This is a genomic window from Bradyrhizobium huanghuaihaiense (genome assembly GCF_007830635.1).
GTDB lineage: Bacteria > Pseudomonadota > Alphaproteobacteria > Rhizobiales > Xanthobacteraceae > Bradyrhizobium > Bradyrhizobium huanghuaihaiense.
In genome coordinates this window covers 383,473-494,787 of the sequence record NZ_VLLA01000001.1, presented here as the reverse complement: position 1 = coordinate 494,787, position 111,315 = coordinate 383,473, and the positions used below count along the sequence as shown (strand labels likewise).

108 protein-coding genes, 2 tRNA genes and 2 pseudogenes (1 of these 112 only partly in view) are annotated in these 111,315 nt (G+C 64.9%); 54 read left to right on the top strand and 58 right to left on the bottom strand.

The window, feature by feature from the left end; translation table 11 throughout:
* Positions 1–47: 47 nt before the first annotated feature.
* The 7 genes from hisB (at position 48) to coaA (ending at position 4,780) form a co-directional block, all read left to right on the top strand.
* Positions 48–641 carry an imidazoleglycerol-phosphate dehydratase HisB gene (hisB, locus tag IQ16_RS02295; protein WP_018646044.1) on the top strand — a complete coding sequence of 198 codons (594 nt, stop codon included), beginning with the start codon at positions 48–50 and terminating at the stop codon, positions 639–641.
* Between the two features lie 67 nt (positions 642–708).
* On the top strand, positions 709–1,239 hold the full coding sequence (locus IQ16_RS02290; RefSeq protein ID WP_018646045.1) for a DUF2628 domain-containing protein: 531 nt from the start codon (positions 709–711) through the stop codon (positions 1,237–1,239).
* Positions 1,236–1,886 (top strand): imidazole glycerol phosphate synthase subunit HisH, encoded by a 651-nt coding sequence (gene hisH, locus IQ16_RS02285; RefSeq protein WP_018646046.1) that lies wholly within the window; start codon positions 1,236–1,238, stop codon positions 1,884–1,886. Before IQ16_RS02290 ends, hisH begins: the two co-directional genes overlap by 4 nt.
* A complete protein-coding gene (gene hisA, locus IQ16_RS02280; protein WP_026312465.1) occupies positions 1,883–2,620 on the top strand; it encodes a 1-(5-phosphoribosyl)-5-[(5-phosphoribosylamino)methylideneamino]imidazole-4-carboxamide isomerase in 738 nt (245 codons plus the stop codon). The genes hisH and hisA overlap by 4 nt, the downstream gene beginning before the upstream one ends.
* A 3-nt stretch (positions 2,621–2,623) precedes the next feature.
* Positions 2,624–3,397 (top strand): imidazole glycerol phosphate synthase subunit HisF, encoded by a 774-nt coding sequence (gene hisF, locus IQ16_RS02275; RefSeq protein WP_018646048.1) that lies wholly within the window; start codon positions 2,624–2,626, stop codon positions 3,395–3,397.
* 78 nt (positions 3,398–3,475) lie between these two features.
* Positions 3,476–3,802, top strand: coding sequence for a phosphoribosyl-ATP diphosphatase (locus IQ16_RS02270; protein ID WP_018646049.1), 327 nt, complete (start codon positions 3,476–3,478; stop codon positions 3,800–3,802).
* Positions 3,803–3,823: 21 nt separating this feature from the next.
* Entirely contained in the window at positions 3,824–4,780 is a 957-nt protein-coding gene (gene coaA, locus IQ16_RS02265; protein WP_018646050.1) for a type I pantothenate kinase, read from the top strand.
* A 139-nt stretch (positions 4,781–4,919) separates the two neighbouring features.
* Here the strand turns inward: coaA and IQ16_RS02260 are convergent, their stop codons facing one another.
* From IQ16_RS02260 to IQ16_RS02230, 5 genes and pseudogenes are all read right to left on the bottom strand, one after another.
* Positions 4,920–7,145 (bottom strand): ATP-binding protein, encoded by a 2,226-nt coding sequence (locus tag IQ16_RS02260; protein ID WP_026312466.1) that lies wholly within the window; start codon positions 7,143–7,145, stop codon positions 4,920–4,922.
* A gap of 121 nt (positions 7,146–7,266) precedes the next feature.
* A complete protein-coding gene (locus IQ16_RS02255; protein WP_018646052.1) occupies positions 7,267–7,734 on the bottom strand; it encodes a hypothetical protein in 468 nt (155 codons plus the stop codon).
* Between the two features lie 112 nt (positions 7,735–7,846).
* Positions 7,847–8,749: pseudogene (locus IQ16_RS02250) on the bottom strand (YifB family Mg chelatase-like AAA ATPase); the annotation flags it as partial.
* Between the two features lie 571 nt (positions 8,750–9,320).
* Positions 9,321–11,870 (bottom strand): Ulp1 family isopeptidase, encoded by a 2,550-nt coding sequence (locus tag IQ16_RS46425; protein WP_156902877.1) that lies wholly within the window; start codon positions 11,868–11,870, stop codon positions 9,321–9,323.
* Positions 11,871–12,250: 380 nt separating this feature from the next.
* Positions 12,251–13,591: an IS1380 family transposase gene (locus IQ16_RS02230; protein ID WP_145831169.1), complete on the bottom strand. Its 1,341-nt coding sequence runs from the start codon at positions 13,589–13,591 to the stop codon at positions 12,251–12,253.
* Between the two features lie 492 nt (positions 13,592–14,083).
* Between IQ16_RS02230 and IQ16_RS02225 the strand changes: the two genes are divergently transcribed.
* Complete coding sequence (locus IQ16_RS02225) at positions 14,084–15,877, top strand: AIPR family protein (RefSeq protein WP_018644988.1); 1,794 nt, start codon at positions 14,084–14,086, stop codon at positions 15,875–15,877.
* 526 nt (positions 15,878–16,403) lie between these two features.
* On the opposite strand, the gene IQ16_RS02220 is transcribed toward IQ16_RS02225, so the two are convergent.
* From IQ16_RS02220 to IQ16_RS02205, 5 genes and pseudogenes are all read right to left on the bottom strand, one after another.
* The gene (locus IQ16_RS02220) at positions 16,404–17,300 is read right to left on the bottom strand and encodes a ParB/RepB/Spo0J family partition protein (RefSeq protein WP_018644989.1); all 897 of its coding nucleotides are present in this window, start codon (positions 17,298–17,300) and stop codon (positions 16,404–16,406) included.
* A 5-nt stretch (positions 17,301–17,305) separates the two neighbouring features.
* The gene (locus IQ16_RS02215) at positions 17,306–18,295 is read right to left on the bottom strand and encodes a recombinase family protein (RefSeq protein ID WP_283812159.1); all 990 of its coding nucleotides are present in this window, start codon (positions 18,293–18,295) and stop codon (positions 17,306–17,308) included.
* A 17-nt stretch (positions 18,296–18,312) separates the two neighbouring features.
* Positions 18,313–18,822, bottom strand: coding sequence for a recombinase family protein (locus tag IQ16_RS02210; RefSeq protein WP_145831167.1), 510 nt, complete (start codon positions 18,820–18,822; stop codon positions 18,313–18,315).
* A gap of 9 nt (positions 18,823–18,831) precedes the next feature.
* Positions 18,832–19,005: a hypothetical protein gene (locus IQ16_RS44995; protein WP_018644991.1), complete on the bottom strand. Its 174-nt coding sequence runs from the start codon at positions 19,003–19,005 to the stop codon at positions 18,832–18,834.
* 45 nt (positions 19,006–19,050) lie between these two features.
* Positions 19,051–19,695: pseudogene (locus tag IQ16_RS02205) on the bottom strand (magnesium chelatase domain-containing protein); the annotation flags it as partial.
* A gap of 227 nt (positions 19,696–19,922) precedes the next feature.
* Between IQ16_RS02205 and IQ16_RS02200 the strand changes: the two are divergent.
* Entirely contained in the window at positions 19,923–20,168 is a 246-nt protein-coding gene (locus IQ16_RS02200; RefSeq protein ID WP_018644993.1) for a PilZ domain-containing protein, read from the top strand.
* 79 nt (positions 20,169–20,247) lie between these two features.
* On the top strand, positions 20,248–21,024 hold the full coding sequence (locus IQ16_RS02195; RefSeq protein ID WP_018644994.1) for a tetratricopeptide repeat protein: 777 nt from the start codon (positions 20,248–20,250) through the stop codon (positions 21,022–21,024).
* 30 nt (positions 21,025–21,054) lie between these two features.
* Here IQ16_RS02195 and IQ16_RS02190 read toward each other — a convergent pair whose 3' ends face one another.
* From IQ16_RS02190 to IQ16_RS02165, 6 genes are all read right to left on the bottom strand, one after another.
* A complete protein-coding gene (locus IQ16_RS02190) occupies positions 21,055–22,347 on the bottom strand; it encodes a CpaE/TadZ family protein (RefSeq protein WP_018644995.1) in 1,293 nt (430 codons plus the stop codon).
* Positions 22,344–23,078: a CpaD family pilus assembly protein gene (locus IQ16_RS02185; RefSeq protein WP_018644996.1), complete on the bottom strand. Its 735-nt coding sequence runs from the start codon at positions 23,076–23,078 to the stop codon at positions 22,344–22,346. The genes IQ16_RS02190 and IQ16_RS02185 overlap by 4 nt, the downstream gene beginning before the upstream one ends.
* Before the next feature lie 40 nt (positions 23,079–23,118).
* Positions 23,119–24,639, bottom strand: a complete 1,521-nt coding sequence (locus tag IQ16_RS02180; protein WP_018644997.1) for a type II and III secretion system protein family protein — start codon at positions 24,637–24,639, stop codon at positions 23,119–23,121.
* A gap of 10 nt (positions 24,640–24,649) precedes the next feature.
* Positions 24,650–25,462 (bottom strand): Flp pilus assembly protein CpaB, encoded by an 813-nt coding sequence (gene cpaB / locus IQ16_RS02175; protein ID WP_018644998.1) that lies wholly within the window; start codon positions 25,460–25,462, stop codon positions 24,650–24,652.
* A gap of 476 nt (positions 25,463–25,938) precedes the next feature.
* Entirely contained in the window at positions 25,939–26,301 is a 363-nt protein-coding gene (locus IQ16_RS02170) for a BA14K family protein (RefSeq protein WP_018644999.1), read from the bottom strand.
* Between the two features lie 42 nt (positions 26,302–26,343).
* Positions 26,344–26,754, bottom strand: coding sequence for a hypothetical protein (locus IQ16_RS02165; RefSeq protein WP_244635502.1), 411 nt, complete (start codon positions 26,752–26,754; stop codon positions 26,344–26,346).
* 249 nt (positions 26,755–27,003) lie between these two features.
* Here IQ16_RS02165 and IQ16_RS02160 point away from each other — a divergent pair, with 249 nt between their 5' ends.
* Positions 27,004–28,002 (top strand): AraC family transcriptional regulator, encoded by a 999-nt coding sequence (locus IQ16_RS02160; protein ID WP_244635501.1) that lies wholly within the window; start codon positions 27,004–27,006, stop codon positions 28,000–28,002.
* Between the two features lie 106 nt (positions 28,003–28,108).
* On the opposite strand, the gene gshB is transcribed toward IQ16_RS02160, so the two are convergent.
* The 3 genes from gshB to rsmI are packed head-to-tail and all read right to left on the bottom strand — an operon-like array spanning position 28,109 to position 30,402.
* On the bottom strand, positions 28,109–29,053 hold the full coding sequence (gene gshB / locus IQ16_RS02155; RefSeq protein WP_018645002.1) for a glutathione synthase: 945 nt from the start codon (positions 29,051–29,053) through the stop codon (positions 28,109–28,111).
* Between the two features lie 10 nt (positions 29,054–29,063).
* Entirely contained in the window at positions 29,064–29,465 is a 402-nt protein-coding gene (locus tag IQ16_RS02150; protein WP_018645003.1) for a YraN family protein, read from the bottom strand.
* Positions 29,452–30,402, bottom strand: a complete 951-nt coding sequence (gene rsmI, locus IQ16_RS02145) for a 16S rRNA (cytidine(1402)-2'-O)-methyltransferase (protein WP_018645004.1) — start codon at positions 30,400–30,402, stop codon at positions 29,452–29,454. The genes IQ16_RS02150 and rsmI overlap by 14 nt, the downstream gene beginning before the upstream one ends.
* A 339-nt stretch (positions 30,403–30,741) precedes the next feature.
* Between rsmI and IQ16_RS02140 the strand changes: the two genes are divergently transcribed.
* Positions 30,742–31,977, top strand: a complete 1,236-nt coding sequence (locus tag IQ16_RS02140) for a penicillin-binding protein activator (protein WP_026312303.1) — start codon at positions 30,742–30,744, stop codon at positions 31,975–31,977.
* 102 nt (positions 31,978–32,079) lie between these two features.
* On the opposite strand, the gene hemW is transcribed toward IQ16_RS02140, so the two are convergent.
* The 3 genes from hemW to rph are packed head-to-tail and all read right to left on the bottom strand — an operon-like array spanning position 32,080 to position 34,581.
* Complete coding sequence (gene hemW / locus IQ16_RS02135) at positions 32,080–33,234, bottom strand: radical SAM family heme chaperone HemW (protein ID WP_018645006.1); 1,155 nt, start codon at positions 33,232–33,234, stop codon at positions 32,080–32,082.
* Positions 33,221–33,856, bottom strand: coding sequence for an RdgB/HAM1 family non-canonical purine NTP pyrophosphatase (gene rdgB, locus IQ16_RS02130; protein ID WP_018645007.1), 636 nt, complete (start codon positions 33,854–33,856; stop codon positions 33,221–33,223). The genes hemW and rdgB overlap by 14 nt, the downstream gene beginning before the upstream one ends.
* A gap of 11 nt (positions 33,857–33,867) precedes the next feature.
* The gene (gene rph, locus IQ16_RS02125; RefSeq protein ID WP_018645008.1) at positions 33,868–34,581 is read right to left on the bottom strand and encodes a ribonuclease PH; all 714 of its coding nucleotides are present in this window, start codon (positions 34,579–34,581) and stop codon (positions 33,868–33,870) included.
* 181 nt (positions 34,582–34,762) lie between these two features.
* On the opposite strand from rph, the gene hrcA reads away from it, so the two are divergent.
* Both hrcA and grpE read left to right on the top strand, forming a co-directional pair.
* Positions 34,763–35,851: a heat-inducible transcriptional repressor HrcA gene (gene hrcA / locus IQ16_RS02120; protein WP_018645009.1), complete on the top strand. Its 1,089-nt coding sequence runs from the start codon at positions 34,763–34,765 to the stop codon at positions 35,849–35,851.
* Between the two features lie 96 nt (positions 35,852–35,947).
* Positions 35,948–36,565 (top strand): nucleotide exchange factor GrpE, encoded by a 618-nt coding sequence (grpE, locus tag IQ16_RS02115; RefSeq protein WP_018645010.1) that lies wholly within the window; start codon positions 35,948–35,950, stop codon positions 36,563–36,565.
* Positions 36,566–36,623: 58 nt separating this feature from the next.
* On the opposite strand, the gene pncA is transcribed toward grpE, so the two are convergent.
* Positions 36,624–37,346 (bottom strand): bifunctional nicotinamidase/pyrazinamidase, encoded by a 723-nt coding sequence (gene pncA / locus IQ16_RS02110; RefSeq protein ID WP_018645011.1) that lies wholly within the window; start codon positions 37,344–37,346, stop codon positions 36,624–36,626.
* Between the two features lie 290 nt (positions 37,347–37,636).
* A complete protein-coding gene (locus IQ16_RS02105) occupies positions 37,637–38,578 on the bottom strand; it encodes a hypothetical protein (RefSeq protein WP_026312304.1) in 942 nt (313 codons plus the stop codon).
* Between the two features lie 393 nt (positions 38,579–38,971).
* Between IQ16_RS02105 and dnaK the strand changes: the two genes are divergently transcribed.
* From dnaK to IQ16_RS02060, 8 genes are all read left to right on the top strand, one after another.
* Positions 38,972–40,873 carry a molecular chaperone DnaK gene (dnaK, locus tag IQ16_RS02100; protein WP_018645013.1) on the top strand — a complete coding sequence of 634 codons (1,902 nt, stop codon included), beginning with the start codon at positions 38,972–38,974 and terminating at the stop codon, positions 40,871–40,873.
* Positions 40,874–41,133: 260 nt separating this feature from the next.
* Complete coding sequence (gene dnaJ / locus IQ16_RS02090; protein WP_018645014.1) at positions 41,134–42,255, top strand: molecular chaperone DnaJ; 1,122 nt, start codon at positions 41,134–41,136, stop codon at positions 42,253–42,255.
* A gap of 87 nt (positions 42,256–42,342) precedes the next feature.
* Positions 42,343–42,942 (top strand): class I SAM-dependent methyltransferase, encoded by a 600-nt coding sequence (locus IQ16_RS02085; protein ID WP_018645015.1) that lies wholly within the window; start codon positions 42,343–42,345, stop codon positions 42,940–42,942.
* 57 nt (positions 42,943–42,999) lie between these two features.
* Positions 43,000–43,578 (top strand): NADPH-dependent FMN reductase, encoded by a 579-nt coding sequence (locus IQ16_RS02080; RefSeq protein WP_020607974.1) that lies wholly within the window; start codon positions 43,000–43,002, stop codon positions 43,576–43,578.
* Between the two features lie 6 nt (positions 43,579–43,584).
* Positions 43,585–44,295 (top strand): orotidine-5'-phosphate decarboxylase, encoded by a 711-nt coding sequence (pyrF, locus tag IQ16_RS02075; RefSeq protein WP_018645017.1) that lies wholly within the window; start codon positions 43,585–43,587, stop codon positions 44,293–44,295.
* Positions 44,296–44,320: 25 nt separating this feature from the next.
* The gene (locus tag IQ16_RS02070; RefSeq protein ID WP_018645018.1) at positions 44,321–44,632 is read left to right on the top strand and encodes a DUF1330 domain-containing protein; all 312 of its coding nucleotides are present in this window, start codon (positions 44,321–44,323) and stop codon (positions 44,630–44,632) included.
* Between the two features lie 264 nt (positions 44,633–44,896).
* The gene (gene dapB, locus IQ16_RS02065) at positions 44,897–45,712 is read left to right on the top strand and encodes a 4-hydroxy-tetrahydrodipicolinate reductase (protein WP_026312305.1); all 816 of its coding nucleotides are present in this window, start codon (positions 44,897–44,899) and stop codon (positions 45,710–45,712) included.
* A gap of 23 nt (positions 45,713–45,735) precedes the next feature.
* Positions 45,736–46,359 carry a 2,3-bisphosphoglycerate-dependent phosphoglycerate mutase gene (locus tag IQ16_RS02060; RefSeq protein ID WP_018645020.1) on the top strand — a complete coding sequence of 208 codons (624 nt, stop codon included), beginning with the start codon at positions 45,736–45,738 and terminating at the stop codon, positions 46,357–46,359.
* 224 nt (positions 46,360–46,583) lie between these two features.
* Here IQ16_RS02060 and IQ16_RS02055 read toward each other — a convergent pair whose 3' ends face one another.
* Both IQ16_RS02055 and IQ16_RS02050 read right to left on the bottom strand, forming a co-directional pair.
* Positions 46,584–47,480, bottom strand: coding sequence for a methylated-DNA--[protein]-cysteine S-methyltransferase (locus IQ16_RS02055; protein WP_018645021.1), 897 nt, complete (start codon positions 47,478–47,480; stop codon positions 46,584–46,586).
* 55 nt (positions 47,481–47,535) lie between these two features.
* Positions 47,536–48,069, bottom strand: coding sequence for a DUF2244 domain-containing protein (locus tag IQ16_RS02050; RefSeq protein WP_018645022.1), 534 nt, complete (start codon positions 48,067–48,069; stop codon positions 47,536–47,538).
* Between the two features lie 22 nt (positions 48,070–48,091).
* Between IQ16_RS02050 and nth the strand changes: the two genes are divergently transcribed.
* On the top strand, positions 48,092–48,844 hold the full coding sequence (gene nth / locus IQ16_RS02045) for an endonuclease III (RefSeq protein ID WP_026312306.1): 753 nt from the start codon (positions 48,092–48,094) through the stop codon (positions 48,842–48,844).
* 22 nt (positions 48,845–48,866) lie between these two features.
* On the opposite strand, the gene IQ16_RS02040 is transcribed toward nth, so the two are convergent.
* The 3 genes from IQ16_RS02040 to IQ16_RS02030 form a co-directional block, all read right to left on the bottom strand.
* Positions 48,867–49,607: a sulfate transporter family protein gene (locus IQ16_RS02040; protein ID WP_018645024.1), complete on the bottom strand. Its 741-nt coding sequence runs from the start codon at positions 49,605–49,607 to the stop codon at positions 48,867–48,869.
* Positions 49,608–49,757: 150 nt separating this feature from the next.
* Complete coding sequence (gene nikR, locus IQ16_RS02035) at positions 49,758–50,204, bottom strand: nickel-responsive transcriptional regulator NikR (protein WP_026312307.1); 447 nt, start codon at positions 50,202–50,204, stop codon at positions 49,758–49,760.
* A gap of 183 nt (positions 50,205–50,387) precedes the next feature.
* On the bottom strand, positions 50,388–52,850 hold the full coding sequence (locus IQ16_RS02030) for a heavy metal translocating P-type ATPase (protein WP_018645026.1): 2,463 nt from the start codon (positions 52,848–52,850) through the stop codon (positions 50,388–50,390).
* Between the two features lie 62 nt (positions 52,851–52,912).
* Between IQ16_RS02030 and IQ16_RS02025 the strand changes: the two genes are divergently transcribed.
* Positions 52,913–53,188 carry a metal-sensitive transcriptional regulator gene (locus IQ16_RS02025; protein WP_018645028.1) on the top strand — a complete coding sequence of 92 codons (276 nt, stop codon included), beginning with the start codon at positions 52,913–52,915 and terminating at the stop codon, positions 53,186–53,188.
* 269 nt (positions 53,189–53,457) lie between these two features.
* Here IQ16_RS02025 and IQ16_RS02015 read toward each other — a convergent pair whose 3' ends face one another.
* A complete protein-coding gene (locus tag IQ16_RS02015) occupies positions 53,458–54,423 on the bottom strand; it encodes a YiiX/YebB-like N1pC/P60 family cysteine hydrolase (protein ID WP_018645029.1) in 966 nt (321 codons plus the stop codon).
* Positions 54,424–54,615: 192 nt separating this feature from the next.
* On the opposite strand from IQ16_RS02015, the gene IQ16_RS02010 reads away from it, so the two are divergent.
* The gene (locus IQ16_RS02010; RefSeq protein WP_018645030.1) at positions 54,616–56,001 is read left to right on the top strand and encodes a flavin monoamine oxidase family protein; all 1,386 of its coding nucleotides are present in this window, start codon (positions 54,616–54,618) and stop codon (positions 55,999–56,001) included.
* A gap of 166 nt (positions 56,002–56,167) precedes the next feature.
* Here the strand turns inward: IQ16_RS02010 and IQ16_RS02005 are convergent, their stop codons facing one another.
* The 4 genes from IQ16_RS02005 to pheS all read right to left on the bottom strand — a co-directional run bounded on the left by IQ16_RS02005 (position 56,168) and on the right by pheS (position 61,143).
* A complete protein-coding gene (locus tag IQ16_RS02005) occupies positions 56,168–56,938 on the bottom strand; it encodes a sulfite exporter TauE/SafE family protein (protein ID WP_018645032.1) in 771 nt (256 codons plus the stop codon).
* Between the two features lie 55 nt (positions 56,939–56,993).
* Positions 56,994–59,402 carry a phenylalanine--tRNA ligase subunit beta gene (pheT, locus tag IQ16_RS02000; RefSeq protein ID WP_018645033.1) on the bottom strand — a complete coding sequence of 803 codons (2,409 nt, stop codon included), beginning with the start codon at positions 59,400–59,402 and terminating at the stop codon, positions 56,994–56,996.
* Positions 59,399–59,845 carry an endonuclease domain-containing protein gene (locus tag IQ16_RS01995; RefSeq protein WP_018645034.1) on the bottom strand — a complete coding sequence of 149 codons (447 nt, stop codon included), beginning with the start codon at positions 59,843–59,845 and terminating at the stop codon, positions 59,399–59,401. Before IQ16_RS01995 ends, pheT begins: the two co-directional genes overlap by 4 nt.
* Before the next feature lie 215 nt (positions 59,846–60,060).
* Entirely contained in the window at positions 60,061–61,143 is a 1,083-nt protein-coding gene (pheS, locus tag IQ16_RS01990; RefSeq protein ID WP_018645035.1) for a phenylalanine--tRNA ligase subunit alpha, read from the bottom strand.
* Positions 61,144–61,294: 151 nt separating this feature from the next.
* Between pheS and IQ16_RS01985 the strand changes: the two genes are divergently transcribed.
* Positions 61,295–61,720 carry a hypothetical protein gene (locus IQ16_RS01985; protein ID WP_018645036.1) on the top strand — a complete coding sequence of 142 codons (426 nt, stop codon included), beginning with the start codon at positions 61,295–61,297 and terminating at the stop codon, positions 61,718–61,720.
* A gap of 8 nt (positions 61,721–61,728) precedes the next feature.
* Here IQ16_RS01985 and rplT read toward each other — a convergent pair whose 3' ends face one another.
* Entirely contained in the window at positions 61,729–62,088 is a 360-nt protein-coding gene (rplT, locus tag IQ16_RS01980) for a 50S ribosomal protein L20 (RefSeq protein WP_008143961.1), read from the bottom strand.
* 80 nt (positions 62,089–62,168) lie between these two features.
* Positions 62,169–62,369, bottom strand: a complete 201-nt coding sequence (gene rpmI, locus IQ16_RS01975) for a 50S ribosomal protein L35 (protein ID WP_008539890.1) — start codon at positions 62,367–62,369, stop codon at positions 62,169–62,171.
* Positions 62,370–62,641: 272 nt separating this feature from the next.
* On the opposite strand from rpmI, the gene IQ16_RS01970 reads away from it, so the two are divergent.
* On the top strand, positions 62,642–63,043 hold the full coding sequence (locus tag IQ16_RS01970) for a hypothetical protein (protein ID WP_145831165.1): 402 nt from the start codon (positions 62,642–62,644) through the stop codon (positions 63,041–63,043).
* Between the two features lie 240 nt (positions 63,044–63,283).
* Here IQ16_RS01970 and infC read toward each other — a convergent pair whose 3' ends face one another.
* Positions 63,284–63,823 carry a translation initiation factor IF-3 gene (gene infC, locus IQ16_RS01960; protein WP_080648110.1) on the bottom strand — a complete coding sequence of 180 codons (540 nt, stop codon included), beginning with the start codon at positions 63,821–63,823 and terminating at the stop codon, positions 63,284–63,286.
* 251 nt (positions 63,824–64,074) lie between these two features.
* Here infC and IQ16_RS01955 point away from each other — a divergent pair, with 251 nt between their 5' ends.
* A complete protein-coding gene (locus IQ16_RS01955) occupies positions 64,075–64,863 on the top strand; it encodes an alpha/beta hydrolase (RefSeq protein ID WP_018645038.1) in 789 nt (262 codons plus the stop codon).
* A gap of 159 nt (positions 64,864–65,022) precedes the next feature.
* Positions 65,023–65,490: a nuclear transport factor 2 family protein gene (locus IQ16_RS01950; protein WP_026312309.1), complete on the top strand. Its 468-nt coding sequence runs from the start codon at positions 65,023–65,025 to the stop codon at positions 65,488–65,490.
* A 116-nt stretch (positions 65,491–65,606) separates the two neighbouring features.
* Here IQ16_RS01950 and IQ16_RS01945 read toward each other — a convergent pair whose 3' ends face one another.
* From IQ16_RS01945 to IQ16_RS01935, 3 genes are all read right to left on the bottom strand, one after another.
* The gene (locus IQ16_RS01945; protein WP_018645040.1) at positions 65,607–66,404 is read right to left on the bottom strand and encodes an acyl-CoA thioesterase domain-containing protein; all 798 of its coding nucleotides are present in this window, start codon (positions 66,402–66,404) and stop codon (positions 65,607–65,609) included.
* 203 nt (positions 66,405–66,607) lie between these two features.
* Complete coding sequence (queG, locus tag IQ16_RS01940) at positions 66,608–67,783, bottom strand: tRNA epoxyqueuosine(34) reductase QueG (protein ID WP_018645041.1); 1,176 nt, start codon at positions 67,781–67,783, stop codon at positions 66,608–66,610.
* A complete protein-coding gene (locus IQ16_RS01935) occupies positions 67,732–68,424 on the bottom strand; it encodes a glutathione S-transferase family protein (RefSeq protein ID WP_018645042.1) in 693 nt (230 codons plus the stop codon). The genes queG and IQ16_RS01935 overlap by 52 nt, the downstream gene beginning before the upstream one ends.
* 169 nt (positions 68,425–68,593) lie before the next feature.
* On the opposite strand from IQ16_RS01935, the gene IQ16_RS01930 reads away from it, so the two are divergent.
* From IQ16_RS01930 to IQ16_RS01920, 3 genes are all read left to right on the top strand, one after another.
* On the top strand, positions 68,594–69,400 hold the full coding sequence (locus IQ16_RS01930; protein WP_018645043.1) for an undecaprenyl-diphosphate phosphatase: 807 nt from the start codon (positions 68,594–68,596) through the stop codon (positions 69,398–69,400).
* Positions 69,401–69,632: 232 nt separating this feature from the next.
* Positions 69,633–70,964 carry an FAD-binding oxidoreductase gene (locus tag IQ16_RS01925; RefSeq protein ID WP_018645044.1) on the top strand — a complete coding sequence of 444 codons (1,332 nt, stop codon included), beginning with the start codon at positions 69,633–69,635 and terminating at the stop codon, positions 70,962–70,964.
* Between the two features lie 3 nt (positions 70,965–70,967).
* Positions 70,968–71,708, top strand: a complete 741-nt coding sequence (locus tag IQ16_RS01920; RefSeq protein WP_018645045.1) for an SDR family oxidoreductase — start codon at positions 70,968–70,970, stop codon at positions 71,706–71,708.
* A 153-nt stretch (positions 71,709–71,861) separates the two neighbouring features.
* Here IQ16_RS01920 and IQ16_RS01915 read toward each other — a convergent pair whose 3' ends face one another.
* The gene (locus IQ16_RS01915; RefSeq protein ID WP_018645046.1) at positions 71,862–72,827 is read right to left on the bottom strand and encodes a complex I NDUFA9 subunit family protein; all 966 of its coding nucleotides are present in this window, start codon (positions 72,825–72,827) and stop codon (positions 71,862–71,864) included.
* Between the two features lie 152 nt (positions 72,828–72,979).
* On the opposite strand from IQ16_RS01915, the gene IQ16_RS01910 reads away from it, so the two are divergent.
* A tRNA-Leu gene (locus tag IQ16_RS01910) sits at positions 72,980–73,066 on the top strand.
* A gap of 55 nt (positions 73,067–73,121) precedes the next feature.
* Here IQ16_RS01910 and IQ16_RS01905 read toward each other — a convergent pair.
* Together IQ16_RS01905 and IQ16_RS01900 are read right to left on the bottom strand one after the other, a co-directional pair.
* A complete protein-coding gene (locus tag IQ16_RS01905; RefSeq protein WP_026312310.1) occupies positions 73,122–74,051 on the bottom strand; it encodes an alpha/beta hydrolase in 930 nt (309 codons plus the stop codon).
* A 30-nt stretch (positions 74,052–74,081) separates the two neighbouring features.
* The gene (locus IQ16_RS01900) at positions 74,082–75,353 is read right to left on the bottom strand and encodes an MFS transporter (RefSeq protein WP_018645048.1); all 1,272 of its coding nucleotides are present in this window, start codon (positions 75,351–75,353) and stop codon (positions 74,082–74,084) included.
* A gap of 402 nt (positions 75,354–75,755) precedes the next feature.
* On the opposite strand from IQ16_RS01900, the gene IQ16_RS01895 reads away from it, so the two are divergent.
* From IQ16_RS01895 to IQ16_RS01855, 9 genes are all read left to right on the top strand, one after another.
* Positions 75,756–77,078, top strand: coding sequence for a UbiA family prenyltransferase (locus IQ16_RS01895; RefSeq protein ID WP_018645049.1), 1,323 nt, complete (start codon positions 75,756–75,758; stop codon positions 77,076–77,078).
* Between the two features lie 101 nt (positions 77,079–77,179).
* Positions 77,180–77,794: a ribonuclease D gene (locus IQ16_RS01890; RefSeq protein ID WP_018645050.1), complete on the top strand. Its 615-nt coding sequence runs from the start codon at positions 77,180–77,182 to the stop codon at positions 77,792–77,794.
* A gap of 250 nt (positions 77,795–78,044) precedes the next feature.
* A complete protein-coding gene (gene lptC, locus IQ16_RS01885; protein WP_018645051.1) occupies positions 78,045–78,767 on the top strand; it encodes an LPS export ABC transporter periplasmic protein LptC in 723 nt (240 codons plus the stop codon).
* A gap of 5 nt (positions 78,768–78,772) precedes the next feature.
* Complete coding sequence (locus IQ16_RS01880; protein ID WP_018645052.1) at positions 78,773–79,522, top strand: LptA/OstA family protein; 750 nt, start codon at positions 78,773–78,775, stop codon at positions 79,520–79,522.
* 212 nt (positions 79,523–79,734) lie between these two features.
* The gene (lptB, locus tag IQ16_RS01875) at positions 79,735–80,769 is read left to right on the top strand and encodes an LPS export ABC transporter ATP-binding protein (RefSeq protein ID WP_018645053.1); all 1,035 of its coding nucleotides are present in this window, start codon (positions 79,735–79,737) and stop codon (positions 80,767–80,769) included.
* A gap of 91 nt (positions 80,770–80,860) precedes the next feature.
* Complete coding sequence (gene rpoN / locus IQ16_RS01870; protein WP_145831164.1) at positions 80,861–82,480, top strand: RNA polymerase factor sigma-54; 1,620 nt, start codon at positions 80,861–80,863, stop codon at positions 82,478–82,480.
* Positions 82,481–82,649: 169 nt separating this feature from the next.
* On the top strand, positions 82,650–83,261 hold the full coding sequence (gene hpf / locus IQ16_RS01865) for a ribosome hibernation-promoting factor, HPF/YfiA family (RefSeq protein ID WP_018645055.1): 612 nt from the start codon (positions 82,650–82,652) through the stop codon (positions 83,259–83,261).
* 222 nt (positions 83,262–83,483) lie between these two features.
* Entirely contained in the window at positions 83,484–83,945 is a 462-nt protein-coding gene (ptsN, locus tag IQ16_RS01860) for a PTS IIA-like nitrogen regulatory protein PtsN (protein WP_008141251.1), read from the top strand.
* A 121-nt stretch (positions 83,946–84,066) separates the two neighbouring features.
* Complete coding sequence (locus IQ16_RS01855) at positions 84,067–85,179, top strand: tetratricopeptide repeat protein (protein ID WP_018645056.1); 1,113 nt, start codon at positions 84,067–84,069, stop codon at positions 85,177–85,179.
* A 168-nt stretch (positions 85,180–85,347) separates the two neighbouring features.
* On the opposite strand, the gene IQ16_RS01850 is transcribed toward IQ16_RS01855, so the two are convergent.
* Entirely contained in the window at positions 85,348–85,953 is a 606-nt protein-coding gene (locus IQ16_RS01850) for a TetR/AcrR family transcriptional regulator (RefSeq protein WP_244635499.1), read from the bottom strand.
* Positions 85,954–86,270: 317 nt separating this feature from the next.
* Between IQ16_RS01850 and IQ16_RS01845 the strand changes: the two genes are divergently transcribed.
* Genes IQ16_RS01845 through IQ16_RS01835 form a run of 3 tightly spaced genes read left to right on the top strand, consistent with a single transcriptional unit; the run spans position 86,271 to position 89,834 of the window.
* A complete protein-coding gene (locus tag IQ16_RS01845) occupies positions 86,271–87,074 on the top strand; it encodes an SDR family NAD(P)-dependent oxidoreductase (RefSeq protein WP_020607977.1) in 804 nt (267 codons plus the stop codon).
* Between the two features lie 34 nt (positions 87,075–87,108).
* A complete protein-coding gene (locus IQ16_RS01840) occupies positions 87,109–88,239 on the top strand; it encodes a DUF5938 domain-containing protein (RefSeq protein WP_018645059.1) in 1,131 nt (376 codons plus the stop codon).
* 56 nt (positions 88,240–88,295) lie between these two features.
* Positions 88,296–89,834: an acyl-CoA synthetase gene (locus tag IQ16_RS01835; RefSeq protein WP_018645060.1), complete on the top strand. Its 1,539-nt coding sequence runs from the start codon at positions 88,296–88,298 to the stop codon at positions 89,832–89,834.
* On the opposite strand, the gene IQ16_RS01830 is transcribed toward IQ16_RS01835, so the two are convergent.
* The 11 genes from IQ16_RS01830 to IQ16_RS01780 all read right to left on the bottom strand — a co-directional run bounded on the left by IQ16_RS01830 (position 89,823) and on the right by IQ16_RS01780 (position 101,776).
* Positions 89,823–90,755: an FAD binding domain-containing protein gene (locus tag IQ16_RS01830; protein ID WP_018645061.1), complete on the bottom strand. Its 933-nt coding sequence runs from the start codon at positions 90,753–90,755 to the stop codon at positions 89,823–89,825. The two genes, IQ16_RS01835 and IQ16_RS01830, sit on opposite strands and share 12 nt — an antisense overlap.
* Positions 90,752–93,439, bottom strand: coding sequence for a molybdopterin-dependent oxidoreductase (locus tag IQ16_RS01825; protein WP_018645062.1), 2,688 nt, complete (start codon positions 93,437–93,439; stop codon positions 90,752–90,754). Before IQ16_RS01825 ends, IQ16_RS01830 begins: the two co-directional genes overlap by 4 nt.
* Positions 93,436–94,077, bottom strand: coding sequence for a TetR/AcrR family transcriptional regulator (locus IQ16_RS01820; RefSeq protein WP_018645063.1), 642 nt, complete (start codon positions 94,075–94,077; stop codon positions 93,436–93,438). Before IQ16_RS01820 ends, IQ16_RS01825 begins: the two co-directional genes overlap by 4 nt.
* A 222-nt stretch (positions 94,078–94,299) precedes the next feature.
* Positions 94,300–94,572: a BQ00720 family protein gene (locus IQ16_RS01815; protein ID WP_018645064.1), complete on the bottom strand. Its 273-nt coding sequence runs from the start codon at positions 94,570–94,572 to the stop codon at positions 94,300–94,302.
* 50 nt (positions 94,573–94,622) lie between these two features.
* Positions 94,623–95,048 carry an Hsp20 family protein gene (locus IQ16_RS01810; protein WP_018645065.1) on the bottom strand — a complete coding sequence of 142 codons (426 nt, stop codon included), beginning with the start codon at positions 95,046–95,048 and terminating at the stop codon, positions 94,623–94,625.
* Positions 95,049–95,346: 298 nt separating this feature from the next.
* Positions 95,347–96,432 (bottom strand): sn-glycerol-3-phosphate import ATP-binding protein UgpC, encoded by a 1,086-nt coding sequence (locus IQ16_RS01805; protein ID WP_018645066.1) that lies wholly within the window; start codon positions 96,430–96,432, stop codon positions 95,347–95,349.
* A gap of 13 nt (positions 96,433–96,445) precedes the next feature.
* Positions 96,446–97,294: a sn-glycerol-3-phosphate ABC transporter permease UgpE gene (gene ugpE / locus IQ16_RS01800; RefSeq protein ID WP_018645067.1), complete on the bottom strand. Its 849-nt coding sequence runs from the start codon at positions 97,292–97,294 to the stop codon at positions 96,446–96,448.
* Positions 97,294–98,175 (bottom strand): sn-glycerol-3-phosphate ABC transporter permease UgpA, encoded by an 882-nt coding sequence (gene ugpA, locus IQ16_RS01795; RefSeq protein WP_018645068.1) that lies wholly within the window; start codon positions 98,173–98,175, stop codon positions 97,294–97,296. Before ugpA ends, ugpE begins: the two co-directional genes overlap by 1 nt.
* Positions 98,176–98,223: 48 nt before the next feature.
* The gene (ugpB, locus tag IQ16_RS01790; RefSeq protein ID WP_018645069.1) at positions 98,224–99,540 is read right to left on the bottom strand and encodes a sn-glycerol-3-phosphate ABC transporter substrate-binding protein UgpB; all 1,317 of its coding nucleotides are present in this window, start codon (positions 99,538–99,540) and stop codon (positions 98,224–98,226) included.
* 426 nt (positions 99,541–99,966) lie between these two features.
* On the bottom strand, positions 99,967–101,169 hold the full coding sequence (locus IQ16_RS01785; RefSeq protein WP_018645070.1) for a CaiB/BaiF CoA transferase family protein: 1,203 nt from the start codon (positions 101,167–101,169) through the stop codon (positions 99,967–99,969).
* 181 nt (positions 101,170–101,350) lie between these two features.
* Complete coding sequence (locus IQ16_RS01780; protein ID WP_018645071.1) at positions 101,351–101,776, bottom strand: organic hydroperoxide resistance protein; 426 nt, start codon at positions 101,774–101,776, stop codon at positions 101,351–101,353.
* A 155-nt stretch (positions 101,777–101,931) separates the two neighbouring features.
* On the opposite strand from IQ16_RS01780, the gene IQ16_RS01775 reads away from it, so the two are divergent.
* Positions 101,932–102,390 carry a MarR family winged helix-turn-helix transcriptional regulator gene (locus IQ16_RS01775; protein WP_026312312.1) on the top strand — a complete coding sequence of 153 codons (459 nt, stop codon included), beginning with the start codon at positions 101,932–101,934 and terminating at the stop codon, positions 102,388–102,390.
* A 17-nt stretch (positions 102,391–102,407) separates the two neighbouring features.
* On the opposite strand, the gene IQ16_RS44990 is transcribed toward IQ16_RS01775, so the two are convergent.
* The 3 genes from IQ16_RS44990 to IQ16_RS01760 form a co-directional block, all read right to left on the bottom strand.
* Positions 102,408–102,644: a GIY-YIG nuclease family protein gene (locus IQ16_RS44990; protein ID WP_018645072.1), complete on the bottom strand. Its 237-nt coding sequence runs from the start codon at positions 102,642–102,644 to the stop codon at positions 102,408–102,410.
* A 176-nt stretch (positions 102,645–102,820) separates the two neighbouring features.
* Positions 102,821–102,896 (bottom strand) — tRNA-Ala (locus IQ16_RS01765).
* 96 nt (positions 102,897–102,992) lie between these two features.
* Positions 102,993–103,400 (bottom strand): TIGR02300 family protein, encoded by a 408-nt coding sequence (locus IQ16_RS01760; RefSeq protein WP_018645073.1) that lies wholly within the window; start codon positions 103,398–103,400, stop codon positions 102,993–102,995.
* A 110-nt stretch (positions 103,401–103,510) separates the two neighbouring features.
* Here IQ16_RS01760 and aroA point away from each other — a divergent pair, with 110 nt between their 5' ends.
* From aroA to trpB, 8 genes are all read left to right on the top strand, one after another.
* A complete protein-coding gene (aroA, locus tag IQ16_RS01755; protein WP_018645074.1) occupies positions 103,511–104,908 on the top strand; it encodes a 3-phosphoshikimate 1-carboxyvinyltransferase in 1,398 nt (465 codons plus the stop codon).
* Complete coding sequence (gene cmk, locus IQ16_RS01750) at positions 104,905–105,543, top strand: (d)CMP kinase (RefSeq protein ID WP_018645075.1); 639 nt, start codon at positions 104,905–104,907, stop codon at positions 105,541–105,543. The genes aroA and cmk overlap by 4 nt, the downstream gene beginning before the upstream one ends.
* Before the next feature lie 267 nt (positions 105,544–105,810).
* Complete coding sequence (gene rpsA / locus IQ16_RS01745) at positions 105,811–107,517, top strand: 30S ribosomal protein S1 (protein ID WP_026312314.1); 1,707 nt, start codon at positions 105,811–105,813, stop codon at positions 107,515–107,517.
* A gap of 347 nt (positions 107,518–107,864) precedes the next feature.
* Positions 107,865–108,845 carry a signal peptide peptidase SppA gene (gene sppA / locus IQ16_RS01740; protein ID WP_018644152.1) on the top strand — a complete coding sequence of 327 codons (981 nt, stop codon included), beginning with the start codon at positions 107,865–107,867 and terminating at the stop codon, positions 108,843–108,845.
* Between the two features lie 171 nt (positions 108,846–109,016).
* Positions 109,017–109,322 carry an integration host factor subunit beta gene (locus IQ16_RS01735; protein ID WP_008539997.1) on the top strand — a complete coding sequence of 102 codons (306 nt, stop codon included), beginning with the start codon at positions 109,017–109,019 and terminating at the stop codon, positions 109,320–109,322.
* Positions 109,323–109,393: 71 nt separating this feature from the next.
* Positions 109,394–109,786: a lipopolysaccharide assembly protein LapA domain-containing protein gene (locus IQ16_RS01730; RefSeq protein WP_018644153.1), complete on the top strand. Its 393-nt coding sequence runs from the start codon at positions 109,394–109,396 to the stop codon at positions 109,784–109,786.
* Between the two features lie 65 nt (positions 109,787–109,851).
* On the top strand, positions 109,852–110,523 hold the full coding sequence (locus IQ16_RS01725; RefSeq protein WP_018644154.1) for a phosphoribosylanthranilate isomerase: 672 nt from the start codon (positions 109,852–109,854) through the stop codon (positions 110,521–110,523).
* On the top strand, positions 110,520–111,315 hold the 5' portion of the coding sequence (trpB, locus tag IQ16_RS01720) for a tryptophan synthase subunit beta (protein WP_018644155.1). 419 nt of this gene lie beyond the right edge of the window; only the first 796 of its 1,215 coding nucleotides appear in the window; its start codon is at positions 110,520–110,522; its stop codon lies beyond the right edge, outside the window. Before IQ16_RS01725 ends, trpB begins: the two co-directional genes overlap by 4 nt.

Here is a 111,315-nt window from a genome sequence, read left to right as displayed (position 1 = left end):
TTTTCCGGGAAAGATCATGCTCAAATAGAAGCGAAAGCCAGCTTTCAATGCGCACCGCGACGATCAAGCGCAAGACCAAGGAAACCGACATCGAGGTCTCCGTGAACCTCGATGGCACCGGCGTGGCCAATATCGCGACCGGCATCGGCTTTTTCGACCATATGCTCGATCTCCTCGCCCGCCATTCCCGCATCGACCTCACGGTCAAGGCGGTGGGCGACCTGCACATTGATTATCACCATACCACCGAAGACACCGGCATCGCGCTCGGCCAGGCGGTCAGGCAGGCGCTCGGCAACATGGCGGGCATCACCCGCTATGCCGGCGTGCACATGCCCATGGACGAGACGCTGTCGCGCGTGGTCATCGACATCTCGGGCCGCCCGTTCCTGGTGTTCAAGGCCGACTTCCCCCGCGACAAGATCGGCGAGTTCGATACCGAGCTGGTGCGCGAGTGGTTCCAGGCCTTCGCCATCAACGCCGGCGTGACTCTCCACGTCGAGACCCTATATGGCGATAACAGCCATCATATCGCCGAGTCCTGCTTCAAGGGTCTGGCGCGGGCGCTGCGCACTGCCGTTGCGATCGATCCGAAGGCAGTGGGCGAAATCCCGTCCACCAAGGGTTCGCTCGGCGGCTGACATTTCCGTCTTGGCGGCGAAAGGCCGCCGACGGCATCTACTCAATTCTCGAGAACGGGGCATCGCCATGCCTGCCTACACAGTTCATGCTCCCTTCCCTGGCGGAGCCGACCTGCGCGCGACCGACAAGTTCGTCTTCGTGCGCGACGGCTTCCATTTCTGGGCGATGATCTTCGGCCCGTTCTGGCTGCTGTGGAATCGGCTGTGGCTGGTGCTGATCGGCTGGCTGATCTTCATCGCTGCCTTCCATGCCGGACTCTCCAGCCTGGGTCTCGGCCGCAGCTCGATCTTCCTCGCCGATCTCGTCATCGCGCTGCTGACGGGACTCGAGGCCTCCAGCCTGCGGCGCTGGACGCTGTCGCGCGGCAAGTGGCGGCAGCTCGACATCGTCATCGCCGACGACCATGACACGGCCGAGCGCCGCTTCTTCGAGCGCTGGAGCCAGAAGCAGCACGGCATCGTCAACGATCAATGGGCCGTCGATCGCGGCGGCCCGCCGCCGACCCGGGGCGTGCCGGGCCAGCAATTTTCGAACCCGCCGCCGATTCCGGCCGGCGGCATCATTGGATTGTTTCCAGAACCGGGAGGGTCAAGGTGAGCGTCGCCATCATCGATTACGGTTCCGGGAATCTGCATTCCGCCGCGAAAGCCTTCGAGCGCGCCGCGCGGAGCCTCGAAAATCCGCAAAAGGTTTTCGTTACCAGCGATCCCGATCAGGCCTACGAGGCTGACCGTCTGGTGCTGCCCGGCGTCGGCGCCTTCGCCGACTGCCGGCGCGGTCTTGATGCCGTCAACGGCATGGTCGAGGCGATCACCGAAGCGGTGCGCGTCAAGGCGCGGCCGTTCTTCGGCATCTGCGTCGGCATGCAGTTGATGGCGAGCCGCGGCAAGGAGCACGTCATCACCGAAGGCCTGAACTGGATCGGCGGCGACGTCGAGAAGATCACGCCGCGCGACGAAAGCCTGAAGATCCCGCACATGGGCTGGAATACGCTCGAGGTGCTCAGGGAGCATCCGGTGCTGAACAAGCTGCCGCTCGGCCCCAAGGGCCAGCACGCCTATTTCGTGCACTCCTATCACCTCAACCCCGCCAGCGAGGCGGACGTGCTCGCGCGCGCCGACTACGGTGGACCTGTCACCGCGATCGTCGCGAAGGACACCGCCATCGGCACCCAATTCCACCCCGAGAAGAGTCAGCGTTTCGGCCTGGCCCTGATCTCGAACTTCCTGCGATGGAAACCGTGATTCTCTTTCCTGCGATCGACCTCAAGAACGGCCAATGCGTGCGCCTCGAGCAAGGCGACATGGCGCGCGCGACCGTTTTCAACCTCAATCCCGCGGCCCAGGCGCAGAGCTTTGCCGACCAGGGCTTTGAATATCTCCACGTCGTCGACCTCGACGGCGCCTTTGCCGGCAAGCCGGTGAACGCCGAGGCCGTCGAGGCGATGCTGAAGACGATCAAGATCCCAGTGCAACTCGGCGGCGGCATTCGCGATCTCAAGACCGTCGAAGCCTGGCTCGACAAGGGTATCACCCGCGTCATCATCGGCACCGCCGCGGTGCGCGATCCTGAACTGGTGAAGTCTGCCGCGAAGAAATTCCCCGGCCGCGTTGCCGTCGGCCTCGATGCCCGCGACGGCAAGGTCGCGGTCGAAGGCTGGGCCGAGACCTCGCAAGTCACGGTGCTGGAGATCGCAAAGCGCTTTGAAGATGCCGGCGTCGCCGCCATCATCTTCACCGACATCGCGCGCGACGGCCTGCTCAAGGGCCTGAATCTCGAGGCGACCATCGCGCTCGCCGACGCGATCTCGATCCCTGTGATCGCCTCCGGCGGCCTCGCCTCGATCGAGGACGTCAAGGCGATGCTGACGCCGCGGGCGAAAAAGCTCGCCGGCGCGATCGCCGGCCGCGCGCTGTACGATGGTCGGCTCGATCCCACTGCCGCCCTCACCTTGATCCGCGACGCGCGCAGGAGCTGACACATGTTCAAGGTGCGCGTGATCCCCTGCCTCGACGTCAAGGACGGCCGTGTCGTCAAGGGCGTCAACTTCGTCGATCTGCGCGATGCCGGCGATCCCGTCGAAGCCGCGATCGCCTATGACGCCGCCGGCGCCGACGAGCTGACCTTCCTCGACATCACCGCGACCCATGAGAACCGCGGCATCATGCTGGACGTGGTCCGGCGCACGGCGGAGGCCTGCTTCATGCCCGTGACCGTCGGCGGCGGCGTGCGTGAGGTCAACGACATCAAGACGCTGCTGCGCGCCGGCGCGGACAAGGTCTCGATCAACAGCGCCGCGGTGTCGCGGCGCGAATTCGTCAAGGAAGCTGCCGAAAAATTCGGCGAGCAGTGCGTGGTGGTCGCGATCGACGCCAAGCGGGTCAAGCGCCCGGGCGGCGACCGCTGGGAGATCTTCACTCACGGTGGCCGTAACTCGACCGGCATCGACGCGATCGAATATGCCCAGGAAGTGGTCTCGCTCGGCGCCGGTGAAATCCTGCTCACCTCGATGGACCGTGACGGCACCCGGCAAGGCTTCGACATTCCGCTGACCCGGGCGATCGCCGACAGCGTTCCCGTTCCCGTGATCGCTTCGGGCGGCGTCGGCAATCTCGACCACCTCGTCGACGGTATCCGCGACGGGCACGCCACGGCCGTCCTGGCCGCCTCGATCTTCCACTTCGGGGAATTCACCATCCGCGAAGCCAAGGAGCACATGGCCAGGCGCGGGCTGCCCATGCGCCTCGATGCCTGACGACTCCCGTTCGTAAAAATGCTACATTAGCCTGCGGGGAATGGCCTCCGTGGCTTCATGTGTTTCTGAGTAAGTCCGATGTCGCGTTTCACGATCCACGATCTGGCCGAGACCATCGACGCCCGCGCGGCTTCCGGCGGCGAGGCCTCCTATACCCGCAAGCTGCTGGACAAGGGCGCCGAGCATTGCGCCAAGAAGTTCGGCGAGGAAGCAGTCGAAACCGTAATCGCAGCAGTCGAAAACGATCGCGCGCATCTGATCGCCGAGAGTGCTGATCTGCTCTATCATTTCCTTGTCTTGCTCAAGGCTCGCGGCGTAAAGCTGGAAGAAGTCGAAGCCGCGCTGGACAAGCGGACGAACATGTCAGGGTTGGAAGAGAAGGCGTCGCGCAAGAGCGGCAACTAGCCGAGGTGGAGAGGTCGCTTGATGGATATCCGCGCACCGGAGCAACAGTATAATCCGTACCGCATTTATACGCGCGAGCAGTGGGCGCGCCTGCGCGACGATACGCCGATGACGCTGGAGCCGGGCGAGTTTGACCGGCTGCGTTCGCTGCACGATCGCCTCGACCTGCAGGAGGTCGAGGACATTTATCTGCCGCTGTCGCGCCTGCTCTCGATCTATGTCGATGCGATGCAGCGCCTCTATTATGCCGAGCGCCAGTTCCTCAACATCCGCGACCGCAAGGTGCCCTACATCATCGGCGTTGCCGGCTCGGTCGCGGTCGGAAAGTCCACCACGGCCCGCGTGCTCCAGGCGCTCTTGGCACGCTGGTCGCCGCGGCCGAAGGTCGAGCTGATCACGACCGACGGATTCCTCTATCCGAACGCCGTGCTCGACCGGCAGGGCATCATGCAGAAGAAGGGCTTCCCCGAGAGCTACGATCTGCCGCTGCTGCTGAGCTTCCTCTCCGACATCAAGTCCGGCCGCCGCCATGTCCGCGCGCCGGTCTACTCGCATCTGACCTACGATATCGTCCCGGGCCAGTGGGCCGAGGTCGACCAGCCCGACATCCTGATCGTCGAGGGTGTCAATGTGCTGCAGACCGGCAAGCTGCCGCGCGACGGCAAGGCGGTGCCCGTCGTCTCCGACTTCTTCGACTTCTCGGTCTATATCGACGCCGACGAGGCGGCGCTGCGGCGCTGGTACATCAAGCGCTTCCTGGCGCTGCGCGACACCGCGTTCACCAATCCAAAATCCTACTTCAACCGCTACGCGCTGCTGTCGGACGAGGAAGCCACCGCGACCGCGACCGCGATCTGGGAGCGCACCAACCTCGCCAATCTCGAGGATAACATCCTGCCCACCCGTCCCCGCGCGACGCTGATCCTGAAGAAGGGCCCGGATCACGTGGTGGAGAGCGTGGCGCTGCGAAGGTTGTAGGCCGCGGTGCCGTAGCTGCAGGCTGCGGTGCCGTAGGGTGGGCAAAGGCGCGAAGCGCCGTGCCCACGCTCTGTGCCTGCTGTCGAACGATGCGTGGGCACGCTGCGCTTTGCCCACCCTACGGCAGCGTCGATTGCCGCTACACCGCCAGATGCCGTGACGCGGCCAGCCCTGCCAGCGCCTCGTCGAGCTTGTCCCGATCGAGCGGCTTGATCAGAAACCCGTTCATGCCGGCCTCGAAGCAGGCGTAGCGATCCTCCACCAGCGTGTTGGCCGTCAGCGCCAGGATCGGCGTGTGCCGGCCGCCGGTCGTGGCCTCATGGGCGCGGATCCGCTTGGTCGCCTCGATGCCGTCGAGCTGCGGCATCTGGATGTCCATCAAGACGAGATCGTAGGGCGTGCCGGCCGAGCTAGCGGCCAGCCAGGATTCCAGTGCGGCTTCGCCATGGACCGCGATGACGACGCGGTGGCCGAGCTTTGTCAGCAACGAGCGCATCAACAGCGCGTTGATCTCATTGTCTTCGGCGACGAGGATCGACAGGCCTTTCGCCGGCGCAGCGCGCGTGGAGTCAGCCGGCGGTTCCGGCGCGAGGTCGGGCGAGGGGATCTCCGGCGTCAGCGTGAGGCGTGCGGCGAGCGAGGCGGCGCGCAGCGGCTTCACCAGGAAGCCGGTGAAGGCCGGCGAGAGCTTTTCATGGCGCGAGCTTGACGTCAGCAGCACCAGCCGTTGTGGCGCATGCGCGCGGGCGGCTTCGCCCAACCGGTCGGCGATGCCGGGACCGATCGCGCGATCGACCAGCACCGCGTGCCATGAGCGTTCCGGCAGCAGCGCTTCCGCGACAGCGGCGTCCGTCACCAGGCAGGTCTGAGCGCCCCAGCGCTCCAGGCGCCGCGCGATCAGCGAGGCTTCGATGCCCTCGGCGATCACGAGGATCGACTTGCCTGTGAGGTCAGGGCTCGGGAACGTCGTCTGCCCCGCGCTTCCGTGCGATGGCGCGAGCGGCACTGCGACCTCGAAGGTCGCCCCCTTGCCCGGCTCGCTCGTCAGCGTGATGCGGCCGCCCATGCGCTTGACGATGCGCTCGCTGATGGCGAGGCCAAGCCCGGTGCCGCCATAGGTGCGGGCGACACGCTCGTCGGCCTGCTCGAATTCGCGGAAGATGCGTTGCTGCGCCTCGGGCGCGATGCCGATGCCGGTGTCGCGGACCAGGAAGCTGATCTCGTTCGGCCAGATGCCGGGTTCGACGATCAGCGCGACGCCGCCGTGAGCGGTGAACTTGATGGCGTTGCCGGTGAGGTTGAGCAGCACCTGGCGCAGTCGTGCGGCATCGCCGACGACTTCCAGCGGCAGGCGCTCGTCGACATAGGCGGCAATCTCGAGCTGCTTGGCCTGCGCGCGCGGCGCCAGCAGCTCGGTGATCTCCTCGATCAGGGTCGAGAGCGCGAACGGGCGCTGCTCGAGATCGAGCTTGCCGGCCTCGATCTTGGAATAGTCGAGCAGCTCCTCGATCAGCGCCATCAGCGCTTCGCCCGAAGTCTTCACCGCCCTCGCATAGGTCGCCTGCTCCGGCGTCAGATGGGTGTCGAGCAGGAGGCCGCCCATGCCGATGATGCCGTTCAGGGGGGTGCGGATCTCGTGCGAGGCCATTGCCAGGAAGCGCGACTTGGCGCGGTTGGCGGCATCGGCCTGGTCGCGCGCCTCCGACAGCGCGCGCTCGGTCTCGGTGCGATCCGTGACGTCGCGTCCCACGCTCTGCAGTTCGGCCGCCTGGCCGGCGTCGAGCCGGACGTAACCTTCGCGCCAGGCGATCCAGCGCGCGCCGAGCGGCGTGGTGATCTTCTGGTCGTGGATGCGCGTGCCGTTGCTTTCGCGGGCGCTGTCGCCCTGCTCCAGCACGTCGAAATCGAAGCGCGTGCCGACCAGTGCGCTGCGCGCCTGTCCGGCGAGTGCGCAATAGGCGTCGTTGGCGAAGGTGATGCGGCCCTGATGGTCGCGCAGCACGATCAGATCGCCCTGCTGCTCGAACAGGCTGCGCGCGCGCTCCTCGGCTTCCTTCAGCTCCCAATTGCGGTCGATCAGCGCCTCGTTGTGGACGGCGAGGGTGCGCAGCCGCTTGTTGACGAAGCGCAAGCGCATGCTGAGCGTGGCAAGGCCGAGGCAGGCGAGGGCGAACAGGAAGCTCGCCCCGATCGCAAAGGCGTTGGGATCGTAGCCGGACTTCTCGGCCCGGCTGCCGGCGATGAAGCCATAGGCGCCGCCGAACGTCGCCGAGAAGATCATGAAGGAGCGGATCGCGAAGGCGATACGGGGATGCTGCCGCCTGAAGCGGCGCATGCGCACCTTGATCCGGAACGTCCGACCCATCGCCACCCCGACTCTTGTCCGAAACCCCACCGCCGCTGCATGCGACGATGTCGCGCCGACCTTGCGAACAGCTTGAGGCTTAGGTTCTGCCTCCAAACAAGGTTGACGAGGTGTTAACGCCTCAGAGCGAGGCGGCCTGGAACGGCCGGTGGCCGTTATGGGCGCCGACGATCAGGGCCGCGGCCTCGCGCTGCGAGAACGTCCTGGAGCGCACATAGATGCGGTAATCGGCGGGGCCGTCGGTCGAGAGATAGATGACCGGGCCGCCATCGACCGGCTGCGCCGCGATGGTGACGAGGCGGTTTGCCGGATTGGCCTGGCAGGAGTCCGTCTCGGAACCGAGACCGTCGTCCACCACCGCGAAGTCCGCAGCGTCCGCGTCATCGGTGATCTGGACCCTGACCGTGGCCCGCGCCGGATCGTCGGTGAAGGCGACGTGGACGCCGGCTGTCCAGAACAGGGATGTCAGCTCGACAGAGGTTTCGCCGAGGGCGATGCAGGGATGCGAGACCGATCCGATCTCGCCGCGGGCAAACACCGCAGCCGCCAGCAGGGGAACAACGGAGGCCAGGATCTTGAAACGCAACATGACACTCTACTCGCCAAGCCCTTGGGGAACTGCCCTTTGGAAAACTCGTCGGGCCTTATGGTTTGCAGAGCGTAAAGGAAACTCGTTACCGCGGGGTTGATGCGCAGAATGATCAGGCGAGCTGGCGCACATCCTCCGCGAGTGCGCGGTAGGACAGCGCCTCGGCGAGATGCAACCGGCCGATCCTGTCGGCGTGATCGAGGTCGGCGAGCGTCCGCGCCACCCGCAGCACACGGTGATAGCCCCGCGCCGACAGCCGCATGGTCTCGGCAGCATCGCGCAGCAGCTTGGCGCCTTGCGCATCGGGCTTCGCGATCTCCTCCAGTACGGAGGCGGGCGCTTCGGCGTTGGTGCGGATGTTGGGCAGGCCCGCATCAGTGTAACGCGCGAGCTGGATGTCGCGCGCCGCCGCTACGCGTGCTGCGACCTCGGCCGAACCTTCGGCCGGCGGTGGCAGGATCAGGTCGGCGGCGGTCACGGCCGGCACCTCGATGCGCAGATCGATGCGGTCCATCAGCGGGCCTGAGATGCGGGACTGGTAGTCGGAGGTGCAGCGATCGATGCGGCCGCGCTTGCAGGCGTAGCCGGGCTCGAAGGCGTTGCCGCAGCGGCAGGGATTCATCGCCGCGACCAGCATGAAGCGTGCAGGGTAGGTGACGCGGTGATTGGCGCGGGAGACCGAGACCTCGCCGTTCTCCAGCGGCTGGCGCAGCGAATCCAGCACGCGGGGATCGAACTCCGGCAGCTCGTCGAGGAACAGCACACCCTGATGCGCGAGCGAGATCTCGCCGGGTTTGGCGCGCATGCCGCCGCCGGTGAGCGCGGCCATGCTGGCGGAATGATGCGGCGAGCGGAACGGCCGCCGCGATGTCAGCGCGCCGCCTTCGATCTCGCCGGCGACGGAGGCGATCATCGAGACCTCGAGCAACTCGCTCGGCGACAGCGGTGGCAGGATTGAGGGCAGGCGCGCGGCCAGCATCGACTTGCCGGCGCCGGGCGCGCCGATCATCAGCATGTCGTTTCGTCAATGGGAAAACGGGACTTTCTAGCGGGTCCCCTATCGCGCACTGGGGCCCCTTTTTAGTTGACCCCGGCCCCCCAATTTCGAATGTCCGGCTTAAAGGGCGCAGCCGCCGCCGACGTGTCGCAAGCAGTGTGCTTCCCCTAGCTGTCGCACGTTGTGTCACTGCGGTTATCTTGCGGCTGTCTAAACTTTTCGGGCATTGCGCTTGGTTGCAGTGGAACTAAGGTGCTAGCTAGGACATCCATGATTTGCCGTCTTCCGCGCTGTAGCAGGCAGCACCCTGCAGGTGATCGCAATAATTCGTCACGATTCGCGCTGAACTAACTCCGGCAGAATGGTCTCTCCAGGAACCACCCGCCGGCCCGACGCACAGCACGATTTGCTTTTATAGCCGCTGGCGGCGTTGTGAACCCTCTTCACTGCCTTTTTAACGGCGTCGACCCTTACAGGTCCTCCTGCATTCAGCTGATTTCGTGCGCTTGCTCGCGGCGACAGCGGCCGGTCCTGAAACGCCGCCGAAAACCCTGGAGATCGACACGCCTACCGGACGGGCGCATCGCCATCAACCCCTAAGCCGGTCCCGGAGTTCCTGCCGATTGGCGACGAGGTTGTCGAGGTGCAGCGGCTCGGCTTGTGGCCGCTCTCCTTGCGCCAATCGTCGAACCAGCTCCCGTGTGCCATCCACCACGAACACGCCGCAATCATAGCTGTTCTGCTGCGGGGCCATTCCGGCTCGCTGCAGAGTCAGGCCCAGCCGTTCTGCGAGCCGTTCTGCGGGCTCGTCATTGTGTCCCTCGACGGAATCGTAATGATAGGCGACCGGCACTCCTCGCGTGCAGCGATCTACGAGTAGCAGCGACCAATGGGTGCCGTTAGGATGGGTTGGACTGGCATCGGTCACTGGCAGGAATAGGAAGTCGGCTACATCATTGTCATGATCATAGACGATGCGCTGCAATGCGCTGAGCGCGTCGCGCTCGGCGCCCCAACTCAACCGAAAGGCAATGAGAGGATCGACGAACCGCGTTCGGGCGGCAAGATTCGGATCATTCATTTGCAACTCCTGCGTCAGGAGCTCGTAGTCCCTCTGGATATGCTCGTCGCCCAGCCACTGCATGGGGTCGAGAGCCCGCCCGCTACGGTCGTGGGATGAGGCCGCCGGACCCGACGCCCCGATCTCGGCACCGGAGTGTATGCGCGGGAACGCCGACAGATAGTTCGCGTAATCAGGCAGCTCCTCCGGTGTGGACGGCAAATCAAGGACGTTGTAGACGTCTGACGGTGCCGCTGGCGCAGCTTCATCAGCAACTTGAGGATGATGGATGAGGTGAACGTCGTTGGGTCCTTTCGGTCCCAAAACGGCCGTGTAGCGTTCGCCGCCAATCTCGTAGTTCATGATTGGATGTTCCGCGACAGGCAAGAAGTCCCACTTGCCCAACGTGGACAGCATCATGTCGGGCGCCGGCTGGGTGCGATGAGAAAAATCCTTGGGAACGGCGAACGAAACATCGAATGTATCGCCGACAGCGGGAGACCGCAGGTGAATGAGCCGAACATCATCGGGCCCTCCCGGTCCCAACACGGCCGTATAGCGTTCACCGCGAATGTCGTAGGTCTTTACCCGCTCTGCCACATCCGGAAACTGACCCCAGCGGCCCAACCTGGACCGCATCATACCCGGCGCAGGCTGGGTGCCGTGGGAGAAGTCCTCGGGAGCGGACAAAGACGCATCAAAAGTCTCGCCGAGCGCTGGGAACACCGCCTCAGCCCGGTCGGACGCCGGCGCGGCTTGCTCCATCCTGCGTGAAGGCAGTGCTGGCGAGGCTTGATTCCCCGACGGCGCGCTGGGCTGCGGAGCGTTTTCCGATCGAGGATGGAGCGGGAAGCTCTGCCTGGTCATCCCCGCGGGCACCAACAACGCCGTGTAACGGTCAGTGTTGATCACGAAGCTGGTCGGTCGGTTGTCCCCGCTCGGGAGGACGCTGCTCCTGCTCGGTGCAGCAGGTTGTTCATGCCCGCTCTGCTGCATTGTGGGCTGCCTCTCCAATTCGTGGAGGGAAGCCCGCATCAGCACGCCAGCGTCTGCATTGAGGTCGTTTGGATTGACGAAGACTTGCGGCAGGGCGGAATGATCATCCAGCAATCGGCGAACTTTCGCAGGAGGGGACTCTGGATTAAACGTGAATCCCTCTGGCTCTACGGAGAAGGGCGGCTGAGCGGGGTGGTCGCCTAGCCGTCCCTGAATTTCCCCGCGAAGCTCATGCTCCAGCCGCTCAAGTTCCGATGGATCGGCCGGCGGCTCCTCGGCCTCATCATCGAACAGGCCCCAGACTTCCGCCGGAACCCCGCCTGACCTGGGCGACGGGACACCATCGCCCCCGGCTTCCCGAGGGCCGCCCGGACCTGAAACTTGTTTCGCGTCGAGCTGGTCACCCAACGTCCCCAACGCGGAGATGAGAGTTGCGTGCGTCGGAAGCAACCTACGAGCGAACGCGACTCGCGAATCCTGATCCAGTTCAGATATCGTCTGGCCCTTGCCCTTGAGTTTGTCAGAAAATTGGCGAAGAGCATTCTGATATAAACCAAAGGAACTCTCGTTGAGTCCGCCGGGATTAGTCAGATGCTCTATGAGAAGGGCGTCTTCCGCTGAGGGGGCAGCGCGTCGCGCGCCATAAGCTACATGGCCCGGCTCATAATACGCACGAAGGATGTTCAACCCCGTTACGATAGCATTGTCTGACGGAAAGTAAGCTTTGGCGTGCTCGGCCAGGGATTGGTGATCCCTTAGATCGGTCGATTGGCCACGACCGCGGATGTCGTTTATCAATCGACGGAGTCCTCGAGCATACTGATAGACCGTTGTCGGTTTTCGCGGACCTGCATATTGAGCAATCGCCTTGTCGATAATGTCCCGATCTTCCGTAGAGAGATTGGGATGGTGGCTCCGGCTCGCCCCCCTAGAGACAGGAGCCGGATCAGGCGGGCGCGCCTCGGCCAAGTGCTGCTCAAAGCCCTCTTGCCCGGCCTGGCCGGCGTGCGTCTCTTCCGAGACGTCGTGCTGCACTTGCGACCAAGCTGTTACGTTGGATGGATCAAAGTTCTGCCGGTCCACGCTAGCCTCACGTCCAAGATCACTTGAGCAGACCTATAGTCGCGCGAGCTTTCGAGAAGCTGACGAGGCCGCGTAGAGCCGCGGCAGGATGTTGCTCGGCTTGCCCGGGGTGCGTCTGTATGGCACCTTACGGCTCGGTAGGGCGCGCCCAACATGGCCCCCACCGCAGTCTTGAGGGGCGGCCCTCTAAAAGGGGTGCGCGGGTGCGTCTTAGCCCGTCCTATTCGTGAGAGTGCGGCTTTTGGGCCCGATTGATGCGGCCGCACATCTTGTCTGACGAGGCGCACAGGATTGCCTTCGGCTTTTCGCCGCCTGACGACCGGTACTTTGCAACGCGCTTGAGGGATGGGTTGGGCGAACGGGGGCGGACGCCCCGCCGGTCAAGGACCGAGCGGCAGCAGCGCGCCGGGCAAGCCGCAGATCAGGTCGGCTTCGGGACATGCCGCGGCAAACGCAAGGCGAATGCGGCTCGTGGTCTCGACGACACGGGCGGCGATTTTCAAGAGCCGAAGACGCAGCCTCGCGAACTCGGCAGCGGCCAATTCCCGGGCTTTGGGAATGGCGTCGCGCACGGTCAGCATCAGCCAATAAGCGGCCGTATGGAGCACGAGACGGACCTGGTTGGCGAGCGCCGAACGGCAGCTGGTGCGGTCGGAGGCGAGCTGCGTCTTATGCAGCTTGATCAGATTCTCGGCTTGGCCGCGCGCGCAATACAGGCTGTCGTAGATCCACTCGGCCGAGCCGACATCGAGGCTGGTGACGACGAAACGGATGTCGAGGCCGAGCATCGTCGCCTCAATACGGGCGACGGTGCGCCGTTCGCGATCCCAGGACTTTGCCTTGTGGCGCGTCTCGGTATAGCCACGCAGAACCGGCAGGTTCTCGATGGCGCGTCGGGTGCGGATGTCGTCGGCGACCTCGTCGACGCTGGCGAGCGGCTTGGTACCGGACAGACCGAAGATGTAGTCGATGCCGTTGGTCTCGCACCACGCCATGGCCTCCGGCCGGGCATAGTGCCCGTCGCCACGGAACGTAATTCGCGTGTTGTGCCACCGCGTCCGGATATGCCGTACCAGGCAGCGCAGAAGGGCACGCACCTCGACGCCGCCCGGCGTCTTGCCGGGCCGCAGCACGACCGCCACGGGCCGGCTCTTCTCCGTGTCGTAGACGTGGATCGGCAGGAAGCAGCGTTCGTCATAATGAGCGTTGAACAGCGAGAGCTGCTGATGGCCGTGGACGACATCGCAGGTATCATCGATGTCGAGCGTGACGGATGCCGGCTCGCGCGGGTAGCTATCCATCCATGCGTCGACCAAAATGTAGGTCAGCCGGATCACGTCGCGCAGGCGCGGCGCATTCTCCAGGCGTGACAGCGTCGGTTGGGAACACAAATCCCGGCCCGTGTCCGGTAGGCGACCGCAGGCCAGCTTGAATGCGGGATCGGACCGCAGATGATCGAGGTCGTCGGCGTCCTCGTAGCCGCAGCAGATCGCGAACATGCGCGCGCGGAACATATCGACCAGGCTGTGCACGCCCCGCGTCGGATCGCGCCGATCCGGGAACACCCGGGCCAGATTGTCGGCCAAACCGAGACGCCGCTCGGCCATCGCCAGAAGCATCACGCCCCCGTTCGAGGTTAGGCGCCCACCATCGAAGGCAGCTGTGACTTTCTTGGCGTGAACGGCTGGAAACGAGAAGGGCGGAATCGTATCGTCGGTCATGGCGGGCGTGGCGTTCGCGGTTGGAGGTGATGGGGTTGGCTTCGCAACCGAATCCTACGCCGCATCAGCGCTTTACCCCTCAGGCGCACTCTTACGAATAAGACGGGTTAAGTTGAAGAAAGATTGAGTGACTCCCGATCATTTCTGTGCCGAAACGTGGAGTCGCGGTCGTGCCGCGTCCAAAGAAACCGGCGCGAGCGGCCTATTAGACGCGGTAGGTGATCAGCCTCCGAAACGAGACTATCAAGCATGAAGAGATCGAGCGCGAGGCAGAGGTTTTATTTGTGTTGAATTCTTGCTTCTCGATAGTGGTCTGAAATCGTATCATCGGTCATGGCGGGCGTGGCGTTCGCGGTTGAAGGTGATGGGGTGGCTTCGCAACCGAATCCTACGCCGCATCAGCGCTTTACACCACGCTCGCCAGCCTCTCAGGCGCCCTCTCGCGAATAAGACGGGCTAGCCCCGACTGTAAGCCGTCACTAGAGGAACCCCATGACCGCCGTCAATCCGCTGCTGTCGTTGTTCAAGGAGCAACTTGAGGCCGAGTGCAAGACGCTATCCGATCACCATGGCCTTACAGAGCGAGGCCATTCCCTCCTGTATTGGTATTTCAATCGTCTCCATGATTTCATGGACGCAGACGTCGAGGAAGTGTTCTGCGACGGTGGCGGGGATCTGGGCATCGACGCTCTGTGGATCGACGATGATGAGTTGGTCCACTTCTATCAATTCAAAAACCCGCAGAGCATCGACAAGGGGATCCCGACTGGCGACGTAGATAAGGTCATCTCTGGCTTGGGGTTGATTTTGAACCGAAAGCACGAGGCGGTAGCAAATCCTGATCTCAAGGCCAGACTTGAGGAACTCTATCAGCAGGTCCCAAACGGTTACCGCATTCACTTCGTTAGCAGTGGCGCTGGGCTGGCTCCCGAGGCAAAGCTCAAACTTGACACATTCGTCACGGCGTTAAAGGGCCGTGCCGCCGATAGCTTTATTGAGTGGGATGAACAACCTATCGAAATCCTTCAAGAGCGCTTCTACCAGCACTCCCTTCCGGCTGTTAAGGATCCGCTGCGACTTGACGTTCCTGTAACTCCCTACACCCAACGATCCGGCATTGCGGATTGCTACCTGTTCTCTATTCCTGGAAACACGTTGGCCGAACTGTACGCGCAACACGGAGAGGGATTGCTACAGAGGAATATCCGGGTTGATCAACGCGATACGGCTACCAACAGATCAATCGAGGCTACGTGTACGGGCGATGGTTCTGTTAACTTCCTTCACTTCAATAATGGTGTGACGTTCCTGTGTGAGAAAGCGTTCTATGACGTTTTCCAAAAGACCTTGACCTTGGAGAGGGCTCAGGTCGTAAACGGTGGCCAAACGATCCGTGCGCTGCATCGAGCCCTCGAAAAAAGGAAGCTGAAGTCAGACGTTATCGTTCCAGCGAGAGCAATTACGTCAAGTGGTCACAAGGACTTCGCTAACGATGTCGCAGTCAATCAAAACAACCAAAACCAAGTTGGCACCGGCTTCCTGCGGTCGAACGATCAGCGCGTCGTTCAACTAGATCATGCGCTTGCCTCGCTTGGGTGGTTGCTGGAACGGCGAGAGGGAGAACTGACTAGCTTGACGGACACCGAGCGGGTGGCTCTTGAGCGGCGTATTGGCCATCATCTTGACGGCCGCATCATTCGCCTAAAGGACGGCGCGCAAGCCTACACCGCTACATTTTACGGCCAGCCGGAAATCGCGAAGAAGAACGTGAAGAAGATTTTCCTCTCGGTCGAAGATGGCGGTTACTACGAGCGCATCTTTTCCGGTGACATGACCGCAGAGAAAATCGTGATCGCTCACGACCTGAAGCAAAGGCTTGACGATTTTGTGAAGCGGTTCACCGCAATCAGGCGGAAAGCGCAGGCTTCGACTAACTTGAAGACTGTTTATGAACCCATTCTAGGAGAGCCTCTAGCGCAGAAACACAGCGACGTGATGCACCAAGTGATCCCGCAATGCTCGTTGTTCATCTGCGGCACAATCTACAGGGAACTAGTTGAGATTAGAAAGACGGCTCTAAAGGACATCTCTAAAATCGTGAGCATGGAGGCAGACGAGCTAATTCGCGCGCACTTGCTCCATATCATCGACTTTGCCAAGAACAACAAAGACAAGGCCGATAAGAGCTGGCCCGTGCTGCTAAAGAGCAACGCGTTTTTCAATCACATAACGGCATACGTGGCCGGCGTCGCAAAGGGCCGCGCTGCCGCAGGATCCGCCCATTAATCGCCGCGGTGGATCCCTCTCGTAGTGCAGCGGGTCTCCTATCGCTGAGCCTCGTTCGGCGGGTACCCTTTTTGGCCTCAAGCCCCGGCCGGATTTCAGGGCCGCCTTGACGTGTTCCTTGGCTGGTTGTTTCCGCCGATGCTCTGGTCGATGCGGCTCCTGCCGTTCTGATGGCGGAGAGCCCGCCCCGGATGGATCCTCTTGGCGGTCGGCGGTGCGGGTTTGGTGTCTCGGTGGGTCCTGCGGTCATCCAAGCCCCCAATCCCTGCAGAGCGCTTGAGCGTTCCGGTGGGCTCTCCTGCTGCGTCCTCGGGGTGGGGGGACGCCCCTAGTGCCGCGCCTGCCACCCGCGTTGATACAATATTGTGGCCGATCTGGCCCCAATTTCACGGAACTCCGGGGGGGCCGTCTGGCGCCTCCCCACGTTGTTATAAACTGGCAGCGTATGTCTCCCCTTCCGGGTGCCTCAACTGAGGAGCCCCGTCTCTCAACCTCCCCAAATGGGGGGTGTAGTGTTTGGGGACCTTCAGAAGTCCTCATCGGGCGTTTTGTCGTCCGGGTCGTAGGTCGCTTCGGCCGGCTCCGTCCATTGGGCCATGAGGGCCTGCGGGAGCCCATCGTTCAATTTGGCCAGAGCTATAGCCGTGATGTCCGGGTTCTTGGTCAGGCGTGCTCCCAGTTTCGCACGGGCGATTGCTTCGACCAGTTTCTGAGCTTCAGCCTCGCGCCAATCCTCAAGCTCGGCGTCCTCCGTAATCCCCTGCGCTCGTCCGCGCGCCGTGTTCCAAGACATCTCCAGAACGTCGTCCGCTGGCAGCCCCATCTCCCTCAGCCTCTTCAGCACGGCCCTCATGTTGCTTACGCTGCTCTGGGCAATACCGGCGTCTCTGGCGATGCTGGAGATGCTGTCCCCGTCCTTGTCTTGCCTCACAAGCCTCCACGCGGCTGCGAGCTTGTCCGCCTTTCCCATTGGGATCTTATCCCGAGAATTGCTTCGCAGGGCAAAGCGCTCTGCCTCCTCTAATGTCCCGAGGAACACCTTGGCTGGGACCTGGCGCACACCCGCCGTGTCGTAAGCCGCTAAGCGGTGGTGGCCGTCAATTACGTAGAACCCGGTCCCAACAGCGAACACTGTGATTGGTGGCAGCTTGAACCCATCACGCAGCGCCCTTGCCATGTCGTAGATGACATCATGTCTTGGCACCATGTTGCGCTTGGGTAGCCGCCATTGGAAAGCCTTCTCCGCGACCCTAATGGTGTCGCGCTCCAGCACCGTCCCTGCGCTGGCGTTCGCCGGGAGCACGGGTTGCTCCTCGGTCCTCAGTCGGGCCTCAAGGTCTGCAATGCTCTCGTAGGTGTCTGCGGGTGTCTGGATGTCAGTGCGGGTGAACGTGCGCTTCCGTTGCGTATTCTTCTTGGCCACTCGGCTCAGTCCTCTTCCATCATGTTCTCGATTGAGTTGGCGTCCCAATTGAAGCGGCTCGTCATGAAAAGCGTCTCCTGCGGGGTCTCCGCGTGGTGCCACCAGATGTCCAAGCCCGCTTCCTGCGGTCGCATCACCATCTTGCTTACCGCTCCCCGCAAGGCCTTGTTGGCCTCCTCCGTGTCCATGGGCTCCCTCGTGAGCGCCTTCTCGACGGCGGCCAGTCGCATGTTCACGTTGGTGCTTCTGAGGGCGTCCCTGCGTTCCAACAGTTTCCTCAGCGCCTCCCGGTGCTCATCAAGTTCGCGCTCGGCGTCCCGGAGCCGTTGTGACGCGGCCCTGCTTTTGTCGGTGATGCGCAGCTCTAGCAGCTCGTTTACGTAGCCTTCACCTACATCGACTGTCCCCTTCAACTGCTCGATTTTGGCGTCCATGTCTGCGGTGTTGCTGCCGGTTGGCGCATCATCGAGCGTTCCGAGCAAGCGGAGCCTGAAGGCGCTTACGGCTTCGGCATAGGGGACGCTCTCGTATTTGCATGTCCCTGATTTCCCGTGCGCCGCTGCGCACACGAGATACACCTGCTGCCCTTTGTTGACCCGAGTAACGGTGCCCCCGCAGTGCTGACACTTCATGAGCCCCGCGAAGATTGACCGTGTGGGCTCCTTGGCGTTCTTCCCTCGTGGGGCCGTGGTGCTCAGGCGGGCGTTCACACGCTCGAACAGGTCCCGGTCTACCGCAGCGGGGAAGCGGTGCGCGATAGGCTCTTGCGGTGTCCGTTCCTTGGTGCGCTTGCCATCAATCTTCCGCACCGTGTGCGGCACAAAGACCCCAATGGCGGCCTTGTTGGTCAGGAGCTTGCGGATGTAGGAGCGGTGCCAATACTTGGCCTTCCACTTCCCCGCGCCCCATGTGTCCTCCTTGGTATCGTTGAGGTGCGCAGCGATGCTGTGAGCCCCCGTTCCGTCGTCAGACATCTCGAACATCCACCGCAGCAACTTCGCTCGGTGTTCAATCAGCTCATAGCTTGCTGTCTGGGTGTTCCAGCGGATCCAACGCCCTTGGTGGCGCTCTCTTCGTTGGCGCGGATGAATTTGAGCACCATCATCATGAAGAGGAACGGGTCCTTTTCGAGCGTCTCGGCGCTGTACTCCCGTCCTCCATCGGACAGGTCCACAACGGTGATCCCATGCTCGATGATGTCTTCAATGACCCGCACCGCCCGTCGCGCTGCTTGCCTGCTGATGCGGTCAAGGCTCTCGACCAAGAGCCAAGAGCCGTGCGGTATCGTCCCGTCCTTGACGCGCTCAAGGAACACCCCGAGTTCCCCAGTCTCTCTATTGGCCCCTGTGAAGCCCGAGACGCCCTTATCTTGAAAAGTCAGCTCGTCATCCAAGGTGACCTTGGTTGCAGCGGCCCACGCCCGCGCTGCATCGGTCTGACGCTGGAGCGAATGGCCCTTGGCCTGCTCAGGTGTGCTGAACCGAACGTAGCTGTACGCCCTCGGGAGCCGCTGCGTGTCCATGGGCTTCCCTCAGCGGCTCAGAGCTTCGCGTGTGACCGTGGCGAGTACGGTATCGACGCAACCCCACCGGACGGCTAAGCGGTGCGCCCACGCCTCCACGCGTTCCCCAAGGGCTTGCTTGCGCTCCCCTGGGATCTGTACGGCCCAACTGAACTTGATGGCTGCGGTGGTGATGCGGTTCATGTCTGGTCTTCCCTATAGCGCCCACTTTGGGCATTGGGAAGATCACATGAGCAGATGATGTCCGCCGGCCGCCGCGATCTCCAGCGCACGCTTGGCGCTTTCCTGGCCCTTGATGTCGCGCAGGTCGAGCTTTGAGGTGGCGGCCTCGTGCACCCTCGGCGAGGGCCGCGACAGCACCTGTGTGCCCTTGAAATGGTTGGCGATCTGGATCAGCGATTGTGCGGCGATGATCTGGATATCGGGGCTCGCCCACGCGGCTTCCGAACCGCAGGACGCCGGGCAGATCAGCCCTTCCTCGCGCTGATTGGCACCGATCGCGGCGGGAAGCACGCCGGCCACCGGTGCGATCGAGCCGTCGAGCCCGAGCTCGCCGAGCACGGTAAAACCGGTCAGCGCATCCGGCGGGATCGCGCCGATCGCTGCCATCAGGCCGAGCGCGATCGGCAGGTCGTAATGGCTGCCTTCCTTCGGCAGATCGGCGGGCGCAAGATTGACGATGATCCGCCGCGCCGGCAGCGCCAGGCCTGAGGCGATCAGCGCCGAGCGCACCCGCTCGCGCGCCTCCGACACCGCCTTGTCCGGCAGGCCGACGATGGCAAAGGCCGGCAGGCCCGGCGCGACCTGCACCTGCACGTCGACCGCGCGGGCCTCGATCCCCTCAAAGGCGACGGTAGCAACCCGTTGAACCATGCCCGAACCAGCCTGCCCTCTTGCACAATCAAGGGTAGCAGGAGGCGTGGCGCTTCGCAAGAACAATACGGGAACATTTCCGGGGCCGCGGCAAGCCCTAACCAACCGTAAACGCGATCCCGACACTCCGTTTCGAATGCAAGCTTCTGTTCTCAGCACATTCCAACGAATGTCCGCTACTCCTGGGGGTGCGGGATGGGCCGTGGTCTAACGGGTGAACAGTTCAAATGCTTGCAAATCGCCGGAGAAGCGAACGTCGGGTGTGCAGCCGGCTCGCCAAGATTCATTTTGGGGCGGGCTCGCTGCCCAGGGACTGCACGATCACGGATATCTCGGACGGGGGCGTGAAGGTCGTGGCGGAATTTCTGGAAGTGCCGCCGCAATTCACCATCATCTTTGCACCCGACTATTCCCGCCAATGCCGCCTGCGCTGGCGCATCGGCTGCGAATTCGGTGCCGAATTCGTCGACTGAGCCGCAACGGGGCGCGTCCTTAACGGGACTTTAGCGTTAATCGGTAAGCATCTCTGATCAGTTGCCGAGTGATCAGAGTATGCCCAAGCGTTCGTCCCTCGCCTTCCCCCCGGCGAGATTGCTGCTTCCCGCCGTCATCGCGCTTGCTCTCGGCGGCTGTCAGACGACGAGCCTCGAGGACGTCACCGGCGCGCTCGGCGGCAAGACGGAAACAGCCGGCAAGGCCGACGCCAAGTCGGACATGGACGCGCTGCGCGAGCGCTATCGCGCCAAGCCCAGCGATCCCGCCATTGCGATCGAATACGGCAAGGCGCTGCGTGACAGCGGCCAGCGCGCCCAGGCGGTCGCGGTGCTCGAACAGGCCGTGCTCGCCCATCCCAGCAACAAGGCGCTGCTCGCCGGCTACGGCCGCGCGCTCGCCGACAACGGCAATTTCCAGCAGGCGTTCGACGTCCTGGGCCGCGCGCATTCGCCCGAGGATCCCGATTGGCGGATCCTGTCGGCGCAGGGGGCGGCGCTCGATCAGCTCGGCCGCAACGAGGAAGCGCAGCAATATTACGCGACCGCCTTGAAGATCGTGCCGGACGAGCCGCAGGTTCTGTCCAATCTCGGCCTGTCCTACATGCTCCAGAACAATCTGCCGCGGGCCGAACAGGTGCTCGGCCGCGCCCATCAGCGCAATCAGAACGATGTGCGGATCCGTGCCAATCTCGCGCTCGTGCTCGGATTGCAAGGCCGCGAGGCCGAGGCTGAAATCCTCGTGAAGGCAGATTTGCCGCCGGACCAGGCCGCGGCCAAGGTCACGGCGCTGCGCCAGCTGCTGGCGAAGAAGCAGCAGCAGCGGGCCGAGAAGTAGCCCGCTCGCCGCGTTTTCTGGACGCGAAACCTACGACGCCTTGCGATGCGGGGCGGAGCCGCGACCCGAACGGCCCTTCAGCTTCTTCAAGAGCGGGCCGAGCAGCGAGCGCTTCGGCTTCTTCACCTCGCCGCGCCCGGCGAGGCGGTTGGCCATGGTCTGGAACAGCTCGCTGGTGCGGTGGTTCTTGGAGACCTCCGCGATCATCTGGCCGTTATTGGCCGCGGTCGAGAACAGCTTCGAATCGAACGGGATCACCGCGATCGGCTGGCTCTCCATGGTCTTGGCGAACGCCTTGACCTCGATCTCCGCGCGCTTGTGCATGCCGACCTGGTTGATGCAGTACAGCGGCGGCCGGTCGTTCGGCCGTGCCGCCTTCAGCACGCTCAGCATGTTCTTGGTGTTGCGCAGATTGGCGAGATCGGGCTCGGCCACGATCACGATGTCGTCGGCGTTGACCAGCGCGCGCTTGGTCCAGGCGGACCATTGATGGGGAACGTCGAGCACGATGCAGGGCGTGGTCATGCGCAGCGTGTCGAACACCGCGTCGAACGCTTCAGCGCCGAAATCATAGACGCGGTCGAGGGTGGCGGGCGCAGCGAGCAGGCTGAGGCGATCGGTGCATTTGGCGAGCAGGCGCTCCATCAGCGCGGTGTCGGGGCGGTCCTGCGACAGCACCGCATTGGCGATGCCCTGCGCCGGGTCCTGGTTGTAATCGAGGCCCGCGGTGCCGAAGGCGAGGTCGAGATCGATCACGACGGAATCGAGCGAAAGATCGCGGGCGATGGTCCAGGCCACGTTGTGCGCGACGGTGGACGCGCCGACGCCGCCCTTGGCGCCGACCACCGCGATGACGCGGCCGGTGATGATGGCTTCGGACGCGGAGAACAGGCTGCAGATCGAGCGGACCACGTCGAGCGTCTCGACCGGGCCGACCACGTAGTCGTTGACGCCGCGCCGCACCAGCTCGCGATAGGGCGCGGTATCGCCGGGATTGCCGATCACGACCACGCGGGTGCCGGGATCGCAGACGCCGGCGAGATCGTCGAGACCCTCCAGGATGTCGCGGGTGCCGTCGGATTCGATCACGATGACATTCGGCGTCGGCATCGATTCATAGACTTCGATTGCCGCAGCTAGGCCGCCTTCCCTGGCGGTCAGATGCGCCTTGGCGAGCCGCCGATCCTCGCCCGCGGCGGTCACCGCCTTGAGCGTCTGCTCGGTCTCGCAAAAGGCCTGCACGGAGATGCGAGGAACCGGTGCAATGTGTTCCTCGGGGTGCCGCGGATCGTCCGCTTCTTCTTCGTCGTTGAAGCCTGTCATTTGCCTGTGTCGCTGAGTTTGGCCTTCTCGGCGTCGGGATTGGGAGTGGCGATCGGGGTGCCCTTGCGATAGCGGTCGAAGGCGACGTCACGCCGCGCGGTGTAAACCGGTGTCTCCGAACGCGGCTGCTCGAGGTCGGCGGGATTGTCGATCATCGCCGCGAGGTTGCGCTGGGTGGCGCAGCCCAGATTGAAGTACGGCCGGTTCTCGTTGTAGCCGGGGTCGAGGATGGACGGCCCGACGTCCTCCGGCCACAGCCCGCAAGGGCCGGCGACCGCGGCGATTCTGGAATAGCTGAGGCGGATGGTGGGCAGCAGGCCGGGATCCTCGGGCCGATAGGGATGCTTGACGATGGCGCGCGCCGGCACGCCGCCGGACGCCAGCACCGAACGGATTTCCTGATAGGTCGCCGCCGCGGCGCGCGAATTCGCGGTATCTACAGGCACGTCGACGACGACGGAGCCGGTGCCTTCGCGCACCCAGTTCCGGGCGATGCCCGCGACGTCGGAGTGCTGCGCGTCCGAGAGGCCGCCACGCGCCTTGCCGACGAAGATCACGATCGACTTCTTGCCTTCCTGCACCGCGATCGGGTGGCGCTGGCGATAGTCGGTCGGCACCGTCTGGGTGACGATCTCGCCGGTGGTGTTGCAGGCGCCGAGCATGACGGAGAGCCCCGTCAGCGCCAGCGCGATGCTTAGGCCGCGACGTCGATCCGCTGTCGTCTTCGTCATCGCTTGATCCCCTCTTGTCCCGGTCCCCAAACCGTTCGTTTCAGTCGATGATGAAGCCGAAATCGCCGCGATTGCCGTCGATTGGATCGACGCGCCGCGCGATGCCATAGAGGCGGTTCATGCGGCCGAGCAGCGCCGTCTGCGCGTCCGAGGCCGGCGCGAAGCCGTCGTCGGGCCGCGACAATTCCTTCTGGGCGACCGCGCGCACCACATAGGGCGTCACGATCACCATCAGCTCGGTCTCGTTGTTGACGAAGTCCTGGCTGCGGAACAGCGCGCCGATGATCGGCACCTGGTCGACGCCGGGCAGGCCGTTGATCGCCTGCTTGGTCTGCTGCTGGATCAGGCCGGCCATCGCCATCGAGCCGCCCGAGGGAATTTCCAGCGTGGTCTCGGCGCGGCGGGTCTGGATCGAGGGGATGGTGATCGAGCTGGTCGTGCCCGCGGACACCGCCTGCGTCACGGAGATGGCGTTCTGATTCGACAGCTCCGAGACTTCGGTCATCACGCGCAGGCTGATACGGCCTTCGCTGAGCACGACCGGTGTGAAGTTCAGGGAGATGCCGAACTTCTTGTAGGTGATCTGGGTGGTACAGACGTGGGTGACCGGATCGCAGGAATAGCCCGCAGGGATCGGGAATTCGCCGCCGGCGATGAAAGTGGCGGACTCGCCGGAGATCGCCGTCAGGCTCGGCTCGGCCAGCGTCCGCATCACGCCGGCGCTTTCCATCGCGCGCATCGTGGCGTTGACGGTTGCCACGCCTTTTGCAAGGCCAGTAACACCGAGCCCGTTGCTGCTGACGAGCGGGCCGCCGGAGACCGAGAACGGATTGGAGTTGTTGAAATTCACGACGGCGGTGCCGGCGTTCAGGCTGGCGCTGAGATCGACGCCGAGCTGCTTGACGATGTCGCGGCGCACTTCGCCGACGACGACCTTGAGCATCACCTGGTCGCGGCCGCGCACGACGATGTTGTTGACGACCTTCTCGGAGCCGCCGACGAGCTTGGCGGCGACGTCGCCGGCCTGCTGGGCCTCGACCGGGCTCGACACCGAGCCGGTCAGCATCACGCTGTCGCCGACGCCTTCGATCTGCACGCCCGGCAGCGACTGGCGCAGCGCCGAACGCATGCCGTTGAGGTCGCGTTTCACCGCGATGTCGTAGGCGGCGACCTGCTGGCCGTCGGCGGTGAAGAACACGACGTTGGTCTGGCCGACCTGGCCGCCGATGATGTAGGCGCGCTGGGCCGAGCGGATCACCGCGTTGGCGATCTTGGGATCGGCCACCAGCACGTCCTTGACCTCGCGCGGCAGGTCGATGACGACGGATTTGCCGACGCCAAGCGAGAGAAAACGCGTCTTCGCCGGCGCGATCGAGCCGACCGTCCACACACCGAGATCCGGCACCTGCATCGGTGCCTGGTCGCCGACCGGCGCATCTGCAGCAGCGCTGACCATGTCGGGGGCTGCGAGCAGCCCCAGCATCAGCATCGCCCCCGTCCAGAACGTGCTTGCGCGATTCCCCCGAATGCGCAGGCCCGTCCGATCATCCCCGTAGTTCATGCTATCCCCATCACTTCTGTGACGTCAGTTGCCGCACCTGCACCCCGTAACGGATCACGTTGACCCCGTCGGAACGCTTGGCCGCCTGATCCTCGACCGTGAGTTCGGTTGCGTTGACATCGACGATGCTGCGCAGCGCGAGCTGGAGCGTGCCGCCGTGGCGCGCGGCCGACAGCGTCGCGACCTGATCGGGCTTGAGCTCGAGCGTGACGGTCTTGCCGATCACGGCGGTCTGGCCGTCCTTTTCCTTCGGCGCCTGGTCGATCGCGAGCACGCGGATATTGGACAGGATGACCTCGGACACGATGAGGTCGTTGCCGGCGGTTGCGCCGCTGGGGTCGGGATTCTTCAGGCGGCGTGTCAGGACGACATCGACGCGGTCGTTCGGCAGGATGAAGCCGCCGGCGCCGGTCTCGGCGGAAATCTCGGTGGAGACGGCCCGCATGCCCGAGGGCAGGATCGCCGCCATGAAGCCGGAGCCTTCGGCCCTCACCAGCTTCTGCTCACGGATCGGCTCGCCCTGCATCAACGGGACGCGTGCGATCGCGCCGGCGATCTGCATCTGCGCGTCGGGCCTGGCGTCGCGGCGGATGAAGGCGCTGCTCGCGGTCGCCGCCGGCCAGGACTGCCATTGCAGGTCGTCAGGCTTTACGGCCTGGCCGAGCTGGATGTCGTTCTTCGCAATGAGAACCTCGACCGTCGGCAGCTTCTCGGCGACGGGCGCGACGGGCGCGGGTGCATTCTGATACCCGCTCGCCAGATACGCAGCGACGCCGCCGGCGCCCAGCGCGATGACGAGAACGACAATGCGTGCGGTGTTCATACGCTTTTACTCTTACGCGGGTCACTCGAACCGCACCTGGCGGGTTCCCCTGCGTCGATGAGTAGGGAGTAAAAGTATAAGGGTTGTTGCGAGCCCGAACGCGCCGGCCGGTCACGATGCTGGTTTTCGGCAGATGGTGAACGTGGCGTTATTCAGTCGGCCAGCGGCCCCGTAGATTCACGCATGCCGGATCGCGCGTTTGGATGAGGCGCGGGGCATCATGGTGAACGGGTGGTTAGTGGCGCGTATGTTCGGAGCTGCACGACCATGGTCGTAAGATGGAAACATCACGCCACATCACCGGTGTCGTCCCGGCGAAGGCCGGGACCCATACCGCGAATGTTTCGATTATGGGCGATAGAAGTACCAACGACGAGTCTTCGCCAAACCAAGGCCTGTGGTTATGGGTCCCGGCCTTCGCCGGGACGACGGCGGGGCGCTGCGGCTTCGTAGCCCGGCGCGACGCGCTCCAAGCCTTACTGGCAGGGATACCGCCGGCCGTCCTTTGCCGCGTAGGTGTTCGATGCCGGATCGTAGGAGCGGTAACGCTGGGCGCATGAGGCGGCGTGCTGCTGGGCGGCCGCGGCTTCCTGCTGCGCGGCAGCAGTGGCCGCACCGGCCGCGATAGCACCCCCGATGAGGCCGCCGACCAGTCCGCCGACACCGGCGCCGTTGTCATAGCACGGTCCGTAACGGCACCAGACCTTCTCGGTCAGCGCCGGAACTCCGCCCGTGATTCCCACGACGCTCTGCAACGGAGCGGCCATCGCGGAGGCCGAAAGCATCAGGGTGCCGGTGCCGGTCATCAAGACAACTTTCAAGACGTGATCGATGCGCATTGGGATTTCCTGTTTCATTCGCGAGTTCACGGTTGGACGGATCTACCGGCCGGCCGCATCCACGACGCGGCAGAGATTGTTGCTGATGCCTGGCGCCACCTGGCCCGGCGGCATGATGAACACCGCATCGACGCGGCTGCCTTTGCCCTCCTTGCGAACGACGACGCGCAACGTCTGCGGCCGTCCGGATCCGGTGGTCTCCTGTTGCGTGGTCAGCGTCCCCAGCGCCTTGTCTACGTTCACGTCGACAAAGCCCTCCGCCAGAACGGCGCGGGAGACTTTGTCGAGAGTGGCACTGGGACTGACGGACGGGAAGATCATCCAGACCTTGTGGGTCGTGCCCGTCACCAGCGGAACGCCGCTGCTCTGGTAGTGGTCTGCGCAGCTCTCGGCCCGCGCCGGCATCGACGAAAGGGCCATCAGCGCGAGCGCGCAAATTGTTCTTGTCAGCATGCTTTCATTACCTGTTTGAGGCAGTCGGGGGGATTTAGGCCAACCGCGCCGCAAGTCCATGCACGCCGGCGCATTCGGGATGGAGGCGTTCGGATTCTGGCCTGCCCGTCGCGGCGCGATTGCGCGATCTGGATGTCTGGTGCGGCAATCGGATATCGCGCGCGGGCGCCCGACCTGAATTCACCGAAATTGTGCTAGCGTGGTGATGCATCTACCGCACGAGCGGACGCCCCGAACGATGGATAGCGCATGGCCGAAGATATACTCGCCGCATCTCCCGCACGATCGGGGTCGTCGTTTCAGGCGTTGCTTGAGATGCTCCGCCCTCACGGGATCAACGCGCACTCCGCGCCGAAGCCCGACGGTTCATTCCGCTGGCAGGCGGATGTTGCAGTCGGAGCCGGCATGGACGTCGTGCGGGCGGAGCTGTCCGCAGGTTGGGACTGGCGCTATTCGTACGGCGATTCAGGCGGCGAGCTTGCGATCAGCCTGCTGAACGCCGGCAAGGCCGACATGCTCATTGCGGGAAAGAGCGTCCAGCGAACATCCTCCGAAGTGGCGGTCGTATCGCTTCCGCGATTGCAGGAGCAGAGCGTCGAAGCGGTGGACGGCAGATATTCGAGTGTCACGCTGACGTTGCACACCGATGTGGTGACCAAGGCGCTGTCTGCGACGTTCGGAAACGCGGCACTGGAAGATCTCGATCTGACGCCGAAGCTCGACTTGTCGACCAGCGCGGGGCAAATCCTTTATCAGCTCGTCCGTGCCAGTGCGGCCGGCCTGTATGACGGGATCCTGGCGCGCTCTCCGAAAGCCAGCGCCTTACTCTCGGAAGCGGCGATGCAGCTGATCCTAGAAAATGTTCCTCATCGACTGATCGACCGCTTGAACCGCCAGCCATTGGACGCGCCGCCGCGCCACATCAGGCGCGCTGTCGAATACATGCGGGCCAATCTTCATCTGCCGCTGACGATCGCGGATATTGCCGGCAACGTCGGGATCAGCAGCCGGTTGCTGCAGTCAGGATTTCGCAGGATCCACGGGACGACGCCCGTCGCTTATCTGCGACGCATTCGCCTCGAGGCGATTCACGATGAGCTGTCGCGACCGGAGAATCTGCTTCCGGTCAGCGAGGTCGCATTGAAGTGGGGCTTTACCCACATGGGCCGATTTGCTGCGTCGTACCGCTCGGCGTTCGGGCTGTATCCGTCCGATACAGTCCGTCGCGCCCGCGGATTCTGCGGCTGAACGTGTAGCCCGGATGGAGCGAAGCGCAATCCGGGAACAATCCCACCACGCGCGCAGATCCCGGATTACGCTGCGCTCCATCCGGGCTACGAGAGCGGCGACGAAGCTACTTCTTCCGCTTCTGCTCGATCACGTCCCAGATCTTCGCCGCCACGTCAGGGCCGCCGAGCCGCGCGATGGCGCGGATGCCGGTGGGCGAGGTCACGTTGATCTCGGTGAGGTTGCCGTTGATGACGTCGATGCCGACGAACAGCAGGCCCTTCTCGCGCAGCGCCGGGCCGACGGTGGCGGAGATCTCGCGCTCGCGCGGGGTGAGCTCGGTCTCCTGCGCCGCGCCGCCGCGCACCATGTTGGAGCGGAGATCGTCGGCGGCCGGCACGCGGTTCACCGCGCCGGCGAACTCGCCGTTGACGAGGATGATGCGCTTGTCGCCGTGCTTCACCTCGGGGATGAACTGCTGGATCACCCAGGGTTCCTTGAACGTCACCGAGAACATGTCGAACAGCGAGCCGAAATTCATGTCCTGCGGCATCACGCGGAACACCGCCGCGCCGCCATGGCCGTGCAGCGGCTTCATCACGACGGCGCCGTGCTGGTCGCGGAACGCGTTGATCTCATCGAGATCGCGCGAGATCAGCGTCGGCGGCATCAGCTGCGGAAAATTCATCACGAACAGTTTTTCCGGCGCGTTGCGCACCGAGGCCGGGTCGTTGACCACCAGCGTCTTCGGGTGGATGCGCTCCAGGAAGTGCGTCGAGGTGATGTAGGCGAGGTCGAACGGCGGGTCCTGGCGCAGCAGCACCACGTCGAAACCGTTGAGCGCCTCGCGCTTGGGCTCACCGAGGGTGAAATGATCGCCGGGCTCGTCGCGCACGGTCAGAAGCTGCACCGGCGCGACCAGCTCCTCGCCGACCATCGAGAGCTTGTCGGGCGTGTAGTAGGACAGGCCATGGCCGCGCTTCTGCGCCTCCAGCAGCAGCGCAAAGGTGGAATCGCCCTTGATGTTGATGCGGGCGATGGGGTCCATCTGGACGGCGACGTTCAGTTTCATGGTCTGCCTTTCAGGTCGAGGCGTCGAATGCCGCCAACACATGGCGCGGAAGCGAGCGCGGCGCAATCAGCATGGCGTCGAATCGCAATTCGAATTCGGCATGCTCGGGATGCGCCACGAGCCAGCCTTGGGCGGCGTTGATGATGCGTTGCTGCTGGCGGGGCGTGACGGCGTAGGCGGCGTCATCGAGGCTGGCGCGTGCCTTGACCTCGACGAAGGCGATCAGGTTGCGGCGGCGCGCCACGAGGTCGATCTCGCCATGCGGCGTGCGGTAGCGCTTTGCCAGGATGCGGTAGCCCTTGGCCATGAGATAGGCGGCGGCGCGGCTTTCCGCGGAGATGCCGGTGCGGAACGCGGCGACGCGCTCGGGCGCGGCGACTTTCGGTTCCGCCGGCACTTCAGCCTTCGCCATCGTCGCCCCGCAGATCTTTTGCGAGCTCGAGCGCGCGGGCATAGACCTCGCGGCGCGGCCGGCCCGATAGCGCGACGGCGTGCGCAACGGCATCCTTGACGCTATGCGCGGCGAGCTGCTCGCGCAGGAGATCGTCGAGCGCATCCGATGTCAGCACCTCGGCATCGGGCGCGGGCGGAGCGATCACCAGCACGAATTCGCCGCGCGTCTCCAGGGTCGCAGCGTCGCGCGCCAGCTCGTGCAGCGTCGCGCGCGAAATCTCCTCGTGCAGCTTGGTCAGTTCGCGGCAGATCGCGGCCTCGCGCGCCCCCATGATCTCGGCGAGCTCCGCCAGCGTATCCTGCACGCGGTTGCCGGATTCGAACATCACCAGCGTCGCATCGATGCGGGCGAGCTCGGCAAGGCGGCTGCGCCGCGCGGCGGATTTCGCCGGCAAAAAGCCTTCGAAGAAGAAGCGGTCGGTCGGCAGGGCTGCGACCGACAACGCCGCCAGCACCGAGGACGGGCCGGGCAGCGCATAAACCGCGTGGCCGGCGGCGCAGACCTCGCGCACCAGCTTGAAGCCGGGATCGGAGATCAGCGGCGTGCCGGCATCCGATACCAGCGCCACCGAACCGCCCTGCGCCAGCGCCTCCAGGATCTTCGGGCGCGCGGCTTCGGCGTTGTGCTCGTGATATTGCCTGAGCGTTGCTGCGATGTCGTAGCGCTCGGTCAGGCGGCGCGTGATGCGGGTGTCCTCGCAGGCGATCACGTCGACGCCGGCGAGCGTCTGCAGCGCGCGCAAGGTGATATCGCCGAGATTGCCGATGGGGGTCGCGACCAGGTGGAGGCCCGGCGCCGCTTTCGGGGCCGGGAGCCGATGGGCATCGATGGAGAAGCCGCGTGGGGCGGCGTCTGGGTCTTCAGGCGTATTTATCGGGGCCGGCTTTGCGCGCATAATGAAGTCAACTTAGGCACGATCCCCATGGCTGGGAACTGCTCTTCGAAAAGATCGTGCCGAGGTGAGGGGCGAGGAACGGACGGGAATGTGATCGACCCAAGGTCACGTCGAGGGGGAGTGAGGGCTCCCGTGCCATATTCGCGACGGAAACGCCGCCTTGATGCTACGCGACGAACGGCGAACAGCTGGCCGGGACGGGAAGGTAGCCGCGTTAAGCGGTCATTATCCTTTTGTTTTGGTTAACTATTTGCCGACACTATGCCTGAATCCGCGGCTTGTGTCGCGGCAAAGAATGTTGTGACCGGCTGGCGAGAGCCGGCCGGAAGAGAAGCTGTCATGCTGGGCCCGCGTCATCCAAAATCTCCCGTTCCGGGGCCCCTGTCATCGGGCGCGACCCGGCGGAGCGCGCTCGGCCTGCTGCTCGGCACGCCGCTGCTGTCGGCCTGCGCCGGCGTGCAGCAGAGCCTCAGCCAGTTCTCCAATCCGTTCTCGAGCTCCTCTGCGCCGCCGGCCCAGCCGGCAGGTCCCCCGCAACAGGCGACGACCGCCGGCAGCGGCGGGGTCAAGGTTGCGGTGATCCTGCCGCTCTCGGCCGCGGGCAATGCGGGTCTCGCCGCGCAGTCCATGCGCAATGCCGCCGAGATGGCGCTGGCCGAGTTCCAGAACCCGAACATCCAGCTGCTGATCAAGGACGACAATGGCAGCCCGCAGGGCGCTCAGGCCGGCGCGCAGCAGGCTGTCGAGGAGGGCGCCGAGATCATCCTGGGGCCGCTGTTCGCGCAATCGGTGCCGGCGGTGGCGCAGGTCGCGCGCGCCCGCAACATCCCGGTGATCGCGTTCTCGACCGATTCCAGCATCGCCGGCCGTGGCGTCTATCTGCTCTCGTTCCTGCCGGAGTCCGACGTCAACCGCATCGTCGAATATTCGGCCAGCATCGGGAAGCGCTCCTTTGCCGTGCTGCTGCCCGATAACGCCTATGGCAATGTCGTCGAGGCCGCCGTGAAGGCGGCGGTGCCGCGGCGCGGCGGGCGCATCGTCGCGTTCGAGAAATACGGCGCCGATCGCGCCACCCCGGCCCGGACCGTGGCGCAGCAGCTCGGCAGTGCGGATGCGCTGTTCATTGCCGACGACGGCGATGCGGTGGTGACGGTCGCGGATGCGATGACCGCGGCGGGCGCGAATTTGCGCAACATCCAGCTGCTCGGCACCGGCCTGTGGGACAATCCGCGCGTCTATGCGAGCGCGGCGCTGCAGGGCGGCCTCTATGCCGCGCCCGATCCGGCCGGCTTCCGCGCTTTCGCCGGCCGCTACCGCACGAAGTACGGCGCGGAGCCGATCCGCACCGCGACACTCGCCTATGATGCGGTCGCGCTGGTCGCCGCGCTGGCGCGCACGCAAGGCGGCCAGCGCTTCTCCTTCGATGTGCTCACCAACCCCTCCGGCTTCGCCGGCATCGACGGCCTGTTCCGCTTCCGCGCCGACGGCACCAATGAGCGCGGCCTCGCGGTGATGAAGGTGACGACGGGTGGTGGTGTTGCGGTGGCGGGCTCGCCGAAGAGTTTTGGGGCCTAGTGGTTTCGTAGCCCGGATGGAGCGCAGCGAAATCCGGGGTTCTTTCCGCGCGGCGAGACCGTCCCGGATTACGCTTCGCTCCATCCGGGCTACAAGATCTCGCTACGCCGCCAGATCCGCAACCACCGCATCCAGCACCGGGAAACCGCTGCTCGTCACGCGCAACCGTCCCGTCGTATCGACCGTGATCGCGCCCTCTTCGCGCAACAACGCGATGCGCTTGGGGTCGAGCGGGCGGCCGGAGAGGGCCTTGTAGCGCTCGGGGTCGATGCCTTCGACGAGGCGCAATCCCATCAGCAAAAATTCGTCGGCGCGCTCCTCGCTGTTGAGGAGATCGTCGGTGACGACGCCATGGCCGTTGGTCTCGACCCGCATCAGCCAGGCTTCGGGGCGCTTCTCGGTGGCGGTGGCATGGCGCACGCCGTCGATGTCGAGGCGGCCATGCGCGCCCGGGCCGATGCCGGCATATTCCTCGCCGCGCCAGTAGACCAGATTGTGCCGGCACTCGGCGCCGCGCCGCGCGTGGTTGGAAATCTCGTAGGCGGGTAGCCCGAGCTTGTCGCAGGTTTCCTGCGTGACGTCGTAGAGCGCGCGCGAGACGGCTTCGTCCGGCGTCTTCAATTTGCCGGCCTGGTGCAGGCCGAAGAACGGCGTGCCTTCCTCGATCGTCAATTGATAGAGCGACAGATGTTCGGCCGCTTCACTGATCGCCAGACGCAGCTCGTCGGCCCACATCGCCGGCGTCTGGTCGGGGCGGGCGTAGATCAGGTCGAACGAATAGCGGTCGAACGAGCGGCGCGCGATGGCGACGGCATCGAGCGCCTCGCGCGCGCTGTGCATGCGGCCCAGCGCCTTCAGCGAGGCATCATCAAGCGCCTGCACGCCGAGCGAGACGCGGTTGACACCGGCTGAGCGATAGCCGGCAAAGCGCGTGGCTTCGACACTGGTCGGATTCGCTTCCAGCGTCACTTCGACATCGCCTGCGACGGTCCAGTGCTTGCCGATGGCATCGAGCACCGCGCCGACGGTTGAAGGCTGCATCAGCGACGGCGTGCCGCCGCCGAGGAAGATCGAGGTGACCTCGCGGCCGGGCGCGCGCTCGGCGGTCGTTGCGATCTCGCGCGCGAAGGCGGAGGCAAAGCGCGCCTCGTCGATCGCGGCGTGGCGGACATGGCTGTTGAAGTCGCAATACGGGCACTTCGACAGGCAGAACGGCCAGTGCACATAGACGCCAAAAGCTTCCTTAGCGCGGCTCAAGGCAGATCTCCGCCAGTTTCACGAAGGCGCGGGCGCGATGCGACAGGCCGAGGCCGATCGGCGGCAGGCCGTGCTTCTCGATGCTTTCCATCTCGCCGAAGGTGCGCGCATGACCATCAGGCAGGAACATCGGGTCGTAACCGAAACCGGCGGTGCCGCGCGGCGGCCACACCAGCGTGCCGTCGACGCGCGCCTCGACCTCTTCGAGATGATCGTCGGGCCAGGCCACGCAGAGCGCGGAGACAAAATGCGCGGTGCGCTTGTCAGGGGCGGCAGCGCCCCGTTCCTGCAGCAGCCGCTCGATCTGCGCCATCGCTGCGTTGAAATCCTTGGTCGGACCGGCCCAGCGCGCGCTGTAGATGCCGGGCGCGCCGTCGAGCGCGTCGACGACGATACCGGAATCATCGGCGAAGGCCGGAAGCCTGGTCGCGCGCGCGGCCGCGATCGCCTTGATCGCGGCGTTGCTGCGGAAGTCGTTGCCGGTCTCATCGGGCTCATCCAGGCCGAGCTCACCGGCCGACACCGCCTCGATCCCGTACGGCGCAAGCAGCTCCTTCATCTCGGCGAGCTTGCCGGGATTGTGGGTGGCGATGACGAGCTTTCCGGTGATTCGGCGGTGCATGGGCCTATTGACTACGCGACAGCCAGTTTCTGCAAGTCCACGAGACGCGCGACGCCCTTGCGCGCCAGCGCCATCAGCGCCAGGAACTCTGCTTCCGTGAACGGCTCGCGTTCGGCGGTGCCCTGCACCTCGATGATGCGGCCATCGCCGGTCATGACGAAATTGGCGTCGGTCTGGGCTTCCGAATCCTCGGCATAGTCGAGATCGAGCACCGGCGTGCCATTGTAGATGCCGCAGGAGATCGCGGCGACGTTGTCGCGCATCACGTTGGCCTTGATCATGTTGCGCGCCTTCATCCAGCTGATGCAGTCGGCGAGCGCGACCCAGGCGCCGGTGATCGAGGCCGTGCGGGTGCCGCCGTCGGCCTGGAGCACGTCGCAATCGACCGTGATCTGGCGCTCGCCGAGCGCTTCGAGGTCGACGATGGTGCGAAGCGAGCGGCCGATCAGGCGCTGGATCTCGACCGTGCGGCCGCTCTGCTTGCCGGCGGAGGCCTCGCGGCGGGTGCGTTCGGAGGTCGCGCGCGGCAGCATGCCGTATTCGGCGGTGACCCAGCCGCGGCCCTGGCCCTTCAGCCACGGCGGCAGGCGGTCTTCCAGCGTGGCGGTGACCAGCACATGGGTGTCGCCGAATTTCACCAGGCATGAGCCTTCCGCATATTTGACCACGCCGCGCTCCAGCGTCACGGGGCGCAATTCGTCGGGCGCACGGCGGCTTGGCCGCATGGGAAATCCTCCAAAACTCTCGGAAAAGGGCTGTTCGCGGTGCTTGTAGGGGGGGTGAGGGTATGCGGCAAGGGGGAAGATCGGCGCTTGTTCGCCCCCGGTTTTCCACCCCGCAAACGCCACGCTTGTCAGAACCGTCCCGGATGGACAAATTATGAGCATCTGAGAGGAGTTACCGTCTGTGGCCCAACACGATCCGATCCATCTGATCGCGCCGCGCGCAGGCCTCGCCCAGCTCAACGAGCGTTCCCGCGACATCTTTCGTCAAATTGTCGAAAGCTATCTCGCGACCGGCGAGCCGGTCGGCTCGCGCAACATTTCCCGCCTGATCGCCATGCCGCTGTCGCCGGCCTCGGTCCGCAACGTCATGGCGGACCTGGAACAGCTCGGCCTGATCTATGCCCCGCACACCTCGGCGGGCCGGCTGCCGACGGAACTCGGCCTGCGCTTCTTCGTCGACGCCCTGATGCAGGTCGGCGATCTCACCGAGGCCGAACGGCAGTCGATCCAGAGCCAGCTTGCCACGGTCGGCCAGGCCCAGTCGGTCGAGGCGGCGCTGGACCAGGCGCTGACGCGCCTGTCGGGCCTGACCCGCGCCGCGGCGGTGGTTTTGACGCCGAAATCCAATGCCCGGCTCAAGCACATCGAATTCGTCCGCCTGGAACCGGAAAAAGCGCTGGTGATCCTGGTCGGCGAGGACGGCCAGGTCGAAAACCGCGTGCTGACGCTGCCGCCGGGAGTTCCATCGTCCGCGATCACCGAAGCCGGCAATTTCCTCAATGCCCGGATTCGCGGCCGGACCCTGGCCGAGGCGCGGCTCGAGCTCGAAACCGCGCTCGGACAAGCCCGCGCCGAGCTCGATCAGCTGACACAGAAAGTGATCTCGGCCGGTATCGCCAGCTGGTCGGGCGGCGAGAGCGAGGACCGCCAGCTCATCGTCCGCGGCCACGCCAATCTGCTGGAAGATCTGCACGCGCTGGAGGATCTGGAACGGGTGCGCCTGTTGTTCGACGATCTCGAGACCAAGCGCGGCGTGATCGACCTGCTCGGCCGCGCCGAGACCGCCGAGGGTGTGCGCATCTTCATCGGTTCGGAGAACAAGCTGTTTTCACTGTCGGGCTCCTCCACCATCATCTCGCCGTATCGGGATGCCGCCGGCCACATCGTCGGTGTTTTGGGCGTGATCGGGCCGACGCGGCTGAATTACGCCCGCGTGATCCCGACCGTGGACTATGCCGCCCGCATCGTCAGCCGCCTTCTGGGGGGCTGACCGGCATTTGCGCCGATCACGGGCGCTTGATTTTCGCGCGCTTAGGCACGATATCCGGGCCAACAATCCCTGGAAACGAGTTCGAGATTAGAGCCGATGACCGAGCAAGACCGGCAACCCGAAGACACGACTGCAGCGACCGGCGAGCCCGTGGTGTCAAAACCCTACATCATGCCCGACGATCCCGAGCCCGGCTCGGTCGAAATGTTGCAGAAGGAAGCCGCCGAGGCGCGTGACCGCATGCTGCGGACGCTGGCCGAGATGGAGAATTTGCGCAAGCGCACCACCAAGGAGGTCGCTGACGCCCGCCTCTACGGCATCACCGGTTTTGCCCGCGACGTGCTCGACATCGCCGACAATCTCCAGCGCGCGCTCGATGCCGTTCCGGCCGAGGCCCGTGCCACCGCCGATCCCGGCCTGATCTCGCTGATCGAGGGCGTCGAGCTCACCGAGCGCTCGCTGCTCAATGCGCTGGAAAAGCACGGCGTGAAGAAGCTCGATCCGTTGGGCCAGAAGTTCGACCCGAACTTCCACCAGGCGATGTACGAGGTGCCTGATGCGTCGGTGCCGTCGGGCACCGTGGTGCAGATCATGCAGGCCGGCTACACCATCGGCGACCGCGTGCTGCGTCCGGCCCTCGTCGGCGTCGCCAAGGGCGGCGCGAAGGCCGCGCCTGCGGCGAACAACAACGAGTCGAGCGGCGCGACGAACTAAGTGTTGACGTCATTCCGGGTTCGATGCTGCGCATCGAACCGGAATGACTGATTGGCACCTACGCGCTCACCGCAATATCGCTCGACTGAATCCGCTTCACGCCGGCCTTGGCCATGTCGGCCCAGGCCTTTGCCAGCGAGCCCTGGGTGTCGATGCCGCGGCAGGCGTCTTCCACCACATGGACCTCGAAGCCGGCCTTGCGCGCGTCCAGCGCGGTCCAGGCGACGCAGAAGTCCGTCGCAAGGCCAGCGACGAAGACGCGCTTGATCTTGCGGCCCTTCAGGTAGCCGGCGAGACCCGTCGAGGTCTTGCCGTCGGCTTCGAGGAAGGCCGAGTAGCTGTCGACGTCCTTGTGAAAGCCCTTGCGGATGATGAGCTCGGCGTGCGGGATCGACAGGTCCTTCGACAACGCGGCGCCATCGGTGCCTTGCACGCAATGGTCCGGCCACAGCACCTGCTTGCCGTAAGGAAGATCGATGGTCTCGAAGGGCTTCTTGCCGGAGTGGACTGACGCAAACGAGACGTGGCCGGGCGTGTGCCAGTCCTGCGTCATCACCACGTTCGAAAATGCTTTTGCGATTCTGTTGATGACGGGCACCACCTGCTCGCCTTCCTTCACTGCGAGACTGCCGCCGGGCAGGAAGCAGTTCTGCACGTCGATCACGAGCAGCGCGGACGCATCGTCCGGCTTGATCGATGTCGCTGCAGGCAGCGCGGTTGGCGCGAGGGTTGCCAGCGCCGTCGTTCCAAGCGCCGCGAGGATTTGTCGCCGATCCAGCATCGTTCGTCTCCCTCCAGGATGATCCAACGGGAGGGAAGCCTAGTTCCGTTCGTATACGAACAGAAGCCCGAAAATGCAGCCGGTATTGGTGAGGGGTTGGGCTGCCAGCCCCAACATCACTGTCGTCCCGGACAAGCGCGCCCGCAGGCGCGCGCCGATCCGGGACCCATACCCCCAGGGAGATGTTTGGCGAAGGCTCTTCGTTGGTACTGCGACCGACCACAATCGCGAAATCACGCGGTATGGGTCCCCGCGTTCGCGGGGACGACACTGAGTATGCCGCGTGTCGCCTACCCCTTCGGCTGAATCCCGTCGCGCACGGCGCGGAAGCGGGTGAAGGCGGCTTGCCACTGGTCGCGCGGGGCGCTGGCGATGATGCGCAGCGAGGCGCCGCCGCTGGAGAAGCGGATCCACTGCACCACGGTCACCGGCGTCTTGTCCTTGCCGCTGACGCCGTCGATCCGGGTCTCAAAACCCTGCTGGCCGTTGATGCGGATCGGCTCCGACATGGTGACGCGGGATTCGCGCACGCCGGGGATCTGCAGCGCGGCCTCCTGGGCGAAGCGGGCGCGGTCGTCGGCGGCTTGCGGTGTGGCGCCGATCAGGCCGAGGATCATGAACGGCTTCGACTCATAGCCTGCGCTCTCGTTGCCGTCGGCCAGGATGATGCTCGAGCCCGGCGCCAGCGTGCGGATGTCCTTGAAGTCGGCGAGATCGGTGATCTTGAACGGCATCAGCGCGATCTGCTCTTCGGCCGAGACCTGCTTGCGGGTCGTGGCGCTCGCAAACATCTGCCGCACCGCCTCGTCGGTATAGATCTTGGTCGCATTCTCCGGGATCTGCACCGCGACATAGCCGGAGAAGCCGGCGCCCGGCACGATCATCGAGTAGCGCTTCACCGGGGTCTCGCCGGCCTTGCCGCTCTCGGTGGTGAAATAGGCAAGGCCCGCGGGACTCTCGATCTTGTCCTGCTTGACGCCGCCAGCGCCGGCCGGATTGGAGTTGAAGGCGCTCACGACCTCGCCATAGGCCGCCGGCGGCAGCTCGGTGATCAGCACCTTGACGCTGCCGTCCTCGCTCTCGAAGCCCGGAAAGGTTTTTGCCGTGCTGAGGCCGACCAGCGGCACCATGCCGAGGCGCAGGCCGGGCGGGAAGACGGCGTCGGCAGCCAGGGCCGGAAGCGCGGAGGCGATGAGAAAGGCGAGCGCGGCGAGGGGGCGGATCAGCTTCATGGGCACTCTGATTGGTTCACATTGAGGCCGTTCGATGGTCTTCCACCGGGCCGCATTGTCGCGCGAAGCCGCCTTGCGCGGCTGTCGGCCGGCCCGCCTTTTAGCGGGTTTGGCCCCGCCGTAACAGGGTGTGGCGGGTTGCCGGGCCGGGGCGTGCGGATCGACCGACCTGTTAATATTTCCTCACCCGCAAGGGCGGTTGAGCCCGGATATCAGCTCCTAAAACCCAATGTTTTCACGGCCGAAACGTTGCTTCGGTCCTTGCGGCCCCCTCCCCCCCTCCTATATGAGCCTCAATCATCGCAATATCGCGGATGTTTGATCTTAGGGGGTTTCGGTTCGGGTGCCTTCTGGGCCCAGCCAACCTGCCGCAAAAAGAAGGATATCAGGACCATGGGAAAGGTCATTGGGATCGACCTCGGCACCACGAACTCGTGCGTCGCCGTGATGGATGGCAAAAACGCCAAAGTTATCGAGAATTCCGAAGGCATGCGCACGACGCCTTCGATCGTCGCCGTGACGGACGACGGTGAGCGCCTCGTCGGCCAGCCTGCCAAGCGCCAGGCCGTTACCAATCCCGAGCGTACGTTCTTCGCAGTGAAGCGCCTGATCGGCCGCCGCTACGACGACCCGATGGTCGAGAAGGACAAGAAGCTCGTTCCGTACAAGATCGTGAAGGCTTCCAACGGCGACGCCTGGGTCGAGGCCGACGGCCAGACCTACTCGCCCTCGCAGGTCTCGGCGTTCATCCTGCAGAAGATGAAGGAGACCGCGGAAGCCCATCTCGGCCAGAAGGTCGACCAGGCCGTCATCACCGTTCCCGCCTACTTCAACGACGCCCAGCGCCAGGCGACCAAGGACGCCGGCAAGATCGCGGGCCTTGAAGTGCTGCGCATCATCAACGAGCCGACCGCGGCCGCGCTCGCCTATGGCCTCGACAAGACCAAGGCCGGCACGATCGCCGTGTACGACCTCGGCGGCGGCACCTTCGATATCTCCATTCTCGAAATCGGCGACGGCGTGTTCGAGGTGAAGTCGACCAACGGCGACACCTTCCTCGGCGGTGAAGATTTCGACATGCGCCTGGTCGGCTATCTCGCCGACGAGTTCCAGAAGGAGCAGGGCATCAACCTGCGCAACGACAAGCTCGCGTTGCAGCGCCTGAAGGAAGCCGCTGAAAAGGCCAAGATCGAGCTGTCGTCGACGACGCAGACCGAGATCAACCTGCCCTTCATCACCGCGGACCAGACCGGCCCGAAGCATCTGACGATGAAGCTCACCCGCGCCAAGTTCGAGGCGCTGGTCGACGACCTCATCCAGAAGACCGTCGAGCCCTGCCGCAAGGCGCTGAAGGACGCCGGCGTCACTGCCGGTGAGATCGGCGAAGTGGTGCTGGTCGGCGGCATGTCGCGCATGCCGAAGGTCCAGGAAGTCGTGAAGCAGCTGTTCGGCAAGGAGCCGCACAAGGGCGTCAACCCGGACGAAGTCGTGGCGATCGGTGCCGCGATCCAGGCCGGCGTGCTCCAGGGCGACGTCAAGGACGTGCTGCTGCTCGACGTGACCCCGCTGTCGCTGGGCATCGAGACGCTGGGCGGCGTGTTCACCCGCATCATCGACCGCAACACCACGATCCCGACCAAGAAGAGCCAGGTGTTCTCGACGGCTGAGGACAATCAGAATGCCGTCACCATCCGCGTCTTCCAGGGCGAGCGTGAAATGGCGGCCGACAACAAGATGCTCGGCCAGTTCGACCTGATGGGTATTCCGCCGGCTCCGCGCGGCATGCCGCAGATCGAGGTGACCTTCGACATCGACGCCAACGGCATCGTCAACGTCTCGGCCAAGGACAAGGCGACCGGCAAGGAGCAGCAGATCCGCATCCAGGCCTCGGGCGGCCTGTCGGAAGCCGACATCGAGAAGATGGTCAAGGACGCCGAGGCCAATGCCGAGGCGGACAAGAAGCGCCGCGAGGCCGTCACCGCCAAGAACGAGGCGGATGGTCTGGTGCATTCGACCGAGAAGGCTCTTGCCGAGCACGGTTCGAAGGTCGCCGAGACCGAGCGCCGCGCCATCGAGGATGCCGTCAGCGACCTCAAGGAAGCGCTGAAGGGCGACGATGCCGAGGCGATCAAGGCCAAGACCCAGACGCTGGCCCAGGCTTCGATGAAGCTCGGCGAGGCCATGTACAAGCAGCAGGCCGAGGCCGACGCCAAGAAGGACGCGGCCAAGGACGACGTCGTCGACGCGGAGTTCACCGAAGTCGACGACGACAAGAACAACAAGAAGTCCGCCTGAACCCTGAGAGGGTCATGATGCGGACGGCTTGCACCCCACACGCGCTACCGGCCTCCTCCCTCACGGGGGAGGCCGTCGTGTCGGGACGGATGGGCCAAGACGCTTCTAAAGTCAGCCCCGTTACGATCGATCAATTCCCAGCCGTTATTCTCAACGCCGCCGTGTCGCCCTCTGCCGCAAGGCGGAAGGCTGCCTATATGGTCGCGTGGCGACATCGTTTCGCTCCGACTTGACTCGCGATTGGATAGACCGAGCCCGCCATGTCCACCAAGCGCTGCTATTACGAAACCCTCGAAGTCGAACGCTCCGCTGACGATTCCGTCCTGAAATCGTCCTTCCGCAAGCTGGCGATGAAGTTCCACCCCGACCGCAATCCCGGGGACGACACCAGCGAGGTCAAGTTCAAGGAAATCAACGAGGCCTACGAGGTCCTGAAGGACAAGGACAAGCGCGCGGCCTATGACCGCTTCGGCCATGCGGCCTTCGAGCAGGGCGGCGGCGGCGCCGGTTTCGGCGCAGGCTTCGCCTCCTCCTTCTCCGACATTTTCGAAGATCTGTTCGGCATGGCCGGACAGCGCGGCCGCGGCGGCCGCGAGCGCGGCGCCGATCTGCGCTACAACATGGAGATCACGCTCGAGGAAGCCTTTGGCGGCAAGACCGCGCAGATCGAGATCCCGGTCTCGGTCACCTGCGAGGCCTGCTCGGGCATCGGCGCCAAGGCCGGCACCAAGCCGAAGACCTGCTCGACCTGCGGCGGCGCTGGCCGCGTGCGGCAGTCGCAGGGCTTCTTCACGCTCGAACGCACCTGCCCGGGCTGCCAGGGCCGTGGCCAGATGATCGAGGACGCCTGCCCGTCCTGCTCGGGCCAGGGCCGCGTCACCCGCGAGCGCACGCTCTCGGTCAACATTCCCCAAGGTGTCGAGGATGGCACGAGGATCAGGCTCGCCGGCGAAGGCGAGGCCGGCGTCCGTGGTGGTCCGCCGGGCGACCTCTACATCTTCCTGTCGCTGGCCCAGCACCAGTTCTTCCAGCGCGACGGCGCCGATTTGCATTGCCGGGTGCCGATCTCGATGGTGACGGCCGCGCTTGGCGGTGAATTCGAGGTGCCGACCATCGACAAGGCCAAGGCCAAGGTGAAGGTCCCGGCCGGGACCCAGTCCAACCGTCGATTCCGCATTGCATCAAAAGGCATGCCGGTGCTGCGCTCCCGCCAGACCGGCGACATGTACGTCCAAGTCGTGGTCGAGACCCCGCAGAACCTCACCAAGAAGCAGCAGGAATTGCTGGCCGAGTTCGAAAAGCTCTCCTCCGGTAACACCCAGCCGGAATCCGAGGGTTTCTTCGCCAAGGTCAAGGACTTCTTCGGTAATCGGGCGGGCTGACTCGGCTTGACCGTATCGCCTGCGGCCTATACCTGTTTATGACCATTTTCTGACACGCCGCGTCCCGCGGTCCCGTCCGGTCCTGACATGCCATTGCCATCGTCCGCGCGTGCGTTGAAGAAGCCTCGTCTCGACGACGAGGTGCGCTTTCTGAGATCGTGGATCGAAAAGCCCCTCCACATGGGCGCGGTGATGCCGTCGGGCAAGCTCTTGGCCCGGACCATGGCCCATTACGTCGACGTCGATTCCGACGCACCGGTGGTCGAGCTCGGGCCCGGCACCGGCGCCATCACCTCGGCGCTGATCGAGCGTGGTGTCGACCAGAAGCGTCTCGTCCTCGTCGAATACAATCCCGGCTTCTGCGCGCTGCTGCGCGACCGTTACCCGCAAGCCAAGGTCGTACAGGGCGATGCCTACCGCCTCCGCGACACGCTCTGGAACGTGCTCGGCGCGCCCGCCGGTGCGGTTGTCTCGGGCCTCCCGCTGGTCACGAAACCGATGCTGACGCGGCTGCGGCTCATTCGCGATGCCTTCACGGCGCTGGCGCCCGGCGCGCCCTTCGTCCAGTTCACCTATGCGGTCGTGCCGCCGATCCCGAAATCGCTGCCCGGCGTGTCCACAGAGGCCTCGGAACGGATCTGGATGAACCTTCCGCCGGCCCGCGTCTGGGTGTATCGCAAGGACTAATTCCGCCGGCGTTGCTCTTTGCGCGGCGGGCTCGTTTCGCCGAACGCATGGAAGCGGATGTCCGCACCTAAAATCCTGGTCATTCCCGGCTCGCTGCGCACCGGCTCGCACAATGCGAAGCTGGCGGCGGTCATAGCCTATGAGTTCGCCCGGGCCGGCGTCGACGTCACCCGCATCTCGCTCGCCGATTTTCCGCTGCCGATCTATGACGGCGATCTCCAGGCCAAGTCCGGCGTGCCCAAGAACGCGATCAATCTGAAGCGCATGATCGGCGCGCATCACGGCGTGCTGATCGTCTCGCCCGAATACAATGCCTCGGTGCCGCCGCTGCTCAAGAACGCGATCGACTGGGTCAGCCGCGTCCACGATCTGCACGAGGCGCGCGGGGCGGTGTTCCGCGATCGCACCTTTGCACTCGCCGGCGCTTCGCAGAGCCGGTTAGGTGCCGCCCGCGCGCTGCAGGCATTGCGGCTGATCCTGACCTCCTGCCACGCCAATGTGATTGCCAGCCAGCTCGCGCTCGCCTTTGCCGACCAGGCCTATGACGATATGGACCGGCTGAAGAACGAGGGCGATATCGCCGCGTTGAAGGAGCTGGTCGCGCAGTTGATCGACGTTTCCCAACGCATGATGTGAGGTGACATGACGCCCGCCGAAATCGCCCCGAAAGACCGCCTGATCGTTGCGCTCGATCTGCCGAGCGTTGATGCCGCGGAGGCGATGATCGCGAAGCTCGGCGACAGCGTCTCGTTCTACAAGATCGGCTACCAGCTCGCCTATGCCGGCGGCCTGCCGCTGATCGGCAAGCTCGCCGACAAGGGCAAGAAGGTTTTTGCCGATCTCAAGATGCACGACATCGGCAACACGGTGACGCGCGGTGTGGAGAGCGTGGCCAGGCTGGGCGCGACCTTCGTCACCGTGCACGCCTATCCGCAGACCATGAAGGGCGCCGTCGAAGGCCGCGGCAGCGCCAGCCTGAAGATTCTCGCCGTCACGGTGCTGACCTCCTACAACGACGATGATCTGCACGCCGCCGGTTATCGGCTCAGCGTCTCCGAGCTGGTCGAGGCGCGTGCGCAGCAGGCGCAGGTGCTCGGCGTCGATGGCCTCGTGTCCTCGCCCGAAGAAGTCGGAGCCCTGCGAAAAATCGTCGGCCATCAGATGAGCCTCGTCACCCCCGGCATCCGCCCGGCGGGCGCGGCCAGCGGCGACCAGAAGCGCATCATGACGCCGGGCCGCGCGATCACCGCGGGCGCCGATTATCTCGTCGTCGGGCGACCGGTGGTGGAAGCTGCCGACCCCAAATCTGTCGCAGACGCCATCCACGCCGAGATCGCGCAGGCGCTCGGCTAACCACCGACACCAAGGGAGAAGAAGAATGGCAAAAGGCTACTGGATCGGACGCGTCGATGTGAGCAATGACGAGGGCTACAAGCCTTACGCCGTCGCCAATCTCGCGATCTTCAAGAAGCACGGCGGCCATTATGTCGTCCGTGGCGGCCGCTTCACCTCCGTCGAAGGCCAGAGTCGGACCCGCAACGTGGTGATCGAATTCCCGAACTACGAGGCTGCAATCGCCTGCTACAACTCGCCGGAATACCAGGCCAACATCAAGGTACGCGCGCCGCACTCGATCGCCGACCTCATCATCATCGAGGGCTATGACGGCCCGCAGCCGTCGGAGTCGTAGATTTCGATTGAGGCGCTCTCTTGCCCTCCCCTGGAGGGGGAGGGTCGGCACGTAATCGAGCGAAGCGAGATTGCGTGACGGGGTGGGGTGATCTCTCCACTCGGGCACTGTTCGTCGCGGAGGGACCGTCACCCCACCCCGCTCGCGCTGCGCGCGATCGACCCTCCCCCTCCAGGGGAGGGTGGGAGCATGCCGCGTGTTCGTGGGCCTCGGTTGCCGGAACTGCATCCCCCCGCTACAACGGCCTCCGAAAGGGATTACACCATGTCCGACATGCGCTTGATTGTTGCAGGAGCCGGCGGCCGGATGGGCCGCGCGCTGGTGCGGGCGATTGCCGAGAGCAAAGGCGCGGTGCTGGCGGGCGCGTTGGAGGCGCCGGGCTCCGATCTGCTCGGCAAGGATGCCGGCGTGCTCGCTGGCCTGCCGGCCAATGGCATCAAGCTTTCCGCCGATCTCTGGGCGATGTCGAAGGACGCCGACGGCATCCTCGATTTCACCGTGCCGGCCGCGACCATCGCCAATGTCGCGATCGCCGCCGAGCGCGGCCTCGTCCATGTCATCGGCACGACCGGGCTGTCCGGTTCCGACAATGCGGTGATCAAGAGCGTCACCAACCGCGCGGTCGTGGTGCAGTCGGGCAATATGAGCCTGGGCGTCAATCTGCTCGCCGCCGTGGTCAAGCGTGTCGCCAAGGCGCTCGACCAGAGCTTCGACATCGAGATCGTCGAGACCCATCACCGGATGAAGGTCGATGCGCCCTCGGGCACGGCGCTGATGCTGGGGCAGGCGGCGGCCAACGGCCGCGGCGTCACCCTCGATGAACATTCCGAGCGCGGCCGTGACGGCATCACCGGCGCGCGCCGGCCGGGCAATATCGGTTTCGCCTCCTTGCGCGGCGGCACCGTCGCCGGCGACCACAGTGTGACCTTCCTTGGGCCGTTCGAGCGTCTGACGCTGTCGCACCAGGCCGAGGACCGCATGCTGTTCGCGCACGGCGCGCTCAAGGCGGCGCTGTGGGCGCATGGCAAGGCGCCGGGGCACTACTCCATGGCCGACGTGCTCGGCCTCGCCGATTTCTGATCGAACCCAACGGAAAGCAGTCAATGAGCGAACGTCTCCTCGTGCTCGTGCGCCACGGCCAGAGCGAATGGAATCTGAAGAACCTGTTCACGGGCTGGAAGGACCCCGACCTCACCGAGCTCGGCGTGAAGGAAGCCAAGGAAGCCGGCCGCAAGTTGAAGGCGCAGGGCCTCGTGTTCGACGTCGCCTTCACTTCGGTGCTGACGCGCGCGCAGCACACGCTCGACCTCATCCTCGGCGAGCTCGGCCAGGAGGGCCTGCCGACCTCGAAGGACCTCGCGCTGAACGAGCGCGACTATGGCGATCTCTCCGGCCTCAACAAGGACGATGCGCGCAAGAAGTGGGGTGAGGAGCAGGTGCATGTCTGGCGCCGCTCCTACGACGTGCCGCCGCCCGGCGGCGAAAGCCTGAAGGACACGCTCGCGCGCGCATTGCCGTACTACGTGCAAGAGATCCTGCCCGGGGTGCTCAATGGCAAGCGCACGTTGGTCGCCGCTCACGGCAACTCGCTGCGCGCGCTGATCATGGTGCTGGAGAAGCTGTCGCCGGAAGGCATTTTGAAGCGCGAACTCGCCACCGGCGTGCCGATCATCTACCGGCTGAATGCGGATTCGACGGTGGCGTCGAAGCTGGATCTGGCGGGCTAAACGTCGCGGCAGACGCGCTCTCGTAGGGTGGGCAAAGCGAAGCGTGCCCACGCTCCGTCAGCGATTGAGAGAGATGGTGGGCACGGCGCTATGCGCCTTTGCCCACCCTACGATAGCTGGTCGGTTGATAGACGCCGTCATTCCGGGGCGCCCGGAGGGCGAACCCGGAATCTCGAGGTTCCGGGTTCGATGCTCCGCATCGCCCCGGAACGACATTGAATAAATCACTGCACCCCGACCCGCCCGGCTTCCCAGCCCAGCATCGCCTGCTTGCGGGTGATGCCCCAGTGATAGCCGGTGAGCGTGCCGCTCTTGCCGAGTGCGCGGTGGCAGGGCACGACGAACGAGACCGGGTTCTTGCCGACGGCCGCGCCGACGGCGCGCGAGGCCTTCGGGCTGTCGATGTTGCAGGCGATGTCGGAATAGGACACCGCGCGGCCCATCGGAATCTTCAGCAGCGTCTCCCACACCCGCACCTCGAAATCGGTGCCGATCAGGACCACGCGCAGCGGCTGGTCGGGCCGCCAGAGTTTCGGGTCGAAGATGCGCGCGGCGAGCGGCGCGGTGCCTTCGTGATCTTCGACATAGGTCGCCTTCGGCCAGCGCCGCGTCATGTCGGCGAGCGCGATCTTCTCTTCGCCATGATCGGCGAAGGCGAGGCCCGAGAGGCCGCGGTCGGTCGCGATCACGATGGCGGTGCCGAACGGCGAGGGGTGGAAGCCGTAGCGCAGGGTGAGTCCCGCGCCGCCGTTCTTCCATTCGCCCGGCGACATCGCTTCATGGGTGACGAAGAGATCGTGCAGCCGGCCCGGCCCTGACAGGCCGGAGTCGAGCGCGGCGTCGAGAATGCTGGCGGAATCCCGCAGCAGTCCCTTGGCATGGTCGAGTGTGAGCGCCTGCATGAAAGCCTTCGGCGTGATCGAGGCCCAGCGGCGGAACAGATGGTGCAGCTCGTCGGGCGTGACGCCGGCCGCATCCGCCATCGCCTCGATGGTCGGCTGCGCGCGCCAGTTCTCCGAGATGAACGCGATCGCCCGGCGCACGGAATCGTAATCCCGCAGCGCGGCGTTCTGGGGGCCCGGCTTGGCCAGGCGCTGGTCATGGATTGCGAGTGTCATCATAACCGTAAATGTAGGAAAGGGGCGGCTCTGAAACCACCCGATTTCCGACGCGGGATCAGCTGACCGGATTGTAGGTCGGCCCACGCTTGGCGGCGTTCAGTGCCTCAACCAAGCCTTTGTAAAAGCTTGCCTTTTCCTCAGGTCCCAGGAACCTCGCGAGCTGGATCTGGTGGCCGCGCGAGATCAGGTAGAGATGCTCGATGCCGAAATCCTCGTCGACTTCCATGTCGAGGCGGACCCAGAGCGGATTGAAGGTCCATTCGGCGACCTGACCGCGATGGCTGATGCGCCGCACCCGCAGCTCGGAGGTCGTGACGGTGATCTCCTCGCGCGCCCGCCCTGTGCCGAAATTGACCCTGAAGGCCCACCAGACCACGAGCACGTCGAGACCAAAGAAGCCGAGCACGGGCCAGGCGCCCTTCAACAGGAAGGCGAGGCCGGTGGCAAAGCTGACGACGCTCAGGAACAGCATCACGGCGAGGAAGCCGGTGCGGTTCAGCGAGCGGTGCGGCGTCAGCAGCGCGGAGAAGATCTGCACCTCGTGCTGATCTTCAAAGGCCTTGCGCTCAATTTCGTTGCCTGTGCTCATCGTCCCTCAGTATATCCCGATCATGGCGAAAATCACCCGCAAGCCGGTCCCGCGCAAAGCCGCCGTGCCGAAGAAAAAGGCAAAGGCGGCGGTCGCGAAACCGAAGGCTCCCGCCAAGAAATCGCTCAAGGCCATGAAACCTTGGACGCCGGCGGAGATCCGCGAGGTGTTCAGCCGCTTCCGCAAGGCCAATCCGGAGCCGAAGGGCGAGCTCGAGCACGTCAACCCGTTCACGCTGCTGGTCGCGGTGGTGCTGTCGGCGCAGGCGACCGATGCCGGCGTCAACAAGGCGACGCGCGCGTTGTTCGAGGTCGCCGATACACCGCAGAAGATGCTCGACCTCGGCGAGGAGCGCTTGCGCGATTACATCAAGACCATCGGCCTCTATCGCACCAAGGCCAAGAACGTCATCGCGCTCTCGGCAAAAGTGCTCAGCGATTTCGGCGGCGAGGTGCCGCGCACGCGCGCGGAGATCGAGTCATTGCCCGGTGCGGGGCGCAAGACCGCCAATGTCGTGCTCAACATGGCCTTCGGCGAGCACACGATGGCGGTGGACACGCATGTCTTCCGCGTCGGCAATCGCACGGGACTTGCGCCCGGCAAGACGCCGCTCGACGTCGAGCTCGGCCTCGAAAAGGTGATCCCGGCCGAGTTCATGCTGCATGCGCATCACTGGCTGATCCTGCACGGCCGCTATACCTGCCTCGCACGCAAGCCGCGCTGCGAGGTGTGCCTGATCAACGATCTCTGCCGCTGGCCGGAGAAGACGGTCTGAGCAGGCCGCGCACCCGCCGTCGTCACCGCATCTGACGCGCCGGCTCGATCAGCTCCGGGCGCGGGCCTGACAGGCGCTTGTGCATGTGGACCATGAAGGCCATGCCGAAGATCGGCGTCGCCAGATTGACGATCGGGATCGAGACGAAGGCCGCGATGAAGAGGCCCGCGGTGAAGATGGTCGCGGCATTGTCGCGCCGCATCGCCTTGGCTTCCTCCGGCGAGCGGAAGCGCATCGCGGCGAGCTCGAAATATTCGCGGCCCAGGAGCCAGGCGGCGGCGATGAAGAAGATCAGGAAGCCGGCGCCGGCGAACAACACCAGCGGCAGCGCAGCCAGATAAACCAGGATGGCCAGCAGCGCCGTCTTGACGCCCTCGAAGATCGCCTGGCTGAATGGCAGCGCGACACCCGGCCGTTCGGCGGGATAGTGCTCGCGCTCGACGATGTCGGCGACGTCGTCGACGAACAGGCTCGCCACCAGCGAGGTGATCGCCGGCATCAGGAAGATGCCGCCGAACACGACGCCAAGCCCCGCCGCGATCGAGACGATCCAGGACAAAACTTCGAGCGAGGAGTGCCAGCCCGGCCCGAGCAGGCCCTCCAGCCAGACCTCGCCAGAGGTCGCAAACCAGCTGAGCAGCCGCTGCAGGCCGATCGCCAGCACGGTGATCAGCACGAGCGCGAGCCCGATCGATCGCCACAGGATCGTGCGCATCGGCGGCGAGATCATTTGCGACAGCGCCTTCACGGCGGCATCCAGCATGGGGGTTCCTCTGAGGTAAACACTTCGCGAGAGGTAGACACCGAATGCGGCTTCGGCAAGGGCGGGCGGCTGCCGCGAAGGCGGCGTGATCTCTTGCTGACCCTCCCCCTCCAGGGGAGGGTAAGAATCGCCACTCTCTCCTAGAGTAGCCTACTCGTGCCGGTGCCCGTGCTTGCGCGATTTCACCTGCTTGCCGTCGCCGGTCGGAATCATCACCACGCGGCCGTAGCGCACGCCGCGTTCGGCGATGATGTGGTCGGCGAAATGCCGGACCTCATCGGCGGCGCCGCGCAGCGCCGTCATCTCCATGCAATTGTTGTCGTCGAGATGGACATGCAGCGTCGCCAGCGCGAGGTCGTGATGGCCGTGGAATTCCTGCACCAGCCGTTTCGACAGGTCGCGTGCGGCGTGGTCGTAGACATAGACGAGACCGGCGACGCATTGGCCGGTCTGTGCCGTGTCCTCCGTGCTCTGCTGCAGCCCGGCGCGCGCGAGATCGCGGATGATCTCCGAGCGGTTCTGGTAGCCGCGCGCCTCGGCCGCGGCGTCGATCTCCGCCAGGAGGTCGTCCTCGATCGTGATCGTAATCCGCTGCATCAGGTCCTCTCCGCGCGTCTTGCTCCTCCTACCTCGCCCCGCTTGCGGGGAGAGGTCGGAAGTCAAGCGTAGCTTGAATTCCGGGTGAGGGGGACTCTCCACGAGTCCAACTGTCACCAGTATGTGGAGACGCCCCTCACCCCAACCCTCTCCCCGCGAAGAGCGGGGAGAGGGAGTTAACTGTCACAGCCGCGTCGCACGAAGCCGCAAGGCATTGCCGACCACGCTCACCGAGGACAGCGCCATCGCCGCTGCCGCGATGATCGGGGAGAGCAGCACGCCGAAGGTCGGATAGAGGATGCCGGCCGCGATCGGAATGCCGGCGGCGTTGTAGATGAAGGCGAAGAACAGGTTCTGGCGGATGTTGCTCATCGTCGCCTGCGACAGTTTTCGTGCGCGCACGATGCCGACGAGGTCGCCCTTGAGCAGGGTGACGCCGGCGCTTTCCATCGCCACGTCCGTGCCGGTGCCCATGGCGATGCCGACCTCGGCAGCGGCCAGCGCCGGGGCGTCGTTGACGCCGTCGCCGGCCATCGCGACGCTGCGGCCGGCCTTCTGCAGCTTGGTCACCACCGCGCTCTTCTGGTCCGGCAGCACTTCGGCCTCGACATCGGCGATGCCGAGCCGGCGCGCCACGGCTTCCGCCGTCGTGCGGTTGTCGCCGGTCAGCATGATCACCTTGATGCCTTCGTCGGCCAGCGCCTTCAGCGCCTCCGGCGTCGAGGCCTTGACCGGATCGGCGATCGCGAACAGGCCGGCCAGCTGGCCTTCGATGGCCATGTTGATCACGGTCGCGCCGTCGCCGCGCAGCCGTTCGGCCTCCGCGTCGAGCGTCGTGGTGTCGATGCCGATCGACGACAGATATCTGGCATTGCCGAGCACGATGGTCTTGCCGTCGACCTTGCCGGTCGCGCCCTTGCCGGTCGGCGAATCGAACTGCTCGACCTGGCCGAGCGCGAGCTGCCTCTCCTTCGCCGCGCGCACGATGGCGTCGGCGAGCGGATGCTCGCTGGCGCGCTCGACGGTGGCCGCAATGCGCAGGATGTCGTCTTCCGCAAAGCCCGACGCCGGCACGATTCCGACCACCTTGGGCTTGCCCTCGGTCAGCGTGCCTGTTTTGTCGACCACCAGCGTGTCGATCTTCTCCATCCGCTCCAGCGCTTCGGCGTTCTTGATCAGCACGCCGGCTTGCGCGCCGCGGCCGACGCCGACCATGATCGACATCGGGGTCGCAAGTCCCAGCGCACAGGGGCAGGCGATGATCAGTACGCTGACAGCGGCGACGAGGCCGAAGGCGAGGCGAGGCTCCGGGCCGAACCAGGTCCATGCGGCAAAGGCGGCGATTGCGACGATGATCACGGCCGGCACGAACCAGCCGGCGACCTGGTCGGCCAGACGCTGGATCGGCGCGCGCGAGCGCTGCGCATCCGCAACCATCTGCACGATCTGAGACAGCAGCGTCTCGCGCCCGACCTTGTCGGCGCGCATGATGAAGCTGCCCGACTGGTTCAGCGTGCCGGCGATGACCTTTGCGCCGGTTTCCTTGGTAACCGGCATGGATTCGCCAGTGACGAGGGACTCATCGAGCGAGGAGCGCCCCTCCAGGATGACACCGTCGACCGGCACCTTCTCGCCGGGACGAACGCGCAAGCGGTCGCCGGCATGGAGCGTATCGATCTCGACCTCATGCTCGCTGCCATCGGCGTCGACGCGGCGCGCGGTCTTGGGCGCAAGCTGCAACAGCGCCTTGATCGCGCCCGAGGTGGCGTCGCGGGCGCGCAGCTCCAGCACCTGGCCGAGCAGCACCAGCACGGTGATGACGGCCGCGGCCTCGAAATAGATCGCGACCGCGCCGCCATGACCGCGGAAGGTCGCGGGGAAGATCTGCGGCGTGACGGTTCCGAGGACGCTGTAGACATAGGCAACGCCGGTGCCCATCGCGATCAGCGTGAACATGTTGAGGTTGCGCGTGACGAGCGACTGCCAGCCGCGGACGAAGAACGGCCAGCCGGCCCACAGCACCACGGGTGTGGCGAAGACAAGCTGGATCCAGTTCGACAGCGTCGGATCGATCCAGTTGTGCGGACCTGCGAGATGGCCGCCCATCTCGAGCACCACCGCCGGCAGCGCCAGCACGCCGCCGATCCAGAACCGCCGCGTCATGTCGGCGAGCTCCGGATTGGGACCGGTCTCCAGGCTTGCGACCTCTGGCTCCAGCGCCATGCCGCAGATCGGGCAGCTGCCGGGGCCGACCTGGCGGATCTCGGGATGCATCGGGCAGGTGTAGATCGTGCCCGCGGGCATCTCGGGCTCGGGCGCCTTCTCTTTCGCAAGATACTTGGCGGGATCGGCGGCGAATTTGGTGCGGCAGCCAGCCGAGCAGAAATGGAAGGTCTCGCCGTGATGCTCGAAGCGATGCTTCGAGGTCGCGGGGTCGACCGTCATGCCGCAGACGGGATCGAGGACCTTTGTCGTCGTTGGGCCGTGGTCATGGGCGTGATGATGGGCATGGCCGGAATGATCGTCGTGGCCGCCGCAGCATGAGGAGGCCGCGGGCTTCGCGGCCGGCGGTGCAGCTTTTGCGGAACAGCCGCATCCGGAATGCGTATCCGCGTCGTGATGATGCCCGTGTTCGTTCTTGTTCATTCCCATGCTCCGGCCTTCCAGCGGCTCTTGCAACCCATACCCGGTACGGGTATATAGACCCCATGCGCAAGGACATCAAGGCATCCGTCGGAAAACGTCTCGGCCGGATCGAGGGCCAGGTTCGTGGTCTCTCGAAAATGGTCGAGGAAGACCGCTACTGCATCGACATCGTGACGCAGATCTCGGCGGTGCGCGCCGCGCTGCGCCGGGTCGAGGAGGAGGTTCTGAAGGACCACGTCGCCCATTGCGTCGAGCACGCGATCTCGAGCGGCGACAAGGCGGACCAGCGCGCGAAGATCGCGGAGCTGATGGCCGTGATCGGGCGGGCGGAAAGGTAGGGCGCGCTCTCTCCTCCGTCATTGCGAGCGCAGCGAAGCAATCCAGACTGTTCCCGCGGAGGCAGTCTGGATTGCTTCGTCGCAAGAGCTCCTCGCAATGACGGTGGAGAGGACGCGCGCTGTTTCCTCTAGCGTCGTCCTGGCGAAAGCCAGGACCCATACCGCGGAATCTATCGGGTTGCGCTCGGTAGGCGTACCGAACGCCGAGTCTTCGCCAAACTATTCCCTGGGGTATGGAGTCCCGGCCTTCGCCGGGACGACACCGAGATTTACGCCGCCATCTCCCGCGCCCGCGCGCGGTACGTCGCGAGTTCGCTCAGCAGCACGAAGTGCTCGGAGAACGCGGCGGTGATCTCCGCCGGCTGCGCGCTCACTTCTTCAGCCGGAACTTCATCCGGCGCTTCTTCGTCAATCGCCTCAGGAACGAGCGGCGGCGCACGGAGCGTTTCTGGAAACACACTGAAAGTGCCCGCCACCTCCTCGAGCGGCTTTTGCTTGTCGGCCCAGTGCAGGGCGGTGTAGTCGAATCCGTTGACGATGGTCGGCTTCACCACCTCGAAATAGGGTGAGATGTCGAAGTCGCGGGGCATGTACAGCGAGGAATCGCGGATGTGCAGGATCTCGCGCCGGGCGGCGCGGCTGCCGGCTTTGGTGATCTTCGGCAGGATCGGGTAGCGCACGGCGTCGAAGGCCTGCGCGATCAGCGCCGAGCAGATGATCTTGGTCGGATCGCCCGAGCCGATCGCGATCATGCGCCGCCGCCAACGCTGCGGTATCGGCAGCGGGAACAGATAGCGCATCAGGTCGACGATGTTCTTGGTGTCGTAGCCGAAGCCGATGCGGTTGATGGCATAGCGGCAGACCGTGGTGCGGTCCTCGTAGGACAGCCCGACCGGGCGGCAGAGGCGGGTATGATACGGGAAATATTTCGACAGCGGCGCCGAGGTGACGCCCTCGCCGATATTGGCCTCGATCAGGACATGCGGCTCGCCGTCGGGCTCCACGGCGCCCTCGATCGGACCGACATAGAGCGCGGCATGCGACCAGGTCGACTGCGTCAGATATTTGATGATGCCGGAGATGCGGTTGTTGCCCTCGACCAGCAGCACGTCGCCGGGCTCGACGACGCCGCGCAGATGCTCGGGGTCGCTGGGCGTGAACGGCTCATAGCCCGGCACCTCCTTCGAGAGGTACGCGGCAATCAGCTTGCCGAATGAATCAAGGACCGTCCCCATGTCGAACTCCCCCACGGCCTTTTCCGGCCGTCTTTTTTCCCTTCTCTATCATGGTCGAAACGTGTTGCCATTCGGTTCATCACTCTGTGAGATCAAGCACGATTGATTCACCATGATGGTTGCCGTGCAACATCAGATGCGGCAAGGTTCGCGGGCTGTTCCCGTTTGCCGCAAGTCTCCGGAAACCATGACATGACAATCACGCGCCGCGGTTTCCTTTCGGCGTCGGCGGCCCTTGCCGCGCTCCCGGTGCTGCGCGCAAACGCCGCGCCCCTGCCGCGCGAGGCCGACATCGTCGTGATCGGCGCAGGTGCGGCTGGAATTGCCGCAGCGCGGCGCATCACGGCAGCCAATCGCAAGGTCGTGGTGGTGGAGGCGGCCTCGCAGGTCGGCGGCCGCTGCATCACGGATACCACGACCTTTGACGTGCCGTTCGACCGCGGCGCGCGCTGGATGCACAATCCCGAGACCAATCCGATGATCCGCCTGGCGCGCAGCGCCGGGCTCGACGTGCTGCCCGCGCCGGCCGGCCAGAAGATGCGCATCGGTCGCCGCAACGCACGCGCGGGCGAGACCGAGGAGTTTCTGGCGGCGCTGGTCCGTGCCAACCGTGCCATCGACGAGGCCGCGCGCGGCAAGCTCGACACCTCCTGCGCGTCCGTGCTGCCGAAGGACCTGGGCGACTGGGCCGGCGCGACCGAGTTCATGCTGGGCGCGAGCTTTGCCGGCAAGGACCTGAAGGAGCTGTCCGCGATCGACAAGGCGCGGGCACAGGACCGCAATGCCGCGATCGCCTGCCGCCAGGGGCTGGGCACGCTGATCACCAAGCTCGGCGAGCAGGCGCCGGTCGCGGTGTCGACGCCGGCGAGCCGGATCGTCTGGAGCAACCGCGACGTCAGCGTCGAGACGCAAGGCGGCAAGATCGCCGCGCGCGCCGCCATCATCACGGTCTCGACCAACGTGCTGACATCGGGCGCGATCAAGTTCGCGCCCGACATCCCCAAGCGGACGCTCGATGCAGCCTCAAAGCTCACTCTCGGCAGCTACGACCACATCGTGCTGCAGCTCCCCGGCAATCCGCTCGGCCTGTCGCGCGACGACATCCTGATCGAGCAGAGCAATTCGACGCGCACGGCGCTGATGTACGCCAATATCGGCGGCTCCTCGCTGTGTTCGATCGATGTCGGCGGCTCGTTCGGGCGCGATCTCTCCGAGCAGGGCGAGAAGGCGATGGCCGCTTTCGCGATGGAATGGATCACGAAGCTGTTCGGCAGCGAGGCCGCGGTCGCCGTGCAGAAGACCAGCGCGACGCGCTGGAACGCCTCGCCTTACGTGATGGGTGCGATGTCGGCCTCCGCGCCCGGCGGTCAGCTCTCGCGAAGGATCCTGACCGAGCCGATCGGCAATGTGTTCCTCGCCGGCGAAGCCACCCACGAGACATTGTGGGGCACCGTCGACGGCGCCTGGGAAAGCGGCGAGCGCGCCGCGGACGCCGCGCTCCGCAAGATCGGCGCGATCAAGGACGAACCGGCCGATGTGCCGACGCAGTCGACGAAGAAGCGGCGGGCGAGACAGTAGGGCAGCCAAGCGGCAACAAACTCCGCCGTCGTCCCGGCGAAGGCCGGGACCCATAACCACAGAGCGTGGTTTGGCGAAGATTCGTAGTTCGGTACCTCTACGGACTACAACCGATAGATCACGCGGTATGGGCCCCGGCCTTCGCCGGGACGACGCGTGGAGAGAGTTACCGCAGCACGCCATCCAGCGCCGGCAGCCCAAAGATCACCGCCATCGCGATCAGCGCATAGCAAATCCCGCGAAACACCTTTTCACTCGCGCGGCCGAACAGGGATGCGCCGAAGGCGACGCCGATTGCGTAGACCGGGCCGACGATCAGCGACAGCACCAGCGACTCGCGGCTGATCAGGCCGGTGGCGGCGTAGCTGACCATCGAGAAGAAATCCGATGCGCCAAAGAACAGCAGGATGTTGGCGCGGGCGACGATCGGCGCGATCGGGCGGCCGAGCCAGTAGCCGACGATCGGCGGTCCACCGGTCTGCGCGAGGCCGCTGCAGAAGCCGGAGAGGCCGCCGATGCCGACTGAGAGCCAGGCGTGGTCCTTGCCGCGATAGCGCCAGCCCGACAGCAGCAGAAGCAGCAGCGCTGCAACGAAGCAGGAGATGATCCAGCGCGTGGTGACGGGCTCGAGCACACTGAGGAAATAGGTGCCGACGGGCACGCCGATCAGTGCACCGAGCACGATCACGGCGGTGGCCTTGCGGTCGGCTTTTCGCCACGCATCCGGCAGCAGCGGCGCGGCCGCGACGAAATCGATCACCAGCAGCAGCGCGGCCACGAGCCGCGGCGCCGCGATGCTGCTCGCCAGCGGCATGAAGATCAACGCCGAGCCGAAGCCGGAGAAGCCGCGCGCGGTGCCCGAAACGAAAGCGACGGCGCAGAGCGCCGTCGCAATGGTGAGGCTGACGTCCTTCGGGAGTAAATCCGCGAAGGTCATGCTCGATGATTCTGGAGCATGATGTTGTCCGAAAACCGCTTCACACTTTTCGGCATCATGCTCTCAACGTGCCGCCGGTCTTCTTCGTCACCTCCGCCACGATCTTCGCGGCGACGGCCTCGATTTCCTGATCGGTCAGGGTCTTCTCGCGCGGCTGAAGCGTGACGGCGACCGCGATCGACTTCTTGCCGTCCTCGATGCCCTTGCCCTCATAGACGTCGAAGACGTTGACGCCGGTGACCAGCTTCTTGTCGACGCCCTGCGCGGCACGGACGATGTCGCCGGCCTTGACCGCGCGATCGACGATGAAAGCGAAGTCCCGCGACACCGGCTGGAATGCCGACAGCTCGATGACGGGCTTGGCGCGGGTCGGCTTCTTCTTCGCCTCGGGGATGCGGTCGAGGATCACCTCGAACACCATCAGAGGCCCGTCGGCGCCGAGCGCCTCGAGCGCGCGCGGATGCACCTCGCCGAAAGTGCCGAGCACGTTCTGCGGCCCGATCTGAATCGTGCCGGAGCGGCCCGGATGCAGCCAGCCGGGACCGCCGGAGACGATCTGCAGCGCCTGCATCGGCGCGCCGGCCGCGGCCAGCACCGCCAGCGCATCGGCCTTGGCGTCGAACACATCGGCCTGCGCCGAGCCGGTCCAGTGCCGTCCGAGACCTTCGGCCGAAGCCAGGCCGCGGCGCACGCCGCTCGCCGCCATGAACTGGTCCTGCGGGCGATCGCCCTTGAAGACCTGGCCGACCTCGAACAGCGCGACATCGCCAAAGCCGCGATCGGCATTGGCCTGCGCCGCCGCGATCAGGCCGGCGAGCAAGGTCGGGCGCATGTCCGAGAGATCGGATGCGATCGGGTTCGCCACTTCGAGCTCGCGCTGGCCGCCGCCGAACAATTCGGCCGCGGGTTTTGCGATGAACGACCAGGTGACCGCCTCGACCATGCCGCGGCTGGCGAGCGCGCGCCGGGCGCGGCGCGTGCGCAGCTGCAGCGGGGTCAGCACGGGCTTGCGCGCGTCCTCGCCGCGCTCGAACGGCGTCATCGGCACCTTGTCGACGCCGAAGATGCGGACGATCTCCTCGACGATGTCGGCCTTGCCGTGCACGTCGGAGCGCCACGACGGCACCGCGACCTTCACGACGGGGCCGGGGCCCGCCATCATGAAGCCGAGATGGGTCAGGATGCGCTTCATCTCGACCTGCGGCACCTCGATGCCGGACAGGCGCTTGACCTCGGTGACAGGGAAATCGATCACGCGGTCGTCGCCAAAGGCCTTGCCGACCACGACGTTCTCGGACGGCGCGCCGCCGCACATCTCCATCACGAGCTTCGTCGCAAGCTCGAGGCCGGGCACCATGAAAGCCGGATCGACGCCGCGCTCGAAGCGGTAGCGCGCATCGGAATTGATGCCGAGCTTGCGGCCGGTCTGGGCGATGTTGATCTCGTTCCACAGCGCCGATTCGATCAGCACGTCGGTGGTGGTCTCGTCGCAGCCCGAGGCTTCGCCGCCCATGATGCCGGCGAGCGATTCGACGCCGTGCTCGTCCGCGATCACGCAAATGGCGGGATCGAGATTATAGGTACGGCCGTCGAGCGCCAGCAGGGTCTCGCCCTCGCGCGCGCGGCGCACGAGGAGATTGCCTTTCACCTTCTTGGCGTCGAACACGTGCAGCGGACGCGCGCGGTCGTAGGTCATGAAATTGGTGATGTCGACCAGCGCGTTGATCGGACGCAGACCGATCGCGGTCAGCCGCTTCTGCAGCCATTCCGGCGACGGCCCGTTCTTGACGCCGCGCACGAGGCGGAGCGCGAAGCCGGGACAGAGCGTGACGTCCTCGACCGTGACCTTCACCGGACACGGGAATTCGCCCTTGATCGGCTTGATCGTGGGGTCCTTGAACTTGCCCATGTCGGCGGCGGCAAGATCCCGCGCGATGCCGTGCACGCCGGTGCAGTCCTGCCGGTTCGGCGTCAGGTTGATCTCGATCACGGGATCGCCGAGCGCAGCCCATTCGGCGTAAGCAGCGCCGATCGGCGCGTCCGCCGGCAATTCCATGATGCCGTCATGGTCGTTGGAGATCTGCAGCTCGGCCGCCGAACACAGCATGCCGCGGCTCTCGACACCGCGGATGGTGCCGACGCCGAGCGTGATGTCCTTGCCGGGAATGTAGGTGCCGGGGGCTGAGAACACGCTGACGAGCCCCGCACGCGCATTCGGCGCGCCGCACACGACCTGCACGGGCGCGCCACCGTCGCCGGTGTCGACCATGCAGACCCGCAGGCGATCCGCATTCGGATGCTGCTCGGCCGAGATCACCTTCGCGATGGTGAACGGCTTCAGCGCCTTCGCCTTGTCCTCGATGTTCTCGACCTCGAGCCCGATCATGGTGAGCTTGTCGGCGAGTTTTTCGAGCGGCTCGTCGGTCTCGAGATGGTCCTTCAGCCAGGAGAGGGTGAATTTCATGGCTGTTTCTTCTCCACGGAGACGGTCTGCTCCCTCTCCCGCTTGCGGGGGAGGGCTGGGGTGGGGGCTCTCTCCGCGACGGTGGTCGCAATTGTTTCGAGAACGCCGCCACGATTGGTCATGACATCGAGATTGCTGAAGCGGAGCACTTTGAAGCCCTTCGCTTCGATCGCGGCAGAGCGACGCGCGTCGGCGCGCTCGCCTTCGTCCGAGAAATGTTGGCCGCCATCGAGTTCGATGACGAGCTTGGCCGCGTGGCAGATGAAATCGGCGATGTAGTGTTCGATCGGCACCTGGCGGCGGAAGCTCGCGCCGTTCAATCGGCCGGCGCGCAGCTCCGACCACAAGATACGTTCTGCATCGGTTGAATTGCGCCTGAGCGTACGCGCATTCGCTCGAAGCTTGGGTGGTACCTTCCAATCAGGATGTTCAGGATCGACCATTGGCAACCCCATTGAGGAAATACCCTCTCCCCAACCCTCCCCCGCAGGCGGGGGAGGGAGCTCGACCTGTCGAGCGGCCAGAGAGTACGTCCCCACGAAACGAAGGCCACGCGCTCGCTCCATCCATTCCCTCCCCCGCTTGCGGGGGAGGGGTAGGGAGAGGGTTGTCTCCGCGGAGGGAACGGAGAGAGTCGTCGTATGGCCAATCACTGCCATCACGTGCTCAATCCCCCCGCAAGCGTCGGCACTTCGAGCGGCTTGAAGCCGTAATGGGACAGCCAGCGGACGTCGCTGTCGAACAGCTGGCGCAGATCGGCGATGCCGTATTTCAGCATGGCGATGCGGTCGATGCCCATGCCCCAGGCAAAGCCCTGGTACTCGTCGGGATCGATGCCGCAGGCGCGCAGCACGTTCGGATGCACCATGCCGCAGCCGAGAATCTCCAGCCAATCCTCGCCCTCGCCGAAGCGGATCTCGCCCTTGTCGCGGCGGCACTGGATGTCGACTTCCAGCGACGGCTCGGTGAACGGAAAGAACGAGGGCCGGAAGCGCATGTTGATGTGGTCGACCTCGAAGAACGCCTTGCAGAACTCGTGCAGGATCCATTTGAGGTGGCCGAGATGCGAGCTCTTGTCGATGACGAGGCCTTCGACCTGGTGGAATTGCGGCGTGTGGGTCGCGTCCGAATCGATGCGATAGGTGCGGCCCGGGCAGATCACGCGGATCGGCGGCTTCTGGCTCAACATGGTGCGCACCTGCACCGGCGAGGTGTGGGTCCGCAGCAGCATGCGCGAGCCGTCCTCCTTCGGATGGAAGAAGAAGGTGTCGTGCATCTCGCGCGCCGGATGGCCTTCCGGAAAATTCAGCTTGGTGAAGTTGTAGTCGTCGGTCTCGATGTCAGGGCCTTCGGCGACCGAGAATCCCATGTCGGCGAAGATCGTGGTCAGCTCGTCCCAGACCTGGCTGAGCGGATGAATGCGGCCGGCCTCAGCCGCCGCATCGCGCAGCGGCAGGGTCACGTCGATGGTTTCCGACGCGAGCCGTGCATCGAGCGCCGCCGACTTCAGCACGTCGCGCCGGGCTGCGAGCGCCTGCGTGACCTTGTCCTTGGCGAGGTTGATCGCGGCGCCTTGCGTCTTGCGCACGTCCGGCGACATCTTGCCGAGCGTGGCAAGCAGCGCCGAGATCGAGCCCTTCTTGCCGAGGGCCGCGACGCGCACCGCTTCCAGGGCGGCTTCATCGGCCGCAGTGGCGATCTGGTCGAGGATGGATGTTTCGAGCGTTGCGAGGTCGGACACTGTCAAATCCTTGGCTCTAAATTCGGCTGGGTTGTCGCCGCCCGAAGGCCGTAACGTCAAGCAAAAAGCCGGTCATTTCGGGCACATGGCCGGCTGGGTTGAACCCTGCGCGGGGACCCGGCACCAAGGAGGATACGGGGAGACCTTTGCGATGCTGTCGAAATCCTGTCGTGCCGTTTGTCCTGCCGTTCTGGCCGTTGTCCTGTCGGTCGCAGGCACCCCTGCGCGCGCCATGGTCTGCATGGAGACATCCATGACGCTGGATGAGGTCGTCGACACCATCAACAAGCAGAAGAGCTGCGAAAGCGCGATGAAGGTGTTTCAGGATTGCCAGTTGACCGCGAGCGGCGATGTCCAGCTCGGCGCCGCCGTCGAGAAGAAGTGCGAGGCGGACTTCATGCCCGGTCTCAACACGGCGCAGCAGCAGGCTTACAAACGCGAGATGCGCGTCTGCGACCAGAAATACCGGAACAAGTCCGGCACCATGTATCTCTCGTTCGCAGCTTTTTGCCGGGCGGAGGTGGCCCAGCGCTACTCGCAACGCGCGCTGAAGGCTGCGGGCCCAAAGGCCCGCTAGCGCAAGCCTTAAGCAGCCAGAGCCGCCTTGGCCTTCTCGGCGATCGCCTGGAACGCCGCGGGCTCGCTGATCGCGAGATCCGACAGCACCTTGCGGTCCACGGTGATCCCGGACTTGGCCATGCCGTCGATAAATTTGCTGTAGGTCAGGCCGAACGGACGGACGGCAGCGTTGATGCGCTGGATCCAGAGCGCGCGGAACGTCCGCTTCTTACGCTTGCGGTCGCGGAAGGCGTATTGCTGGGCCTTTTCCACGGCCGGCTTGGCGGCGCGGATGGTGTTCTTGCGGCGGCCGTAGAAACCCTTGGCGGCCTTGTAGACTTTCTTGTGCTTGGCGTGGGCGGTCACACCGCGTTTGACGCGAGACATGACGAAATCCTTCAGAGATGACTTTGGTTATCGGATTGCCGCACGGAATGCGGCAGGGATGGCAGTGATCGTGGACGCGATCAGGCGTTCGGCAAGAAGTACTTCTTGACGTTGTCGCCGTCGGTCTTGAACAGCACGCGGGTGCCGCGGAGCTGACGGATCTGCTTCTTCGTCCGCTTGATCATGCCGTGACGCTTGCCGCGCTGGGCGTGCATCACTTTGCCGGTGGCAGTCACCTTGAAGCGCTTTTTAGCGCCCGATTTGGTCTTCAGCTTGGGCATTTGGCTCTCCTAATGGCCATAGAGATCCGCCCGCGAAGGCGGCTGGCCGTCAAAAATGCTCGTTAGAGCGTTGATTGTGCTCAGGTTTTACGAACAAGCGCGAAACCCGCACGAAACACCGCCACGGCAGCCCTTAATCAGCCGGGCGATGAAGGCTGGGCTTATGACAGAGGACAAGCCAATTGGCAACGATGAACCGCCGAAACCTGCCCGCCGACTATTGGATGTTGCTACCCTCATATCCAAGCCTTGTCGCCTGAAGCAGGTCCAAAATGGCCCATTTCCCGCAATTTCTGACTTCGCTGGGCGGTTTCGCCCGTCCGCGCCATCTGGCGCTGTTCGCCGTGCTCGCCACGGCTATGCCGTCAACTGCCGAGGCTCGCGCCGGCGGCTATGACGGCATCTGGAACGTCACCTTCGCCACCACCCGCGGCAATTGCAGCTCGGGCTACAGCGTTCCCTTCACCGTGACAGGAAGCCGCGTCTCGTCGGCCGGCGGTGGTCGGGTCTCGGGTCGGGTCAACCGCGCCGGGGCTGTCGCCGTCCAGGTCTCGGTCGGCGCCTCCCATGCCAGCGGCGGCGGCCGGCTCGCCGGCATGTACGGCGCCGGTTCGTGGAGGGGCATCATTTCCGGCGATTACTGCAGCGGTACCTGGCAGGCGACGCGGACATAGCCGCCGCCAATAATGCGGTGCGCCCCCTCCCCCGCCTGCGGGGGAGGGTTGGGGAGAGGGTGTCTTCTCTCGCGAGAAACCCCCAAGAGGCGCGAGCCCTCACCCGGCGCTTCGCGCCACCCTCTCCCGCAAGCGGGAGAGGGTGCAGCAGCGCCCGCGGCACTACCTCGGCAAAACAAAACGGCCCGCCGGAAATCCGGACGGGCCGTTGAACTCTTAGAAAGTCCTAACGAGCTGCTGTCAGCGCGGCGCCAGCACCATGACGACCTGGCGACCTTCGAACCGCGCGTCCTGCTCGACCTTGGCGAGCTCGGCGACGTCGGTCTTGATCTTGTCCAGAAGCTTGGTGCCGATCTCCTGGTGCGCCATTTCGCGGCCGCGATAGCGCAGCGTGATCTTGACCTTGTCGCCCTCTTCGAAGAACCGCTGCATCGCGCGCATCTTCACGTCGTAATCGTGGTCGTCGATCATCGGGCGGAGCTTGATCTCCTTGATCTCGACGGTCTTCTGCCGCTTGCGGGCTTCCGCGGCTTTCTTCTGAGCGGAATACTTGTACTTGCCGTAGTCCATGATCTTGCAGACCGGAGGACTGACATTCGGCGAAATCTCGACCAGATCCATGCCGGCTTCCTGGGCCATCCGGATGGCGAGGACCGTCTCGACCGTGCCCTTGTTGTCACCGGTCTGATCGATCAGCTGGATCTGCGCATTGCGAATATCATCATTGATGCGCGGCCCGTCTTTGCTGGCAGCGGGCGGAGCTTTATTAGGACGGCGAATGGGTGGTTCTCCAAAGTTGTGAAAGAAGCGGCTATTTTGAAGGAAGATGCGTTTGCCGGCAAGCAATTCGCTCGTGCCGCGGTCGAAATACCCTCAAATGCGAGGCATTTTGGCCACGCCCTCCGGCACGTTGACGGACATAGACACCTTGCTTCTGTTCCGCAAGCGTCCCAAAGGGACAATGCCGATATCAGGCTTGCTTTCGGAACACGCCCCGACAACTCAAACCGCACAGCCAGAGTAAACGTTCCATGACCAATGCCAGTCCCGATGCCGTGCTCGATTTCATCGATGTGGGCGAGGGCGAGTCCGCGCGCCGGATCGCGGTGCGCCACCGCTCCGGAAAGGGTCCCGGCCTCGTCTGGCTCGGTGGTTTCAAGTCGGACATGCAGGGCGGCAAGGCTGTGGCGCTGGACGCCTGGGCCCACGAGCATGGCCGCGCCGTCGTCCGATTCGATTATTCCGGCCACGGCGAATCCAGCGGCGATTTCGCCGACGGAACCATCGGAAGCTGGCTCGAGGATAGCGTCGCCGTGTTCGAGCGGTTCTGCGACGGCCCGCAAGTCCTGATCGGCTCCTCCATGGGCGGCTGGATGGCGCTGCTGCTGGCGCGCGAGATCAGGAAGCGCGCCGGCAAGGCGTCGCTGGCCGGGCTCGTGCTGATCGCGCCGGCGCCCGACTTCACCGAGGAGCTGATGTGGAACAAATTCCCGGCCGCGGTGAAGAAGGAGATCGAGACCAAAGGCTTCTGGCTGCGGCCGTCGGACTATGGCGACGGCTCGCCCTATCCGATCACGCGGAAGCTGATCGAGGAAGGCCGCAACCATCTCGTGCTGGGCGGCGCCATCGATCTCGGCTGCCCCGTCCGCATCCTGCAAGGCGCGCAGGATCCTGACGTGCCCTGGCAGCACGCGTTTGCGCTGACGCATCGCCTGCCGGCCGACGACGTCGTCCTGACCATGATCCAGGACGGCGACCACCGCCTGTCGCGCCCGCAGGACATCGCGCGCATTCTTGCCGCGGTCGCCGAGATCGGGTGAAGTGTCTCTAAACAATCGGTGTCATCGTCCGCGAAGGCGGACGATCCAGTATTCCAGAGGCGGTCGTTTCTAATCGAGAAGCCGCGGCGTACTGGATGCCCGCCCCCGTGCGCAATTGCGCACCAGGCGGGGCATGACGGAGAATTGGGAGACGCGCCAATGACCACCACCGCCATGCTGCGCGTCTTCTGCGACGCCGTCGAGCAGCGCAACGGCCGTGCCTTCGCCGAGCTGTTCACCGAGGACGGCGTCTATCACGACGTCTTCTACGGCGCGTTCGCAGGCCGCGAGAAGATCGCCGCGATGATCGACGACTGGTTCTATCGCACGGCGACCGATTTCCGCTGGGACATGCATGATCCCGTCACCGACGGCACCACGCTCTATGCACGCTACACTTTCAGCTATCGTTCGACCTTGCCCGACGCGAACGGCGCGCGGGCGATGTTCGAGGGCGTCGCGATCATGACGCTGCGTGACGGCAGGATCGCCTGTTATCACGAGGTCGCCAACACCGCGCCGGCGTTCGTCGACCTGAAGTTCGCGCCGGAGCGAATTGCCAAGATCGTCGGCAAGCAGGGTGCCGAATTGAAGGCGCGGCCGGAGATGAAGCGGCATCTGGCGTAGGCTCTCTCCCGTCATTCCGGGGCGCGCCTCTTGGCGCGAGCCCGGAATCCATCGGGCCCCAGTCCAGGAGATGAGATGGATTCCGGGCTCACGCTTCGCGTGCCCCGGAATGACAACTACGGCGGCGTCACCTTCGGCATCGGCTTGCGCTGTGCCAGCGCTGCGACCGTCGCGGTGCCGATCGGACCCTGTTCGTCGTAGAGCCAGCATTCGCCGATCGCGACGCCGTCGGTGGCCTGGTGGTTCACGACATCGAAGCCGATCCAGTTCGTCACCGGCAGGCGGTGGAGATAGATCGTGACGTCGCTGTTGATGTAGCCGAGCCCCTTGTCGCCGGCGTTCGCGAACGGGCTGGCGAAGTCGGCGCCGACGGCAACATGGACGAACGGCGTCATCGCAACGCCCGCGACGAGCTCGCGCACCTCGCTCATCCACAGCCGGCGCGGCCCGAGCGAGCCCATGTGACCGACGATCGGGCGCGTCGTCCATTTGCCGTGCATGCCGAGCCTGGGATCAGTCGGTTTCGGAATGTCTGATGGCTTCGGCACGTCCCAGTTCGGCGGCGACCAGACATTGCCGTCCGGGTTCTGCGTCTTGCGCAGCAGCTGGCACGAGGCGCGCGCCATGCTGACGCCGCCGGAAACGAACTCCGCTTCGACCACGCGGATGCGCAGTCCATCGCGGACGAGCCGCGTCGTCACTTCGATCGGCTTGTCGATGGTCGGCAGCCGGAACATGTCGACCGTGAGTCGCGCCGGCACGAATTCGGGCCCCGAGTGGCGCTCCTCGATGGCGAAGCCGAGCAGGCCGACGATGACGCGTCCGTGCAGCGATTTCGGATCCCACGGACCATTGGCGACTTCCGTCGGATGGAATGTATCGCCCTCGCGGGTGAAGAAAGGCATGTTTGTCATGGCGCGCGACTTTGCGGGAATGGGTGGGGAAATCAAGTGTGGTGAGGGCGAGCGTCGTTGCCACAAGCGCCACTGTCATCGCCCGACTTGATCGGGCGATCCAGTACTCCGAGACCGCAGTGATAGAATCGAGAAGCCGCGGCGTACTGGATTCCCCGCCCCCGTGCGCAATTGCGCACTAGGCGGGGAATGACAGCGCTGGGTCAGGAAGCGGCCCGCCACTCCTCGCGAACGCTGTCGTCGTGCTCGTTGTTCGCCGCAGTCAGCTTCATCGCCTCAAACTCTTCCCGCGACACCAGCTGCCCGAACGCCCACACCGCAGCGCCACGCACCAGCGCGCTCCCATCATCCAGCAATCGCCGCGCCTCTTTCGCCAACGCCACATCACCGGAGTTGCCGATCGCAATCAGCACGTTGCGCAAGAAGCGGTCGCGGCCAATGCGTTTCACCGGCGACTTCGTGAACAGCGTGCGAAACGCGGCATCGTCGAGCCGTGCAAGTTCGGCAAGCGATGGTGCGCGCAATTCATCACGCGCCGCGAGCTTGGCCTCGCGTCCCTCCTGCGCAAACTTGTTCCAGGGGCAGGCGGCGAGGCAATCGTCGCAGCCATAGATGCGATTGCCGATGGCTTTGCGAAACTCGTGCGGGATCGGCCCCTTGTTCTCGATGGTCAGATACGAGATGCAGCGCCGCGCATCGAGCTTGTAGGGCGCGGGGAATGCTGCGGTCGGGCAGATGTCGAGACACGCCCGGCACGAGCCGCAATGATCGATCTCGGCATCATCGCGCGGCAGAGCCAGCGTGGTGTAGATCGCGCCGAGGAACAGCCAGGAACCGAACTCGCGCGAGACGAGGTTGGTGTGCTTGCCCTGCCAGCCCAGATGCGCGGTCTGCGCGAGCGGCTTCTCCATCACCGCGGCGGTGTCGACGAACACTTTCACGTCGCTTGGCACGGTCGCGACCAGCCACCGTGCCAGTGCCTTCAGCCGCTTCTTGATGAGGTCGTGATAGTCGTCGCCCTGCGCATAGACCGAGATCGCCGCGCGCGTGCGCTGTGTCAGGATCGCCAGTGGATCGGAGTCGGGACCGTAATTGACGCCGAGCATGATCACGCTGCGCACGTCGGCCCACAGCCCGCGCGGATCGACCCGCCGCTCCGGCTGCGCCGCGAGCCAGTCCATGTCGCCGTGCCCGCCCGACGCAATGAATTCGAGAAAACGTTGTCCGGCGGTCTCGATTGTGCCGGGCGCCGTGACGCCGACGCAGTCGAAGCCGAGCGCGCGCGCCTCGCGTTCGAGCGCTGCCTTCAGTTCAGTCAGATCGGAGCTCAGAAATCCAGGTCCACGTAGGTCCGCGACGCCGGCACGCCGGCCAGCCACTCGCTCAAGAGCGGACGGAACGACGGACGGGATTTCACCCGCGCGTACCACGCCTTTGCTGCGTCGTCCTCGCTCCATGGCACGTCGCCCAGATAGTCGATCGCCGAGAGATGCGCCGCGGCGGCGAGATCCGCGTAGGTCAACCGGTCGCCGGCGAGGAAGTTACGCGTCTGCGCCAGCCAGCCGATATAGGCCAGATGATAGCGCACGTTGGCCTTGGCCGCGCGCATCACGTCGGCTGATGGCGGACCGCCGCCGTTCTCCTCGCTCATGAAGCGCTTGTAGATGCGCTCGGTGACGAGAGGATGCGAGACCTCCTCGAAGAACTTCTCGTTGAACCAGGCCATCAGCCGGCGCACCTCGACGCGCTCGGTGACCGTCTCCGGCATCAGGCGCTTGGGTCCCATCCCGGCGCCATAGGCCTCGTCGACATATTCGGCGATGATCGCCGCGCCCGGGATCGGCGGCTGCTCGTCGTCCACCAGCACAGGTGTGGTGCCTGCCGCGTTGAGCAGCAAAAATGCCTCGCGCCGTTCCCAGCTGCGCTCTTCGACCAGCTTGAGGTCGAGCCCGTATTCGCCCGCGATCAGGCGGATGAAGCGCGAATGCGGACAGAACGGATGATGAAACAGCGTAAACATGAAGCCTTTGACTATTTGATGGTGCTTAAGATTCCATCAATGTTTGTGCGGCGCCACACTAGTCCTTCAAAACCGCGAAGCAAGAGCGCGATGCCGCATTTAGCGATTGCAGCATTGGGGGGAATAGGCGAGAAGAGCCCCGCTTTTCCAGCGGAAATGGACCGTAAATATGTCAGACGCAATACGGGCAGTGATCCTCGGCATCATCGAGGGTGTGACCGAGTTCCTTCCCGTGTCCTCGACCGGCCACCTGCTGCTCGCCGAGCGTTTCTTCCATCTTGGTGAAGGCGCCTTCTGGGATTCGTTTACCGTTCTGATCCAGCTGGGTGCGATCCTCGCGATCGTCGGGCTGTATTTCAGGAAGCTCTGGGACGTCGTGATCGGCTTCTTCACGGGCGATGCCGATGCGCGCCGTTTCGTGATCGGCGTGCTGGTCGCGTTCCTGCCCGCCGTCGTCGTCGGCCTCGTTGCCGGCAAATACATCAAGAGCGTGCTGTTCAACCCCTGGGTCGTCTGCTTCACGCTGATCGTCGGCGGCGCCATCCTGCTCTGGGTCGACAAGCTCGATCTCAAGCCGCGCGAGCACGATGCCACCAGGTTCCCGCTGCTGATGTATCTCTATATCGGCATCGCGCAGTGCGTGGCGATGATCCCGGGCGTGTCGCGCTCCGGTGCCAGCATCGTCGCGGCGATGCTGCTCGGCGCCGACAAGCGCGCGGCGGCGGAGTTCTCGTTCTTCCTCGCCATCCCCACCATGATCGGCGCGTTCGCCTACGACTTCTACAAGAACCGCTCCGAGATGACGATGGACCACATGGGTATTGTCGCGATCGGCTTCATCGTGTCGTTCATCACCGCGATCATCGTGGTGAAGACGTTCCTGACCTATGTCACCCGCCACGGTTTCGTGGTGTTCGCCTGGTGGCGCGTCATTGTCGGCACGCTCGGCCTGATCGCGCTGGCGCTGGGGCGGTAAGCTTATGGCCCGTAGCCCGGATGGAGCGCAGCGTAATCCGGGACGGCAGTCGTTTGTGGCACGATTCCCGGATTGCGCGGAGCCTGTCATCGGGCGGCGCTTCGCGCCGACCCGTTGGCTCCATCCGGGCTACGCCGTTGGGTTGGACCGGCGCCTTCAACGTAAAATAAGCTTTTGACCGGTAGGCAGTTTCCAACGCAGCGCGGTCCCCGCTCGGCACAGGAGCTGAACCATGACCCTCGTCTCCGGCTGGGGACGCTTCCCGGTCGTCGATACCGATCTGCTGCGTCCGCGCTCGTTCGAGGCCGTGGGCGACGCCGTCGCTGATGTGACCGGCTCGGTGGCGCGGGGCAACGGCCGCGCCTATGGCGATGCCGCGATCGGCGCTGCCAGGACCGTCGGGATGACCGGGTTCGACCGGATCAGGTCGTTCGATCCGGCCACGGGCCGCATTCGCCTCGAGGCCGGCGTGCTGCTGGCGGACCTGATCGACACTTTTGGCCCGCGCGGCTTCCTGCCCTTCGTCGTGCCCGGCACGCGCTTCGTCTCGGTCGGCGGCGCCATCGCGTCCGACGTGCACGGCAAGAACCATCATTGCGAGGGCGGTTTCGGCCGCTACCTCGACAGCATCCTGCTGCGCACCGGCGAGGGCGAGACCATCGAGGTTTCGCGCGAACAGCACTCCGACGCCTTCTTCGCGACCGTCGGCGGCATGGGCCTCACCGGTGTCATTCTCGAAGCGACGATGTGGCTGCGCCCGGTCGAAACGGGATGGATCCGCGAGCGGGTGATTTCCGCATCCGATCTCGATGCGGCGATGCGCGCGCTCGATGCGGGCGATACCGCGACCTATTCGGTGGCGTGGATCGATTGCGCCGCGCGCGGCCGCAGTCTCGGCCGATCGCTGATCTATCTCGGCGAGCACGCCGATAGAGATGAGCTTGCGGACGGTGCCGACGCATTTCCGGTCGGCAAAGATCCCGGCCTCAGCGTACCAATCGACATGCCGTCGATGACGCTGAACCGCTACAGCATCCGCGCCTTCAACGAGCTCTACTACCGCATGGGCGCGCGGCGCGCCGGCGGCAGCCATGTGGTCTCGCTCTATCCCTATTTCTTCCCGCTCGACAGCCTCAGTGACTGGAATCGCATCTATGGCAAACGCGGTTTCCTGCAGCACCAATGCGTGATCCCGGAAGCCGGGGCGCGCGCCGTGCTCGGTGAGATCCTCGAACGCGTCGCGCGTCGCGGCGATGCCTCCTTCCTCGCCGTGCTGAAGAAGCTCGGCCAGGGCGACGGCCTCCTGTCGTTTCCGCTGCCCGGCTACACGCTGGCGCTGGATTTTCCCGTGAAGGGCGACATCCTGGACTTCCTCGACGAGATCGACCGTCTCGTCGTCGCGGCCGGCGGCCGGCTTTATCTCGCCAAGGACGCGCGCCAGTCGCGCGCCACGTTCGAGGCCGGCTATCCGGCCTTGCGCCGCTTCAACGCGATCCGCAAATCGCTCGATCCCAACGGCAACATCCGCTCGAAACTTTCACAACGCCTGTTTGATGAGGTCTAGGCCGTGACGTCACGCAAGTCCGTTTTGGTGCTGGGTGGCTCCTCCGATATCGGCCGCGCCGCCGCGCGCGCCTTTGCCAAGGCGGGGTACGATGTCGGCCTCGCCGGCCGCGATGTCGCCGCGCTGGAGCCTGACGCCGCCGATCTGCGCACGCGTTACAGCGTCGAGGTCGGTGTCTACAGGTTTGACGTGCTCGACACCGCCGCGTTCGACGGCTTTGTCGGCAGTCTTCCGGCGCTGCCCGATGTCGTCATCTCGATCGTCGGCCTGCTCGGCGCGCAGGAGAGTGCGCAGAGCGATCTCGCCCACGCCACCACGATCATGCGGTCCAATTACGAGGGACCGTCGCTGATCCTCGGCCTGTTCGCGGAAAAGTTTCTGGGACGCGGCAGCGGTACGCTCGTCGGCGTATCGTCGGTCGCCGGCGATCGCGGCCGCGCCTCCAACTATGTCTATGGCTCGGCCAAGGCCGGCTTCTCCGCCTTCCTCTCCGGCTTGCGAGCCCGCGCCAGCCGCGGCGGTGTCCACGTCGTCACGGTGAAGCCCGGCTTCGTCCGCACCAAAATGACCGAGGGCATGAAGCTGATCGGCCCGCTCACCGTCGAGGCGCCGGTCGTCGGCGATGCGATCCTGCGTGCCGTCGAGACCAAGACCGACGTGATTTACGTCAGCGGCAAATGGCGCCTCGTGATGCTGATCATCAAGACGCTGCCGGAAGCAGTGTTCAAGAAGCTGAAGTTTTGACGCTGTTGCCGCGCTGACGGTGCGCTCCCTCTCCCGCTTGCGGGAGATGGTAGGGGAGAGGGTGCCTCCACAAAGAGACTCCCCAAGAGGAGAAAGCCCTCACCCGATCGCTTCGCGATCGCCTCTCCCGCAAGCGGGAGAGGTGAAACGCCCTCACACGCTCATGCGCTGGAACTGACCGGCCGCGCGGAAGCGCCAGAGATATTGCGGGGCGATCGCCTCCAGCGAATCGGCTGTAATGCCGAGGCCTTCCAGCGTCAGCCCGGCCGCCTTCGCCGCATCGGACACGATATTGTCGCGCTCCAGCAACGTGACCTGGTCCGGCGTCAGCTTGAACGCGCCCGGCGCGAATTGCAGGAAGTTGGCCTGGAAGCGGGCGAGGCCGAACGGCAGCGGCACCAGCATGCGCTTGCGGGCGGTGATCTCGAGGATCGCCTCGATGATCTCGCGCATGGTCAGCACTTCCGGCCCGCCGAGCTCGTAGGTCGCGCCCGCCTTGGCCTTGCCGTCGACGGCATCCGCGATCGCGGTGGCCACGTCGCCGACATAGACCGGTTGCATCCGGGTGTCGCCGCCGATCAGCGGCAGCACCGGCGACATCCGGGCCAGCGCCGCGAAGCGGTTGGTGAACTGGTCCTCGGGGCCGAACATCACGGAGGGGCGGAAAATAGTGGCCGAGGGCACCGCGGCCAGCACGGCCGCCTCGCCGGCGGCCTTGGCCTTGGCGTAGAGCGAGGGCGATTCGGCGTCGGCGCCGATCGCCGAGACATGCACCAGTTGCGCGTCGGCAGCGGCAGCCGCCTTGGCGACGGTCTCGGCGCCCTTGGCCTGGACGGCGTCGAAGGTCTGCGCGCCGCTTTCGGCAAGTATGCCGACCAGATTGATCACGACATCCGAATCACGCAGCGCCGCCTCGACCGAGGCCGGATAGCGCAGATTGGCCTGGACGACGTGAACCTGGCCCACCTTGCCGGACGGCTGCAGGTATCCGGCCAGTTCCGGCCGCCGCACCGCAACACGGACCCGGTAATCCCGCCGGCACAGCGCGCGGACGACATTCCGGCCCAAAAACCCCGATCCGCCGAAAACCGTGACGAGAGTTTCCAGATTCGATGCCATGAGATCTATTCCTGGGGTCCATTCTTGCGGGAAGAGTGCGTATTATCAGGCTTCTACCGGTCCGGTTTGCGATGCGCAATCCGCATCGCAACGCATGAATTGACAACGGCGTCACCGAACCGTAGTAACCGCCTCCGTGCCCCAAACGGCATGCCCAGGTGGTGGAATTGGTAGACGCGCTGGCTTCAGGTGCCAGTGGCTTAACGGCCGTGAAGGTTCGAGTCCTTTCCTGGGCACCACCCTCCCAAGTGGTTGAAATCGCTCATTTGTAGAGAAGTTGAGCCGCTGACCCTCCTAGCGGAGGTCGCCGCCGGACGCGATGAACGTGGCGATCGCGTCGACCACGCCCGGGGCCAGGGGAAGGCCGGGGTCAGAATACGTCGCGATGTTCGCGGTTCGATCGTCGGAAGCGACGGTCTTCAGCACATGATTGGTGTCCGGAAGCACGGCGAGCCGAGCGGCGGGGTTGGCGCGCGATAGCCCCTCGGCGTCGCTGGGTCCGATTTGGATGTCGCGCCGCCCCTGCACGATGAGAACGGGCTGGCGGCAGGTCGCGATCAGCCTCGCCGGATCGAACGAAAATTCATTGATGAGGAAGTCCTGCACCGCAGGTGAGAACAATGGCAGGAGCGCGGGATGCATTCCGGTCACGTCAACGCGCTGGCCTGCTTCGAGTTGAGTGATCGCCGACAAGGCTTCATCCAATATCGGCGCATTTGCCGGATTTGATTGCAATTGCTCGCGGAGGACAGCGCCGAGCGGGCGGCCGGCTGTCGCAACCAGGATCAGTCCGCAAAGGTCCGGCGCGTCCTGTGCGGCAACGAGCGCAACCAGTCCGCCCTCGCTATGCCCCAGCACCCAAACGCAGGGCGCCTCTGTGAGCCCACGGATCGTCGAGACCCAGGCACGCACATCCGCGGCGTAGTCATCGATCGTCACGCAATTGGGGTCGGCGACCGCGGCATGGCTGCCAAACAGGCCACGCTTGTCGATCCGGACGCTCGCGATGCCATGTGATGCCAGACCCTCCGCCAGCAACCGATAGGTTGATGCCATTAACCCCGTTGGACCATTGCCATCGCGATCCGTCGGGCCGGAGCCTGGGATGATAAGAACGATGGGTGCGCCGGGCGGTCCTGGCGCGAGCAGTGTGCCGGCGAGCGGGCCCTGGGGTCCCGGGATCGCGATTGTCTGCGTCTTGCTTGCCGTCGCTGATGACTGCATGGCTGTAATGATTGCCGAGATCGCTTCCCCTCACACCACCCGCTTCCCCGTCCGCTCCGCCACCGCCTTCTGCACGAAATACATCGCAACCAGCGTGACGATCGTCGTCATGACGACGACGTAGCCGATCCGGTCGAAATGGATCAGCGCGCCGTCGGGCGCCTGCTCGATGATCGCGCCGGCGAGCACCGAGCCGAGACCGCCGGAGAGCTGCTGCAGCGAGGCGCTGACCGCGCTGAACGAGCCGCGCTGGCTCGCGTCGGGGATCGCCGACATCAGCGCCTGCGACGGGATCATGCGCGAGAAGATGCCGACGAACATCAGCACGTTCACCGTGATCGCGGTCGTAAGCGAGACGTGGCCGAGATGGGTGTAGATCAGCACCATGACGACGGTCATCGCGCAGCCGAACACGAAGGTCGGATATTTGCCGAACGCGTCGCTGGCACGGCCGACCAGCGGCCCCGTGACGATGCTGAACAGGCCGGAGACGAGATAGATCGTCGGCAGATGCAGCATGTCGATGCCGAGATTGTGCACGGTGTAGGCGCTGGAGAACGGCATCAGCATGTAGCCGCCGGTCGCAAGCAGCGTCGTGACCGCGAAGGCCAGCGTATAGCGCGGCTCCCCGACCGTCGCGATCAGATGATGGAAGGGGTTCCTGTCCTGCTTGAGCCGCAAATGCGCGTCCACCGGCTCCATGACGAAGGCGATGATGGCGATCGTGACGATCGACAGGCCGACGATCGCGACGAAGCAGACCTGCCAGCTCCAGTGATTGGCGAGAAACAGCCCGGCGGGAATGCCGAGCACCTGGCTCGCGGCGAACGCGGTCTGGACGAAGCCCATCACGCGGCCGCGCAGATGCAGCGCGAACAAATCGGTGATGATGGCCAGCACCACCGAGCCGATCACGCCGCCGAACAATCCGGTCACGATCCGGCCGATCAGCAGCACATGGTAGTTCTGCGCCATGGCGCAGAGCAGGGTGCCGAGCGTGAAGCCGACATAGAAGAACAGCAAGAGGCGCTTGCGGTCGAAGCGGTCGGCAAAGCCGGCGGCGAGGATGCCGGAAAGTCCCGCGCTGAAGGCGTAGGCCGACACCGCGATGCCGAACTGCGCAGCCGTGATGTTGAGCGCCGGCATCAGGATGGCGCCGAGCGGCGACATGATGATGAAGTCGAGGATGATCGTGAACTGCGTGAACGCCAGCAGCGCGATGAGGAGCGCCTGGTAGCGCGTAAAGCCGCGCTGGCGGTCCTGTTGGTCGTCGATCGGCGCGGCGAGCGTTTGTTCAGTCATCACATTCCATTCGCAGGGAGCGGGGCAGTCGGTGCCGGAAGCTCGCAACAGATAAGTATGCCCGGACGATTTTCACGGGCCCCTGCCGAGCGCTCCGACGGAGGTGCGTTCCCTCCCCCTTGCGGGGGAGGGCTAGGGAGGGGGGTAGTCCAGGAAAAGGTGCAGAGATTGTTAAGGATGTACCAAGGGCAGGTGCGCGACGGAAAGCGTCCCCGTGTGGCACCCCTCTCCCTGACCCTCCCCCGCAAGGGGGGAGGGAACGGAGAGACCGCTGCCGTAGGCCGAAATCCGGCCGGTTAAGCCGCCTTTAGCGAATGTTCGCATAGGGTTCCGGCCATCCATTTCCCCTGCTCCCCGGCCCCATCGGGCCGGTCATGCCGCGGCGAGTAAGAACGTTTTCGAATGGAGCAGCCTGCCTGGCAGTACGTTTCCAGCGCGCCGGAGCCGTCGGCAGTGCCGGCGGCGGCGCGGACGCTCGTGATCGATCTCGAAGGCGCCCTGCTGCGGTCCGAGCTGCTGATGGAGGCGCTGTTCTCCAGCCCCGGCCGGATGCTGGCCCGCTTCGGCGCCGGCGGACGGGCGGGCATGGCGGCGCTCACGGTGATCCTGGCGCGGGCCAGGATCGACTACGCCCACCTGCCCTATGATCCCGACGTGCTGAACCGGGCGCTGGCGGCGCGGGCGCGCGGCGAGAAGATCTATCTCGTCGCGGGACGCTTCGCCGATCATGCCGCCGGCATCGCCGCGCATCTCGGCTTCGATGGCATCGTCACGCCGGCCGATCTGGCCGCGGGCAGCCTGCCGTTCGATCGTGCCGCGATCGAGCGCATTGACGCACGCAACAGCAGCCCTGCGAGCCTGAAGACCTGGGCGAAGGCGCTGCGCGTCTACCAATACGCCAAGAACACGCTGGTGTTCGTGCCCGTTATCACCGCGCACCAGATGAATTTCACGACGCTCGGCTACGCGCTGCTCGCGTTCCTGGCGTTCTCGGCCTGCGCTTCCGGCGCCTATCTGATGAACGATCTGCTCGACCTCGCCGCGGACCGGCAACACCCGACCAAGCGCCACCGCGCGCTCGCGTCCGGCGATTTGCCGATCTCGTCCGCGTTGCTCGCGATCCCCGCGCTGTGGTCGTTTGCGGTCGCAGCTTCCCTCTTCATCTCGCCGCTGTTCCTCGGCGTGCTCGGCGCCTATCTCGCCACCACGATCGCCTATTCGCTCGTGCTCAAGCGCAAGATGCTGTTCGACGTCGTCACGCTCGCCGGGCTCTACAGCTTGCGCATCGTCGCCGGCGCCGTCGGTGTCGGCGTCGTGCTGTCGGAATGGCTGCTGATCTTCTCGCTGTTCGTGTTCACCTCGCTCGCCTTAATCAAGCGCTTCAGCGAGCTCAGCATGCGCGAGGGCGCCGGTCTCGCCGATCCCTCCAACCGCGACTACCGGATCACCGATCTGCACGTCATCGCCGCGATGGCGGCGGCGAGCGCCATGAACGCGGTGACCGTGTTCTCGCTCTATGTGTCATCAACCGCGGTGACGCCGCTCTACAGCCGCCCCTGGATGCTGTGGCTCATGACCCCGCTGCTGCTGTACTGGTTCGGCCGGGCCCTGATGATGGCGCATCGCCGCGAGATGCCGGATGATCCGATTTTGTATGCCTTCCGCGACGGCCCCAGCCGCACCACGGTCGCAGCGATGATCTGCATCATGCTGGCCGCGATCTGAACGGGCGCTTGCGCGGCCTGCCCCGAGTGGATACATCGCGGGCAATCCGAAATGAGCCTATTGTTCCAAAAGTCCGATTCGACCCGAGGTTTTGAAACCCCATGACCGTACGCCTGCACCGCGGTGACCTGCCCGACCTGTCCCGTTACACCGGAGCGGTGGCGATCGACACCGAGACCATGGGGCTCAATCCCCACCGTGACCGGCTCTGTGTGGTGCAGCTCTCGCCCGGCGACGGCAGCGCCGACGTGGTGCAGATCCCGAAGGGCCACATCGACGCGCCGAACCTGAAGGCCCTGCTGGCCAATCCCGCCATCACAAAGATCTTCCACTTCGCGCGGTTCGACGTCGCGGTGCTGTACCAGACCTTCGGCGTCATGACCGGGCCGATTTATTGCACCAAGATTGCCTCCCGCCTGACCCGCACCTATACCGACCGCCACGGCCTGAAAGACCTCGTGCGCGAGGTGCTCAATGTCGACCTCTCCAAGCAGCAGCAGTCCAGCGACTGGGGTTCCGACAGCCTGACCGAGCCGCAGCTCGCCTACGCCGCCTCCGACGTGCTGCATCTGCATGCCCTGCGCGAGCGGCTCGACGCCATGCTGGTCCGCGAGGGCCGCACCCAGCTGGCAAAGGCCTGTTTCGACTTCCTGCCGACCCGCGCTCTGCTCGACCTCCAGGGCTGGGAGGAAGAGGACATCTTTGCGCATTCCTAGCGTGCTTTAACCTCTCCCGCTTGCGGGAGAGGTCGCGCCGAAGGCGCGGGTGAGGGTTTTCTCCTCTAGGGGAGTGTCCCATTGCGGTGACACCCTCTCCCCAGCCCTCTCCCGCAAGCGGGAGAGGGAGAGACGACCGCCCCGTTTCGGACACTTTCCTGCGGCCTCTCGCGGGCTGCACATTCGGTCGCCGCCGGGTACAATGGCGCGGCCTTCAACCGGACAAGGCGAGCGACCCTCTGGAGCAGCGGTGAATTCGGCCCAGAATCCCACCTACGACGCCGCGCTTGCGGCGAAGTTTGCCAGAGCGGCGCGCCACAGCCGCCTGGTGCGGATTCTGCGCGTCGCGGTCCCGGTGACGGTGATCGCGTCCATCGCCGCGATCGTCGCCGTCTCGACCTTCCTCAATCCCTTCACGATCCCTCTCAAGCTCGACTCCGGAAACCTCGTGGTGACGGGCACCAAGATCACGATGGAATCGCCGCATATGTCCGGCTTCACGCCGGACCGCCGGCCCTACGAGCTCTGGGCCAAGACGGCAACGCAGGACATCACCGACCCTGATCATGTCGATCTCGCCGATCTGCGCGCGAAGGTGCTGATGGAGGATCAATCCACCCTGTTCCTCGATGCGCGCACCGGCCGCTTCGACAACAAGCAGCAGCAGCTCGACCTGCACAAGGACATCTTCCTGCGCACCTCGACCGGTTATGAGGCGCGGCTGAACTCGGCTTTCGTCGACATGGGCAAGGGCACCGTCTCCTCGGACGAGCGTGTCGACGTCAAGCTGACCAACGGCACGCTGACCGCGGATCGCCTGCGAATCACGGAGGGCGGCGACGTCATCCGCTTCGAAGGCAATGTGGTGATGCATCTGGACAAGCTCGACGACGGTGCCGCCGCGCAGCCTGCGCCGGCCGAGCCCGCGCCGCCGCCGGCCAAGTCAAAGAACAAGTCTGCCAATTCAAAGTGATTTTCATGATCAGGATTTTTTCGCGCAACGAGGACAAGCGTCGCGCCATCATCGGTGCGGCCGCGCTGGCCGTCGGCGTCGCGCTGGTCGCTGGCGGTGCGGCCATCGCGCAGAGCACGATGCAGGGCGTGCCGAACGCCATGCAGGGCTTCTCGCAGAACCGCGATCAGCCGATCCAGATCGAGGCCGCCTCGCTCGAGATGCGCGACAAGAAGAAGGAGGCGACCTTCGCCGGCAATGTGAAGGTCGTGCAGGGTGACACCACCATGACCTCGAAGACGCTGGTGGTGTTCTACGAGTCGGGTGGTGACAAGCCGGCGACGGCGCAGCCGGCGGCGAAGGGAGCCAAGAGCAGCAGCACCGGCGCGCCGATGCAGTCGGCAACACCGGGGCCCGGCGGCGCCTCGTCGATCAAGCGGCTCGAGGCGCGCGGCAATGTGGTGGTCACCCAGAAGGATCAGGTGGTGACCGGCGAGACCGCCGTGTTCGACACCAAGACCAACCTCATCACCATGCTCGGTGGCAGCGGCGGCCAGGTGGTCCTGACGCAGTGCAAGAACGTGCTGCGCGGCGACCGTCTGATGGTCGACATGACCACGGGCGTCTCGCGGGTGGAGTCGGATAGCGGCAGGGTGCAGGCCCTGCTGCCGCAGGGCGGCAGCAATGATTGCGGCCCGGGTGCCCAGGGCGGGCAAGGCGGCAAGCCCGCCGCGGGGTCGCCTTTGCAACTGCCCGGCGCAACTAAACCAAAGTAAATTCAACGGCTTGTTTCGGATGCCCCCGATCCGAGGTTGAAGCTTGCCCGGCGAGACTGTATCTAGCGCGAAGGGCTTTCGAAGCGGGGTCCGCCGCTTACCGGGCGTGTTTCATTGGGCATGGGACATTCCTTCACTCATGCTGCGTCGGCGAATCGATAAAGCCGGGGCGGCAGATCGCGCGAAATGCCGCGAAAAGCTAGAAGGCGGGGATGGTCGATCTCTTCAGCATGTTCCGTCGGCGCCCCGCCAAGCGCGGCCGGCCAGGATTTGCACGTCAGGACATCACCGCCCTCGGTGACAGCGTCGGTGGCCTCGTGCCAAGCCCCGTGCGGGACTCGCCGCCGATCGCCCGTGACCAGCCGATGCACGCGCCCGACCAGTTCCAAGGGGATTATCAAGGGGGCTATCAAGACGATTACCAGGTCGATTACCAGCCCGAGCCGCCGCGGGCGCAGGCGGTCCATCCGGTCAGGGCGGCCGCCAAGCCGAACGGCGGCGGCGCGCCGCAGCTTCTGAAACGGCCGGGCTACCTGGCTGTGCATAGCGTGGAAAAGAGTTTTGGCAGCCGCCAGGTGGTGCGCGGCGTCAGCATCTATGTGCGCCGCGGCGAGGCGGTCGGCCTGCTCGGCCCCAACGGCGCCGGCAAGACCACCGTGTTCTACATGATCACCGGCCTGATCAAGGCCGATCGCGGCGCGATCGAGCTCGACGGTCACGACGTCACGAAGCTGCCGATGTATCAGCGCGCGCGGCTCGGCATCGGCTATCTGCCGCAGGAAGCCTCGATCTTCCGCGGCCTCACCGTCGAGCAGAACATCCGCGCCGTGCTCGAAGTGGTCGAGCCCTCGCGCAAGAAGCGCGAGCAGCAGCTCGACTCGCTGCTCGACGAATTCAACATCACGCGCCTGCGGAAATCACCGTCGATCGCGCTGTCCGGCGGTGAGCGTCGCCGCGTCGAGATCGCGCGTGCGCTGGCGACGCGTCCGAACTACATGCTGCTCGACGAGCCCTTCGCCGGCATCGATCCGATCGCGGTCGGCGACATCCAGGATCTCGTTCGCCATCTCACCAATCGCGGCATCGGCGTGCTCATCACCGACCACAATGTGCGCGAGACGCTCGGCCTCACCGATCGTGCCTACATCGTCTATGCCGGTGAAATCCTGACCGAGGGTAGCCCGGATGAGATCGTCGCCGATCCGGACGTGCGCCGCCTTTACCTTGGCGAGGAATTCCGCCTCTAGCCCTTTTTTCCAATTCGTCAAGACGTGTACATCGGGCTGAGACTAGGATAAGCAAAAATCGGACCAACTTCTTGGGATCGGTTCTTGCTTCATGGCGCTTACGCAGAGATTAGAGTTCCGGCAATCGCAGTCGCTGGTCATGACGCCGCAGCTGATGCAGGCGATCAAGCTGCTGCAATTGTCCAATCTCGATCTCACGACCTTCGTGGAAGAGGAACTCGAGCGTAACCCCCTGCTGGAACGGGCCAGTGACGAGGCGCCCACCGAGGCCCCGGCCGAGGCCGGCCAGTTCGGCGACGGCGATGATTTCGGCGGCAGCAACGGCGACGAGCCGGGCGGTGGTTCGGGCGAGGCCTTCGAGCCGGGCCAGGAAGAATGGATGAGCAAGGATCTCGGCACCCGCGCCGAGATCGAGCAGACCCTGGACACGGGCCTGGACAACGTCTTCTCCGAGGAGCCGGCCGAGGCCGCGGCGCGCAACGCCCAGGACGCGGCACCGACCACCTATACCGAATGGGGCGGCGGCGCCTCGGGTGACGAAGACTACAATCTCGAGGCTTTTGTCGCGGCCGAGACGACGCTGTCGGACCATCTCGCCGAGCAGCTCTCGGTCGCCTTCACCGCACCCGCGCAGCGCATGATCGGCCAGTACCTGATCGACCTCGTCGACGAGGCCGGTTATCTGCCGCCCGGTCTAGGCCAGGCCGCCGAACGTCTTGGCGCGTCGCAGCAGGAGGTCGAGGACGTCCTCGCCGTGCTGCAAAAATTCGACCCGCCCGGCGTCTGCGCGCGCTCCTTGAGCGAATGCCTGGCGATCCAGCTCCGCGAGCTCGACCGCTACGACCCGGCGATGCAGGCCCTCGTCGAGCATCTCGACCTGCTTGCCAAGCGCGACATCGCCGCCCTGCGCAAGCTCTGCGGCGTCGACGACGAGGACATCGCCGACATGATCGGCGAGATCCGCCGCCTCAATCCCAAGCCCGGCATGAAGTTCGGCTCGGCCCGGCTCCAGACCATGGTGCCCGACGTCTATGTCCGCCCGGGTCCGGACGGCGGCTGGCATGTCGAGCTCAACAGCGACACCTTGCCGCGCGTGCTGGTGAACCAGACCTACTATTCCGAGCTATCTAAGAAGATCGGCAAGGACGGCGACAAGTCCTACTTCACCGATGCGCTGCAGAACGCCACCTGGCTCGTTCGCGCGCTCGACCAGCGCGCCCGCACCATCCTGAAAGTTGCAACCGAGATCGTGCGCCAGCAGGACGGCTTCTTCACCCACGGCGTCGCGCATTTGCGGCCGCTGAATCTGAAGGCCGTCGCCGACGCCATCCAGATGCATGAATCCACGGTGTCGCGCGTCACCGCCAACAAGTACATGGCGACAAATCGCGGCACATTCGAATTGAAATATTTCTTCACGGCCTCGATCGCCTCGGCCGACGGCGGCGAGGCGCATTCGGCCGAAGCCGTGCGTCACCACATCAAGCAGCTGATCGATTCGGAGGCGCCCTCCGCGATCCTGTCGGACGACACCATCGTGGAACGGTTACGCGCCTCGGGCATTGATATTGCCCGCCGCACGGTCGCGAAGTACCGCGAAGCCATGCGCATTCCCTCCTCGGTGCAACGCCGCCGCGACAAGCAGAGCGCTCTTGGTAACGTCCTCTCCACCGCACTGTCCGATCGCTCCCGCAACACCGAGCCGGCCTGATTGCGCTCGCGCCAAATCGCGCTACTCTCAATCCCCCATCGAGACCGGTCCAAGCATGCGCATGATCCGGAAAAGGACCCAGCGGTTTTCCGAGCGGACCATGCGCAGGGAACAACCCCAGCTGCGATGACGCGTCATCGCAGCTCGGCGTAACCAAGCGAGGCATCACATGACCCTTCGAATTTCCGGAAAGAGTGTCAGCGTCGGCGAGGCCCTGCGCGGCCGCGTTACCGACCGGACTGAAGAGGTCCTGCGCAAATATTTCGACGGCAATTATTCCGGCCACATCACGCTCTCCAAGGATGGCTTCGGCTTCCGCACCGACTGCGCGTTGCATCTGGATTCGGGTATCACGCTGGAGGCCGACTCGAACGCGCCCGACGCCTATGCCAGCGCCGACCAGGCGCTCCTGATGATCGAGAAGCGCCTCAAGCGCTACAAGAGCCGGCTCAAGGATCGTTCGGCCCGCAAGACCCATGTCGCCAATGCGGCGCTGGCCGCGCTCGATGCCACGGCTTACGTGCTGGAGGCGCCTGGCGAAGGGGAGGACGAGCAGGAGATCACCGGCTACAGCCCTGTGATCATCGCCGAGGCCACCACCTCGCTGAAGCAGCTCTCGGTCAGCGAAGCCGTCATGGAACTGGACCTCAGCGGGGCACCCTGCCTGGTATTCCAGCATGGCTCCAGCGGCCGCGTGAACATCATTTACCGCCGCGCCGACGGCAATGTGGGCTGGGTCGACCCGCCCGGGGCCAAAGGCGACGGGAAGGCGGGCGGTTAGGGCCCAAAATCGGGCCCCGTATCATCCGCAGCCCTTAACAATGACCGGGGCAAAGCCGCACGCAGCAGTTGGCACCGGGATTGCGTTGGAGTAGAAGCGCCCCACATCAGGATCGGGGCTAAGTCCCCCTCCTGCTTCACCTTCTTGACGCCGGCCCGGCGTGGTTCTTTCCAAGCTGGCCAATTCGGAACCTGTCGGTTTAATTCACCTCGGAAACCTTCCATGCCGATTACCGATCTGGTCGCACCCGAGGCGATTCTCCCGGCATTGAAGGTCAACAGCAAGAAGCAGGCCCTGCAGGAGCTTGCGGCGAAGGCCGCCGAGCTCACCGGGCAGAACGAACGCTCGGTGTTCGAGGTGCTGCTACAGCGTGAGAAGCTCGGTACCACCGCGGTCGGCTACGGCGTCGCCATTCCCCACGGCAAGCTGCCCAAGCTGGAGAAGATCTTCGGCCTGTTCGCGCGGCTCGATCGTCCGATCGATTTCGAGGCGATGGACGGCCAGCCGGTCGATCTCGTCTTCCTGCTGCTCGCCCCCGAAGGCGCCGGCGCCGACCACCTCAAGGCGCTCGCACGCATCGCCCGCCTGCTCCGCGACCAGGACATCGCCAAGAAGCTCCGCGCCTCCCGCGACGCCCAGGCGATCTATTCGGTGCTCGCGCTGCCGCCGGCGACCGCGGCGTAGGCCCCTTCCGCCCGTTCGAACCCGCACCGCGCCGTCTGCGACATATTGCAGCCGGGCGCTGGCGTATTGCGCCATCATGTCCACCTGCGACCGGCCCGATTTCTGTACGGGATATTGCCACATGATTTGCGGTTCGATTGGCCGGGCCTTTGGTCTGCTCTGCTCTGTCACCATTGCTGCCACGGTCGTGGCCCACGCTGACGACGCGTCGAACGATCGTGTCATCGCCGAGAAGACCGAGATCATTGCGGCTGACCCGACCAATGCCGCGGCTTACGAGTTGCGTGGTGAAGCGTATTACATGAAGCGCGACAAGGATCGCGCCTTCGAGGATTGCAGCGCCGCGATCCGGATCGATCCGAATTTCGGGCGGGCCTATCATTGCCGCGGGCGTGCCTATTCCGCCAAAGGCGATCGCGATCACGCCATGGCCGACTACAACGAGGCCATTCGTCTCGATCCCGACTATGGCGCGCCCTACACCTCGCGCGCCGAGGAATATTTCAATCACCGCGATTTCGATCTCGCGATCGCCGGCTTCACCGAGGCCATCGAACGCAGCCCCAAGCAGGCCTACCGTGCGCTCATGATGCGCGGGCAGGTCTATGCGGTGAAGGGCGACGCCGATCGGGCCGCCGCCGATTACACCGAGGCGATGCAGCGGAATCCAGCCGCTGCCTGGCCCTACGAGCTGCGAAGCAACATTCGTCTCAACAAGGGCGAGGTCGATGCAGCCCTGGACGATTGCGACAGCGCCGTCCGTCTCGAGCCCGGAAGTGCCGGCGGCCATTATTGCCGGGCCATTGTGTTCCTGAACAAGGACGACATCGACGGCACCATCCGGGAGCTGGATGACGTCACGAGAATCACGCCGGCTTTCCCGAAGGCCTATCGCATTCGAGGCGTCGTCCTGCACAGGAAGGGCGACGACAAACGCGCCCTTGCCGATCTCGACGAAGCGATTCGGTTACAGCCGGGGAATCTGGACGCCTACAAGGATCGCGCCGGCGTGTTTCGGGACATGGGACAGCACGACCGCGCGCTCGCCGACTACAACGAGGCGCTTCGACTCGATCCCAAAAGCCAGGATGCCCTGGCCAATCGCGGCCTTCTCTACATGCTGATGTCCGACGCCAAACATGCGCGCGCGGATTTCAACAGCGTGCTCGCGCTGCCGCCGACCGACAAATGGGCCGTCGACACCGCGCGCGAAGGGCTTGGTTTTGTGAAGTGATGCGAGAAAGATCTCTCCCCACAGTCATTGCGAGCGTAGCGAAGCAATCCAGGATCTCTCCGCGGAGGGTTTCTGGATTGCTTCGTCGCATCAGCGCAAAATTGTTTCGCAATTTTGTCGCGCACCCTCGCAATGACGATGCGGAAGCTTCGCGGGTGCTGCCGCGCGTCAGCAGACCGTCGGCAGCAGGCGCCGGACTTCATCGAGCAGTTCGGGAATCGCCGTCTTGTCACCCGCGAGGTGCTTGAGCAGCGCACTCTGGAACAGACCGTCGAACAGCGCATAGAGCGCGGCCGGCGACGACGCCGGCCGCTTGCCGCCGAGCTCGGCATAGCGGTAGGCGATGCGCCAGATCATCGCTTCCAGGCTCTTGTCGATCTCGATTACATCCTTGCGAAACGCCGCCTCGAACATCGCTTGCGAACGCAGGTCGTACCAAAGACGGTGCATACGGGCTTCGTTCTGCAGCGTTGCTGCGAGCTTGGCGAGAAAACCCTCCGTCAGTTCGTCGCGGCTCGTTGCTGTCGCGACGACCTCGTCATATCGCGTCACGCACTTCGCCTTGTAGTGGCGGACGCAGCAGCAGATCAGATCGAGCTTGTCGCTGAAATAATAGTGGAACACGCCGTGCGTGAACGCCGAGTTCTGCGCGATTTCGCGCAGGCTGGTGCGTGCGAAGCCGAGCTCTCCAAGTGTCTCGAGCGCGGCCTCGGCAAGCTCGCCGCGCCGCGCGTTGAACTTCTCGTCGCGCAGCACCTCGGCCGCATCAGCCACACGCCGGGCCGCTCCCGTCACCTGCCGCGCCATCTCGTCCCTTTCTCAGTCCCGTTCTTTCAAGGGCTTATACCGCGTCGACCGCGGAATGCTTCATCCCCTCACAACCACTTCCTTTGACAACTGTCAAATTCGTTCTTGACAAGTGTCAAGTTTCTGGCGGAGGTTCGCACCAAGAATTTGGACAGTCGTCAAGACGTCCGACCATGGAGGAACGCTTCGCTGGGTGCCGCCGAAAAGGCCTGCGCCCATCGACTTGGTGCGCGCCGATTGGCGCAGCACGAATCGATCAATCACCAGCAACGGAGGAGTGCGTCATGAGCGGGAAGAGCCTTGCAGGCAGGAAAGCCCTGGTTACCGGCGGTGCCCGAGGAATCGGCGCGGCCATCGCGCAAGCGTTGGCGCGAGCCGGCGCCTCGATCATGATCGCCGACATCCTGGAGGAGGCCGGCCGCGCCAGCGCAGCCGCTATCGCGAAGGAGGATGTCACGACGGGCTTCGTCCAGCTCGACGTCACCGACGACGCTCAATGGGAGCGGGCGGTTGCCAAGACGGTCGCAACCCTCGGCGGCTACGACATTCTGATCAACAATGCCGGCATCGAGGTCACGTCGCTGATTTCCGAGGTTAGGGCCGAGGACGCACGGCGGATGTGCGACGTCAATATCGTCGGCACCGTGCTGGGCATGAAGCACGCCTTCCGCGCCATGCGCCCGGGCGGGCCGGCCGGCAAGGGCGGCGCAGTCGTCAACATCGCTTCCGTCGCGGCGACGATCGCCTTCCCGAGCATCGCGGTCTATTCGGGCACCAAATCCGCGGTTGACCGCATGACGCGGGTCGGAGCGATGGAAGCGGGCAAGCTCGGTTTCGGCGTGCGCGTGAACTGCATCTATCCGGGCCTGATCCCGACCGACATGGGCATGCAACTCGCCAACGACATCGTCAAGGTCGGGCTCGCGCCTGACGTCAACGCCGCGGTCGGCTCGGTGGTGGAGCAAACCCCGCTCGGCCGTCTCGCCGAGGTCACGGACATTGGCGATGCCGTGGTGTTCCTGTGCTCGAACGAGGCGCGCTTCATCACCGGCATCGGACTGCCGGTCGATGGCGGCATGGGCATGTAGCAGAACCTGACAACAAACATTTCGGAGGAACGCTATGAGTGCGAAGAAGCCCGTCATCGTCTATGGCGCGTCCGGCTACACCGGCCGCCTGGTCTGCGAATATCTGCGTGAGTACAACATCCCGTTCATCGCCGCCGGCCGCAGCGCCGAGAAGCTCAACGCCGCAATGAAGGCGAACGTGGCCGGCATCGAGACCGCCGACTTCGAGGTGGTGGAAGTGCCGCACACCGTGAGCGCGCTGACGGAGTTGTTCAACGGCGCCTCAGTGGTGCTCAACACAGTAGGCCCGTTCGCCAGGTTCGGCGGCGAGGTGGTGCAAGCCTGTTGGGCTTCCAGATGCCACTACACCGACACCACGGGCGAGCAGGACTGGCTGATCACGCTCGAGCAGGAGTGGGGCACGAAGTTCGCCAATGCCGGCCTGCTGCTGGCGCCGGGCATCGCGCAGATGTACACCACCGGCGAGATCGCCGCCCAGCTCTGCCTGGAGACGCCCGGCCTCGACACGCTTGATATCGCCGTGTTCTGGGGCGGCAGTCCGACCATCGCCTCGACGCAGACTATCCTGGTCAATGCCGCGATGGCCAAGGCCTACTACCTGGAGCAGAACAAGTATGTCGAGCATCAACCCGATGCCGGCCTCTACAACCTCGCGATCCCCGGCCAGCACGAGCTGGCGCTGGCGCTGCCCTGGGGCGGCACCTCGCACCCGGTGTGGTTCAAGCGCGATCCGCGCGTGGCCAACGTGAAGGTGCTGGGCGGTGTGTTCAACCGCGCGCTGATGCTGGGCGTGCCGCAGATCGTCGCCGCCGCGCTGGAGGCGACCAAGGACATGAACCCCGACGACCGCTACGCCGCGTTGGCGCAAACCGCCGCCGGTGTGATGAACACCATGCCGCCGCGCGAGAACCCGCGTGTCAACAAGTCGATGGATTCGGTGCATGCCTCCGGCCCGTTGGGGCGCGCGCACTGCGTCATCAACGGCAACAGCAATTACAAGCAGACCGGCTTGCTGCAGGCCTATGCCGCCGCACACTTGCTGCAGCAGCCGCCCAGGCGCGTGGGCTTCGCCTCCGGTTGCCAGGCCTTCGGTCACCACGAACTGCTCGGCCAGCTGCGCAGCTTCGGGCTGGTCAGTAAGCCGGTTCTGACCGTGCACGATTAAGTCAATCGTGGGTGGCGCGGTCCTCCGCGTCACCCACTGCCACTTCGGGTGTTGATATGCGCTTCATCGACTATCTCGACAAAGGTGCCTCGCTCGGCCCCGATGCGCCGTGCCTTACCATGGATGGACGCGAACTCAGCTATGGCGAGGTGCAGCAGCTTAGCTATCGCATCGCGCGCGGGCTCGACCGATCGGGCATCGCGCCCGGCGAGAAGGTCGCAATCCTCTCCGGCAACGATCCGGTCGCGTTTGCCTGCGTGTTCGGCATTTCCCGCGCCGGCTCGGTCTGGTGCCCGATCAATCCGCGCAACGAGGCGGCCGAAAACCGGATCATCCTCGACCAATTCGACTGCAGCCTGCTGCTGTTTCATTCAAGCTTCGCGCCGATGGTCGAGGCGGTGCGTGCAGAGCTGCCGAAGTTGCGCGGTCTCGTCTGCCTCGATGCTGAGTTACCCTTCGCGCCCTCGTTCGACAGCTGGCTCGCCGACCTCGCCGACGACCATTATCAACACGAGACGGTCGACGATCTCGCGATGATTCCCGGCACCGGCGGCACCACCGGCAAGCCGAAGGGCGTCATGCTGTCGGGCCGCAACATCGAGGCCATGACGGCACTGACGCTGATGGGCTATCCCTTCAAGGGCCGTCCGGTCTATCTCGCGCTCGCGCCGTTGACCCACGCGGCCGGCGTGCTGTGTTTCCCGATCATGGCACTCGGCGGTCGCATCGTGATCATGCATCACCCCGACATCGCCGAATTCCTCGATCTGATCGAGCGCTACCGCGTCACGCACACATTCCTGCCGCCGACCGTGATCTACATGCTGCTCGATCATCCCAAGCTCGACTCCGCGAAGCTCGGGTCGTTGCAATGCTTCTGGTACGGCGCTGCGCCGATCTCGGCCGCGCGGCTTGCGGAGGCGCTCCAGCGTATCGGGCCGATGGCGCAGTTGTTCGGCCAGACCGAAGCGCCGATGATGATCTCGATGATGGCACCTAGCGAGCACTACAATGCCGACGGCACGATCGCGATGGAGCGCCTCGCTTCGGCCGGGCGGATCAGTCCGCTGGTGCAGGCCGGCATCATGGATGGCGACGGCAATTTGCTGCCGACCGGCGCACGCGGCGAGATCGTGGTCCGCGGCTCGCTGGTGATGGAAGGCTATTACAAAAATCCCGAGGCCACGGCGGAGGCCTCCGCGCATGGCTGGCACCACACCGGAGACATCGGCTACATCGACGACGACGGCTACCTCTATATCGTCGATCGCGCCAAGGACATGATCATCACCGGCGGGTTCAATGTCTACTCGATCGAGGTCGAGAACGCGCTGCGGGCGCATGAAGCGGTGCAGGATTGCGCCGTGATCGGGCTGGCGGACGAGAAATGGGGGGAGCGGATCGTCGCCGTGGTGCAGCCCCGCGCCGGCCAAAGCGTCGACGCGACGGCGCTGGCGGCCTTCGTCAAGCAGCGGATCGGCAGCGTCAAGACACCGAAGCAGATCGAAGTCTGGGACGATCTGCCCCGCTCCAAGGTCGGCAAGGTGCTGAAGCCGGATATCCGTGTGCGGCTGGCGGGTCGCTCAGGTGGTTAGTTCGTCCGAAAGCCGCTCCAGCACGTCGCGCACCAGCCCTTGCAGAAGATCGAGCTTGTAGGCCGTCATCGGCAATGGTTTGGCACCCCAGCTCGCCGCTTTCGCCGCTTCTGCGATCGATGCCGCATTGGCAATCTTGCCACTGAGCTGGACTTCCACCGCGGTGAGGCGAAGCGGCACGGGCGCGACGCCGCCTGCAGCGAGACGCACGAGCTGGAACTTGCCGCCGGCGATCACAACGCGGGCGCAGAGCTCCACCAGCGGCCATTCCGCATAGGTCCGGCTGACCGCGCGCTTGTAGGACGCACGCTCACGCTCAAGCGGAGCAGGAAGCGCAATGCTCTTGATCATCTCGCCTTCGGCGAGTGTATGGTCGGCGTGCGAGACCGAGCCATCGCCGAGCAGATCCGTGATCGAGAGTCCGCTACGCCGGTTCGTGGCGATGGTCGCATCATAGGCGAGCAGAGCCGCCGCCATGGTTGAGGGATGCGGCGCGACGCACGGGCCAAGATCGAAGGCGACGCCATAGAGATGATTGCCAGACCGGGCAGGGCAGGTGCTGCCGCCTTTCTTCAGGCAATCGATGTCGGCCCGGCGGAAATACCAGCAGCGTGAACGCTGCGCGAGATTGCCGCCGAGCGTTGCAACCTGGCGCACCTGTGGCGTGGCGAGGCCTTGCGCGCTCGCCCCAATACCGGGATAGGCGGCGGCGATGCGCGCGTCCGTCGCGATCGTGGCGATGGTGGTCAGCGCGCCGATCTGGGCTGCTCCGTCGGCGTCCCAGGTGATCGCCTTGTTGCCGCTGCCCGAGATATCGATCAGCATTCCCTGCGACACGCCGCTGCGGCGTCGTTCGCTGAGGTCGGTGCCTCCGGCGCGGAATTCGGGCGCAGGCTTGGCGGTCATGACGGCGACGCTCATGCTGCATCCCTCCCTTTCAGCGCGGCCACCAGACGATCGGGCCGGAACGGAATTTCAGTCAGTCTCACGCCGATCGCATCGCGAATGGCGTTAGCGATCGCGGGCGAGGTCGGCACGGTCGCGACTTCGCCGATGCCGACGCTGCCGCCCGGCACATGCTCGAAACCGGCCTCGTCGAAATGCACGTCCAGTTTCGGCATGTCGGCAATCCCCGGAATGCGGTAATCCTCCATGCTGCCGCTCAGGATGTGACCGCTGAGAGGATCGGTCTCCCGCGTCTCATAGAGTGCGTAGCCGATGCCCTGGATCACCGCGCCTGCGGCTTGGCTTCGCGCCAGCGTCGGCGCCGCGAGCTTGCCGATAGCAAGGCCCGTATAGGCGTTGAGCACGCGAACATGGCCGAGCCAGGTATCGACCTCGACTTCCATCACCTGCACCGAGCTCGGCACGCCGGCGCCGACCACCATGTGGTTCATCAGACGCAGCACCCAACCGAACACCCGGCCCATGATGCCCGCCTCGTGCAGCGCGGGCCTCACGCCGGGCGGCGGCTTGCCGTCCTCCTGGCGTCTCGCCGACACGGCGATGTCGGGAGACGCCGCGATCATCTCGCGCCACGGCGCGTTCGAGCCCGGAGCAGGTGTGCGAGACGCGGTGCGCTTGATTTCCGTTTTCAGCTTGTCGATGGCGAGTAAAGTCGGCGGCACCACCGAGGCGGTGACGCGGCTGCCGCCGGAGCCCGGTCCGGGCGGCAGGTTGGAGCGGCCGATGCGAACTTCCACATCCTGCGGCTCGAGATCGAACGCCTTCGCGACGGTGTTCGCGATCACGCTGCGCGTGCCCGTGCCGATATCCTGGACCGCGCAGCTTGCGACGATGCGGCCGCCCTTGACCGCGAGTTCGACCGAGGAGCCGGTCTGCCAGAGATAGAGCCAGTAGCCGGTGGCGACGCCGACGCCGCGCCGGTAGCGGCCGGTCTGCGAGGCGGCCGGCTTGCGATTTTTCCAGACGTCGAGGCCGGCAGCCCAGTCGTAAAGCCGCTGGCGGTTGGGATCAGTATCCCAGCGCTTGCGCAACTGGATCGGATCGACCTTCATGCGCAACGCCGCTTCGTCGACCGCCTGCTCCAGCGCAAACGACATCGGCGGACCGCCGGGGCCGCGGAACGGCGCGCCGGGCGGCAAATTGCTGAGCACGTCGAAGTCGACGAGCTCTTTTGCTTCGGCCGGATAGATCAGCCGCGCCAGGCCGGCGATCAGCGAGTTCACGGCGGCGCCGGTATCGGCATGGGCGGTGAGCGACAGCGCCTTGAGGCGGCCTTCCGCCGAAGGCAGCAAGGACAGCTTCAGCTCGGCGGCCGGACGATAGCCGGCGACGGAAAGCTCCTCTTCACGATCGAAGGCGACACGCACCGGCGCCTTCGCGGCGCGCGCAAGCTCGATTGCGGCGATGGTCTCCAGCCCAACGCTGCCCTTGGAGCCGAACCCGCCGCCGACATGATCGGCGATCACACGCACCTTGTCGTGCGGAAGGCCATAACGCTTGGCGATCTTCTCCATGCTCTCGTGAATGGCCTGGGTCGAGATGTGCACGGTGAGCTGATCGCCATCGAACCTGGCCACGGCGGCATGTGGTTCGAGGCTTGCGTGCTGTTGCGTCGAGACGCGGAAAGTTTCCTCTACCAGCAGCGGATTGCGTTGCTGGCGCGCCTCGTCAAGCCAGCTCTTGGCCTGCTTGGCTTTTTGCGAGAACGGCGCCGAAGGCCCGCGCACATTGCCCTTCCACGACACCGGAGCGCCGCCGGCGCCCTCGGACACGTTGCCGGCACGCTTGCGGTCCTTCTTTTCGAACACGACTGGCGCATCGTCGCGTCGCGCTGCATCGAGCCCGATCACTGCGGGCAAAGGCTCGGGCTTGAAGCTGATCGCGGCAATTGCCTTCAGTGCGGTGCGGCGATCCTTGGCCGCGACGGCTGCAATCGGTGCGCCCACGAAGCGGACCATGTTGTCATCGTCGAGCAGCGGAACGACCGCGGCAACACCGGCAATGGCGCGCGCCGGCGCCAGATCAAGCCCGGTGATCCTCGCATGCGCGACGTGCGCGCGCAGGATGACGCCTTCGAGCTGGCCGTCATGGTGGATGTCGACTGTGTAGCGGGCCAGTCCCGTCACCTTGTCGCGGGCTTCCAGCCGCGGCGCGATGGGATCGTTGCCGTCGAAGCGGCCCGAGCATGCTTCGGCGACGGCGCGATAGATGCCTTCATAGGCGCCGCAGCGGCAGAGATGTCCCGATAGCGCGGCGGCGATCTCCTCGCGCGAGGGTGTCGCCGCGCCCTTGGTCGCGCGCCAGCTGTCATGGAAGGCGGTGGCTTCGACGACAAAGCCGGGCGTGCAGAAGCCGCATTGCAGGGCGTCGTGCGCCATGAACGCATTCTGCACCGGATGCAATCCGGCTGCTCCGACGCCCTCGATGGTCGTCAGCGATTTGTCGGCGGCCGCCTGCGCCGGCAACAGGCAGCTCACGACGGGCGTGCCGTCGAGCAGCACGGTGCAGGCGCCGCAGACGCCGGAGCCGCAGACGAGTTTGGTGCCGGTGAGGCCGCCATCGCGGATCACGTCGATCAAGAGCGCATCCGGATCGTCGGGTAGCACCAGAGGCCGTCCATTGATGGTCGTGGTGGTCATTCTCGAACTCCCGTTTTGCGTAGGGACTTCTTTCCGGACGGCGCCATCGCGCCGGCGATCAGCATGCGCAGCATGGTCTCGAGCTGTTTCAGGAACGCGTCGATCGGCTGCATGGAAGGGAAAGCGGATTTGGTGCCGTGGATCGCCATCTCGACGCAGCGCGCGAGCTCGCGCACGCTGACGCCGCTTTCGAGCGTGAGCTTTCGCTTGCGGCACACCCGCGCGATCGTGGTTGCGATCTCGTCGGCGAAACGATTGGAATAGCTCTGGTAGAGGTCGCGCGCCTGCGCGAGGTGCTCGGAAAACAGCTCCTCGATATGGGGCGAGTCCTTGAGCGAAGCGAGCAGCGACTGCATTCGCGCGCCGATCTCGGCGACCAGGATGTCGGCAAGCTCGAGGCCCGCTTCTTCCGCCGCCTTCGCCGCCGCGATTTCGGCAGCGAGCCCCTGCTCGTAGAGCCGCTCGAGCACGGCGCGAAACAGCGCCTCCTTGGAGGCGAAGTGATGATAGAGCGCCTGCCGCGTCAGTCCGGCTTCCTCCGCCGCCTGCTCGATCGAGGAGCGGCGGAAGCCGTGGCGCCGGAACACGCGCATCGCGGCGTCGAGGATCCGGTCCTGGGGAGGGGCCTTGGCCTGCATTTTGTCAGATTTGACAGATACGAACGAAATGTCAAATCACGGATTGATGACGGTCTCCTGCGCGCAAGAGCCAAGGCCGCCCCCGCAAGCGGGCGGGGACATCGCCGAATTCCCATTGGCTGGCGATGGCGACGCGAAAACATCACCTCTCAAATGAAAACGGGCACGCCTTCGCGTGAAGGCATGCCCGTTTGAAACCCTATTCGTTCGACGCGCTTGTGCTCAGTGCACGCTCACCGCTTGCAGCTCGTTGCTCCAGGCGTTGGCGACCGCGGCTTCGCGGCTGTCGGTCAGCATGATCGGCGTGCCGTCGGCGGCGTGGAGCGCGAAGAGCTTGAGGCCCGGCGCGATCTTGGGCGCCTCGGGAAACAGGTCCGGCACGTCCTCGGAACGGATCTGCTTCACATAGGCGATATGGCCTTCGCCCAGGGTTGCCAGCGTCTCCGGAGAGACATTCTTGGCTTCGTATTCGAACGCAACGTGACCTTCACTCATGGTCTCGACTCCTCTGGAACACTAAGCGGTCGAGTCCGCTACTCGTTCCATTATTCGTGCTCATTGATAGCGATTGTCTTAACGATCCTCTCCGGTTCAGGCCGGGCGAGATCGACCGACAACAGCCCGTTCTTCAGATCGGCACCCAGCACCAGCATCCCCTCCGCCAGCACGAAGGTGCGCTGGAAGTGGCGCGCGGCGATGCCGCGATGGATGTATTGCCGGGACTTGTCGTCCTGCTGCCGCCCGCGGATCACGAGCTGGTTTTCCTCAATGGTTACATCGAGTTGGTCGCGGGTGAATCCGGCGACCGCCAGCGTGATGCGCAACCGCTCGGGCTGGCCGTCCGACCGGTCACACCTCTCGATATTGTAGGGAGGGTAGCCGTCGGCGCCTTTGACGACGCGGTCGAGCACGCGCTCGATCTCGTCGAAGCCCAGAAGGAACGGACTGGATAACGTGGGAACACGAGACATAGTTTACAAAGTCCTCTCGAAGCGACTTTGGTGTTTCGGGGCCCGATCAAGGCGCCCCTTGGTCAGCAATATGGGCATATCCGCTTGTGGGTTCAAGGATGTAGCCGGGGGCTGTGGATGGGCCGCTTTGCCCCCCACCCGCTTTGCCATCGCACAAAATGCTTACAATTCGTCATGGCCCCGAGACGGGCAGGCATGATGAATTTGCGGGGCGATTTATCCCAATGAAAACAGACCCCCTCCTACTGTGCATGGGGTTGTTTTCGCGTTTTTTTGATAGGGCCGGTGCGGGAAGCCGTCAGGCCTCGATCCGCTTCCGTCCGTCACCGCTGAACAAATGCAGCTTTTGGCGTACCGCCGCGACGCGGATCTTCTGGCCGATGGCGGGGGCCTCGGTTCCGGGGATGCGGACGATGATCTCGCCGGGCGGCAGCTCGCCCGGGGTGGCGGCGACGCGCTGGTCTTCCTGCTCGCGGGAGCCGTAGACGAAGGTCTCGGCGCCGACGCGCTCGATGGCCTCCACGGTCAGCGGCAAGGCCACGCCGCCGGCGGGCGTCTGGTCGGTGATGACAAAATCCTCCGGGCGGATGCCGACGATGCCGGCTTCGCCAGCGGCGCCGCCCAGCTGCGACTTGATCTCGTCGGGGCGCGTCGACATCAAATTCATCGGCGGCGCGCCGATGAAGGAGGCCACAAAAGTGGTTGCCGGCTTCTCGTAGATTGCGAGGGGATTGCCGACCTGCTCGACCTGGCCGCCGTTCATCACGACGAGGACGTCGGCGAGCGTCATCGCCTCCAGCTGGTCATGCGTGACGTAGATCGACGTCGTGTTCAGCCGGCGCTGCAATTTGCGGATCTCGACGCGCATGGCGATGCGCAGCTTTGCGTCGAGGTTGGAGAGCGGCTCGTCGAACAGAAACACCTTCGGCTGGCGCACGATGGCGCGGCCCATGGCGACGCGCTGGCGCTGGCCGCCGGAGAGCTGGCGCGGCTTGCGCTCCAGCATCGCGGAGAGCTCGAGCACGCGCGCGGCTTCCTCGACGCGGGTCTTGATCTCGGCCTCGGCCATGCCGCGGTTGCGCAGGCCGTAAGCCATGTTGTTGTAGACGCTCATATGCGGATAGAGCGCGTAGTTCTGGAACACCATCGCGATGTCGCGATCGGCGGGCTCGATCTGGTTGACGACGCGCCCGCCAATGTCGATCTCGCCGCCGGTGACGGTCTCGAGACCCGCGACCATGCGCAGCAGCGTGGACTTGCCGCAGCCGGAGGGGCCGACCAGCACGCAGAACTGCCCGTCGGCGACATCGACGTTGACGCCTTTGATGGCCTCGAAGCCGCCGGTGTAGGTCTTGCGGACGTTGCGCAGGGTGACGTTAGCCATAGAAACTCGCTTGTTACTTTTCCGTCTCGACCAGGCCGCGCACGAACAGTTTCTGCATGGCGACGACGACGAACACCGGCGGCAGCATGGCCAGCACGGCGGTCGCCATCACGATCGGCCATTCGGTCAGCGCGTCGGTGGTGGTGATCATCTTGCGGATGCCGACCTGGATGGTCTGCATGTCGTCGCGGGTGGTGATGAGCAGCGGCCAGAGATATTGATTCCAGCCGAGGATGAACAGGATCACGAACAGCGCCGCCATGTTGGTGCGCGACAGCGGCAAGAGCGTATCCCAGAAGAAGCGCAGGGGGCCGGCGCCGTCGATGCGCGAGGCCTCTAACAGCTCGTCCGGCACGGTCATGAAGAACTGGCGGAACAGCAGCGTCGCGGTGGCGGAGGCGATCAGCGGCAGCGCGAGGCCCGCATAGCTGTCGAGCATGTGCAGATCGGCGACGATCTTGTAGGTCGGATAGATGCGGACCTCGACCGGCAGCATCAGGGTGATGAAGATGATCCAGAAGATCGACATCCGGAACGGAAAGCGGAAATACACGATCGCGTAGGCCGAGATGATCGAGATCGCGATCTTGCCGATCGCGATCGCCAGCGCCATCACCAGCGAATTGAGCATCATGTTGCCGACGGGCTCGCGGGTCGAGCCGCTCGTGCCGACGAAAATGGTCTGGTAGTAGACCTCGAAGAAATGGCCGCCCGGCAGCAGCGACATCTGCCCGTTCGCGATCAGCGCGTTGTCCTGGGTCGAGGCGATGATCGCGATGTAGACCGGGAACGCGACGATCGCGATCCCGATCCAGAGAATGAAATGGGCGACGTAGCGCCTGATGCCCTCGTCCTCGACCATCAGTAGGTCACCTTGCGTTCGACGAAGCGGAACTGGATGCCCGTCAGCACGATGACCATGATCATCAGGACCACCGATTGCGCCGCCGAGCTGCCGAGATTGCCGCCGAGCAGACCGTCCGAATAGACCTTGTAGACCAGCGTCACCGTCGAGGTGCCGGGACCGCCGCGGGTCATGGTGTCGATGATGCCGAAGGTGTCGAAGAAGGCGTAGACGATGTTGACGACCAAGAGGAAGAAGATGGTCGGCGACAGCAGCGGGAAGGTCACGGTCCAGAACCTGCGCATCGGGCGCGCGCCGTCGATCGCGGCGGCCTCGAACACGCTTTTCGGGATCGCCTGCAGTCCGGCGAGGAAGAACAGGAAATTGTAGGAGATCTGCTTCCACGCGGCGGCGAGGATGATGAGGCCCGCGGCCTGGTTGCCGTCGAGCAGCGGATTCCAGTCGATGCCGGCGGCGCGCAAGTATCGCGAGATCACGCCGAGCGAGGGATGCAGCATGAAGATCCAGAGCACGCCGACCACGGGCGGCGCCACCGCATAGGGCCAGATCAGCAGCGTGCGGTAGAGCATCGAGCCGCGCAGCGGCTTGTCGGCCATCACGGCGAGCAGCAGCGCAAAGGAAAGCGACGAGATCGCGATCGCGAACGAGAAGAAGAAGGTGCGGACGACCGCTTCGAAATAGGCGGGGTCCTTGAACAGCTCGATGTAATTGTCGAACCAGACGAAGCTCGTCGAGAGGCCGAAGGCGTCCTGGAGCAGGAAGGACTGGATCACGGCCTGCAGCGCCGGCCAATAGAAGAAAATCAGCACGATCGCGAGCTGCGGCGCAACCAGCGCGTAGGGCAACAGCTTTGACTGGAAAATGGCTTGCTTTTGCATGATGCCCCGGAAGCGGCAGGCCGGGTGACCGGCCTGCCGCCAGTCGCCTTACTTCACGGCGGTCTTTTCGAACTGCCGCAGCATGGTGTTGCCGCGTTCGACGGCGGCGTCGAGCGCCTGCTTGGCGGTCTTCTTGCCGGCCAGCGCCTGCTCGATTTCCTCCGACCAGACGTCACGCAGCTGAACCATGTTGCCGAGGCGCAGGCCGCGCGAATTCTCGGTCGGCTCCTTGTTGGTCAGCTCGAGCAGCGGGGTCTCGAGATAGGGCTGATCCTTGTAGAAGCCTTCTTCCTTCGCCTTGGCGTAGGCCGCCTTGGTGATCGGCAGGTAGCCCGAGGCCTTGTGGATGTAGACCTGGCGATCGGTGTCGGAGAGGAAGGTCAGGAATTTCGCGACGCCCTTGTAGTCATCGGCCGGCTTGCCGCCCATCACCCAGAGCGACGCGCCACCGATGATCGAGTTCTGCGGCGCGCCCTTGACGTCCGGATAATACGGCATCGGCACCGCGGTGAAGTTGAACTTGGCCTGCGCCTTGACGTTGCCGAAGAACGCCGAGGAGGTCAGGTAGATCGGGCATTCGCCGGAGGTGAAGCGGCCTTCGCCGGTGTTGGTGCGGCCGGCATAGTCGTAGACCTTGGTCTTCTGCAGCTCGACCAGGTTCTCGAGATGCTTGACCTGGAGCGGGCCGTTGAATTCGAGCACGGTGTCGAAGCCGTCGAGACCGTTGGCCTTGCTGGAGAGCGGCGTGTTGTGCCAGGCCGAGAGCTGCTCGAGATTGACCCAGGTGACCCAGGAGCCCGAGAAGCCGCAGGTGTCGTGACCGGCCGCCTTCAGCTTCTTGCCGGCCTCGAACACTTCAGGCCAGGTCTTGGGGATCTCGACATTGGCTTTCTTCAGCTCGTCGAGGTTGACCCACATGACGGTCGACGACGAGTTGAAGGGGAACGACAGCATCTCGCCCTTCGAGGTCGAGTAGTAGCCGGTGATCGCGGGCAGGTAGTTCTTCGGATCGAACTTCTCGCCGGTCTCGGCCATCAGCTTGTAGACCGGTTTCACGGCGCCGGTCGCGGCCATCATGGTCGCGGTGCCGACTTCGAACACCTGCATGATGTGCGGGGCGTTGCCGGCGCGGAACGCGGCGATGCCGGCGTTCATCGTGTCGGGGTAGTTGCCCTTGTAGGTCGGGATCACCTTGTAGTCGGTCTGCGACGCGTTGAAGTCGTTGGCGAGCTTGACGATGACGTCGTTGTTGGCGCCGGTCATCGCATGCCACCACTGGATTTCGGTCACGGCCAGGGCCGGCGAGGCGCCGAGACCAACCGCGAGTGCAACAGCAGCCGCCGCGCCAAAATGTCGAAGAGCCATCAAGAAAACCTCCCTTGCCCGTCACTAAAGAAGCGCTTGCGCTAGCAGCGCCATATGACGTTCACATGACTGTGTAAGCGGCCGAAACGAAAGCGGCAAGCGCTGGAAAAGGGAAGCCGTCAAATAGGCGAATGCGCCGCGGCCAGAAGCAGCCGTTCGCGCTGCACGCGCACGGGCGCGCCGCAGTGCGGCATTGGATGATGCGGATAAGGAGAATGCCGTCGCGCGGAGCGACGTGGGGTGGAACGGATGCGGCTCCGGGCGCCCTTAACCTCTCCCGCTTGCGGGAGAGGTCGCGCCGAAGGCGCGGGTGAGGGCTTTCTCCTCTAGGGGATTGTCCCGTTGTGGCGACACCCTCTCCCCGACCCTCTCCCGCAAGCGGGAGAGGGGGGCGCAGCTGCGCTGCCGCTCGGTCTCTGTCTCAGCTCAGCGCTTGCGCTCGGGGCCGCAGACGGTGCCCTTTTCGACCATCGCGTCGATCTCGGACTTGGAGTAGCCGAACTCGCCCAGCACTTCGGCTGCGTGCTGGCTGAACTTCGGCGGCACGCGCCGCAGGCTCGGCTTGCTGCGATCGAGCCGGATCGGCGAGGCCACGCCCTTGTACCAGTCCTTCTCGATGATATCGCCGCGCGCGATGGTGTGCGGGTTCGTCAACGCCTGGTCGATCTTCTGCACCGGACCTGCGGGCAGGCCGGCCGCGAGCAGGCGATTGCACAGCGGCTCGGCCTCGTGCTGGCTGAACACCGCGGCAAGCTCGGCGCGCAGCGCCTCGCGGTTGGCGATGCGGTCCTTGTTGCGGGCAAAGCGCGGATCGGTGCCGAGCTCGGGCTTGCCGATCTCCTTGGCGAGCTTGCGGAAGGTGCCGTCATTGCCGACGCCGATGAAGATGTTGTCGGTCTTGGTCGGGAAGATCGCGTAGGGCACGAGGTTCGGATGCTCGTTGCCGGTGAGCGAGGGCGGCTTGCCATGCATGAAATAGTTCGCGGTGTGCGGATGCATGATGGCGAGGCCGGTCTCGTACAGCGTGGTCTCCAGGAACTGGCCCTTGCCCGAACGCTGCCGCTCGGACAGCGCCATCAGGATGCCGATCGCCGCGTAAAGGCCCGTGGTGATGTCGACCAGCGGCACGCCGATCCGCATCGGCCCGCTCTCGGGCGAGCCGGTCGCCGCGATCATGCCGGTCATGGCCTGGATGATGGCGTCATAGCCTGGATTGCCGCCGCGCGGCCCGTCGGCGCCGAAGCCGCAGATCCGGCAATGCACGAGGCGCGGGAATTTCTTGCTGAGCACATCGTTGCCGATGCCCCATTTCTCCAGCGTGCCCGGCTTGAAATTCTCGATCAGGACGTCGGCCGTCTCCAGCATCTTCAGCAGCACGATTCGGCCGCCCTCGGAGGCGAGGTCGAGGCCGATCGAGCGCTTGTTGCGGTTGATGCCGACGAAATAGGCCGCGTCCTCCTCGTGGAACGGAGGGCCCCATTCGCGCACCTCGTCGCCTGCGGGCGGCTCGACCTTGATGACGTCGGCGCCATGGTCGGCGAGGATCTGGGTGCAGTAGGGACCGCCGAGCACGCGCGTGAGATCGATGACGCGCAGTCCGCTCATTGCGCCCGTTGCTGCTTCAGTCATGCCTTCGCTTCCCCTGTGTCGATCGTTGGATCACAGGCCTAGCGAGGTTTGTTTGCGCCAGCAATGGGCCCTCGCGTGGAGCCGCATGCGCGCCGCCGCGCGTCTGTCCCGCGGGATGGCAAATTCAATCGGAAGCGGCCGGCCCGAGGGGGATCCCGGGCCAGCCAATCCGCACCGCCGATCAGACGACCGTCAGGCGAACGTCGACATTGCCGCGCGTGGCATTGGAGTACGGGCACACCTGGTGGGCCTTGGCGACCAGCGCCTCGGCCTCCGCGCGGGCGAGGCCCGGCAGCGAGACGGCGAGGTCGATGTCGAGGCCGAATCCGCCTTCCGAGCGCGGGCCGATTCCGACGGTCGAGGTAACGGAAGCGTCGGCCGGAACCTTCGGGCCGCCCTGCGAGGCCACGAACTTCATGGCGCCGATGAAGCAGGCGGCATAACCGGCCGCGAACAGCTGCTCGGGATTGTTGCCGGCGCCGCCGCCGCCACCGAGCTCCTTCGGCGTGGTCAGCTTGACGTCGAGCGCGCCGTCGAGGGTCGCAGCATGGCCGTCGCGGCCGCCGGTGGCCTTGGCGCTGGTCTTGTAGAGGACGTTCACGGACATTTTCGTCTCCTCGGGTCTTTCCGGGTTGGGGTGCGATCTTTATCGCCGACAATTAGATTGCGCGCAATCTAATTCGGCATGCCTCACATTTAATTGTTCGCAATTGAATATGCCCCCGGCCGGCCCCAGAATGGGAGAAACGCGTGAGATTCTCCATGGCCCGGAAACTATCGACCCTCGACCCACAGCGGCTCGACAACCAGATCTGCTTCGCGGTCTATTCCGCCGCGCACGCCTTCAACCGCGTCTACAAGCCGCTGCTCGACCGGCTCGGCCTGACCTATCCGCAATATCTGGTGATGCTGGTGCTGTGGGAGCGCGACGACGTGCCGGTCAAGGAGATCGGCGAAAAGCTGTTCCTGGATTCGGGCACGTTGACGCCGCTGCTGAAGCGCCTCGAGGCTGCCCATCTGGTCAAGCGCACTCGCTCGCGCGAGGACGAGCGCCAGGTCCTGATCGCGCTGACGTCGCAGGGCCATGCGCTGAAGGAGAAAGCGCGCAGCGTGCCGCAGTCGATCCTGGCAGCGTCGGACTGCTCGGTATCGGAGCTGGTGGCGATGAAGGACGAGATCGTCGCGCTGCGCGACCGGCTGAATGCGGTGATCGGGGAGTAGGCTTCCCGGGCGCGCGGTCAGAAATGCTTTTTCGCGAACGCGCGGCCAGAGCCAGATTTCAGATATCGCTCGAATGCGACGGCGCGTGCGGCGTCATCAAACGCAAAATAGGTCCGAATTCGCCAAGGCCCGTATTTCGAGGTGTGCGGCACCTCGCCGGCATTATGCTTCGCCAGACGTGCTCGTAGATCGTCGGTGATGCCGACGTAGAAGTGCTCGGAGTCGAGGCTTTCGAGGATATAGACGTATTTCATTCTGCTTCCTCCCCAGAGGGCAGGATAGCAGGTTGGAACCAGTCCGGGGCCTTGTCCACGATCGTGGATAGAGTCCGCCGTCGCCCTTCGGGCTATGGCGGGACAGCCTTCGCTCACTTCGCTACGAGGGACTTCCCTAGGCTTGCCCAGCCGAAGCTCGCGAAGCGAGCGAAGGCTGGTGGAGCCAGGCGGGATCGAACCGCCGACCTCTTGCATGCCATGCAAGCGCTCTCCCAGCTGAGCTATGGCCCCTTAGTCCTTAAATGGGACGATCCCGGAGGATCCCCCACAGACCGGCGAGCCTGGTGACTCGCGCGGTGCACCCTTTTTCACAGATCAGGACTGATCTCAAGTCTCTTCATCACCTCCGACATCACCAATGATGTCGGTCACGTCCTCATCACCCTCTTCCTCGTCGGCAATGAAGGTCGAATCGTCGTCATCGTCGTCATCGAGGGTCTCGTCGACCTCGATATCGTCCTCCGATTCGGGCACGGCAGCCTTGACCTTGCCGGTGTTCTCCTCGGCGTCGGCCTCCTCGAGCGAGACCTCTTCGACCTCTGCCGGCTCCGGCGCGGTATCCGCTGCCGCGGCGTGCCGGGCTTCGGCGCCGCGGGGGACGCGAGCGGGAGCGATCGGCGCGATCGGCACGACTTCGCCGGTATAGGGCGAGATCACCGGATTCTTGTTGAGGTCGTAGAACTTCTTGCCCGTGGTCGGGCAAATACGTTTGGTTCCGAGTTCGGACTTGGCCACGGCAGGAATCCTGGGAATGTCTGAAAAGCGGTGCTTCACTTGGCTAGTTGGCGGCCCGCTGTCAATAGCGCATTACGGGAGAAAGACATGCCCGTGACGGGGCTCAGACCATGTGGTACCTGCGCGCCAGCCCAAAGGATGCATCCAAGGGCCTATCCAAGGACACAATCTTGACCCATTCCGACCAACCGAGACCGCTCCAGTCTCGCGCCAGCGGCCCCCTGACCGGGAAAGTACGGGTGCCCGGGGACAAGTCGATTTCCCATCGCGCCCTCATCCTGGGCGCGCTCGCGGTCGGCGAGACCAGGATTTCGGGCCTGCTGGAGGGCGAGGACGTCCTCAATACCGCCAAGTCGATGCAGGCACTGGGCGCCAGGGTCGAGCGCACCGGGGATTTTGCGTGGAGGGTCAATGGCGTGGGCGTCGGAGGCTTCGCCCAGCCCAAGGCGCCGCTGGATTTCGGCAACTCCGGCACCGGCTGCCGGCTGGTTATGGGCGCCGTCGCCGGCTGCCCGATCTCGGCGGTGTTCGATGGCGACACCTCGCTGCGCAGCCGCCCCATGCGCCGGATCCTCGATCCGCTCGAAAAGATGGGCGCGAAGGTCGTCGCCGGCAGCGAGGGCGGACGTCTGCCGCTGACCCTCCAGGGCGCGCGCGATCCGCTGCCGATCACCTACAAGACGCCCGTCGCCTCGGCCCAGATCAAATCGGCCGTGCTGCTGGCGGGCCTCGCCGCGCCGGGCACGACCACTGTCGTCGAGAGCGAGGCCAGCCGCGACCACACCGAGCTGATGCTGAAGCATTTTGGCGCCGACATCACCTCGGTGCAGGAAGGCCAGCACGGCCGTCGCATCACGCTGGTCGGCCAGCCCGAGCTGCATGGCGCCAATGTCGTCGTGCCCGCTGACCCCTCGTCGGCCGCCTTCCCGATCGTCGCTGCGCTGATCGTCGAAGGCTCCGACATCGTGCTGTCCGACGTCATGACCAATCCGCTGCGCACGGGCCTGTTCACGACGCTGCGCGAAATGGGCGGCTTCATCGAGGAGAGTGGAGTGCGCGGCGATGCCGGCGAGCCGATGGCGCGCTTGCGCGTGCGCGCGTCAAAACTGCGCGGCGTCGAGGTGCCGCCGGAGCGCGCGCCCTCGATGATCGACGAATATCTGGTGCTGGCGGTGGCGGCCTCCTTCGCCGAAGGCACGACCATCATGCGCGGCCTGCAGGAGCTGCGCGTCAAGGAATCCGATCGCCTGGAGGCGACCGCCGCCATGCTCCGCGTCAATGGCGTGAAGGTCGAGGTGTCCGGCGACGATCTGATCGTCGAGGGCCGCGGCCATGTCCCCGGCGGCGGCACCGTCGCCACCCATATGGACCATCGCATCGCGATGTCGGCGCTGGTGATGGGCTCCGCCTCCGATCATCCGGTGACCGTCGACGACACCGCCTTCATCGCCACCAGTTTCCCGGATTTCATTCCGATGATGCGTTCGCTAGGGGCCGAGTTTTCATGATTATCGCCATCGACGGGCCCGCGGCCTCGGGCAAGGGGACGCTCGGCAAGCGTCTCGCCCACCATTACGGCTATCGTCATCTCGATACCGGCGTGATCTATCGCGCCGTCGCCTATGCCCTGATGCAGTCCGGTCATGATCTTCGGGACGAGGCGGCTGCGGTGCAGGCCGCCCTGGAGCTCGATCCCGAAAAGTTCGGCAATCCCGCCCTGAAGACCCAGGAGGCCGGCGAGGGCGCCTCGATCGTCTCGGCGATCCCCAGGGTTCGTGAGGTCCTGGTCAATTTCCAGCGGCAATTCGCCGCCGATCCGCCCGGTGCCGTGCTCGACGGCCGGGATATTGGAACCGTGATCTGTCCTCATGCCGACGTGAAGATCTTCGTCGTCGCCGACCCCAGGGTCCGCGCCCGCCGCCGCACCATGGAGGCCAAGGCCAGGGGCGAGGAGGCCGACGAGGCGGCCGTGCTCGCCGACATCATCCGGCGCGACGAACGCGACAAGAACCGGCCGATTGCGCCTTTGAAACCGGCCCCGGATGCTTACTTGCTAGATAACTCCCAACTGGATATAGAAGGCGGCGTCCGGGCCGCCATCGACATTATCGAGGCCGTCCGAGCGGGCCGGTCGCGGGGTTAAGCCGCAGCCGTCATTGGAGGAAGCGCCCGCTCCCGCTCTTTGAGGTCGATACTTCCGGTCCCTGTTTTGGGGCCGGCGCGATCCAGGCTCCGGACACAAGATTTTCACGTATCGAACGCGCGGGCCTCAGCCGGCCCGCTTCCGCTGTTCCGCCTTCAGGCCGGAGCAGCGAGCGGTCGCTCGAAGGTTTTGCGGACCTTCCGACACTGCGTGTGCGATGCGCCCATGAACCCAACGGCCGGCAAGACTTCCGCAACTGGAGAACAAATGGCTTCGACTTCTGCTGATACCTATAGCCCGTCGCGTGACGATTTCGCCGCGATGCTCGACGAGTCCTTCGCAGGTGGCAACCTGCAGGAAAGCTCCGTCGTCAAGGGCAAGGTGGTTGCAATTGAAAAGGACATGGCCGTCATCGACGTCGGCCTGAAGACCGAGGGCCGCGTTGCCCTTCGCGAATTTTCCGGCCCCGGCCGTGACAGCGAGATCAAGGTCGGCGACGAGGTGGAAGTGTTCCTCGATCGCATCGAGAACGCGCTCGGCGAAGCCGTGCTGTCGCGCGACAAGGCGCGCCGCGAAGAGAGCTGGGGCAAGCTCGAGAAGGCGTTCCAGAACAACGAAAAGGTCAACGGCGTCATCTTCAACCAGGTCAAGGGCGGCTTCACTGTCGACCTCGACGGTGCCGTGGCCTTCCTGCCGCGCTCGCAGGTCGACATCCGTCCGATCCGCGACGTTGCGCCGCTGATGAACAACTCGCAGCCGTTCCAGATTCTCAAGATGGACCGCCGCCGCGGCAACATCGTCGTGTCCCGCCGCACGGTTCTCGAAGAGACCCGCGCCGAGCAGCGTCAGGAGCTGGTGCAGAACCTCGAAGAGGGTCAGGTGATCGACGGCGTGGTCAAGAACATCACCGATTACGGTGCGTTCGTTGACCTCGGCGGCATCGACGGCCTGTTGCACGTCACCGACATCGCGTGGCGCCGCGTCAACCATCCGACCGAGGTGCTCTCGATCGGCCAGACCGTGAAGGTCAAGATCATCAAGATCAACCACGAGACGCACCGCATCTCGCTGGGCATGAAGCAGCTGCTGGACGATCCGTGGCAGGGCATCGAAGCCAAGTACCCGCTGGGTGCCCGCTTCACCGGCCGCGTCACCAACATCACCGACTACGGTGCGTTCGTCGAGCTCGAGCCGGGCATCGAAGGCCTGATCCACGTCTCCGAGATGTCGTGGACCAAGAAGAACATGCACCCCGGCAAGATCGTGTCGACCTCGCAGGAAGTCGACGTGCAGGTGCTGGAAGTCGATTCCGTCAAGCGCCGCATCTCGCTCGGCCTCAAGCAGACCATGCGCAACCCCTGGGAGGTCTTCGTCGAAGGTCACCCGACCGGTTCGGTGGTCGAGGGCGAGGTCAAGAACAAGACCGAGTTCGGTCTGTTCCTGGGTCTCGAGGGCGACGTCGACGGCATGGTCCACCTCTCTGACCTCGACTGGAAGCTTCCGGGCGAGCAGGTGATCGACAACTACAAGAAGGGCGACATGGTGAAGGCCGTGGTGCTCGATGTGGACGTCGAGAAGGAGCGCATCTCGCTCGGCATCAAGCAGCTCGAAGGCGACCCCTTCGCCGAGCCGGGCGATGTCAAGAAGGGCGCGGTCGTGACCTGCGAAGTGCTCGAGGTGAAGGAGAGCGGTATCGAGGTGAAGATCGCCGGTACCGACTTCACCACCTTCATCAAGCGCTCGGAGCTCGCCCGTGACCGCAACGACCAGCGCGCCGAACGCTTCGCCGTCGGCGAGAAGGTCGATGCCCGCGTGATCCAGTTCGACAAGAAGGCCCGCAAGGTCCAGGTGTCGATCAAGGCGCTCGAAGTCGCCGAGGAAAAGGAAGCCATCGCGCAGTACGGCTCCTCGGATTCGGGTGCGACGCTGGGCGACATCCTCGGCACCGCGCTCAAGAACCGCGACAACAAGTAAGCGAAACTTCCGTTTCGCTGGCAATCGAAGCCCCGGCGCAAGCCGGGGCTTTTTGTTGCGGCATACTCAACTGTCGTCCCGGGGCGCGCGAAGCGCGAGCCCGGGACCCATAACCACAGGATCCAGTTTGGCGAAGACTCGTGGTTGCCAACTCGCGCGACAATTTCTCCCTGGGGGTATGGGTCCCCGCCTTCGCGGGGACGACATCTGAATATGTGGCGGCCTCCCGCCCAAGCCGCCGCAAGCCTTCATTTCTTCAAATTGCGCCGCAATTGATGTATCCAGACAAGCCAATGCTTACGTTGTGACGGCACAACGCCTCTGGCCTTTCATTTGGAGATATTCCGATGTCGCTCGATTCGGACATCATCGTCGATCGCCGCAGGATCCGCCGGAAGCTGACGTTCTGGCGCGTCGTGGCGGCGCTGATCGCGATCGCGGCGATTGCGAGCTTTGCGCTGATCGCCACACCCGGTGCGCGCGGCACGTTCGCATCCGCCGGCTCGATCGCGCGGGTCCAGATCGAGGGACTGATCCGCAGCGATTCCGATCGCACGCAAGCGCTGGAGCGGCTGGAGAATTCGCAGGCCGCCGCCGTCATCGTTCACATCAACTCGCCGGGCGGCACCACCGCCGGCTCCGAGCAGCTCTATGACTCGCTCGTGCGGCTGAAGGCGAAGAAGCCGCTCGTCGTCGTGGTCGAAGGTCTCGCCGCCTCCGGCGGCTACATCACGGCGATCGCGAGCGATCACATCATCGCCCAGCAGAGCTCGCTGGTCGGCTCGATCGGCGTGCTGTTCCAATATCCCAACGTCACCGAGCTCTTGAAGACCATCGGCGTCAAGGTCGAAGAGGTGAAATCCTCGCCGCTGAAGGCTGCGCCCAACGGATACGAGCCGACAAGTCCCGAAGCGCGCGCGGCACTCGATGCGCTGGTGAAGGACTCCTACGCCTGGTTCAAGGGACTGGTGAAGGAACGGCGTGGCATGGATGACGCACAGCTCGAAAAAGTGGCTGACGGCCGCGTCTTCACCGGACGCCAGGCAATCGATCTCAAGCTGATCGACCAGATCGGCGACGAGAAGGCTGCGGTGACCTGGCTGGTCGAGCAGAAGGGCGTCAAGAAGGGTCTTCCCGTTCGCGATTACAAGCTCCAGCCGCGCTTTGGCGATCTGCCGTTCCTCAAGACCGCGGCCGCCGTGACGCTGGAAGCGCTTGGTTTGGGCTCGATCGCGCATCAAATCGGGCAAACCGGCGTCGCGCAGGCGGTCGACCGCCTCGGAATGGATGGAATGCTGGCGTTGTGGCAGCCGGCTGCATCGAACTGACTGGGGCGGGCGAGTTCCTGAAGTTTTTCTCGCACTGCGAGTGCCGGGTCAGCCCGCTTTTTCGGCATTTGTCACGCACTTTCACGACGCTCAGCCTTGATTTAGCGTCTTGACAGATCACGGTATTTTCACGGAAATGGTCATCCGCACGCTTCCGGGTCCTATCTCTCGATGATCAAATCCGAACTTGTTCAGCGTATCGCCGAGCACAACCCGCATCTGTACCAGCGGGATGTCGAGAACATTGTGAATGCGATTCTCGAAGAGATCGTAGCGGCCCTCGCACGCGGTGATCGCGTCGAGCTGCGCGGCTTCGGTGCCTTCTCGGTCAAGCATCGCCCGGCGCGCGCCGGGCGCAATCCACGCACTGGCGCCCATGTGCCCGTCGACCAGAAGAGCGTTCCGTTCTTCAAGACGGGCAAGGAAATGCGCGAGCGGCTGAACCGCGACCATCCGGATCCCGGCGCGGCGGACTGAGGCCGGCGCCAGGGTTTTTCGCGGCCGCACAAGACGCGGCCGGCAGCTTGATTCAAGGCGAGCGAAGCGAGATGCGAAAGTTCCTGACCGCGCTGATCGTGATTCCGCTGGCCCTGATCCTGGTGACCTTTGCGGTGGCCAACCGGCATTTCGTCACGGTCTCCTTCGATCCCTTCGTCTCCGACGACCCCTCATTCTCGGCCACAATGCCGCTTTTCCTGCTCCTGATCCTGGTGGCGGCGCTGGGCGTCGTGGCGGGCGGCTGTGCGGTCTGGCTCGCGCAGCGGCACTGGCGGCGGGCCGCGCGCCGGCACGAGGCCGATGCCCGGGCTGCGCGGGGCGAACTGGCCGATCTGCGGGCCCAGGTGACCACGGCAAGACCCGAGGCGCAGCGGCTTCCCGTTCCCTCCGGGGTCGGCCTTTACGGGTCCATCGGGCGAGACAAGCAGCGCGCGACGTTGTAGAAGCGGCCCCGACCGAAAACCCCGTTTTCCGGCCGCACCCAGCGGCCGCTACCCGCTTCGAGATCATGTCCCTGCTCGTCAAAATCTGCGGCCTGTCCACGCGCGAGACGCTTCAAACGGCGCTCGATGCGGGCGCCGACATGGTGGGGTTCGTGTTCTTTCCGCCGTCACCGCGGCATCTGTCGTTGGAGCTTGGCCGGGACCTTGGCCGGCAGGTGAAGCAGCGCGCGCTGAAAGTGGCGCTCACCGTCGATGCCGACGACGCCACGCTCGACAACATCATGGACGCACTCTCGCCGGATATTTTCCAGCTCCACGGCAAGGAGAGCGTCGCCCGGCTGCGCGACATCAAGCAGAAGTACGGCCGCCCGGTGATGAAGGCCGTGCCGGTCGCAACAGCAGCCGATCTTGCCGTGCTGCCCGGCTATGCCGCGGTCGCCGACCGCATCCTGTTCGATGCCCGTGCGCCGAAAGACGCGACCCGTCCCGGTGGCCTGGGCGCGCCCTTCGACTGGCACCTGCTGGAAAATCTCGATCTGAAACTGCCCTACATGGTCTCGGGCGGGCTGCACGCCGACAACGTCGCGGAAGCCCTTCGCGTCACCGGCGCCGGCGGCGTCGACGTGTCCTCGGGTGTCGAGAGCGCTCCCGGCGTCAAGGACCCCGAGATGATCAAGGCCTTCATTCGCGCCGCGCGCGCTACCCAAGATGCAAGTCAAGAGTTGAGCGTTCGATGAACATCGCCAAACCCAATTCCTATCGCAGCGGTCCCGACGAGCGCGGTCATTTCGGTATCTTCGGCGGACGCTTCGTCGCCGAAACCTTGATGCCGCTGATCCTCGATCTGGAGAAGGCGTACACCGCGGCCAAGGCCGATCCGGCCTTCCAGGGCGAGATGGACGGCTATCTCAAGAACTATGTCGGCCGGCCCTCGCCGCTCTATTTCGCCGAGCGACTCACCGAGCATCTCGGCGGCGCGAAAATCTACCTCAAGCGCGAAGAGCTCAACCACACCGGCTCGCACAAGGTGAACAACGTGCTCGGCCAAATCATGCTGGCGCGGCGCATGGGCAAGAAGCGCATCATCGCCGAGACCGGCGCGGGCCAGCATGGCGTCGCCACCGCGACGCTGTGCGCGCGCTTCGGCCTGGAATGCGTGGTCTATATGGGCGCCGTCGACGTCGAGCGGCAGCAGCCCAACGTCATCCGCATGGAGATGCTGGGCGCAACGGTGGTCCCGGTGCAGTCCGGGACACGCACGCTGAAGGACGCGATGAACGAGGCGCTGCGCGACTGGGTCACCAACGTGCACAACACGTTCTATTGCATCGGCACGGTGGCGGGACCGCATCCCTATCCGACGCTGGTGCGCGACTTCCAGTCGATCATCGGCAACGAGACCAAGGCGCAGATGCAGGAGATCGAAGGCCGCCTGCCGGACTCGCTGGTCGCCTGCATCGGCGGCGGCTCGAACGCGATGGGCCTGTTCCATCCGTTCCTCGACGATTCCTCCGTCGAGATCTTCGGCG

Excerpts from the sequence above, each read along its gene's own strand:
- hisB (WP_018646044.1), top strand. The coding sequence starts at position 48 with ATGCGCACCGCGACGATCAAGCGCAAGACCAAGGAAACCGACATCGAG.
- IQ16_RS02290 (WP_018646045.1), top strand. The coding sequence starts at position 709 with ATGCCTGCCTACACAGTTCATGCTCCCTTCCCTGGCGGAGCCGACCTG.
- hisF (WP_018646048.1), top strand. The coding sequence starts at position 2,624 with ATGTTCAAGGTGCGCGTGATCCCCTGCCTCGACGTCAAGGACGGCCGT.
- IQ16_RS02270 (WP_018646049.1), top strand. The coding sequence starts at position 3,476 with ATGTCGCGTTTCACGATCCACGATCTGGCCGAGACCATCGACGCCCGC.
- coaA (WP_018646050.1), top strand. The coding sequence starts at position 3,824 with ATGGATATCCGCGCACCGGAGCAACAGTATAATCCGTACCGCATTTAT.
- IQ16_RS02260 (WP_026312466.1), bottom strand. The coding sequence starts at position 7,145 with ATGGGTCGGACGTTCCGGATCAAGGTGCGCATGCGCCGCTTCAGGCGG.
- IQ16_RS02255 (WP_018646052.1), bottom strand. The coding sequence starts at position 7,734 with ATGTTGCGTTTCAAGATCCTGGCCTCCGTTGTTCCCCTGCTGGCGGCT.
- IQ16_RS02230 (WP_145831169.1), bottom strand. The coding sequence starts at position 13,591 with ATGACCGACGATACGATTCCGCCCTTCTCGTTTCCAGCCGTTCACGCC.
- IQ16_RS02225 (WP_018644988.1), top strand. The coding sequence starts at position 14,084 with ATGACCGCCGTCAATCCGCTGCTGTCGTTGTTCAAGGAGCAACTTGAG.
- IQ16_RS02210 (WP_145831167.1), bottom strand. The coding sequence starts at position 18,822 with ATGGACACGCAGCGGCTCCCGAGGGCGTACAGCTACGTTCGGTTCAGC.
- IQ16_RS44995 (WP_018644991.1), bottom strand. The coding sequence starts at position 19,005 with ATGAACCGCATCACCACCGCAGCCATCAAGTTCAGTTGGGCCGTACAG.
- IQ16_RS02200 (WP_018644993.1), top strand. The coding sequence starts at position 19,923 with ATGCTTGCAAATCGCCGGAGAAGCGAACGTCGGGTGTGCAGCCGGCTC.
- IQ16_RS02195 (WP_018644994.1), top strand. The coding sequence starts at position 20,248 with ATGCCCAAGCGTTCGTCCCTCGCCTTCCCCCCGGCGAGATTGCTGCTT.
- IQ16_RS02190 (WP_018644995.1), bottom strand. The coding sequence starts at position 22,347 with ATGACAGGCTTCAACGACGAAGAAGAAGCGGACGATCCGCGGCACCCC.
- IQ16_RS02185 (WP_018644996.1), bottom strand. The coding sequence starts at position 23,078 with ATGACGAAGACGACAGCGGATCGACGTCGCGGCCTAAGCATCGCGCTG.
- IQ16_RS02180 (WP_018644997.1), bottom strand. The coding sequence starts at position 24,639 with ATGAACTACGGGGATGATCGGACGGGCCTGCGCATTCGGGGGAATCGC.
- cpaB (WP_018644998.1), bottom strand. The coding sequence starts at position 25,462 with ATGAACACCGCACGCATTGTCGTTCTCGTCATCGCGCTGGGCGCCGGC.
- IQ16_RS02170 (WP_018644999.1), bottom strand. The coding sequence starts at position 26,301 with ATGCGCATCGATCACGTCTTGAAAGTTGTCTTGATGACCGGCACCGGC.
- IQ16_RS02165 (WP_244635502.1), bottom strand. The coding sequence starts at position 26,754 with ATGCTGACAAGAACAATTTGCGCGCTCGCGCTGATGGCCCTTTCGTCG.
- IQ16_RS02160 (WP_244635501.1), top strand. The coding sequence starts at position 27,004 with ATGGCCGAAGATATACTCGCCGCATCTCCCGCACGATCGGGGTCGTCG.
- gshB (WP_018645002.1), bottom strand. The coding sequence starts at position 29,053 with ATGAAACTGAACGTCGCCGTCCAGATGGACCCCATCGCCCGCATCAAC.
- IQ16_RS02150 (WP_018645003.1), bottom strand. The coding sequence starts at position 29,465 with ATGGCGAAGGCTGAAGTGCCGGCGGAACCGAAAGTCGCCGCGCCCGAG.
- rsmI (WP_018645004.1), bottom strand. The coding sequence starts at position 30,402 with ATGCGCGCAAAGCCGGCCCCGATAAATACGCCTGAAGACCCAGACGCC.
- IQ16_RS02140 (WP_026312303.1), top strand. The coding sequence starts at position 30,742 with ATGCTGGGCCCGCGTCATCCAAAATCTCCCGTTCCGGGGCCCCTGTCA.
- rdgB (WP_018645007.1), bottom strand. The coding sequence starts at position 33,856 with ATGCACCGCCGAATCACCGGAAAGCTCGTCATCGCCACCCACAATCCC.
- rph (WP_018645008.1), bottom strand. The coding sequence starts at position 34,581 with ATGCGGCCAAGCCGCCGTGCGCCCGACGAATTGCGCCCCGTGACGCTG.
- grpE (WP_018645010.1), top strand. The coding sequence starts at position 35,948 with ATGACCGAGCAAGACCGGCAACCCGAAGACACGACTGCAGCGACCGGC.
- pncA (WP_018645011.1), bottom strand. The coding sequence starts at position 37,346 with ATGCTGGATCGGCGACAAATCCTCGCGGCGCTTGGAACGACGGCGCTG.
- IQ16_RS02105 (WP_026312304.1), bottom strand. The coding sequence starts at position 38,578 with ATGAAGCTGATCCGCCCCCTCGCCGCGCTCGCCTTTCTCATCGCCTCC.
- dnaK (WP_018645013.1), top strand. The coding sequence starts at position 38,972 with ATGGGAAAGGTCATTGGGATCGACCTCGGCACCACGAACTCGTGCGTC.
- dnaJ (WP_018645014.1), top strand. The coding sequence starts at position 41,134 with ATGTCCACCAAGCGCTGCTATTACGAAACCCTCGAAGTCGAACGCTCC.
- IQ16_RS02085 (WP_018645015.1), top strand. The coding sequence starts at position 42,343 with ATGCCATTGCCATCGTCCGCGCGTGCGTTGAAGAAGCCTCGTCTCGAC.
- IQ16_RS02080 (WP_020607974.1), top strand. The coding sequence starts at position 43,000 with ATGTCCGCACCTAAAATCCTGGTCATTCCCGGCTCGCTGCGCACCGGC.
- pyrF (WP_018645017.1), top strand. The coding sequence starts at position 43,585 with ATGACGCCCGCCGAAATCGCCCCGAAAGACCGCCTGATCGTTGCGCTC.
- IQ16_RS02070 (WP_018645018.1), top strand. The coding sequence starts at position 44,321 with ATGGCAAAAGGCTACTGGATCGGACGCGTCGATGTGAGCAATGACGAG.
- dapB (WP_026312305.1), top strand. The coding sequence starts at position 44,897 with ATGTCCGACATGCGCTTGATTGTTGCAGGAGCCGGCGGCCGGATGGGC.
- IQ16_RS02060 (WP_018645020.1), top strand. The coding sequence starts at position 45,736 with ATGAGCGAACGTCTCCTCGTGCTCGTGCGCCACGGCCAGAGCGAATGG.
- IQ16_RS02055 (WP_018645021.1), bottom strand. The coding sequence starts at position 47,480 with ATGATGACACTCGCAATCCATGACCAGCGCCTGGCCAAGCCGGGCCCC.
- IQ16_RS02050 (WP_018645022.1), bottom strand. The coding sequence starts at position 48,069 with ATGAGCACAGGCAACGAAATTGAGCGCAAGGCCTTTGAAGATCAGCAC.
- nth (WP_026312306.1), top strand. The coding sequence starts at position 48,092 with ATGGCGAAAATCACCCGCAAGCCGGTCCCGCGCAAAGCCGCCGTGCCG.
- IQ16_RS02040 (WP_018645024.1), bottom strand. The coding sequence starts at position 49,607 with ATGCTGGATGCCGCCGTGAAGGCGCTGTCGCAAATGATCTCGCCGCCG.
- nikR (WP_026312307.1), bottom strand. The coding sequence starts at position 50,204 with ATGCAGCGGATTACGATCACGATCGAGGACGACCTCCTGGCGGAGATC.
- IQ16_RS02030 (WP_018645026.1), bottom strand. The coding sequence starts at position 52,850 with ATGAACAAGAACGAACACGGGCATCATCACGACGCGGATACGCATTCC.
- IQ16_RS02025 (WP_018645028.1), top strand. The coding sequence starts at position 52,913 with ATGCGCAAGGACATCAAGGCATCCGTCGGAAAACGTCTCGGCCGGATC.
- IQ16_RS02015 (WP_018645029.1), bottom strand. The coding sequence starts at position 54,423 with ATGGGGACGGTCCTTGATTCATTCGGCAAGCTGATTGCCGCGTACCTC.
- IQ16_RS02010 (WP_018645030.1), top strand. The coding sequence starts at position 54,616 with ATGACAATCACGCGCCGCGGTTTCCTTTCGGCGTCGGCGGCCCTTGCC.
- IQ16_RS02005 (WP_018645032.1), bottom strand. The coding sequence starts at position 56,938 with ATGACCTTCGCGGATTTACTCCCGAAGGACGTCAGCCTCACCATTGCG.
- pheT (WP_018645033.1), bottom strand. The coding sequence starts at position 59,402 with ATGAAATTCACCCTCTCCTGGCTGAAGGACCATCTCGAGACCGACGAG.
- IQ16_RS01995 (WP_018645034.1), bottom strand. The coding sequence starts at position 59,845 with ATGGTCGATCCTGAACATCCTGATTGGAAGGTACCACCCAAGCTTCGA.
- IQ16_RS01985 (WP_018645036.1), top strand. The coding sequence starts at position 61,295 with ATGCTGTCGAAATCCTGTCGTGCCGTTTGTCCTGCCGTTCTGGCCGTT.
- rplT (WP_008143961.1), bottom strand. The coding sequence starts at position 62,088 with ATGTCTCGCGTCAAACGCGGTGTGACCGCCCACGCCAAGCACAAGAAA.
- rpmI (WP_008539890.1), bottom strand. The coding sequence starts at position 62,369 with ATGCCCAAGCTGAAGACCAAATCGGGCGCTAAAAAGCGCTTCAAGGTG.
- IQ16_RS01970 (WP_145831165.1), top strand. The coding sequence starts at position 62,642 with ATGGCCCATTTCCCGCAATTTCTGACTTCGCTGGGCGGTTTCGCCCGT.
- IQ16_RS01955 (WP_018645038.1), top strand. The coding sequence starts at position 64,075 with ATGACCAATGCCAGTCCCGATGCCGTGCTCGATTTCATCGATGTGGGC.
- IQ16_RS01950 (WP_026312309.1), top strand. The coding sequence starts at position 65,023 with ATGACCACCACCGCCATGCTGCGCGTCTTCTGCGACGCCGTCGAGCAG.
- IQ16_RS01945 (WP_018645040.1), bottom strand. The coding sequence starts at position 66,404 with ATGACAAACATGCCTTTCTTCACCCGCGAGGGCGATACATTCCATCCG.
- IQ16_RS01935 (WP_018645042.1), bottom strand. The coding sequence starts at position 68,424 with ATGTTTACGCTGTTTCATCATCCGTTCTGTCCGCATTCGCGCTTCATC.
- IQ16_RS01930 (WP_018645043.1), top strand. The coding sequence starts at position 68,594 with ATGTCAGACGCAATACGGGCAGTGATCCTCGGCATCATCGAGGGTGTG.
- IQ16_RS01925 (WP_018645044.1), top strand. The coding sequence starts at position 69,633 with ATGACCCTCGTCTCCGGCTGGGGACGCTTCCCGGTCGTCGATACCGAT.
- IQ16_RS01915 (WP_018645046.1), bottom strand. The coding sequence starts at position 72,827 with ATGGCATCGAATCTGGAAACTCTCGTCACGGTTTTCGGCGGATCGGGG.
- IQ16_RS01905 (WP_026312310.1), bottom strand. The coding sequence starts at position 74,051 with ATGCAGTCATCAGCGACGGCAAGCAAGACGCAGACAATCGCGATCCCG.
- IQ16_RS01900 (WP_018645048.1), bottom strand. The coding sequence starts at position 75,353 with ATGACTGAACAAACGCTCGCCGCGCCGATCGACGACCAACAGGACCGC.
- IQ16_RS01895 (WP_018645049.1), top strand. The coding sequence starts at position 75,756 with ATGGAGCAGCCTGCCTGGCAGTACGTTTCCAGCGCGCCGGAGCCGTCG.
- IQ16_RS01890 (WP_018645050.1), top strand. The coding sequence starts at position 77,180 with ATGACCGTACGCCTGCACCGCGGTGACCTGCCCGACCTGTCCCGTTAC.
- IQ16_RS01880 (WP_018645052.1), top strand. The coding sequence starts at position 78,773 with ATGATCAGGATTTTTTCGCGCAACGAGGACAAGCGTCGCGCCATCATC.
- lptB (WP_018645053.1), top strand. The coding sequence starts at position 79,735 with ATGGTCGATCTCTTCAGCATGTTCCGTCGGCGCCCCGCCAAGCGCGGC.
- rpoN (WP_145831164.1), top strand. The coding sequence starts at position 80,861 with ATGGCGCTTACGCAGAGATTAGAGTTCCGGCAATCGCAGTCGCTGGTC.
- hpf (WP_018645055.1), top strand. The coding sequence starts at position 82,650 with ATGACCCTTCGAATTTCCGGAAAGAGTGTCAGCGTCGGCGAGGCCCTG.
- ptsN (WP_008141251.1), top strand. The coding sequence starts at position 83,484 with ATGCCGATTACCGATCTGGTCGCACCCGAGGCGATTCTCCCGGCATTG.
- IQ16_RS01855 (WP_018645056.1), top strand. The coding sequence starts at position 84,067 with ATGATTTGCGGTTCGATTGGCCGGGCCTTTGGTCTGCTCTGCTCTGTC.
- IQ16_RS01845 (WP_020607977.1), top strand. The coding sequence starts at position 86,271 with ATGAGCGGGAAGAGCCTTGCAGGCAGGAAAGCCCTGGTTACCGGCGGT.
- IQ16_RS01840 (WP_018645059.1), top strand. The coding sequence starts at position 87,109 with ATGAGTGCGAAGAAGCCCGTCATCGTCTATGGCGCGTCCGGCTACACC.
- IQ16_RS01835 (WP_018645060.1), top strand. The coding sequence starts at position 88,296 with ATGCGCTTCATCGACTATCTCGACAAAGGTGCCTCGCTCGGCCCCGAT.
- IQ16_RS01830 (WP_018645061.1), bottom strand. The coding sequence starts at position 90,755 with ATGAGCGTCGCCGTCATGACCGCCAAGCCTGCGCCCGAATTCCGCGCC.
- IQ16_RS01825 (WP_018645062.1), bottom strand. The coding sequence starts at position 93,439 with ATGACCACCACGACCATCAATGGACGGCCTCTGGTGCTACCCGACGAT.
- IQ16_RS01820 (WP_018645063.1), bottom strand. The coding sequence starts at position 94,077 with ATGCAGGCCAAGGCCCCTCCCCAGGACCGGATCCTCGACGCCGCGATG.
- IQ16_RS01815 (WP_018645064.1), bottom strand. The coding sequence starts at position 94,572 with ATGAGTGAAGGTCACGTTGCGTTCGAATACGAAGCCAAGAATGTCTCT.
- IQ16_RS01810 (WP_018645065.1), bottom strand. The coding sequence starts at position 95,048 with ATGTCTCGTGTTCCCACGTTATCCAGTCCGTTCCTTCTGGGCTTCGAC.
- IQ16_RS01805 (WP_018645066.1), bottom strand. The coding sequence starts at position 96,432 with ATGGCTAACGTCACCCTGCGCAACGTCCGCAAGACCTACACCGGCGGC.
- ugpE (WP_018645067.1), bottom strand. The coding sequence starts at position 97,294 with ATGGTCGAGGACGAGGGCATCAGGCGCTACGTCGCCCATTTCATTCTC.
- ugpA (WP_018645068.1), bottom strand. The coding sequence starts at position 98,175 with ATGCAAAAGCAAGCCATTTTCCAGTCAAAGCTGTTGCCCTACGCGCTG.
- ugpB (WP_018645069.1), bottom strand. The coding sequence starts at position 99,540 with ATGGCTCTTCGACATTTTGGCGCGGCGGCTGCTGTTGCACTCGCGGTT.
- IQ16_RS01785 (WP_018645070.1), bottom strand. The coding sequence starts at position 101,169 with ATGACTGAAGCAGCAACGGGCGCAATGAGCGGACTGCGCGTCATCGAT.
- IQ16_RS01780 (WP_018645071.1), bottom strand. The coding sequence starts at position 101,776 with ATGTCCGTGAACGTCCTCTACAAGACCAGCGCCAAGGCCACCGGCGGC.
- IQ16_RS01775 (WP_026312312.1), top strand. The coding sequence starts at position 101,932 with ATGGCCCGGAAACTATCGACCCTCGACCCACAGCGGCTCGACAACCAG.
- IQ16_RS44990 (WP_018645072.1), bottom strand. The coding sequence starts at position 102,644 with ATGAAATACGTCTATATCCTCGAAAGCCTCGACTCCGAGCACTTCTAC.
- aroA (WP_018645074.1), top strand. The coding sequence starts at position 103,511 with ATGTGGTACCTGCGCGCCAGCCCAAAGGATGCATCCAAGGGCCTATCC.
- cmk (WP_018645075.1), top strand. The coding sequence starts at position 104,905 with ATGATTATCGCCATCGACGGGCCCGCGGCCTCGGGCAAGGGGACGCTC.
- rpsA (WP_026312314.1), top strand. The coding sequence starts at position 105,811 with ATGGCTTCGACTTCTGCTGATACCTATAGCCCGTCGCGTGACGATTTC.
- sppA (WP_018644152.1), top strand. The coding sequence starts at position 107,865 with ATGTCGCTCGATTCGGACATCATCGTCGATCGCCGCAGGATCCGCCGG.
- IQ16_RS01735 (WP_008539997.1), top strand. The coding sequence starts at position 109,017 with ATGATCAAATCCGAACTTGTTCAGCGTATCGCCGAGCACAACCCGCAT.
- IQ16_RS01730 (WP_018644153.1), top strand. The coding sequence starts at position 109,394 with ATGCGAAAGTTCCTGACCGCGCTGATCGTGATTCCGCTGGCCCTGATC.
- IQ16_RS01725 (WP_018644154.1), top strand. The coding sequence starts at position 109,852 with ATGTCCCTGCTCGTCAAAATCTGCGGCCTGTCCACGCGCGAGACGCTT.